The following is a 110,952-nucleotide window of genomic DNA, read 5'->3' as shown; positions in this document are numbered from 1 at the left end:
CGGCGTCAGGAATCGACGGCGCTGCTCGCGACCTTGCTCAGCCGCGGCCGCGCGCTCGGCCTCGGACAGGCTCTGCGCCCGACCATTGGCGGCGACGACAGCCGTCAGGTCCGCGAGCTGCTGCGCTTGCAGGGCGAGAAGCTGGTTGCCCGCCTGTGTCGCCTGCAGCGCGCCGGTCGCGCCCTGGCTCTGGCCGACCAGCGCCGACATCTGGGTCCGGTTCGTGTCGATGTTGCCGACAACACCCGCCTGGACACGCATGGCGTCCTGCAGGCCGCCGACCGTATTCTGCCAGCGCTCGCGTGCTTCGGCGACAAGCTGCTGGTCCAAGGCCGACATCGACGCATTGCCGTAGGTCGTGCGGAAGGCCTGGTCGATGTTCTGCACGTTGTATGCGATGCGCTGCGCTTCGCCGAGAAGCTGCTGCGTGCGCTGAACGGACTGCTGGAGCTGCTGGAGAGACGAGAACGGCAGGCTCGTAAGATTGCGTGCCTGGTTGATCAACATCGTCGCTTCGTTCTGAAGCGACGTGATTTGATTGTTGATCTGCTGAAGCGCTCGCGTGGCGGTCAGGAGATTCTGCGCGTAGTTGGTGGGGTCGTATACGATCCCGCCAAACTGCGCGTGGGCGGGCGCCGCCATAAACGGGATCACGGCGACGGAAACCGTCAGGAGGGCGGCGGTCATGCGCAGCGCGCGCGAGCGGGAACGAATGGAACGGGTCATGGGTGTGCCTCCTGATCGGCTTGGGGGGTGACGTTGGTGAGGTCGGCGATGAGGTCGGCGGCCCAGGCGAGCCGGTTCTCGGCGAGCCACTCGGCAAGGAATCCATCCGTGCCGCTGCGGGCGTGAACCGTGGCGATGAGCGCTTGGTGCTGTTTGGACGAAGCGGCGCAGAGCGCGAGTGCGACATCCGATAGGCCCAGCTCGAAGAGCCGGTTGCCGCGCCGGGACTGGCAGTAGTAATCGCGCTTGGGCATCGCCCGCGCGAGGATCTCGATCTGGCGATCGTTCAACCCGAAGCGTCGATAGATGGCCGTGATCTGCGGCTCGATCGCGCGCTCGTTCGGCAGCAGAATGCGGGTCTGACAGCTCTCGATGATGGCGGGCGCGATCGCCGAGCCGTCGATATCGGAGAGCGACTGCGTGGCGAAGATGACGCTGGCGTTCTTCTTGCGGAGCGTCTTCAACCACTCGCGAAGCTGGCCTGCAAAGCCCTCGTCATCGAGCGCGAGCCAACCTTCATCGATGATCAGCAGCGTCGGCCGCCCGTCGAGGCGGTCTTCGATGCGATGGAAGAGGTAGGCGAGCACGGCGGCAGCGGCACCGGTGCCGATCAGACCCTCGGTCTCGAAGACCTGGACATTGGCCTCGCCCAGATGCTCGGCCTCGGCGTCGAGCAGACGGCCATAGGGACCGCCGACGCAATAGGGTCGGAGCGCCTGTTTCAGGTCATTGGACTGGAGCAGGACGGACAGGCCCGTCAGCGTGCGCTCGTTGATTGGCGCAGAGGCTAGCGACGACAATGCCGACCAGAGGTACTCCTTGACCTCGGGCGTAACCGCTACGCTTTCGCGGCCCAGGATCGCGACCAGCCAGTCGGCGGCCCACGCACTTTCGGCGACATCGTCAATGCGGGCCAGCGGCTGAAGGGATACGCTGTCATCCGCGCCTTCGGTGAGGCCGCCGCCGAGATCGTGCCAGTCGCCGCGCATGGCGAGCGCGGCTGCTCGCATCGATCCCCCGAAGTCGAAAGCGAAGACCTGGGATTGCGGATAGCGCCGGAATTGCAGCGCCATCAGCGCTAACAGCACTGACTTGCCGGCGCCGGTTGGGCCGACGATCAGCGTATGGCCGACATCGCCGACATGGATGGAAAGCCGGAACGGGGTCGAGCCTTCGGTTCTGCCGTAAAGCAGTGGGGGTGCATCGAAGTGCTCGTCCCGTTCCGGACCCGCCCACACCGCCGACAGCGGGATCATGTGGGCGAGATTCAAAGTGTTGATCGGCGGTTGGCGGACATTGGCGTAGACATGGCCGGGCAGCGAGCCGAGCCAGGCGTCCACCGCGTTGATCGTCTCGGGCATGGCGGTGAAGTCGCGGCCCTGGATGACCTTCTCGACCATCCGCAGCTTCTCGGCTGCAATGCGCGGATCGTCGTCCCAGACGGTGATCGTCGCGGTCACATAGGCCTGGCCGGCGTAGTCCGCGCCCAGCTCCTGCAGCGCCATGTCGGCGTCGGCCGCCTTGTTGGCCGCGTCGGTGTCAACCAGCGCCGAGGCCTCGTTAGTCATCACCTCCTTGAGAATGGCGGCGATCGACTTGCGCTTCGCGAACCATTGCCGTCGGATCTTGGTCAGCAGCTTGGTAGCGTCAGTCTTGTCGAGCAGCACCGCGCGCGTCGACCAGCGATAGGGAAAGGCCAGGCGGTTCAGTTCGTCGAGGATGCCGGGCGTGGTCGCGGTCGGGAAGCCGACGATGGTGAGGATGCGAAGATGCGCATCGCCGAGCCGGGGTTCGAGGCCGCCGGTGAGCGGCTGATCGGCGAGGAGCGCGTCGAGATACATCGGCGTCTCGGGGACGCGGACGCGATGCCGCTTCGTTGAGACGGTCGAGTGCAGATAGGTCAGCGTCTCGCCGTCATCGAGCCAGGCGCATTCCGGCATGAAGGCATCGATAAGCTGGAGGATGCGATCGGTGCGGTCGGCGAAACCGCGCAGGATCTCGTGCGCGTCGACGCCGGTGTGATCGCGGCCCTCGTAGAGCCAGGTCTCGGCCCGTGCGGCGTCCTCGGCCGGCGGCAGATAAAGGAAGGTCAGGAAGTAGCTGGACTCGAAATGCGCGCCGGCCTCTTCGAAATCTGCCTTGCGTTCCGCGTCGACCAGGCCGGATGCGCTGTCGGCGAACATGCTGGCCGGATAGGTCGCGGCGCCATGGCGCTGCGCTTCGACGAAGATGGCCCAACCGGAGCCGAGGCGACGGAAGGCGTTGTTGAGCCGGCCGGCGACGGCGACCAGTTCGGCCGGCACGGCGCTGTCGAGGTCGGGGCCGCGGAAACGCGCGGTGCGCTGCAGGCTGCCGTCCTTGTTCAGCACGATGCCTTCGCCGACCAGCGCCACCCAGGGCAGGAAGTCGGCGAGCCGTGTATTGCGGTTGCGATATTCGGCGAGGTTCATCATCGGCGTCGCTCCTCAGACCGACAGGTGGCCGGGGATGCGCAGATGCTTGCGCACGACGTCGACGAACTGCGGATCGCGCTTGGCAGCCCAGACGGCCGCGAAATGCCCGACAGCCCAGAGGCCGAGGCCGACCAGCCAGAGGCGCAGGCCCAGGCCGAGCGCGGCCGCCAGCGTGCCGTTGAGGATGGCGAGCGAGCGCGGAGCGCCGCCGAGCAGGATATGCTCGGTCAGCGCCCGATGGACCGGGACCGAGAAGCCCGGCAACTCGCCGCCACGGTCCGCGCCGTCGGCCATCAGACGAGCGCTCCGCCGCCGAACGAGAAGAACGACAGGAAGAAGCTCGACGCGGCGAAGGCGATCGACAGGCCGAAGACGATCTGGATCAGACGACGCGCGCCGCCCGACGTGTCGCCGAAGGCGAGCGTCAGGCCGGTGATGATGATGATCATCACCGCGATGATCTTGGCGACCGGCCCCTCGATCGATTCGAGGATCGATTGCAGCGGTGCCTCCCAGGGCATCGACGAGCCGGAGGCGTGGGCGGCCGGCGCGAGCGCCAGCGTGAGAAAACTGACGGACACCGCCGTGGCGATGTGGCGGCGGATGCGCAAAGCATGCTGGATCATGACGGGTCTCCTGTGAGGGGCTGGCTAGCGGGGGTGACGCGGTAGTCGCCGTCGGGGCCGAGACCCTCGATGCGGGCGAGTTCGGAGAGGCGGCGCGACGCGCCGCGACCGGACAGCACGGCGACCAGGTCGATCGTCTCGGCGATCAGCGCGCGCGGAACGGTGACGACGGCTTCCTGGATGAGTTGCTCCATGCGACGTAGCGCGCCGATGGCGGTGCCGGCGTGGATCGTTCCGACGCCGCCGGGGTGTCCGGTGCCCCAGGCCTTCAGCAGATCGAGCGCCTCGGCCCCGCGCACCTCGCCGATCGGGATGCGGTCGGGGCGCAGGCGGAGCGAGGAACGGACTAGATCGGAGAGCGAGGCGACGCCGTCTTTCGTCCGCATCGCGACCAGATTGGGCGCGGCGCATTGCAGCTCGCGCGTGTCCTCGATGAGGACGACGCGGTCCGAGGTTTTCGAGACTTCCGCGAGCAGCGCGTTTGTGAGCGTGGTCTTGCCGGTCGAAGTGCCGCCGGCAACGAGGATGTTGCGCCGGTCGGCGACGGCATGGCGCAAGGTCTCGGCCTGAGCTGCGGCCATGATCCCGGCGGCGACGTAATCGTCGAGCGTGAACACGGCGACGGCGGGCTTGCGGATCGCGAAGGCAGGCGCGGACACCACGGGAGGCAACAGCCCCTCGAACCGCTCCCCCGTCTCGGGCAACTCGGCCGAGACACGCGGCGCGCCGGGATGAACCTCGGCGCCGACATGATGGGCGACCAGACGGATGATCCGCTCGCCGTCCGAAGGCGACAGCAACTCACCTGTGTCGGAAAGCCCTTCGGAGAGCCGGTCGACCCAGAGCCGCCCATCGGGGTTGAGCATCACCTCGACGATCGTGGGGTCTTCGAGAAAACGGGCGATCGCCGGCCCGAGGGCCGTCCGCAGCATGCGCGCGCCGCGAAGGATCGCCTCCGATTTCTGGTGAGTGGCCGCCACGTCGTCCCCGTTCTCTTGCGGGTCCGCGAAGTGCGGCCCTGGATCGGGGATGAGTAGAAGAGGCAGAAATCAGGGCATTACAACAACCGAAATGTGGTCGTCGTACTCTAGCGTACAAAGACAGGAGATCGGCGGAGTTGTCAGACGACTACTTGCGCCAATATCGAGCCGATCTGGATCGGTGAACACGAAATTCGGGCGCCAACACGAGTCGCCGGTTCAAGGTCGACAATTCACCACGACAATTATTCGGCCGGCCAATACCGCCGATCACAACGAGACGACAACCTTCTGTGTCGTCACACCGCTACGAAGGAGGTCTAATCCATCTTGGATTGCCTCCAAACCATGCCCGACAATCACGGGAGGTGGAGCGACGAGGTGTCTCTTCGCCATCAGAGCCATTGGCAGATAATCTTTATAGATCAGTTTGCTGACTTCGTTGCCGTGTAAGGAACTGCCAAAGACAAACTTGGATTTTACCCCGCGATGCCGCTTTTTGAACGCCAATCTGATATTTTCGAAAAGCATGGCAGGAAGAAAGCGCAAGAGCATGTGAAGTGCTCCCGGCCGCTCTTGCAGTTTGTCAAACGACACAGGCGAACTGATCTGCGCGACGAACTTACGACCGACGCACCGGCCGGCGATGTCGATGCACTTCGATAAGGAGCCATCTCCGATCGCAACGGCGCCGGCGAACTGCTTTCCTGACAGCAGAGCGACGATGTCGCGCGGCGCCGACGGGTCGCGATAGTCGAAGACGTGAGCAGCGCCCAACCCGCGAACATAGTCGAAATTTCGGGGAGACGCCGTGGTGACCACCTCGTAACCGGCGGCCGCTGCTAACTGGATCGCATTCCCGCCGACGCTCGTAGAACCGCCCCAAATCAGGACCGCCTCGTTCCGCGGTGTTGTCGTGACTGACGGCGGCGGTAGCCCCAGATAGTCCTTTTGAAATAAGGCGCAGGCGGCTGTCGAAAGAGTCAGTGGCAGCACCGTAGCTGCCTCATAGGGCATGTCGTCCGGTATCGGTGTGGCCAAATTCTCCATCAACACTGTGAAGATCTGGAACGCGCCCTCCGCCGCTCTGTTTCGCTGGGGATCCATCCCGACAGCATGCCCGAGAACACGGTCCCCCACGCGAAAGCGTTCCACTTTGGGGCCGATCTCGACGACCACGCCTGCCAGATCGGACCCGAGCACGCAGGGATATTTCAGCCACTGGAACATGAAGTCGCCAAGGGCCTGCTTAAACCAGTCGACGGGATTGATCGCGACGGCATGATTGCGGACTACGACCTCATGTTCCCTGGGCGGCGTGTAGGGTGCTTGGGAAACCTTCAGGCGCTGGAACTTACCCGGCAACCATGCGGCGCGATTCTTGCGCGTCGCTCCACTTTCCGCCATCACGCTGAGCCGGCGTCTTCAAGAATGAACATGGCACCAGCGAGTTCAGCGAGTTCTGCGCCGAACAGGCCTCCTGGTGTATAGACGCCGGGCTTGCCCTTTTGATCAGCAAGGCGAGTGGCTGTTTCAGCGGAAGCCTTGGCGAGAAAATCGTAAGCATCACCAGCCCGTAGCCAGCCGACCCGTCGCCTGTCGCCAGGCCATTCCACCACGGCTCTCGCCCACGAGGTATTTCGCTTGGGCGGCGTGTTCGGCATTTTCGCGAAGCTTCGCTGAAGTTGCCGTCGGATGAAGCCGAAACGGGACAATGCACCGATAAAGCCCGCCAAGGCAGCTATGACGGGGGACGTCGGCGCCAGCTCTGCCCCCGCCACGATGTCCGAAGCGCCACTGGCTCGACGCGCGGCTTCCAGATCGGCTGTGGACGCCCCGCCTGTGACTGCGTTGGTCCCGTCTGGAACGGCGAATCGATCCGGCTGATATCCCATCCGCACGCGCTTCAGCCGACCGTCCTGATAGCAGCGGCCGCCATAAGAGAGGTTGTCGACGATAGTGGCGGCAACAGTGTCGCCGAGCGTACCATCCGCCTTAACGGACGCCAGGTTGTCGATCCGAACGCGCTTTGCAGGTGGCTGATCGGCGCAAAGCTTCAAGACAATACTTTCGGTGGCGAGGACCCCCCAGCCTGCGCCCGTGACGACGCATTGCCGCCGCTCCTTGATGCGCGGCTCAGCGACCATCATGGACTCAAAGACCTGCATTTCATTGGCAAGGTCTAGATAATGGGTTCCGGCTGGGCAGCCATCGATGATAGGCAGCGCCGTCTCGCCGAACGGCCCGATCGTATTGACCACAACGGCGGGACGATGATCGGCAATAGCAGCAATGATGGCTTTGAGGTCGCCCGCGACGACGGTCCGAGATTTGCATTGTAATGTCGAGGCAAGCGTCGACAGGGCATCTTCGTCCCGCCCCACCAAAATCACGGCGTGTTCTCTCGTTGAAAGCGCGCGAGCGATGACGCGACCAGCCCGTCCATTCGCTCCCAAGATCATGATGCTTCCTGCCACGACGTCTCTTTCAAAGATTGTAGACAATTATCGTCGAACACTTATCGACATCCTGCCTTGCCAGCAGAGCGACAAGAAGACGATCCAAGCCGTCACTGCGGCAGTGGATCGTATCGACGGCGTCAAGCAGCGGCTGTTTTCACACCGACTGCTGCTGCCATACGGGCCAGCACAACGGGATCGGATATCCCCTGGATGTCGCCACGTGGCGTATATGGAGCCTCGAGGCGGTTGGCCTCCTCGTCTGTCAACCTGATCGACAGGGCGGCGATCGCTTCATCGATGTGACTTGTCTTGAGCGCCCCGACAATCGGCGCGGCAACGACTGGATGGCGATGTAACCATGCGAGCGCAATCTGCGCCCGGCTGACCCCGCGCTCGGTCGCGACAGCACCGAGCGCCTCGACAATTTCCTGATCGCTTGTGGCGGTCGCCTCGGTGAGCTTTGCCGCGTAAGGCTCGGCTTCCGAACGTGCGGTCGACTCGCCCCATGGCCGGGCCAGGCGACCGCGAGCTAGCGGACTGTAGACCACCGTCTGGATCCCTTCGTCAGCGCAAAGCGGTAGCATCTCGCGCTCTTCCTCGCGGGCGACGAGGCTGTAGTTATCCTGCATCGACACAAAACGCGCCCAGCCGTTGGCCTTTTGCAGATGCAGTGCCTTGCTGAACTCCCAGGCCATCATCGAGGAGGCTCCGAGGTAGCGGACTTTGCCGATCTTCACGAGATCGTGGAGCGCCTCCAGCGTTTCTTCCCAAGGCGTGGTCGGGTCGCGACGATGAATCTGGTAGAGATCGATATAATCGGTGCCCAGCCGCCTCAGGCTGTGGTCGATTTCGGCCATGATTGCCTTGCGCGACAAACCGCGCCCGTTCGGTCCGGTCCGCAAAGGCGCTGCGACCTTCGAGGCGATAACGACACTGTCGCGATTGGCGAACTCCTTGAGCGCGGTGCCGAGCGTTTCCTCGCTAGTGCCCTGCGAATAGAGATTCGCCGTGTCGAAGAAGTTGATCCCTGCTTCGATGGCGTGGCGAATGATCGGCTTGCTGGCTTCCGTGCCAAGAGCCCAGGTCGGATGGCCGCGGGACGGGTCACCAAAGCCCATGCATCCTATGCAGATCGGCGAGACGTCGAGACCAGTAGAGCCGAGCTTAATGTATTGCATGGAACCTCCTTACCGGGATATAAGCGGACAACTCTCCGCTTTCCTGTGGATTAACGGAGAACTCTCCGTTTCGTCAAGAGGGCTGATGGCTGAGGAAGAAGAGAACCTGCGCGCCGATGCGCGGGCCAACCGCGACCGCATTCTGAATGTCGCGCGAGATGCACTCTCTGCCGACCCCAGCGCATCTCTGAATTCCATCGCCAAGACCGCGGGTGTGGGCGCTGGAACGCTCTACCGCCACTTCCCAACCCGCGAAGCCTTGGTGCTCGGCGTGTATCGCAATGAGATCGACGCGCTGGTCGCACTCGCGCCGGCTCTCCTGGCTCAGCATCGGCCGCTAAAAGCCTTCCGCATGTGGTGCGACCGCCTAGCAAAATTCGGCAGCGTGAAGCATGGGGTTGCAGATCTGCTTCGTGCTGCCCGATCAGAGAAAGACTTTCAGGAAACTTACTGGCCGATGCTCGACGCCGTCCGTCAGCTTATCGGGGCATGCGAAACGTCAGGGGAAATCCGACCCGGCGCCGACGCCGAGGATTTCTTGATGCTGTTGGGGTTCTTATGGCAAATCCCGCCAACGCCAGAAGGAGAAGCGAGGGTGGCACGACTGCTGGCGCTGGTCTTCACCGGCTTGGGCGCCGAGAGCCCTCCTTCATAAGAGACTTGCATTCGCTCCGCGTGACGAAACGTGGGGACGCGGCAGACCGAAGCCTGCCGCGCGTACAGCCGCCGGACAGAACCATGATCACGGGGTTTCGCCGCGCAATTGACGTAAAGCCCGACCCCAGTCTTCTACGTGGTAGGTGCGGACAACCTTCGCCCCATCGATCTCGTGGACGTCGAGCGTCATGATCCGGAATGATCGCCCCTGGGCGTCAACGCCCATGAACGTCTCGGTCGGGGCGCCGCTGGCTTCGCTACGCACGATGATCCTGTTGCCAGACACGAGAACTTCTCGAATTTCGAAGCGGAAGTCGGGGACGCGCGAAATGCGGGCGCTCCAGCGCGCGATCGTCGCCTCACGCGTTTCGCAGACTTGGTTGTCGCCGCAATTCTGCCAATCAGGCGAGGTCGCTGCCTCCAGACGCGAACGAACTTCTTCCGAACTGGACGCCGTCAATGCCTCGTAAAGCGGCTGCACGAGTTGGACGACATGGTTGGGGTTGAGCGGAGGTGAGTTCGTTACGTGTGGACCGGAAGAGGTGAGAGCGGCCAATGCTCCCGCGGCGATGGTTAGCTTTTCCACGGCATCTGCTCCTTGGTGCGATCTTGTGAAAACGGCGACGCGTCACCACGCCGGAGGCGCGAGATCGGAAAGGCCGAACTGCCGCAGGAGGTCGGCCTGACGGGCGTCCTGGACCGAAAGGATGTCCTCAACACCTTTGCGCTGGGCATCGACGAAGATGCGAAAGGGCCTTTCACCGGATGGCTTGGCTAACGCATCGCGAAGAGCTTCGCCGACTGCGGACACGTCGAGCGAGCCATCGTGCGCCGCGTCGATCGCTACCAGACGGTTACCGAGCGTTTCAGCACGCGCCGGGAATGCCCCGTATTGGGCAACAACGGCGGGCAGAGCGGGCGTGTTGGCGTGCGCGAAATGTTCGGTGCCACTCGTGAAAGCGCCAGGCACCATAATGACGGTGTCGATTCCAAAGGAACGCACCTCCATGCCCATAACCTCGGCCAGGGCTTCGCCCGCCGCCTTCGCGGCGACGTAGGGGCCCAGGAAGGGTTCGGGGATATGAGCGGTCGTGCTGCTCACGTAGGCGAGCGTGCCGCGACCCTGCCGCCGCATCACTGGCAGCACCGCGCGATTGACGCGCAGCCATGACGTCGCGTTGGTATCGAAGATGTGCTGGAGTTGATCCGGATCGAAGGCTTCGGTGACGCCCGTCATCAGCATGCCGGCATTGTTGACGACCACGTCGATGCGGTTCTGTTCGACGAGCACCTGGTCGACCGCGGCCCGGCAGCTCGCCTCGGACAACACGTCGAGATCGATGACGCGCAGGTCCAGCTTTTCGGCCGCCGCCAAGTCTCGAATGGCGGCTGCGCGTTTTTGTCCGTCCGGTCGCGCAAGCCTCAGACTCGCGTAGACGATATGTCCCGCGCGAGCGAGCGCGGTGGCAATGGCGTTGCCGATGCCAGAGCCAGCACCGGTAACAAGAATGACGTGCTTGTCCACGGGCGCCTCCATCACGCGATCCCCCCGTTGGCGCGAATGATCTGCCCATTGATCCAGGCCGCCTCCGGAGAGGCGAGGAAAGCCACCAAGTGCGCGATGTCTTCGGGCTGCCCCAGCCGCTTCAACGGCGCCAAGCCCGCCAACCGCTCGATGTCGGCCTGAGATTTCCCGCGCAGGAACAAATCTGTCTCGACCGGTCCGGGGGCAACGGCGTTGACTGTCACGCCTCGCGGGCCAAGTTCCTTGGCGATGACGCGGACCATGCCTTCCACCGCGCCTTTGGTGGCGTTGTAGACTCCGTAACCGGGAGCGTTGAGCGCGAGCGTCGTGCTGGAGAATCCAATCAGGCGGCCGCCATCGCGCACGTGCCGCGCGGCCTCGCGAAAGGCGTTGAACGTGCCGCGGACGTTGACGTCGAAGTGGTTGTCGAAATCCTCGTCGGTCGCATTGGCGAGCGGTGACGGGGACATCACGCCTGCGCTTGCCACGACAACATCGATGCCGCCATAGGCTTGTATAGCTTCTCGAAAGAGGCCTTCGACTTCACTGCTCGAGGCCACATTTGCGCGCACAGCAGTCGCTGCTCCGCCAGCCTCCTCGATCTCCCTGACCGCGTGCTCGGCGTCTTCTGCGGAGCCAGCATAGTTGATGACGACCGCGTAGCCCTTGTTTGCCAGCGCCCTTGCACTCGCTCGCCCAATGCCTCTCGATCCGCCTGTGATAACCGCGCTTCTCATTTGATCCGTCCAACATCTCTCATCGTCCGGAAAACCTAAGGTCCTTCCCGTCATATCGCCAATCGATACAGAATATGTCTTCGCATCATTTTGGTTTATGGAGGCGATGAGGCGGTAACGGCCGGCCAGTTCCCGCTGAGGAGCTGTGCGCTAGCATTTTCGAAGGCGATGAAGCAGCGCGCGGAGAGCGTCTTGTCGCGCGCGGTCTTCCGGAAGCCACCGCGCGATTCTTGGCTTTTGGCTACGCGACGATTGCGGCAGGCATGGCCGATCAGATCACGAATGTGGTTCGAACGCTGACTGGAAGGCCTCCAACTACCTTCCATGCTTTCGCGGAGGCCAGCGCCGCCGTCTGGGGCGGCGGGATTAGCGCTTCCTTCTTTCGAAGTTCCACGTGTCGTCATGAAAGCCCTGACGAAAAGCAAAACGGTCGAAATGCCGCCGATTGCCAGATCGAAGCTGAGGCCACGCTTTCGCCTCGCGCAGATGCTTGTGCCATGAGCCTGCCGATTGCGCCTAGCCCCACAAGGCCTATCCGCGAATTTTTGCTGGGCTCCACGGGAAATCCTTTGTGTGCAAGACTGGAAGGGGCTCAACGAACGAGCAAGCCGCCATTCACGTCAAGGCAGGCGCCAGTGATGTAAGACGCCGCGGGTGAGACGATAAAGTGCATGGCCTCCGCGATTTCCCGGGCGTCCGCCTGGCGGCGCATGGGGATCGTCGAATCGCGGGCGGCGCGAACCTCCTCGAGCGTTCTCCCGGTCTTCTGCGCTGCGGCTTCCAGGCTTTGTTGATCCACATTCGACCAGAGATAGCCAGGGGCAACCGTGTTGACGCGAATTCCCTCTTGTGCAAGTTCCACGGCCAGCGTGCGCACCAGCGACATCTCCGCAGCCTTCGAGGCGCTATACAGAGCGGCATTTGCAAAACCCATCTGCGCGGTGAAGGAGCCGATCACGCCGATCGCCCCGCCTGGTCGCGTTAGCTTCGGAACGACCGTCTTGCAGAGCAAGAACGGCCCCTTGGCATTAAACGCCATTACGCGATCCCAATCGTCGGGCTCAGTCGAAACCACCGACCCCATGTGCAGAGTCACGGTTGCGATTATGAGCACGTCGATTGGGCCGAACTTTTCCATCGTAGTGGCGACCAAGCGCTCGCATGATGGACAGTCAGTGAAGTCGGCGACGACCCCAATCGCCTGGCAGGTCGGGTGGTCCCCCTGGATCTTGCGGGCCATTGCCGCGACGTCGGCCGTGGGATCGCTCAGAATCAGCTTTGCACCGTCCTCGGCAAAGCGCGTCGCGATGACCTCGCCGAGCCCGCTGGCCAAGCCTGCCACAAGTACGACCCTACCTTGAAAAACCTTCGGCATTGGCGACCTCCGTTGATAGACAAGACACATTGCCCGAGACCGCTCTAGCGGCATCGCTGCGCTGGACGATGCAATCGCCCGGGCGGAATATCAAAGACACCACCCGCCCGACATCATCGTTCGTGTCGGAACGGAATGAGCCATCCGTGTGTGGGACGGTGTCCTGAATCGTTGATCTAAAGCGTTGTCCAGCCTCTGCGATTCACGCGGCACGACGCTCGGCGAGAGGACGACGACGCAGACTGGTCAGCGTCACCGCCGGCGGCGAATAGACGGCGCCCATCGGTCCGGCGTCGGTTCCGGGCGCAACCACGTCATCGATTTGATTCAGGATTTCGTCGCTCAGGACAACCTCTGCCCCGGCGAGCAGATCGTCCAGTTGCTGTTCGGTTCGCGGACCAAGGATCGCTGACGTTACACCGGGATGCGCCATTACAAACGCCATCGCCATGTGCGTCAGCGATAGCCCCGCCGCCTCCGCGATAGGGATGAGTCGTTCGACCGCATCGAGGTTGCGTTCGTCGGCCATTTGTTCGCGGAAAACTTTGACGCGCAAGCTCTCGGGCAGCGGCTGTCCTTTGCGATAGCGCCCGGTGAGCATGCCCTTCGCAAGCGGACTCCATACCAAGGCGCCCATCCCGTACCTTTCGCAAATCGGCAAAACCTCTCGTTCAATGCTGCGGTTGAGGATCGAATAGGGTGGCTGCTCGGTGCGAAAGCGTGCCAGCCCTCGCCGCTCAGCCACCCACTGCGCTTCGATGATCTCCGAGGCCGGGAAGGTCGATGAGCCGATCGCGCGCACCTTGCCCGCCCGCATCAGATCGGTGAGCACCGACAGCGTCTCCTCGATGTCCGTATCCGGCGACGGCCGGTGGATCTGGTAGAGATCGATGTGGTCGGTCTGCAGACGGCGGAGCGAATCCTCGACGGCCCGGGTGATCCAGCGTCGAGAGCCCCCTTGCTGGTTTGGATCCTCACCCATCGGCCCATGCACCTTTGTCGCCAGGACGATGTTGTCGCGTCGCCCTTTCAGCGCCTTGCCGACAATCTCCTCCGACTCGCCGCTGCTGTATCGATCAGCGGTGTCGACGAAGTTGATCCCAAAATCCAAGGCCTTGTGAATGATACGGATGCAATCGTCGTGATCGGCATTGGCGATGCCGCCGAACATCATCGCACCCAGGCAGTAGGGGCTGACCTTGATGCCGGTTCTTCCCAGCGTGCGGTATTGCATGGCTTGTCTCTCTATCTGTGGGGTTGTGGCTGATAAGGCGAACGCGCGCCGGCTGAGATGCTTCTGTCACCACGGGATGATTCTGCCTCCCGAACCCGTGAACGCGCCCGTCGGCGCGTCCGAGCCGAGCAGCGCCACGCGCACTGCTTCGCGAGCGCCGTCCTCTACGGTCTCCGTGCCCGAATATCCGTTGAGGTTGGTCTTCGTGTATCCTGGGGAGACCGCGTTGACCCTGATCCCATCGGGCTCCAGTTCGATCGCCATGGCCAGCGTCAGGGCGTTGAGCGCGGTCTTGGACGCCGGGTAGACGGGGCCGAAGATTCCGCGATAGGCGAAGGCCGGGTCCGAGTTGGTGGTCAGCGACCCGACCCCGCTCGACACATTGACGATGCGCGAGCCCGGGGTGACACGCAGGAGCGGCAGCACCGCCTGGTAGACGGCGAGGACGCCGAAGACGTTGGTATCCCACACCGCGCGCATCTCATTGAGAGACACGACGCTCGGGCGGGCCGTCTTGGAGTACTCCTCAACGGACTGGTCGGGCTGCTTGCTCGTGTTCGAGATGGCAGCGTTCTGGATCAGCACGTCGAGACGGCCGAACTCTCTCCGGACCCGCTCTGCTGCTGCGGTGATCGATGCCTGATCGGTGACGTCGAGTTGGAGCGCATGCGCGCCGGGGCCGACCTCCTTGGCCGCAGCTTCGCCGCGGTCTGGGTTGCGCGACCCGACTAGCACCGTGAAGCCGTGCGCCACGAGGTCCTTGGCGATCTGGAGGCCAATGCCTTGGTTGGCCCCGGTTACGAGGGCTACGGGTTTGTCCTGCATGGCAATCTCCGGGACTTCGCGTTGCGTTGAAACCTACGCGAGGCTTCGCTACATACATAGACGGATCAATGTTCCGCATTAATATGGATCATTGTTCCGTTTTGCAAGGGGGCCTCGTGGTCGAGCAACCAGAAGATCATCATGTCGGCGCCCGAGCGTCGGGCAAACCGGAGCGTCGGGTGCGCGCCGATGCGCAGCGCAGCCTCGACGCTCTGCTGCTTGCGGCCAAAGAGGTATTTGCAACCTCGGGAGTCGATGCGCCGGTGCGGGAGATTGCGGATAAGGCCGGAGTTGGCCTCGGCACCCTCTACCGGCATTTCCCGCAGCGTGCCGATCTGATCGCCGCCGTTTTCCGTCGCGAAATAGACGCCTGCGCAGACATGGCGCCTTTACTTGCGAAGTCGCATCCGCCTTTCGATGCGCTGGCGACTTGGATGCAGCGATATGCCGCGTTTGTCGGAACCAAACGCGGGCTTGCCCAAGCTCTGCACTCCGGCGATCCGGCGTTCGACAGCCTGCCCGGTTATTTTGATCAACGTCTGCGGCCCGCGCTCCGCAAGCTTCTTGACGCCGCGGTCGCCACCGGCGGGGTCCGCACCGATGTCGACGCAGACGAACTTCTCGGCGCGGTGGCAAGCTTATGTATGTCGTCTCACAACGCCGGTTCCGGCCGGGCGGAACGCATGGTCGCACTTCTCGTCGATGGGCTCCGCTACGGAGCGGGCACCTAACGCGAGTTCCTAGTAAGGGCGGGTCGGCCGGACCTAGGTGAGGTCGCGGGTAGGTTCGGCTGTCAGCAACTAGGCCGAAGCGCTGAAGCTGGGAACCGTCACAAGAGGATTTCAGGAAACGCTGCGCTCACGCAACTCCGGAACCATGCTTGAGCGGGATGGGTGTCATTCCTTCGATGCCAGGACAGCGTGAATTGCACGGGAGCTAATTCGAGGGGCACCGTCACAACAGACAGCTTTTCAGCTTGTCCGGAGGCCGCGACGACACCTTCCATGATTGTGGCGACCATATCCGACGATGCGATAAGCGCCGGAGCGGCGTACATGTGGGGAAGCGTCAGGGCGAGGCGTCGTTTCAGCCCTTTTTTCGCCAGCGCGGCGTCCACCACGCCGAACCGCTCATTCTCTGGCGAAACGAGCAGGTGCGACAGGGACAGGAAGGTCTTCAGGTCCAAGTGCTTGGCGGCCGGATGGTCCTTCCGCAAGATGCAGACGAAGCGTTCGTCGAAAAGCCGGACGTTCAGGATGCGTCCCGTAGATGTGGGCGGAACCCCGATCGTCATGTCGGCTTCGCCAGCGTCCAGCATGGAGATGGCGTCGTCCCGGTTGGTGAAATTGCGAACGCTCAACGCAATCCCAGGCGCCTTCTCCCGCAGGATCGCAACGAGACGTGGCAGCACAAGAAACGTGGGATGGTCGGATAGCCCCAGCGTCAGTGAGACTGTCGAGGTTGACGGGACGAATTCCCGCGTGAACTCCAACGTGCGCTGGATCTCACCAAGAGCATGCGAAATCGGTTCGGCAAGGTCCAACGCCCGAGGGGTCGGCTGCAGCCCGTTCGGTCCGCGCACGAATAGCTCGTCGCGAAGCAGCGATCTCAATCGGGAGAGAGCGGCGCTCATCGCAGGCTGGGTTCGCCCAATTCGCGTTCCCGCGCGGGTCACGCTGCGCTCGGCCATCAGCGCATCGAACGCGACAAGAAGGTTCAGATCGATCCCGTGTAAATCCATGCCATGAATGATTACGCATATCTCATATCGATTTCAAGTATGCTAGAGGGCTGTTTAGTGTTTGGGCGGTCAATCGAAAAAGGACGCCCATATGACGAACACCACAGAACCGGAGGTCGTCGGTCTGACGCCTGAAGAGCGAAGCGCCGTCGAGACCTTCTACAGAGCTTTCGGGGGGAGCCCCGAGCTGCTCGACAGCGCCGTGACCGAGGACTGGCAGGATATCCCGCTTGCGCCGGGTCAGCAGCCGGGGCGCGATGGAATGAAGCCGCTGATCGACGGGTTCAAGGCGGCCTTTCCTGACGTCGAAGTCACCATTCAAGAGATTATTGGAGCGCCGGGGCGTGCCTCGGTTCGCGCGACGATCTCTGGCACCCATCTCGGCGAATGGTTCGGCATCGCGCCAACCGGGAAGTCATTCGTGATGCCCATCCACGAATTTCATCGCATCGCCGACGGGAAGCTGACCCACACATGGCACCTGGAAGACTGGTTCGGGTGGCTGTTCCAGGTCGGTGCATGGCCCGTCGGCAGTGGGGAGACCGCACAATGAAGGCGATCCGCATCAACGGCTATAATGCCACTCCCGCACTTGAAGATGTTGAGAAGCCCGCACCGGGCCCTGGCGAGGTTCTCGTCCGCGTCAAGGCGGCTGCGCTCAACCCGCTCGATGTCAAGCTGCAGCGCGGCTACATGGACCAGTTCTTCCCGCTGCAGTTCCCCTACACGCAAGGTACAGACTTGGCGGGAGAGATCGAGCAAGTCGGACCGGATGTTCAAGGCTGGGCGCCGGGAGACAAAATCGTCGGCAGGACGGATCCGACCGCGGGCGGCGCATTTGCAGAATATGCTGTTGTGCCCGTGTCCCATCTGACAAAGGCGCCTTCGACGATCGCCATCGAGGATGCTGCGGGCATACCGACTGCCGCCGGCACGGCATGGCAGGCGCTGTTTGAATCGGCCAGGCTGGCCGACGGTCAATCCATCCTCATTCATGCGGGTGCGGGTGGCGTCGGCAGCTTCGCGATTCAATTCGCGCGAAATGCTGGCGCGCGCGTCTTCGCGACCGCCTCCGGCGACGGCGTCGAGATTGCTCGTCAACTCGGTGCAGACAAGGTGATCGACTACCGTTCGGAGGATTTCACCCGGGCCGTCTCGGACGTCGATATCGTACTCGACACCATCGGGGGCGAAACGGAGCAGCGATCCTATCAGGTGCTTCGTGTCGGCGGTCAGTTGCTTGCGACCGCATTGCCGCCAGACGACGCTTTGGCCAAGGCCCATAACGTGAGCGCTGGGTTCGTCTTTCACGCGTCGGACGCCGAACGCCTGCGGCGGGTGGTGGAGGAAATCGATCAACGCGGTGTGAAGGTCCTCCTGGATGGCAAGCAATCGCTCGGCGACTTTGCCGAGGCGTTCGAGCATCAGGCATCGGGCCGCGCCCGCGGCAAAATCATCGTCGTCATCGACTGACCACGATTGCGCCAGCCGGTTCTGGGTCGGCTGGCGCAGCTTCTGTTTCCTCATTGGGCGTTGCTGCATCGGCGCAGGCCCGGGCTTGCCGCCATAGGGTTTGTTAGCATCAGGAGAAGTTTGATGGAGACGTATCCAGCCACAAGCGCCGATCGTCGCAGTCTGCTCAAGCTGTCTATCTTGGCTGGATTGGGCGGTGCGTTCCCACTTCCCGCTCGGGCGCAGGAGCGGGAACTCGCTCCCTCACGTCCCATGCCGACCGTGGACGCTCGCTATCCAGCCGAGGTAGCGCCGGGCGTGTTCATTCTTCCCGACAGGAGGATTCCGCTCGTTCCAAACATCGGCATCATTGTCGGCGCGAACAAAGCCTTGGTCGTAGACTGCGGGCTCGGCGTCGACAGCGCCGAGAACGTTCTGCAGCTTGCGCGTCGCCTAGCACCTGGAAGGAAGATCATCCTGACGGTAACGCACGCCCATCCGGAGCATGGATTCGGGGCGCAAGTGTTCAAGAAAGACGCGCGCATCTACTATAACAGTGCGCAACGTGACTATTTTTTGCGCTCTGGCCAGCGGCTGCTCGACGGTTTCAGAGCGAACGTGCTGCCGGCGGCGCATAAACATCTGCTTGACGGGATTGAATTGACGCCGCCGCATGGCGTCTACGAAACGCCCGAGACGATCATCGATCTCGGCGGCCGAGAAGCACAACTCCGCACGTGGGGAACTGCCCACTCACCGGGCGACCAGATCGTGTTCCTCCCGAAGGAGGGAATCCTGTTTGCCGGTGATCTCATCGAAGAGCGGATGTTTCCGATCGTACCATTTTATCCGCCGATGATTACTGCCGAAGAGATCGACCTGTCTCGATGGATCCAGGCGCTCAACGACATCCAGGGGCTGGAACCGCGACTCATAGTTCCGGGACACGGGAATTTAGGGGCGACAGAAATCGTACAAGGGGTGCAAGATTATTTCACATTCCTTCGCGAGACCTCGCAGGTTCGAGACAGGTCAACGCCTGAGACGCGCGCTATTCTTCGGCGTCGCTATCCGACGTGGGAGAATCCCGAATTTATCGATCCGGCGCTCGCATACCTCCGTCAGTTCACGCCCTGATCACTAGATTACGATGGTCAAACGAAAACACCGTGGCGTGAGGCGATCAGGGCGCAGCTTGTTCGGTATGAATTTTTGATAGGGTCATGTTGGTGCGTCGCCGGAGGGAAGATCCTCCGCAATTTCCTGCCTGAGCTTCGGGCCGTGAGCGAGTCGCCGGCCGAGCGCGGTGACGAATGCCTCATAGCGCTCGCCGGCCTTCGCACGCGCCGCGGCCTGCGCGGGCTCCGGTAGCGGTGGGTTCGTCGTCAGCCAGAAGCGGATGAACACGGCCAGCGTTTCGACGGCGATGCCCAGGTCGCGTTCCATCCGCGCCATCCGCCGGTCGAGTTGGTCGAGCCGCTTCGTCGTCGCCGCCTCCTGTCGTTCGGCAGCGTCAGGCGACAGGAAAGAGGCGATGCCGGCTTCCGCGATCAGCGAGAGGGATTGATCGCGGCGGGCAGCGTGCGCTGCGAGCGCCTTCATGACGTCCGGTTCGAGATACACGGACAGCCGCTGCTTTTTGGGAGGCTTTGCCATTGTCCTTCCTAAAGCTCGATACCGTCGCCGGGATCGAGCGACGCCTGGCGTGCGACCTGGCGCATGGTCTGATTCATGCGCGAGAGACGTGCGGCATCCTCATCGGCATCGTCGCGGGGATCGATCTCGAACTCGTTTTCGATGGGCTGCTTCGGCTCGACGGGCTTTGCGCGGCTCAGTTCTGGTTGGTGTCGGCGCTCGGAGTCGGTCGTATCCTCATCCTCAGATCCGCTCCCGCCGCATGTCGCGGTCAACAGGGTCGGCGTCGTTGGCAGAGGCAGCGTGCTCCAGTCGTCCGGTCGGGCGGTTGTCGGCTTCACCAGGTTCGGCGGCGTTACGATGCGTTCCTGAAACCGGCGATCTTCATAATATCGCGCCTTCTTCGCCCGGATCGGCGGTGTACCCGCCACCATGACGATCTCGTCGGATGGCGAAAGCTGCATGATCTCGCCGGGCGTCATCAGTTGCCGGGCGGTCTCCGAGCGCGAGACCATCATGTGGCCGAGCCAGGGCGACAGGCGATGACCGGCATAGTTCTTCATGGCACGCAACTCGGTCGCGGTTCCGAGCGCATCCGAGACACGCTTGGCGGTCCGCTCGTCATTGGTCGCGAAGCTGACGCGCACATGGCAGTTGTCGAGGATCGAGTTGTTTGGCCCATAGGCCTTCTCGATCTGGTTCAGCGACTGGGCGATGAGAAAGGCCTTGAGGCCGTAGCCCGCCATGAAGGCGAGCGCGCTTTCGAAGAAGTCGAGACGACCGAGGGCCGGAAATTCGTCGAGCATCAGGAGAAGGCGATGGCGGTTGCCATTCGCCTTCAGATCCTCCGTGAGCCGCCGGCCGATCTGATTCAGGATCAGCCGGATCAGCGGCTTGGTCCGGTTGATGTCGGATGGCGGCACAACAAGGTAGAGGGTGGTCGGATGCTTGCCGCCGACGATATCGACGATGCGCCAGTCACAGCGGCGTGTGACCTCGGCGACGACAGGATCACGATAGAGGCCGAGGAACGACATCGCGGTGGACAGCACGCCGGACCGCTCGTTGTCGGATTTGTTCAGCAGCTCGCGCGCGGCGCTGGCGATTACCGGATGCGGTCCAGCCTCGCCGAGATGCGCCGTCCTCATCATGGCGGCGAGCGTTGAATCGATCGGCCGCTTCGGGTCGGAGAGAAAGGCGGCGACGCCGGCGAGCGTCTTATCGGCCTCGGCATAGAGGACGTGTAGGATCGCGCCGACCAACAATGCGTGGCTGGTTTTTTCCCAGTGGTTCCGTTTCTCCAGCGAGCCCTCCGGGTCGACCAGGATGTCGGCGATATTCTGGACGTCGCGGACCTCCCATTCGCCGCGGCGGACCTCGAGCAGAGGATTGTAGGCGGCGGACTTCGCGTTGGTCGGATCGAACAGCAGCACGCGGCCATGCCGTGCGCGATAGCCGGCGGTGAGTTGCCAGTTCTCCCCCTTGATGTCGTGGACGATCGCCGAGCCCGGCCAGGTCAGCAGCGATGGCACGACCAGGCCGACGCCCTTGCCGGAACGCGTCGGTGCAAAGCACAGCACATGCTCGGGACCGTCATGGCGGAGATAGTCGCGATCGAACTTCCCGAGGACCACGCCATCCGCGCCCAGCAGGCCGGCGGCGCGCACTTCACCGACATCGGCCCAACGGGCGGAGCCGAAGGTCTCGGCGTTCTTGGCTTCGCGCGCCCGCCAGACGGACATGCCGATTGCGACGGCGATGGAGATGAAGCCGCCTGACGCGGCGATATAGGCTCCCTCGATGAAGATCGGAGGTGCATAGGCGTCGTAGAAGTACCACCACCAGAAGAAGGCGGGCGGATAGTAGATCGGCCAGCCGGCCAGTTCGAACCACGGAAGTCCGAGCTGCGGCTGGAAGCCGAGCCGCCAGGCCGTCCACTGCGTCGCCGCCCAGGTCGTCATCAGCACGATCAGGAAGACAGTGAGGATCTGGCCCCAGAGGATTTTGGTCGCCGACATGGCGGGCACTCCTTTCTTGATTGGGCTACATGCTGAGGCCGCGATTGCGGCCGAAGCTCCAGTCGACGCCACCGGCGCCGCGCGACACGCCGGAGACGTGCTGACCGATCTGACGCTCGATCGACGGCGACCAGGGCACGAGCTGGAAGCCGAGGCCGTCGTCGATCATGGCGAAGCGGCCCGACGCGAGCGCAAAGCGCTGGCGATAGGTGCCCGCCACATATTCGCCCGTTCCGGCCTTCGAGAATTGCCGACCGGACTCGGCCGCAAGCTTCTCGCCCAACGCCTCCACCTCGCGCTGGCGCAGCGTGTCGATCAGCCCGGGCGAGAAGCTGACGCCGCGCGTCTGCCGCTCGGCGAGGCCTTGGCCAACGAGATGCTCGGCACGCCTGTCCATCGCGTGGCGAACCTCGGCGCCGAAGCCGCCGCCGCCGAGCGCGACCGGATCGCGGGCGATCGCTTGGCGATCAAGCCAGGTCGCGCCGGTCGCGTTGACTTGGGCGGAGATGTCGAAATCGGAACGGACCGCGAGCGCGACACGTCTGCGCCCCTGCGCGTCGTCGAATTTCCGCAGCTCGACGATCGAGCCCGGCGCGCTGTCACCGGCCGCGTCGAGGTCGGGCAGCTTGATGTGATGGGTTCGTCCGTCCGTGCCGTCGACCACGGCGTAGGCCGTGCCCTTCAGCTCGTCGTCTAGACCGCGATCGACCAGCCGGCCGACGACGGGCTCGTTGATGCTCTCGCCAGCGAGCACATAGCTGGCGGCGCCGCGCTCGATACCGCGTTCCGTCAGGCCGCGATGAATGCGTTTGATGATGTCGCCACGCTCGCCAAGCTCGCGCAGCGTCGCCTCGGCATTCTCCGATACGACCCATTGGCCGGGGCCGACCTGATCCGCGAGGCCGAGCGTCTCCAGCTTACGCAGGCGGCCGACCTTCATCGCATGAAATTCGTCTGGCTGGCGGTCGGGGTGCGGGGCGAGATCGACGACGCCGGTGCGATAGCTGTCGCGGGCAAGCTGGCGATCGAGATTGGTCCAGCGTTCCGCCTCGATCTGGCGTTCGAGGGTTCGGTGGATCTCGTGATCCGTGCGCGGCCCCAGCTCCAGGGTGACGAGATCCTGCGCTCGGGCGCGCATGCCTTCCTTGATGTAGTCGCGCGAGATGACGAGGTCCTGGCCGTCATCGGTGCGCCCGCGCAGGATGATATGGACATGGGGATTGTCGGTATTCCAGTGATCGACGCCGACCCAGTCGAGCTTGGTGCCGAGGTCCTTTTCCATCTGCCCCATTAGATCGCGGGCGAAGGTTTTCAGGTCGGACATCTCCGTCGCGTCCTCGGGCGAGACGATGAAGCGGAAATGATGCCGGTCGTCCTGAGTGCGCTCGGCGAAGGCCTTGGGATCCGCGTCCTCGGTCTCCGGACCGAACAGCCGCGCCTTCTCGCCATCCCGGGTGACGCCCTCACGGCGCAGATAGCTGAGGTGGGCGGAAAGCGGCGCGGCCCGCGCGGTATGTCGGACAACGCGGGTCTTAATCACCGTGTTGCGCGATCGGCTGGTGAGCAGCCGATTGGCCTGGACGGTCGCGCGCTGGCCGCGGCCGAAACGCGAGCGATTGCCTGCGCTGATCTGGCCGGAACGCGAGACGCGTCCGCCGGCCCGCTGGGCGGCGGCGAGCGCCTGAGCGATGAAGGGCCGCGCCTGCTGCGCCCGGGTCGAGCGGATGCGGCCTGGCCGGATGCGGAAATCGTCCTCGCCGCTCATGGCCGCGGCCCCGCACATCGCGCGAAGCTGTCGAAATCCTTGCAGAAATCGCGATAGCGCAGGCTGCGCCGATCAGGCGCACCTCGCGAAGACGCGCCATAAGTCACTGAAAACACACGACCGCACCAAGCCGCACCTCGCGCGCTTTTATCTCGCCATCGTGCGGTTGTGTTGCCTGCTCCTCCTCCTCGGACCGCCATCCGTCCGCCAGAGCACGCCATTGCCCGATCAGGTGCGAACGCGGTCATCGCGGGACAACGGAGGCATTGCGAGCGACGAACAGCCCATCGGTGCGTGGCGCAATCGCGCTTTGATCGCGCGCTGGGGCTGGTGTTATCGCGTCATCCGGCTCGCTTTCACGACGCACCGGAACGACACTCCCGCTGCCAGATGACTGCACGACGAAGAGCGGCGCACGGGTCCAGGCGAGCGGATCGCCGGTCGCCACCATGACAGGGACGATGTTCTCACCGCCGCCGAGAACGGGCGCGAGCATGGCGACATAGGCGCGCGTTTCGGCGGGCAATGGACGGCCGGCGAGATACTCTTCGTAGCGCCCGGGACCAGCATTGTAGGCGGCGAGGAAGCCCGGCGAATCGTAGCGGTCGTGCATCTCGCGCAGATACGCCGCGCCCGCCAGAATGTTGTCGCGTGGATCGTATGGGTTCGGGCCGAGGCCGTGACGGGCGCGAAGGCTGGCCCAGGTATCGGGCATGATCTGCATCAGGCCCATCGCACCCTTCGGCGAGACGGCGCGCACATCACCGCGGCTTTCGACGCGCATGACCGCCCGAATCCACGCTTCGGGAATGCCGAACCGCTGCGCCGCTTCGGTTACGAAGGCGGCATAGGGATCGACGCGTGACGAGCGTTCGGCGGGGGTCTCTTGCGCGTTCGCCGAGTGGCACAGCGGCACGACGAACAGCAGGCCGGAAAGGAGGAGGAAGGCTGAGCGTCGGAGGGGGATGCTCCCTCCGGCGACAGACGCGTGACAGACGAGAGACATCGCTCAGTCCCGCTCGCCGCGCTTCGGCGGGCGATTCCAGCTCAGTCCCCAGGCGGACTTGTCGTCTGCCGACTGGAAGAGATTGGCGCGGATCGGATGACCAAAGGTCGGATCGTCGATCTGCAGCGAAACGTAGTCGCCGGCCTTCTCGCCGGTGCGCTTCCATCCCGCGCCGATCTCCGGGCCGTCGTCGTCGGGGCCGAGATGGATGCGGAAGTCGGGCGCATTTTCGGCATCGGAACTCTCTGCCGGCACGAGCACCAATTCGGCATCGATGGTGAGCGTGCGGACGCGACCCGCATAGCCGCTCTTGGTGCGGGTGAATTGACCGATCAGGGACATGGGTTTCTCCTTTGCTATGCGGTGGACAAGGTCATGGGCGCGCGGTCACCGCGTCGGCGCGCGCCAGACGAAGCGGCCGTCGCCGTCCTCGTCGGTGTAGAGAGGGGTGGCCCGGCCGATGACCGAGCTGATGGGGAGCGGGCCGAAATAACGGCCGTCGAGGCTGTCGCGGACCCGCCAGTTCATCAGGAAGAGTTCGCCGTCCGCGACGACGCGGCAGCCCTGCCAGGTGGGCAACGGTCGCCCGCGACGGTCGTGGTCGAGAGCATCCCCCATGGCGATGCCGTCGACGGTGATCGCGGTTCCGTTCCGGCAAATGCGCTGTCCGGGAAGCGCGGCAACGTGCTTCATGAGGGGCACGCCGCGTGGCAGATATCCGCCGTCCGAGAGGAAGGTCGCGAGGGGCTCTGGCGCGCGGACCGCGACTAGATCGGTGACACCGAGCCGTCCAGGCGCATTGATTGCGTACAGACCGATCGGCGTGCTGGCGGAGGCATTCCAGATCAGCTTCGGCGCAAAGGACACGATCGAGAGGATGCCCATCAGCATCACCGCCAAGTACGTCGTCATGACGTATCCAAAGCGGCTCATGGCATGATCCTCCGGCGCAGGAGGAAGGCGCGATGCTGCAGCGCGTCGTAGGCGCGCGGTGCTTCACCGACCGCCAGACGGTTGTGAACGTGTCGCCAGTGATCGGGCGAAACGTCCATCGCATCGATGCCACGCGCCTCGATGGCATCGATGAACTGGAGCACGCGCTCGACCTTCGGCCAGCCATCGGCGCGCAACAGGATGTCGCCGCCGGGCCGCACAAATGGCAGGGTCTGGCGGCGTTCGCCGGCACCGACGGCGCGCACAATGTCGAGCCGCGAAAGTGCGGTGCCGTAGTCATTAGAGGTCCAGCGAACGAAGGCGAACACGCTGTCCGGCGCGAACGACACCACGCGCCGTCGGCGGTCGAGAATCTGTTCGGCGGCCTCGCGACCGAACCTGATCCAGAATTCGACCTTCTTCTCGATCCATGTCAGCTCGACATGGGTCAGGGCATCGGCCGCGAGCGCGCGCGGCAAGCCGCTGCGCAGCGGCGTGTCAGCGACACCGATCATCGTGGCTCTCCTTCATCGGTGGGGAATTCGCGCTCAAATAGGGCGCGCAGCATGTCGGCGACCGTCTGTCCGCGCTGGAAGGCAGCGATCTTGATCCGCCCGCGCATGTCGGCGGTGACGTCGATCGTCAGCCTGGCGGTGAATTCGGCGGCGAGGTCCGCGCGCGGCGATGGACGGTCCGGCGCCTTGATCCAGCTTTCCGGATCGGCCGGCCGGGACGCGAAGCGGCGTTTCGAGGATTGCTCGCTCATGCCCCGATCCCCGTGACTTCGGCGGCGAGCGCGGCGATCTCCCGCGCGGCGGGCGATGAGTCGTCCTGCTCGGCCGCGAGCCGCCCGGTCTGTACGACATCGGCGAAGGCGATGCGCTGACCGATCGTGGTCAGGAGCGGCGGGGGATCGTGATCGGCGAGCGTCTCGGCGGTCTCTCTGGCGAGCACCGTGCGCGCCGCACAACGGTTCAGCACGAATCGCGCCTTGAGATCTGGCCGGTAAATCCGCGCCTCGCCGAGCAGCGTCAGCATCTCGGCAGACGCCCAGCCGTCGAGCGGCGACGGCTGTACCGGGATCAGCACAAGATCGGCTGCCAGCAGCGCCGAGCGCATCAGAGCGGCGACGCGCGGCGGTCCGTCGATGACGACATGATCGACGCCGCGCGCCAGCTCCGGCGCTTCGCGGTGGAGCGTGTCGCGTGCCAGGCCGACAACACCGAACAGCCGCTCCAGCCCCTCCCGGCTGCGCTGCTGTGACCAGTCTAGGGCCGAGCCTTGTGGGTCGGCGTCGATCAGCGTGACGCGCTGCCCATGCCGAGCCCATTCGCCGGCGAGATGGAGGGCGAGCGTCGTCTTGCCGACGCCACCCTTCTGGTTGAGGATGTCGTTTTTCCTTGAATCCGAATCTGATCGGTAAGGAATGCTGAGTCTTTCTGGACTCTTGGCCATTGGCTGATTTCCCTTGAATCATAGATTTTGTCCCTAAATCGTGGACTGACCGCTACATCTGGGTGTACGTTCGTGTGACACTCAGATGAGTCGGAGGGAGCGATGAGACGCATCCCGCTCAGTCGCCGTTCGCATGTCACAGGGTTCGGAAGTTTCGAGACCGGCCTCGTCGAACACGAGAGCGCGCTCGAACGAGACTTCGCGTTGCTTGCGGCCTTCGATGATCCCGGTGCGGTTATCGTGGCACAGCCGACGACGATCCGGTTTGAGACTCCGGTGGGAGCGCGTCGGTACACGCCGGACTTCGGCGTGACCTGGAGCGACGGGCGATACGAACTCGTCGAGATCAAATATCGGGCTGATCTGCGCGCGAACTGGTCCGCGTTGCGACCGGGATTTGTTGCTGCCCGAACCACTGTGCATAAGGATGGCGGCAGCTTCCGGATCGTCACTGAATCGGCAATCCGCGTTCCCCGGCTGGACAATGCGCGCAGGCTGCTGCCGCTGCGCACGGCGCCACTGGATGCGGAGTTGGCGGAGGCTGCCAAGACCGTTGTCAGGCGAATGGGTGCCGCCACGCTGCGCGAGACGGTGACGGCGATGCCGTGCGACCGCGTGATGGCGCTGGGCGTTGTTTGGCGGCTGATGGCGCGCGGCGATCTTGTCTTCGATCCGCAACTCGCTGTCGGGTTCGACACCCGGTTGAGGGTGTCATGACCCAGCCGTCGTCCGCGCCCGATCTGTCCGGAATTGGCCTGGAAGAGTGGGAGAAAGCGCGGCGACGGCTCGAAGTTCTCAAGCCGCTTGCAGAAACCGAGCGCCGATCGCGCGGCATGGCACAGGCGGCTGCGGACGAACTGGGTATCAGCCTGACGCTCGTCTATCGACTGCTGGCGCGTTACGAGGCCGATCCACGGCTGACCAGCCTGTTGCCCGAGCGGCGCGGACGACGTGAGGGCCAACTTGTCCTCTCCGCCGAGGTCGAGGAGATCGTTGCAGCGGTCATCGATCAACTGTTCCTGACGCGCCAGAAACAGCGCATCAGCGATGTCGTCCTGGAAGTGCGCAAGCGCTGCCGGATGCTCGGTTTTACGCCACCGAGCCGTAAGGCGATCGATCTGAGACTGCGCATGCGACCGGCTGCGGACGTGCATCGCAAACGCCATGGCCGCAAGGCCGCGCGGGATCGTTACGCGCCGGCGGTCGGTTCGCTCGAGGCACCATGGCCGCTGTCGCTGGTGCAGATCGATCACACGCTGGTCGACGTAATCGTTGTCGACAGCCGCACGCGCGAGCCGATCCAGCGGCCGTGGCTGACGCTGGCGATCGATGTGCATTCCCGCTGCGTCGCGGGCTTCCATCTCTCGCTCGACCCGCCCTCGGCGGTCAGCGTCGCCTTGTGCATCACCCATGCCGCCTTGCCGAAGGATGCATGGATGCGGGTGCGCGACGTCGAGGGCGACTGGCCGGTCAGCGGTATTCCCGAGCGTCTGCACCTCGACAATGCCAAGGAGTTCCGTTCGATCGCGCTGAAGCAGGGATGCCATGAACATGGCATCGACATCGACTACCGGCCGGTGCGCACCCCGCACTATGGCGGCCATATCGAGCGGCTGATCGGCACGATGATGGGCAAGGTCCATCTTCTGCCAGGCACGACCTTCTCCGACGTGCGGGTGAAGGGTGATCTCGATCCGTCGAAGAGCGCGGCGATGACGCTCGACGAAGTGGAGCGATGGCTCGCTCATGCCATCACCGGCGTCTATCATTGCGACCTGCATCGCGGCATTGGCGCGACGCCGCTCGTGGCCTGGCAGCGTGGGTTGGAAGGGAACGAGGAACGGCCTGGGCGCGGCAACACGCGACAGGTCTTCGATGCCCGCAAGTTCCTGATCGACTTTCTGCCGATGGAACGGCGGCTGATACGTCGCCAGGGCGTATTCCTGCATTCGATCGCCTATTGGTCGGACGTGCTGCGCACGCTGATCGGCGAGCGGGAGAAGATGGTCGTGCGCTACGATCCGCGCGATCTCAGCCGGATTTACCTCTGGGCACCCGACGGGCGCTATTACGACCTGAACTACGCCGATCTCAGGCGACCGCCGGTCAGCCTGTGGGAGCATCGTCTTGCCCTGAAACGTCTGCGTGAGGACGGCCGCGCCCAGGTGGACGAGGACGCTATCTTCGCGGCGATCGACCGGATGCGCAGTATTGCCGAACGGGCGGTCATTGAAACCAAAACCATACGGCGGCAGCGTGAGCGCCGGCTGCAAGCCGCCAAGGCCAACGCTGTGAAACCAGCGGTGGCAAAACCTGACAGACCCGATCCCCGGGCGTTCGAACCGCTGCCCGAGAACGAGCGGCTGTTCACCAACGTGGAGGAATGGCTGTGACGGAGAAGACCTATTCCCATCTGCTGCCCGCGATGCAGGCGCTGGCCGATGCGCCTGACGAGGCGCGCATACGGCGTATCCGGACGGATCGTTGGCTCGGTTACGCACGGGCGGAAGCCGCCTTGTCGGCACTTGAGGATCTGCTGTCCTTCCCGAAGCGGACGCGAATGCCGAACCTGCTGCTGGTCGGGCCGAGCAACAACGGCAAGACGATGATCGTCGAGAAGTTCCGGCGCAGCCACCTGCCGGGATCGGAGGAAAGCGCCCGCGACGGCGCAATCCGGGTGCCGGTGCTGAAAGTGCAGATGCCGCCGGCTCCGGATGAGCGGCGCTTCTTCTCGGCGATCCTCGAAGCGCTCGGCGCGCCGGACCGGTTGAACGACAGGCTGTCGACCAAGCAGGATACGGCGGTGCGCATGCTGCGGGCGACAGGCGTACGGATGCTCGTCATCGATGAGGTCCACAACATGCTGTGCGGGTCGCGCGACCAGCAGCGGCGGTTCCTGAACCTGTTGCGCTGGCTCGGCAACGAGCTGCAAATCCCGCTGGTCGCGGTCGGCACGGCCGAAGGATTGCGGGCGATCCAGAGTGACGACCAGCTTGCCAACCGCTTCACGCCGTTCGGCCTGCCCCCTTGGGAAGGTGGGGCCGAGTTCACACGCCTGCTCAACACGCTCGAAGCTTCGATGCCGTTGAAGGAAGCCTCGAACCTGTCGGCACCACCGATGGCGCAGCGGTTACTCTCGATCTCCGAGGGCATCCTTGGTGAAGTCGTGTCTATCGTGACGCGCGCGGCGGTGGCCGCCGTCGTCACGGGCAAGGAATGCATCCTGCCCGACATGCTGGATGAGTTGGGGTTCATAGCGCCCTCCGAGCGTCGTCATGCCGTGGTCTGAGAAGGATTTGTTCGAGGTCGAGTTGTTCGACCCGCCCGCCGGGGAGCTGGCCATCGTGCAGCGACCGAAGCTGCCGGGCGTGACCGTGCCGCTGCGGGATGAAGCACTGGCATCGTGGCTGCTGCGTTATGCCGAGCCCTTCGGGGTCTCGCCCGAGGATCTGCTCCTGCGCCGTGCCGACATCGAACTGGCCGGTCGCGGCGACTGGTGGCGTAGGCCTCCTCCGGCGCTGCTGGAGCATCTGGCGCAAGCAACCGGCGTCGATGCGATGGTGCTGACCGAACTGACGTTGTGGCCGGGAGACGAAGAGACGGACGATCCACGCGACCGCTTCGCAGGGCTGCGCTTCCGGGCACAGGGGGCGACGAGCCGCCGTAAACGGCGCATTGCCGTATGTCCGCATTGCTTGATGGATGATCCGGTGCCCTATGTCCGCCGAGACTGGGCCACCGGATGGACCATGATCTGCCCCGACCATTCCGAAGTGCTGGTCGGGGCTTGTCCGGAATGCGGACACAGGCTGAAGCTGCCAGCTTTGTCCTCGCAGGACTATTTTGCGCCCGACCGTTGCACGCACTGTGGCTTCCGTCTCACCGCAATGGCGGCGCGCGAGGCCCATCCGGCCGCCGTCGCCCTGCATCGGCAACTCCGCGCCGCGCATGACAGCGGCACCTTCGTCATGCCGGATAGAGAACGGCTTGCGTGGCCCGAAGCCATCGCATTGTTCGACGTGCTGCTGGGCGCGATCTGGATCGAGACCCGACCCGTTACGCGTCGTCGGCTGTTCGAACGGATCGAACGGGACTTCGGCCCCGGCACGCTCGGCCCGGAGCCAGCCGGTAGCTACGAAGGCTTGCTGATCCTTGCGTGGATACTGGACGGCTGGCCCGACCGGGTGAGAACGACCATCGCCATCGTGCAGGGACCGCGACCACGCCGGCAGCTTGATCGCTGGCAGCATCTCGATGGTGCGACCCGACAGGTGTTGCTCGATCTCCTGCTGGCGATCTGGCCGGACCAGAAGCATCCCGATGACCGGGCATGGTGGCGCGACTGGATCGAGAACCTGCCCGAGAGCGGAGATGAATTGCGCGCCCGCGCTGCGATCGACCGCTTTCCGCATCGTCGGGCCCGCCTGATGGCGCTCGCCGATGTGCGTGACGGGATGCCCGTCGAACTGGCGGCCGAGGCTGCCGGAATCATTCCACGCACCCTCTACATCTGGCTGAAGCGGGGCGCGAAAGCCGGTCTTGAGTCCGCGCTCGATCGTCAGCGCGGTGCCCTCAACCAGGCTCAGGCCGTCGAGATCGCACAATGGATCGCCGAGGCACCGACCAACCAGCCGCACTGGCGCTCGAACCGCGTCAGGAACGAGATCTTCCGTCGCTTCGGGCTGGAAGTCAGCCTGGAGGTCGCGTCCCGCTTGCTGCGCAAGCATGGTCCCTGGGTCCGGCGTCGCGTCAGCGCCCCTCGTCGATGGAGCCGCGACGATGCGCGATTCCACGATTAAAGGGAAATCTCGCCCAGCGATGAGGGCAAAGTTCCGTTCAACGATTAAAGGGACACCAGTCCACGATTTAAGGAGCCGTTTAATCATTTATCGGCCCCCGTCCACGTTTTTGGGGAAACCGACAGAGGAACGCGACGATCATGACGGTCTCCCGGCGATCGGGGACTCGTCCACAGCGGTCGAAAAGCGGGCTTCCGTTAGAAAGATTCCGTAGGAATCTAGGTTAGATAAGTTACGGGGCTCGCAAGCTGCTGATTCAGCGCGATGAATCGACGATTCCGGTCCCCGATAGCACGAGAGTCCGGTCCCCGATGGCACGATAGTGCCGGTCCCTGATAGCACGAGATGATTCACAGCTTATCCCCAGGGCGAGTTGTCGAGCGGCGGCGTCGGCGCGGAACGCCGAGCGCGTCGGGATCGGTTGGTACGAAGGACAGGATTTCGGGACCGCCGACGCATTGCTCGATGGTCAGGCGGTAGCCGGGCAGCGGCTGGCGGCGCACGATGTCGCGCAGGTCGTAGGCGAAATGCTTCAGCGGCGAGAGGCTGCCGGACTTTGCGTGGAGATGCGGAAAGTCGAAGCTCCAGCCGAACTCCTGCTTGCCGCCGTGCTTGCGCACGAGGCGGTACAGCCAGCGCTCCAGTCCGCCCGTGAGCCCGAAGTAGTTGCGATCGATGGTGAGGACCAAGGCATCGTCGAGGACCGCGCCGTAGAACCAGTCGGGGACGATCAGTTCGAGCCCGAGTGGCCGGCCGCGGTGATCGGCACGCTCCTTCCACTCGTTGATCCAGGAGAAGCGGTGCATCCGCCGCTCGGTCGGCTGGCGGATTGATGTCGCGATCGTGGTGGATTGAAGTCGGTCGAGCGCGGCCTTCAGCCGGTCGTAGTCGCGCAGCGACACGCCGCGTCCGATGAAGTTCAGGATCTCATAGGGCGTGGTCGCCATCAGCCGTGACGGGCGCAGGCCGACGTCACGGGCTTCGACAATTTGCGAGGCCGCCCAGATCAGAACATCCGCGTCCCAGATCGTCGCCATGCCGTGTTCGGGCACGGCTTCGACACGGATTTTCACCGAGCCTGCCTTGAAATCGATCGGCGCCAGGCGCTTCGACTTGGCAAGCGAGAAGAACGGATAGGCCATGAGGTCCTGCGCATCGCGCGGCGCGAGATCGCCGGGCAGTGCCCGGAACAGATCGAGCTGCGCACGCTCGTCGTGTGTGTGACGTGACGACATGGCAGGTCGTCTCAGCGCGGCTGGCGGCCGGCGAAGCGGCGATCCGAGGGCTCCTGCCTCTTGGCGGGGAGCACGGTGCCGCGCGGATCGGAAGTCGAGCTGACGAGGCCGCGATCGGCCCAGGTCTGGAGATCGTCGATGGCGTAGACGACTCGGCCGCCGAGCTTCCGGTAGGCCGGGCCGGTGCCGTAGGTGCGGTGCTTCTCAAGCGTGCGCTCGGACAGTCCGAGGAAGCGAGCGGCTTCCTGCGTGCGCAGGTAGCGTGGCGGGATGCCGGCGGTAGTTTCGGCCATTGTCGAGCCTCCGTGGTCTCATCGGGGGCCGCTGCCGTCAGGCGGCGGTTCGAGAGCACGGTGGCGTGAAGGCGGTGGGTCGGACGATGTCGAAGATAGGAATCTAATTTCGACACGCCTCAGGCGATCGATGGCGAGCTATGAACGGCGGGGTCGGCGCAGGAGGGAGCGGTAGCCGCCGCCGACAAGTTTTAAGCCGTCGCGCGCTAGGCGGATGGTGATTTCGCGGAGCGCGTCACCGGCCCAGGAGGCGGAGTCGATTTTATGGCCAGGGAACAGAGCCTCCCCGATCGATCGATACGTTGCTCCGGCACGACGTCCGTCGACCGCGCGCAGCATCTGTCGCGCGCGCTCGCGGCGCTGCGGCGTCATTCGGGGGTCGTTCGGGACGCGCTTGCCCTTGATGGCGCTCCAGAACCGGGTCAGCGCGCGCTGTCGATCCGGTGTGAGGTCATCGAACATGACGAACGCCGCAAGCGGGTTCTCGTCGTCGGGGTCGAAGAGCGTAACATCATACTGCTCGCCGAGAATGTCGAGCCTCAGAAGCGCAGCGTCGTGTTGGAATATGGCGCGGAGCCGGAGCTCCTCGGCTGTGATGGAGAAGCCTTCAGGACGCGGACCTGCGGCGAATAATATTGCTGCGGGATCGATTTGAGGGGTCCAGAAAATCGGCTGGGTGTGAGCTGCGATGAGCGGGTCTGCGCCGAAATCGCAACCCCCATAGGTTCGCAAATTCTTCCGCCGTTTCGAGTGAAAGCCGGCCGCTGAACACAAGATCCTGATAGGCTTTCCGGTAGTCAGGATTTCGGCGCAGGAATTCCCAAGCAAGGTCACCCGGATTTAGATTGTCGATATAGTCATAGGCGGTCTCCGACCGCCAACTTTCATCTTCGGACATCCTCCAACGCCTCCGCGCAATTGTGACGCAACGCGAGTCAAGCAGCGGTCACATTCCCAAGTTGGGTATTGCGTGGGAAGAACGAAGTCGGACCAAGGTGATGCAGGTTCTGCATCACCTCAGTGCAGACGAGGACCAAGAAGCTCGCAAAAGCCGTTCTCGGTCATCCATTTCGCGCGAGCGAGGTGGGCGGCGTACACTTGGAAGGCACGTTGGGGTTCGGCGGTAGCGTTGAGACCGAACACGACTTCGACCACCTCATGCCAATCGGCGCCGTCAGCGTCCGCATCAAGCAAACGCAGGTACAGCTTTAGATGCGCCTGGTCATAGGCGGTGAGCGCTGCCCCGCTTGGCGGTTGGTCCAGGAAGTCGTGTTTGGTCACATTGATCCCCGTTCATAGATGTATCCATTTTGAAGGGGATTGTTAACGATGATTTGGCTGTCCCGTCGTCGCGGGGGGCAGATGAAGGAAGACTGAGCGATGCCGCTGCGCCCCGTGAAGTCAGGCTTCATTCTTCCCATTGACCAGCATCACCCCCACGCTTTGGCCGGAGTTGAGCAGGACGATGCCGCTGGCCTCGAAGGCGCGCCGGACCTGATCGCGAGTCGATTCATACACCTCAAGTCCGCTGTCGGATTCGAGACGCTTCAAAGCGGTCAGTGATACCCGGGCCTTGTCAGCGAGCGTCTCCTGTGTCCAACCCAGCAACGCGCGTGCGGCCCGCGATTGTCGGGCGGTGATCATGCATGATCACCTCCCACTTGGACCTACTCGCACGCTAGAACTACGGCTATAATAGTCGTTCTCGCGGCCTAAGGCCAGCGGTTCCGGCTTGTTGGTGCCGGGTTTTGATCGCACTGCCGCGAACTGATTCGGTTCGCGCAGGCGATTGGCCCCGCCCGGATTGTCCGGGCGGGGCGTCGCGCTGGCCTTACTCGCCGTTGCGGCGGCCGTTGGGGCGGGACCAGATGAGGCTGAAGCCTTCGCCTTCCTCGTCGTCGAAGAGGTTGGCGTAAATCGGGGCGTTGAAGCTGGGATCGTCGAGCTTCAGGCCCAGGTAGGCGCGGCCCTCGTTGGAGGTCTTGGACCAGGCGGCGCCGATCTCGGCGCGGCCGACGAACACGCGGTGGCTGGGGGCGTTCTCGCCAGTGGCGCGGGCCTCGGGGACGATGCGGACGTTCTTGGTCTGGACGCTGAGGGTGACGATTTCGCCGGTGAACTCGTTGTTGCCGGTCTTCTTGAAGGTGCCGATGGTCGCCATGATAGTTCTCCTTGAACTCTGTTCCGAGCCCGCACCATTGCGGCCTCGATGGCGATCGACGGGCCGGAGGCGATTGACGGCGCACCCCGCAGGGGCCTGACAGCAAAGGAGGGGCTTTCTTGGCGCGCGAGGAATGTCGGCGCAGCCGGCAGGGGAAGAAAGTTTCGACGCCGCTGTTGCGGCATAGGCGATCGAGGCGCAGCCGACCTTCGGCCAGATCAGCCCATTGAAGAGGCCGTTTTGGAGCGCTCGAACTGACAGAGATGCATCACAGGAGAACGTGGCGACCACCCCAGACCGATATGACCGCCACAACGCTCGACACAGCGGTTCAACATGATCTGCCTGACGCTATGTGCCGCCGTCTCCTACCCGCCGCCCGCGAGATCGCCCTCTCGGCACTTGCATCGTCGAGAGCGCCGTCAAAACATTGCCTCCAGCACCGTCACCGAGGGCATGGCGCGTCAGTTGGGCTAGCCGTCGATCCGATCAACGCGATTGCCAACGACCCTGACGAGGGGAGCGCGACAGATAAGACATCAACCCGCTGTCCTGCCGCCGCCCGCAGAGATGTCAGGCGCGCGCGACGTTCTGCCCGGTTGGCCCGGGCGCGGCCATTGCTGTCACCCGGACCAGCGCCGTGACGCCAACGGCGATCGCGCCGATGACGGAGAAGATAATCTGCCAGGTGTCGGAGGGCATGGTGTGTTTCACGATGCCATGCGTCGCGTGGTAGCCGGCGAGCGCAGCGGGCGCGACGAAGGCGAGTGCGATCGCGAGCCGTATCCAGATTGGCCGGACGAAGGCGAGCAGGAATTGCCCGAGGCCGAGCGTCAGCGCGGCGGCGGCGAGGCCGACGAGGATCGCCCCGAGCCAGCCGGCACCGGTTTGGAAGGCCCATGTCCCGGCGCTGACTCCCGCAAAGAACGGCAGCGCGAAGACAGCCAGTGTGAACAGCAGCCAGCAGAGAACGCCGATCGCCGCGATGCTGGAGAGGATGCCAAGAAAGATCATGGTGGTGTTCTCCGCGAGAAAAAGGTCTGACGGTTGCGCCTCCACCACCACCACGGCGCTTTCATAGTATAGCCGAAGAGAAGGCAGGACGGGAGCGGAAATCCCGAGGGATTTCCGCTTGCGGGCGTGACACCTCGCCCGCGGTCAGCGGGCGAAGGGATCGACCTCGTGAACGATGGTGGCGGCTTCGCCGTCATATTCGCCGGCCGGCATGACGCCCATGGTGCCGTCGCCGGCCTGGAAGATGACGATTGAGACCATGAGGGTGGTGGCGAGGCTGAAGGCGTAGGCGTGAGCTTGATTGAGGGACATGTGACCGGCTCCTGTCTTGGAGGCGGGAGACCATCTCCCGCGCGACAGGCGCCCGATGTGTCCGGCCGATGGCCGCAATCACCGCGCAGGCAAAGCCGGAGCGGCGGCACGCTTTGCGTAGTCCGACCCTTTACGGGTTGATGGCGTCAGGCCAGCGGCTGGACCAAGGATTAGCGCATTGGAAGCGGGAGATGGTTTTCCGCCATGACCGGGGCCATGATGGAAACGCCCACTCAGTGCTTTCGCGCCAAAGCATCGCCGCGATGCTGTCGGTCGTGATGCTGCCGACATGGCCGGGTATGGTCATGCGAAGCGCAACAGCCGAAGAGGATGCCCATGCCGAAGCTGCCTAAGAAGAGCGATTTCCCGGTGAGCCAGGTGCGGCGCTATCTGGAGCCCGGCCCGATCGTGCTGGTGTCGTCGAAGTGGCAGGGCGCGACGAACATCATGACGCTCGGCTGGCACACGATCCTGGAGTTTTCGCCGTCTCTGGTCGGCCTAATGATCTCCGGCGGCAATCACAGCCACCGGATGATCCGCGAGAGCCGGGAGTGCGTGATCAACCTACCGACGACATCGCTGACCGATACCGTGGTCGGGATCGGCAACACGTCGGGGGGCGAAATCGACAAGTTCGCTAAATTCAATCTCACGGCGGAAGACGCGAGCAAGGTCGATGCGCCGTTGATCGGCGAATGCCATGCCAGCTTCGAATGCCGCCTTCACAACGACGCACTGGTCGAGAAGTATAATTTCTTCATCTTCGAGGTGGTGAAGGCGCATGTGGCCGCATCGCCAAAGCATCCCGAGACGCTGCACTACACCGGCGATGGCGTGTTCGTGGTGTCCGGCAAGATCATCAGCCGCAGATCGCTGTTCCGACCCGAGATGCTGTGAGAGGCGGCGCTTACGCGCCACCTCTCTTCGGGCGGAAATCGAACAGCGGGATGCCGAGCTTCCTTGCCTTGTCGGCGAGGTTGTCCTGGATGCCGGTGCCGGGGAAGACGATGACCCCGATCGGCAGGACGTCGAGCATCTGATCGTTGCGCTTGAATGGCGCGGCCTTGGCGTGTTTCGTCCAGTCGGGAGCGAAACCGACCTGCGGCACCGTGCGGGCGTCGGCCCATTTCGCCGCGATCTTCTCGGCGCCCTTCGGCGACTTGCCGTGCAGCAGCACCATGTCGGGATGTTTTGCGTGGACCTGATCGAGCTTGGTCCAGATCAGGTGGTGATCGTTGAAGTCGAGCCCGCCGGTAAAGGCGATCTTCGGACCGGCGGGCAGCAGCACCTGATTGTCGGCGCGCTTCTTGGCGGCGAGGAAGTCCCGGCTGTCGATCATCGCCGAGGTGAGGTTGCGATGGTTGACCATCGATCCGCTGCGCGGACGCCAGTTCGATCCGGTGTGGCGCTCATAGTGTTCGGCGGCCTGGTCGCGCATCAGCTCGAAGGCGTTGCGGCGCTCGATCATGGTCTGCCCTTCAGCGGTCAGGCGCTCCAGCTCGACAGCTTTCACTTCGCTGCCGTCCTGTTCGCGCTGGCCGCGACGCTGCGCCTGCTCGTTGTCGTCCAGCTCGCGCTCGATCCGGTCGGTGGCCCGGTGGAAGACGTTAACGGTCGACCAGAGGAGATCGTCGAGGTCGGGCTCGAGGCGGGTGTCTTCCAGGGTGACGATCAGGGCGTCGAAGATATCGGCGATGGCGCCGGCGACATGGTCGCCCTCCGGAAGCGGCCGGGGATCGGGTTCATCCGTGAAGGGACGGTAGCCGTAAAGCTGGAGTTCGCTGAGGACATGGTCGGTGGGGGAAGAGGCGTGGTGCGGTTCGTAGTCGTCGTGCTCGCTCATGGGATGCTCCGTCGGTCGACCGCGACCCTCGCGGCCTTCATGGCGACGAAAGCCGGCGGGCGGGCCGGACCTGCATCCGCAGCGAAGCGGAGGGCCGGAGCACAGCGGAGGATGGCGAAGGCGCGCTATTTTGTTTCGCGATGGAAAGCGGCTCTCGGCCGCGCCGGAAAATAGTCCGCCGCAGACATTGCTGGTCCGGCCCGTTTGCTGGCCGATCGCCCTCTCGAAGGCCGGGGCGCGGTTCTCTCCGACCTGGGGATCATCCGAGCGATGCCGACGACGGCGCTCCCGCCGCCAGCCTTCTCCTTGCGGCCTATGCCGCCAGCGCCATGAAGCGTGCGACGTCCTGGGGCGCGATCTGCACCCGGGCCGTTGCCCGGAGGCTGTCCAGTCCCGCCAGCCGGAGATCCTCGTTGAAGTCGCCCAGTCTTGGCGACACCACCACCGCCTCGATCCCGGCGGCGTTCGCCCGTTCGATCAACGTCGTCATCGCACCGTCGCCGGCCGGATCGTTGTCGCGGGCGATGTAAAGCCGGCGCAAGCTGTCGGGGAACAGGATGGCCGAGAGATGTGCCGCCGAGAGCGCCGCCGCCATCGGCATGTTGGGCAAAGCCATTCTGAGCGACAACATCGTCTCGATGCCTTCGCCGGCCGCCATCACTTCGCCAGCCACGCCGAAGCGAACGGCATGCCCCAGGAGGTCGCCCATCGCCCGTCTCGGCGTGTCGATCGGGGCCTTGTCCGAGCCGTCGGGAGCGAGCCAGGTGCGGTGCGCGCCGGTCTGATGTCCGGCGAGATCGGTGACCGATGCGATCATCGCCGGCCAGGTCTCGCTCGGAGAGTGCTCGTCAGGTCGGTAATAGCAGCGAGGGTGGAAGCGCAGGCTTCCGGTTCCGTGCAAATCCGTAATGCCGCGTGTCCGCAGATACGTCTTTACGAGCGTGCCCGAAATCGGCTGCGCCATGGCGAAGAGCCGGCGTGACGCTTCCGGTGATCCGATTGGCGCCGGTGATTTACGCTCGCCACTATGCGGACGGTCCGGTTCGGGATGCGTCATCGACAAAAAGGTTCGAGCCTCATCGGCGACGTCCTTGAAGTCGACCAGGCCGCACCTCTCGCGGATGAGGTCGAGGAGATCGCCATGCTCGCCGGTGGCGGCGTCGGTCCATTTTCCGGCGGCGCCCTTGCCGACCTCGCCGCTCTTCAGCCGCACGAACATCGAGCGGCCCGGCGTGTTGCGGACATCGCCGACCAGCCAATAGCGGCCTTCGCGATGCCCGGCCGAGAGATAATGACGGCACACCGCCTCGGCCTGTCGGCCGAGACGGATCGCCAGTTCGGAGGCGTCCTGCCGTGCCATCACGCTGCCTCCCGTTCGCCGATGCGCTCGACCGGGTAGCGCTCCAGCACCTTGGCCAGGATAGGAGCGCCGGTCGCATCGGTCGGCACGAACATCCGCAGCTTCCACGAGATGATCTCGTGGAACAGGCCGTAGGCGCGCAGGCGATCGCGCATGGCGTCGGTGAAGCCCGACAGTTCGATGCGGTTGGCGCCCATGACCCGGACGCGGCGAAGCTGAAGACCCTCGGCAAGATCGAGGATGGTCTTGCCGTCCATCAGCGCCATGAAGGCGTCGTCGGGCGTCAGGGCCGACATGCCGGTCGCGAGCGCGCCAGCCACCCATGCCGGGGAGACGCGGCGGCCGACGATGCGCTCACCGTCATCGGTCTGGAGTCGATAAACCCGCGTCGACTCGTTCGGCAGCCGCTTCCAGATCGGCAGCAAGAGCCCACTGACGACATGGATGGTGCTATCGGCATACTCCGGCACCTCGGCCGCTTCGGCATTCCATGCCGCAGTGAAGGCGATCCGCTCCGCCTGCACCCAATGGGTCTCGCCCATCATCTTGATCGGGATGTTGTGCGCCTCCATCGGCCGGATCAGCCGGACCCGCCGTTCGATCTCGCCATCGTCCAGCATGATGCTGGTGGTCGGGATCTGCACTGCGGCACGGCCCGAGCGCTCGTTGATCAGCAGCCTCGCGCCCGGGTCATTGAGATGCTCGAACGCCTCGGCCAGCGTCACGGGACGGTTGCGCTGGCGCTGGGTGATGGTCAGCAGCCGAGCCTCCGCCCCGGTGCCAGGATGAACGTGGATGGTTCGGCGATCGGTGACGATGAAGCTCTCGGCCTGGAGTGTCTCCAGCCCGACGTCATAGCTGCCGGAGGCGATGGCGCCCTCGATTTTGGCGTTCAGCAGCCGCTCGAACGCCGTGAACAGTACGCCTTGGAGTTCGATGGTCAGGGCCAGCAGGCGGTTGAGGAAGGTCGTGATGGGCGGCAATTCATCTTTGATGCCGGTGGAATCCGTCAGTGACAGGCCGGTGGCGTCCTCGAACATCTGGAGTGAGCACCCATCGACCTTGCCGCGCACCAGCAACAGATAGAGCTGCCGCAGCGCGTCGCGAGCATAGTGGCTTTCGAGATTGTCCTCGGGCCGGAACAGCCCCTGGCCGCCGGTCTGGCGCTGGCCGCGCGTGATCGCGCCCAGCGTGTCGAGGCGGCGGGCGATCGTCGAGAGGAAGCGCTTCTCGGCCTTCACGTCCGTCGAGATCGGACGGAACAGCGGCGGCTGCGCCTGGTTGGTCCGATTGGTGCGACCCAGGCCCTGGATGGCGGCGTCGGCCTTCCAGCCCGGCTCCAGTAGATAGTGGACGCGCAGCCGCTGGTTCCGCGCCGACAGATCGGCGTGATAGCTGCGCCCGGTGCCGCCGGCGTCGGAGAAGATCAGAATGCGCTTCTGGTCGTCCATGAAGGCTTGCGTTTCGGCCAGATTGGCCGAGGCGGCGCGGTTCTCCACGGCGAGGCGGTCGATGCCGCCGGGGCTGGTCATTGAGTCGGCACCCGACTTGCGGACGATGCGCCGCGAACGTCCCGTCACCTCGGCCACGACATCCGTGCCGAAGCGCTGGACGATCTGATCGAGCGCGCCGGGGACTGGCGGCAGCGAAGCGAGCCTCTCGATCAAACGGTCACGTCGGGCAACGGCATCGCGGCTCTCGACCGGCTGGCCATCGCGAAACACCGGCCGCGACGAGAGATTGCCCGCGCTGTCGGTGAACGGCTCATAGAGCTGCACCGGGAAGGAATGGGCGAGATAATCCAGAACGTACTCGCGCGGGGTGATGTCCACCCGGACGTCATTCCATTCCTCGGTGGGGATCTCCGCGAGACGGCGCTCCATCAGGGCTTCGCCGGTCGACACGATCTGGATCACGGCGGCATGGCCGTCGAGCAGGTCCTGCTCGATCGAGCGGATCAGGGTCGGCGTCTTCATCGAGGTCAGCAGATGGCCGAAGAACCGCTGCTTGGCGCTCTCGAAGGCTGAGCGGGCCGCGGACTTGGCCTGCCGGTTCAACGTGCCGCCGTCACCAGTGATGTTGGCGGCCTGCATCGCCGCGTCGAGATTGTTATGGATGACAGCGAAGGCCCCGGCATAGGCGTCATAGATGCGGGTCTGCTCTGGTTTAAGCCGGTGTTCGAGCAACTCGTACTCGACGCCATCATAGGAGAGCGACCGGGCGGTATAGAGGCCGAGCGAGCGCAGATCGCGGGCCAAAACTTCCATCGCGGCCACGCCGCCATCCTCGATCGCTTCGACGAACTCGGCGCGGGTCGAGAACGGGAAATCCTCGCCACCCCAGAGACCGAGGCGCTGGGCGTAGGCGAGATTGTGGACGGTGGTCGCGCCGGTCGCCGAGACATAGACGACGCGCGCGTTCGGCAGGGCGTGCTGGAGCCGAAGGCCCGCACGGCCCTGCTGCGAGGCGGCGACGTCGCCGCGCTCCCCCTTGCCGCCTGCGGCGTTCTGCATGGCGTGGCTCTCGTCGAAGATGATCACTCCATCGAAATCGGAGCCCAACCATTCGACGATCTGCTTGACGCGGGAAAGCTTCTCACCGCGGTCGTCGGACCGTAGCGTGGCGTAGGTGGTGAATAGGACGGCTTCCGAGAGCGTGATGTCCTTGCCCTGCGGGAAGCGCGACAGCGGCGTGACCAGCAGGCGCTCCATGCCGAGCGCCGACCAGTCGCGCTGCGCGTCCTCCAGCAGCTTGTCGGATTTGGAGATCCACACCGCCTTGCGGCGACCCTGCATCCAGTTGTCTAGGATGATACCCGCTGACTGGCGCCCCTTGCCGGCGCCGGTGCCGTCGCCAAGCATGAAGCCCCTGCGGAAGCGCACGGCGTTCGGTGCATCGTCTGGCGCGGCCGAGACGACGTCAAAGGTCTCATCGAGCGTCCATGATCCCGCGAGGAAGTCGGAGTGCGCCTCACCGGCGTAGATGATGGTTTCGAGCTGGGCATCCGAGAGAAGCCCGTCGGTGACGATGTTGGCGGTCAGCCGGGGCCGGTAGCTCGGCTTGGGCGGCGCGACCGAGGCCATCGCCACAGATTGGACCAGTTTGGTGGGATGGGCCTGCGCACAGGGAATACGGATCGCCTGCAATCCGTATTCTTCATAAATCGCGTCGGTGATCCGGCCGTCTTCGGCGGGCGTCCAGTCCAGGGTCTCATAGGCAAGTTCGACGCCTTCGGGCTCGATAGACGCTGGCGTGGCGGGACGTATAGCAGCGGTACGCGAGAGGTATCCGCGAACGGTGCGGGGCGTCGCGGTAGACGCCGACGTTGTCACTGGCGGGAGGGTGGTAGTCGGACGCGGCGGAACCTGCGTCTCGATCCAGCCGAGCAGCGTTTCGATGTCGGGCGCGATGCCGGGCGAAGGGGGAAACGCCGCCCGATCGTCGGCCGGCAGCTTGTCGATGACCGTCAGCCGCGTGTCGATGGTCGTGCCGTGCTTGGCGTAGACCGAGCCGTCCACGGCCGCGGTGAAGACGACGCGGCCACGCTCCTGAAGCCGGACGAAGGCCGCTGCCCAAGCCGGGTGGTCGGGGCTGAAGTTGGCGCCGGTGATCGCCACCAGCCGCCCGCCATCGGCGAGCCGGGCCAGTGCTGAAGCGACATGGCGATAGGCGGCGTCGGCCACGCGGCCGGAGACGTTTGCCATGACGGAGAATGGCGGGTTCATCAGCACCACTGACGGGGTGGCGCCCGGCGCGAGATGATCGTCGATCTGGGCGGCGTCGAAGCGCGTGACGGCAACGGCCGGAAACAGCGCAGCTAGTAGGTCGGCGCGAGTCTCGGCCAGCTCGTTGATGAGGAGCGTTCCGCCGGATATCTCGGCCAGGATGGCGAGCAGGCCGGTGCCGGCCGACGGCTCCAGCACGATGTCGCCAGCAGCAATGGCGGCGGCCGCCACGGCGGCGAGGCCGAGCGGCGCCGGCGTCGAGAATTGCTGGAGCGCCTGCGATTCTTCCGAGCGCCGCGTATGCGTCGGCAGGAGGCCGGCGATCTTCGCAAGAGCGGAATGTCGAGCAGCCGGAGATGCGGCCTTGCGGAAAAGCGCCTTTCCGTATTTGCGCAGGAAGAGGATTGTCGCGACCTCGCATGCCTCATAGGCCGCCTTCCAGTCCCAGGCGCCGCTGGTGTCGGATGCGCCGAAGGTTGCTTCCATCGCTGCACGGAGGATCGCGGCGTCGATGCGCTGGCCGCGTTCGAGATGATCGACAAGCTGGTGCGCGACGGCGAGGATCGGGGGCGCACGGGTGACGGGCGCGGCCGGAAGGGCCACGGGAGACAGAATGTTCATGGGAGGAACCTCGGGAGAGCGGAAGGGACAAGCCCGGCAGCGCTCTCTCTCGACCGCCCGGACTCAACCCGTCCCGGCCGTCCTCTTCCTCTGATCCGCCGACATAAAAAAAGCGCCCGACCGTGAGGCCGGGCGCTGAGGGAGGGGGCAAGTTTCAGTCGATCGCCTGGAAGATCTCGGCGGATTCCGGATGGTCTGCGGCGTAGTCGTAGAGGCGGCCATATCCTTCCGACATCGCGTCGACCGGGTACTTGAAGGAGAGATGGGAGAAGGCGAACAGCGTCGCGATGATGCCGGCGGCGTCGGCCGTTACCTCGCCCTCATAGCCGTTGGTGTCGCAGACGATCTGAAAGCGGGGCTTCGAGGTCGGCGCGAGGTATAGCGGCCTGCCGTCGCGCTCATAGAAGTCCCAAAGGCCGCCACGATAGTCGAGCGGGCTCAGGCGCTCCATCAGGTGATAGACGATCATCTCCGCCACCAGGACATGCTGGCGACCGAAGAGCAGCGGCAGGAAGTCCATCCGGCGGGCCTCCGGTACGAGGGCGACGGCGCGCGCCGAGGAAGCGTCAGTGCTGTTTGTAGTGTCGGGCATGGGGATTTCTCCAAAGAGCGGGATCGGAAGACCCGGACGGCGCTCTCTCTCGACCGGACCGGCTCGAACCCGTCCCGGCCGCCCTCTCACTCTGGCGCGCGGCATGACCGGCTGATCGCGCGGCCTTCCGAGGTGGACCGCGCGGCGCTACACTCCTTCATCTTCATCCAGCACATGGCGAACCGCGCCCTCGGCGATCGGGGACGCATGTACGCCCGACCGAGCGAGGCCCCGGAGGGAGACGGTGATGAAGGGAAGTGTGATCGGCATGGTGGCCGCAGGATGCCTCGCTGTGGGCTTCGGGGCGGGATTCGCGCTCCGTCCGTTGATCGCGCCCTGCGGTGCATCGGCCGCCGCGATCGCGGGCGTGGCGCAGCCGACGGAAGAAGAGGCTATCGCAGCCGTCCGCCGCCATCGCCTCTTCACGGGGACGTCGCTGGCCAATGCGACGCTCAAGCTTGGCGATTGTTCGCCGGGCGGTGTCGGACCCGGCGTGACCTGTATGACGCAGCTCACGATGGACACGACCAGGGCAAACGCCACACCCCAGAACCGGCCGGTCGGTTTTGCTCGCGTCAACGGTCAGTGGGAAGTGGCTGTCTGGTAGAATTTAGGCAGCCATTTCGCCGCCCGTGTTGGGCGGAAGGTACGCGTCATAGGGATTTCCGTCCGCCAAGTGGCCGAACGGCGTGAACATATAGTCGTCACCGTCACGGCCGACCGCACAGATGACGTAGCGCGGCTCGCCGGTCGCGGCGTCCGTGCATTCCATCAGCGCCAGATCGCCGCTTTCCGCGGCGCGCAGCAGGGTCTGGAAGTTGGCGCGGGCGTGGTCCGGGATCATCGCACACCTCCTTCGGCCAACCAGCGGCCTGTGCTCATCCACTCGATCGTGCGGCCGGTGGATAGATCGAGCAGATGGGCGCCGCCGGAGAAGCCGTCGACGACAGGTTCCGAGGCGACGCCGGCCCACTGAAACCCCCAGGTGCCGGTGAGCGCGAAGGCCTCGGCGCAGCGCGTGACGAAGGTGATCAGCAACTGCGGATCGGCGGTGCCGGGGTCGCGAAGCCAGAGGCGCGTCGCGCCATGCTCGGGCGTCAGCGAGAGCAGGAATGGCTCGGCAGGCGGGTCCTCGCGAGCGTTCTCGGCCATCAGCGCGGTATAGATGTCGAAGGCCCGCGCGACATTGGCGACCGAGCCGACATCGAGCAGGCAGGAAAACCGGGTGAGATAGGCGGGCATATCGGGCTCCTGAAACGAAAAGAGCCCGGCGCTGGGCCGGGCTCGGATGGGTCGGGATCGTGGTTGGGAGGGGCTAGTAGCCGAATTGCCAGGATGGCCCGTCTTGGCCGTCGTCGGCGGCCGCAACGGCTTGAGCCAGGTACTCGGGATCGCCCTCGACCACGTCAGGGTCGCGGACAGGCGTCTCGTCGATGACGGTCACGCGGACAACGAGGTCGTCCTCGACCTCGACATGGACCGGCACGAGGTACTGGAAGACGACGCGCCGGACGGGCGCGGGGCTGGAATGCACCATGCGAAGAACTCCTTCGATTTGGGGGAAGGTGCGGAGCGGCCGAAGCCGCCCCGCGAGTCGCTCATTCGGCAGCAACGAGGTGACGCTCGTCGTCTTCGCCGTCGGCCAGCGGTTCCGATTCCTCGTCGGTGCTCAGGAAGTCGGGCAGTTCCGCCCCATCGTCTTCTCCGTCGCTCTCAGCGCCCGTTGCGGGATCGTCTGCAAGATCAGCGAGCCGAAGCGGTTCGGGCAGCCAGCCGGTGTCGGTCAACAGCCGCTCGGCCTCCTTGGCCATGTCGCCCTTCTTCAGATGGTCGATGAGCTGCGCCGACGCGTCGCCCTTGGCCTCACGCACCGCTTCGAGGATGCGCGGCTTGGTCACCCGGCTGAGATAATTATCGACGGTCGGGCGCCATCCCGCTTCCGCCATGTCGAGACCGACAGCGCGCGCGATCCGATCGGCCTGCTTCAGCCGGCGCTCCAGCCCATGCTGCGAGATGCCGGAGCCGCCGTAGCGGTCGACCTTTTCGGAAAGGGCGTTGACGCCGTAAGAGACGCAATGCGCCAGCAGGGCCGTCCGGCTGGCATCGTCGAGATCGACCAGCCAGTTCCACAAGGCATCCTCGTCCTGCGGAATGTCGGCCTCCCAGCCTTCTTGCCGTTCTGCAACCGATTTGGCGGACGTGCTGTCCTTCAGGTCGGCGGCCTGGACGGAGAAGAAGACGTGACGGACGGACACCTCCAGGCACCCTCCGGAAGACGAGGTGCGGTGGAAGGTGTCGAGCACCAGCTTGTGCAGCAGCGCCGTGATGGCGACGTGCGGGTTGCCGGCCAGCGCATCCCGCAGCGCGAGGGTGCGGTGGGCCGTCAGCTCGCTGACCAGGCGTTCGGGCAACGGCTTGACGACATCGTCCTCGTCATCCTCCGGTTCGGGCTTGCCGCCGATGGTGATGACCGCTCGCATAGGTTCCGAGGTCGTCGTCGTTCCTTCGGCTTCGCCGTCGCCATCGGTCCGGGGCTCGATCGGCGCCTCGTCTTCGGGACGGACATAGCCGCGCTCGACGGTCAGCCGGCCCGAGCTGTCGATGCTGACAAAGGCGCCAGCGCGCACGATCTCGGCCCGATCGTAGAGGGTAGGCCGGTTCTGGAAGGCGGCGATCGCCGTCTCGATCTCCTCGAGCCGTAGATCGACTGCCTCCGGCAGGTCCTCGCCATCTTCATGCTCGGCGTAGAGCCGGTCCAGCTCCTCGGTCAGGGCCTCGTAGGCGGCCTGTTCGTCGGCGGAGAGTTCGGGGCGTTCGCACGAGATCCTGCGCAGACCAGTGGTGTGGCCATAGGGGAAGTCCAGCGCGGCATCGATCCAGCGCCAGCCCTCGGCCGCGATTTCCTCGGCGGCGGCGCCGAGCTTCGCGGTGGCGAGGGTGTCGAGAAGAGCCGGGTCCTGCAGCCATCCGCCGTCGTCGGCCTGGAACAGGTCGCGCAGCGTTGCGCCGCCGGCTGCCTCATACGCCTCGACCCCGACGAACTGCGCACGGCGATCGGAAGCGCGCACCGCACCCTCGGTCAACATGCGGCGGATTTCGTAGGGCTGGCGGCTGTAGGATCGCTGGATCGTCTCCCACACCTCCATCTGCCGCGCATGGTCGTGCGACACGGTGAAGGCCATGAGTTGGTCGAGCGCTATGCCGTCCTCGGCATAGACGTCGAGCAGCGCCGGGGCGACCGAAGCGAGGCGCAGCCGCTGACGGACCACGGCCGGGGTGACGTAGAAGCGGGCGGCGATATCCTCCTCGCCCATGCCGCGTTCGATCAGGGCCTGGAAGGCTTTGAACTGATCGAGGGGATGCAGCGCCTCGCGGTGGACGTTCTCGGCGAGGCTGTCTTCCTCGGCGGGGATCGCGGAGCCAGCGTCGCGGACGTTGCAGGGGACCGGCGCGGTCTTGGCCAGTCGCTTGACCTTGACCAGTAGTTCGAGCGCCCGGAACCGGCGACCGCCGGCCGGGACCTCGAAGATGCCGGTTTCCACACCCTCGCCATCGAGCACAGGGCGGACGTTGAGGTTCTGAAGAAGGCCGCGGTGGCCGATATCCTCGGCCAGTTCCGGGATCGAGACGCCGGCCTTGGTCTTGCGGACGTTGGCCTGGCTCAGGATGAGCTTGTTGAAGGGGATGTCGCGACGCTCGCCAAGGGACGCGATCTTCTGAACGGCGGTTGCCATGTCGGGATACTCCACGACGGGCGGCCGAGAGACTCTCTCTCAACCTCCAACCCGTCACGAAGCGAAGCGCCGCCTCTTCCTCTAAAAGGGGGCAGCGCCACGGAACGGGATTTGGGACACGCGGAAGCGCAAAGCCGGAGACACGGAAATCCGCATCTCCGGCTTTGCGGATGTCAGGCGGCTCGATCGAGCAGCTTCTTGGCCTTGGCCTCCATGTCGAGGCGGGCGTCCTGATGCGGCTTGTCGCGCGCGACGGCGGTGATGCCCTGCACGAAATCGAAGATGCTTTCGGGCGGACGGCCTTCCTCTGCCAGGACCGTGTCGATAATCTTGCCGGTCTCGGCCTTGGAGAAACCGCGTCGGCGCAAGAAGTCGGTGCGGTCTTCGTCGGTGCGCGCCACGATCCGCTCGCGCGCCGCCTTGATACCGTTGACGAAAGGCAAGGGTGAGGAATTGGCGAAGTTCGCCAGCGCTGGCGCCGCCTCATGGGCGAAACGGTTGGCGGCATATTTGCTGTGGCGGATGGTGATCTCCTCGAAATCCTCCACGCCCCAGAGGTTTCGATTCTGGCAGACCGCGCGAAGATAGAAGCTCGCCATGCCCAGCGTCTTGGCGCCAACCTCGGAATTCCAGCAGTAGAAGCCCCGGAAATAGAGATCGGGCGATCCGTCCGGCAGTCGGCCGGCCTCGATCGGATTCAGGTCGTCGACCAGGAACAGGAAGACGTCGCGATCGGAGGCGTAGAGCGTCGTGGTATCCTTGGTGATGTCGACCCGCGGATTGTAGATGCCGGTCGACCAATCGAGCACGCCCGGAACCTTCCAGCGGGTGTCGCCCGTGCCGTTGCCGGCGATGCGTTGCACCGCCTCGACCAGTTCGTGGTCGAAGATGCGGCCGTAATCCGGGCCGGTGACGGCGCGAAGCTCCACCCGGCCGTTATCGGTTTCGAGCGTCTTGATCTGCTCCGCACGATTGGACGTCAGACCATATTGCAGGTTGATCGCGGCGAGCGGTGCGGGAAGCTGGCGCAGATAGGCTGCCGGCGCGCCGACCAGGCTGGCCAGTTGGCCGAAGCTCCAATGGGTCGGGGCGATGGGCGTGTCCGTGCCTGGCAGGATCAACGCCAGTCGTTCCGGGTCGCTGCGGTTCGCCTCGACATGGATAAGCGCGCTCTCCACCACGCGGGTCCGGCTGCGTTCGGCGCGGTCGCGAACGGAAACTGCCAGTTCGGACAGCGACAGATAGCGCTCGTCCGCGGGCCGGGAAAACCATTCCGACGAGACGCGGCCGATCCGCTCGCCGCGGCCGACATCCACTTTGTAGCCGCCGCTGGTGTCGCGACGCGCGTCGAGAACTGAAACCTGGGTCATGGGACCAATCTCCATGACGGGCGCCGGAGACCTCTTCTCCAGCCCTCAACCCGTCACGGCAAAGCCGGTCCGTCCTCTTCCTCTCAAAGGGGCGTTGCGGGGCCTCCCGCAGAAGGGGTCGACCGAGACGCAAGGCTCGGGCGCAGGGGAAGGCTTTCCCCTCCTGGCAGTCCCAAGGTTTCGGATGTTCTGCGCGAAGAAAGAGTGCGGACGAACGGGGGCTCAATCTGCTACGAGTAGCTTGAGCCATTCCGTGATGAAGGACGATTACTCTCGGCCCATCAGCTACTCTAAAGGCCGGGGAGGATTGTTATGGATTTCGAGGATCTCGTTACGGCGCTGTCGCCGCCGCCAAACCGCATCGGCAAATCCGACGGCGAACACGAACACCATCTCTACGAAGGCGCGGTCATGGTCGCCTATGCCATGCACCTGTTGCGGACGCAGGATACCCAACACGTCCGTGTTCACCCCGATGGAGAGCACGGCAAGCAATTCGACTTCGCAGCCTGGCTGCTTCGGCGCGACTTCATCAAGATCTCAAGCGTCGGCACCACCAGTTATGGCGGTACGTACCGGAACGCTGCGGGCCAGGAGATCACCGTCAATCCAAAATCGGGGCTGGGTGATGTGGTCGCAGAGGTCGGCAACCAGGTCATCTCCGCCGAATGCAAAGGCGGGATCATCAACACGAGGCATTCGGGCCAAGTTTCTCGGCTCTACAAGGGGTTGTGCGAGACGGTCGGCATGTTGATGGCGACACCGTCGCAGGGACGGCAGGTGGCCGTCGTCCCTTTCACGGAAGGCACCCTGCGTCTGGCCGAACGATTGGCGCCGCGTTGCGCCTTGGCTGGTATCGAGATCGCCTTGGTAGGGAGCCGCGGCGAAGTCAGGGATGTGCAGCCTGTGCCGGCTACTGGTTGAGATCGCAGGGCTAAGTCGCTGATCGACGCGACAGAACGAATTGAGGGCAACAGGGGCGAAAATTGCAAATCAACAATCAGTTGCCGCGCATCTTCCAGGCCAACCTTGCGCGACTGTTTGAGCGGGTGATCCAGCCCGCAATGGACGCGCTGCCGGTCCATTCGTCGCTCGAAGGCGGCGAGGCGGCGACGATGGACCAATTTCTCGATCGCGCTGCGGCCCAGGTCGACAACTACACCGCCAATGAGGCGGCGAAGGCGTTCACGCTGACCCTCGCTGCTATCTTCGAGCGTCAATTGAGTATTTGGGCACGAGCTGTCCATCTCGATGGCGCGACGGACATGCCCAAGTCGCGCGGTTTCCAAGATTTCCTGGCGCTCTGCGCCGAGCAAGCTGGGATAGACGTCGGGCAGGGCGAGTTGGGAGCCGATCTGACCGAGATGTTCATGGTCGCCAACGTCGTTCGTCATGGCGAAGGTTCGTCGTGCGAAAAGCTGAAGACGATCGCACCGGCGCTGTGGGACGATGCCGCCAACGACTATTACGATCTCTTGGCGGGGCCGCCGACTCCGAGCGAACACCTCAGAATCCGGACGGGCGACCTCGTGCGCTACATCCGGGCAACAACGCGTTTCTGGGGCTTGGCCGACCCTCTGCCGATGGCGGTGATCGACCCGCCATATAGGGTCGAGCCAAAGGGCGGGGAAATCACATGACGGACGCCGACGAGTTTGACGAAGAGCGGGACGATCAGCCCCGCTATCGCGATATCGCTGAGATCGGCATGGGTGACCTCTACGAAGCGCTTACGGGCTTGGCCGGCTTCGCCGAGAACCCTTACCTAGCCATGCAGGCGAGCCAGCTTTGCCTCGTCGATAATACGCTGAACGCCCTGGAGCAGGAGGTCATGCGCCATCAGTTCGATGACGAGCCTCCGCGTGGGAAGATCGCGTTGTTGGGCGCGCTCTCGCCCATGTGGATCTACGCGGCCTACGAGTTGCTGCGGACGTGGCGTCAGCGCTGCGAAGACGTCATCAAGCTCGCCGAGAATTCGGGGATCGATCTCAAGGCTGCCCACCTCGAACGAGACCTGGGATATCGTCACTACGATCGCGAGCTGCGCGCGCAGCAATTGCGTGATGCCCAGGAGCGGCCCGAACTTGTTGAGCAGATGCGCCGCGACTTGCGGCGGACGGAGATGGGCTTCACCACGCTCGAATTCATCCGGGTCGCGCTCGCCAAGCACGAGGTGAGCAAGAAGGGAAACAAGAAGCCCATCGCGTTCGCGCCGGGTCTTGCCCGTCCCAACCGCTGGTGCGGCTCGATGGAGTATGAGCTTAGCAATGGTGGCGCGATCATCAGCTACGTCACGCGTCGCGACATTGCCGAGACCATTCGGTTCATCCCCGAGGCGGAAAATCCAAGCGATGACGATCTGGCGGGCTTCCGAGCTTATATGAACCCGCCCGATGTCGAACCGCTGCCGGGGTAATGGGGCCATGAGCGACCAGGCACCACCAGAGCGACCAAAGACCAAAGCCTTCGACCTGCTCGCGTCGGTCGCCGATTTTGCGCGCGAACACGCTATCGCACTAAACGATCCGTCATTGGTTGAGCGCTTCATCGCCGACGCAACGCCAAAGCTGAAGGAGGCGTTGGCAGACCCGACGCTGATTCATGGCTCGCGAACCGAGCGCCTATTTGAGGCGACGGTCCTCAGCCTGGGCCGCTTTCGATTGCTGAAGACCGAGGATGTTGGTCGCGTCCATGCCGCCGACACCAGCCGCGCGCCGGATTTCCGGGTAGTGCTCGACGATGGCGAGCAGTGGCTGGTCGAGGTCAAGAACGTCCGAGGCAAGGAGCCCTTCAAGCAGAAGACGCAGATGTCCGCCGCGTATCTGGGCTCGCTCCAGGCATATGCCGACATGGTTGGCACGCCGTTGAAGCTGGCGATATTCTGGTCGCTCTGGAACATCTGGACGGTCATTTCGCCAGACCGCTTTCGCCGTCCGAACGGCGGCCTCCGCGTCACGATGATGGACGCGGTTGTCGCCAACGAGTTTGGAAAGCTCGGCGAGGTGATGATCATGACGAAGACGCCGCTGCGACTTGTGCTGGGGGCAGCCGCCAATATGCCGCGCTCGTTGAGTCCGGAGGGACTGGCCAACTTCATCATCGGCTCTGCGAAACTCTATAGCGGCGACGTCGAGCTGACTGATCCCAGGGATCGCAAGCTCGCGGAGGTCCTGTTCCTTTACGGCGAGTGGTCCACCGACGGCCCGCTCGCGGTCACCGACGGTGTCGAGTTCGCGGGTGTCGAGTTCGTCGCGACACCGCAAGAGCCCTCCGATCAGGGCTGGGATGGCATCGGCTCGGCCAGCCGTATTTTCAGCCGGTACTATGCCGCACAGACCGTCGATGGTGACCAGGTCATCCAGCTCCATGGCGAGGCGGCGCCAGACTGGTTCGCGCCGCTTTCCGATTGGGATTTCAAGAACAGTAAGCTGCCGCTCTTGTTGGGACGGGTTCAGGCGTCGGCTCCTGTCGATGGCGGTTTGGCGGAGCCGGTTGATTGATCAAGGCACTGGTTGGGTGGTTGCGAGCGCCTTTCGGGCGACGTGAACAGCAGAGTGGGGGAGAGGTTGTCTTGAGTCGGATACCGCACCTGGTCGATTTCGAGACGCCGTCTGACGAAGCGATCTGCCTCCATGAGGCGGGTCATGCCTGCGCTGCCCTGATGGTCGGCCTTATTCCCGAATTCATCGAGTTCGTCGACGGCGATGGTTCGCAGGGGCGCGCGCGCAATCGCATGCCCGTGGGCGATCCCCAGCAGCGACGCGTGGTGGCCTGCGCCGCCTATGCCGTCGAGTACAATCTATACATGGCACGGCGTCTGACGAACGCCGCGGGCGTCGTGATAGGCGAGAAGACCTTCATCCACCTGGCTATAGGCAATAATGCCGCGCTCGATAAGATCAAATTCTTTGACGAGGATCGCGAGGGGGCGGACAAGACCTGGCCGGCGGATGACGATCGGGCCTTCATGGCGGCTGGCCATCAGCTCTCCGGAAGACTTCCGATGGATCTTGTGGTCGCGCTGGCGGAAGCGATGCTGAATGAGCGTCGCTTGGAGCGCGCGAGACTCTTGGAGATCGCGGCTCCGTTCCTGAAGTAGCCGAGCGCGCGGCCGGCATCGCAAAAATCACCCGAAGTCCTGCGTTTTCGAGCAGCCAGCTCCTTATCGACTCCTTATCGACCTCCTAAGCCGCTCTCCTTGAAAAGTGTCAGAAAATGGTATATGTTTCTGACAGGAGAATGGCCATGCAACGCTTGACCGAACAGATTCTAACGCACGCGAAAGGGCTGCCAGAGGGCACGCCAGTCGCGGCTAAAAGCTTGCTCCACCTCGGCAACCGCGCCGCGGTGGACCAGGCACTGTCGCGCCTGAGCGAGAGGGGCCATCTGATCCGGGCGGGCCGCGGCGTCTATCTCCTCCCAATCACGAGCCGGTTCGGCACGCGAGCTCCCTCTGTGGAACAGGCTGTCGAGGCGCTTGCCAGCCAGCGCGGGGAGACCATCGTCCCGAGTGGCGCCGCTGCGGCCAATACCTTGGGCCTTACGACCCAAGTGCCGGTCCGGTCGGTCTATCTGACCTCCGGCCGCACCAGGAAGATGAACCTCGGCAAGCAGGTCGTCGAGCTTCGCCACGCGCCTCGTTGGCAGCTCGCCATGGCGCATCGGCCTGCTGGCGAGGCGGTGCGAGCCTTGGCTTGGCTTGGGCCGGAGAGGGCCGAGGCCGCCCTCCGGACCTTGAAACGGAAACTCCCGCCGGGCGCCTTCAGCGAGCTGGTTGCGGTAGCGCCGCAGCTTCCGACCTGGCTGGCGCGCAGCGTGGGCAAGGCCGCACATGGCTGATCCCTTTCTCCGCCTCTCGGTCGAAGATCGGCGCGAGGCGCTCGGCGTCGCGGCCGATCGATCTGGCCGGCCGGCGCACCTTCTGGAGAAGGACGTGTGGGTGGTCTGGGCGCTCGCCACCCTTTACGGCTCGGTGCTCGGCGAACATCTGGTGTTCAAGGGCGGCACGTCGCTGTCCAAAGCCTATCAGGTCATCCGGCGGTTTTCCGAGGACGTCGACCTGACCTACGACATTCGGGCGATTGCACCCGACCTGGTGGGCGAAAACGGTGAAGCGTTGCCGAAGACTCGTAGCGAGGAAAAACGCTGGTCCAGCGAGGTGCGCAAGCGCCTGCCCGAGTGGGTTGAAGGAAGCGTTCAGCCGATCATCGCAGAGGCGCTCGCTGCTGAAGCTTTGACGGCCACCATCCGCGTCGAAGGCGAGAAGTTGTTCATCGACTACGAGGCCGCGACGGTCGGCTCGGGCTATGTGGCGCCGAGCGTGATGCTCGAATTTGGAGCGCGTTCGACGGGCGAGCCCGCGAGCTTGCGCGACATCGCCTGCGACGCGTCTGGTCTGATCGAAGGCGTGACCTTTCCCACGGCTCGTCCGCGTGTGATGCATGCGGAGCGAACCTTCTGGGAGAAGGCGACGGCCATCCATGTCTTCTGCCTGCAGGAGCGGCTGCGCGGCGATCGCTTTGCTCGTCACTGGCACGATGTCGCGCGGTTGGACGAAGCTGGTTTTGCGGCGTCCGCCTTCGCTGATCGCGACCTGGCGAACGCAGTGGCGCGCCACAAGACCATGTTCTTCGCCGAGAAGGCGTCCGATCGGACACCCGTCGATTACGCCGCGGCCGTCAACGGCGGTCTGCGGCTTGTGCCCGTGGGCGATGGTCTAAAGGCGCTGGAAGAGGACTACGCCCGCATGGTCGACGACGGACTTCTTCTGGAAGACGCCGAGGCTTTCGAGGCTCTCATGACGAGCTGTGCCGACATAGCTGAGCGCGCCAATAGCGCCTGTAAATAACGAAAGAAAAATGGGGGGGGAAGTGTGGATATTGTACAGATAAAGATCAGAAACTTCGCCAACTCCTTGAAGATGGACGTGCAGTGGGGCAACGGTAGCGCATTGCTAGAGAACGCGAATTACCGAAAAACGATGACAGGGGGCGGCAATGCGGGCGTTTGAATTCGATCACCGCCTCGTCGATTCTTACGCCAGGTTCTCGCGGTCTTTCAGTACCATTCGATCTGATGACCTGAAGTCTGAGGTTGATCGCCAGTATGATGCCGGGCGTTTCTGGCCGGATGCTATGCTGTCTCTCAACCCGAAGTTTCTCGAGGGTCCAACCGTCGATGACCTGGTCAACTCGGGCGATCTTGATGAAGCGACGGGCAGAATATTCCGGTTCGGGTCAGAGCCCCTGCGGTTCCATCGCCATCAAGCCCAGTCCATCGCCAAGGCGCAGGCGGGTCAGAGTTACGTGGTTACGACGGGGACAGGCTCGGGCAAGTCGCTTTGCTTTTTCGTACCCGTAGTCGACGCGATCGTTCGCGCCCGCAAGGCCGGGAGGCCGCGCAGAACCAGTGCCATCTTCGTTTATCCGATGAATGCACTGGCCAACAGCCAGATCAACGAGATCGAGAAATTCATTGCGCAGTCTGGCCTGCCGACCGAGCTTAAGCCGGTTGTGCGTCGCTACACCGGCCAGGAAAGCCAGGAAGATCGGCAACGAATTGCAGACGCCCCGCCGGACATTCTGCTGACTAACTTCATGATGGCCGAACTTCTGCTGACGCGGCAGGACCAGCTCGATACCAAGGTTATAGAGAATGCGAACGGGCTGAATTTCATCGTTCTTGACGAACTGCACACCTATCGCGGCCGCCAGGGCGCCGATGTCGCGATCCTCGTTCGTCGTCTTCGCAACCGATGCACACCAGACAAGGCACCTATCTGCATCGGAACCTCTGCCACCATGGCAAGCGAAGGATCCGATATCAATCGCGCTGAGGCCGTGGCGAATGTTGCGTCGCGCCTTTTCGGGACCCCCATCGGGCCGGAATCCGTCATAGACGAGTCGCTTCGACGGGCGACGGATGATCGGCTGAAGCTCGACGATGTGCGGCGGAAGCTTGCGCCTGTCCTGACATCCGTACTTCCAGCGGAGCTGACAGATGAGGTTCTGAAAGAACACCCGCTGGCGGTTTGGACCGAACTGGCGATTGGCCTGGACGACGCACAGGAGCTCAAGCGCAAGAAGCCGATCCCTTTTGAAAAGGCAGTAGCGCTGCTTTCAAAAGATAGTGGCGTCGACGTCGAAACCTGCCGAAGCGGGCTCGAGGCATTCCTGACGCGCGTCAGCCTCCCGGAAACTGAGCGTGGCGGCTCGGGAACCGGCGCATTCCTGGCGTTCAAGCTCCATCGATTCATCTCGGGCGCTGGCGAGATTTTCACTACACTGACTGGCCAACCCAGGAATGTGTTGTTCGAAGGTCAACTCGAAGATCCAAGTGCCCCGGGCCATCGCCTCTATCCCACCCGCTTCTGTCGGGAATGCGGACATGAGGTCCACGTCATTACGAAGACGGAGGATGCCAAAGGCACCCTGTTTCTGCCCAGGGGCATCGATGATGCGCCGCTCGACGATCAAGAGGGTGAAACGGCGGGCTACCTGACCACTACGGGCGACGGCGATCCTGAGTACGTCTTTACAGGCGAGGTCGAAGCGTACCCCGAGGACTGGCGCGAGGAGCGCAACGGCGTCGAGCGACTCCGAGCGAACAGGAAACGCAGGATGCCCCAGATGATCACGGTGGCCCCAGATGGGCGCTGCGATTCGGCGGGTAAAAGCTTTTGGTTCATACCGGGCAAATTTGGTTTCTGCCCGTGCTGTCTCGACCAGCCGCATCCCAACATGCGCGAACGCACCAAGCTCACCGGGTTGTCGGGTGAGGGCCGCAGCTCGGCAACGACGCTCCTCGTTTCGACCGCCCTGGAATGGATGAACGGGAACAACAGCGGCGTTCCCAAAGAGAAACGCAAACTCCTAGGTTTCACGGACAACCGGCAGGACGCCGCCCTCCAGGCTGGCCACTTCAACGACTATTTGTTCGTCAGCCTATTGCGTGGTGCGATCCTGCGAGCGGTGCTGGACGCTGGCGACGATGGCCTAGCCGAGGACGAATTCGGTCTGCGGGTCGTGAAGGCGCTCGGATTTACGGCGGGCAATAAGGTCGCGCGGGTCCATTGGATGTTGGATCCTGAGGCGGGCGCTGTAGTTCGCGAGGACGCCCAGCGCTCTCTCGCGAAGGTTCTCGCCCATCGGCTCTGGACAGACCTGCGTCGGGGATGGCGTTACACCAACCCTAGCCTCTCCGTCCTCAAGCTTATCGACGTTGCGTTCGTTGGGCTCGATGACATCGCGGAAGATAGAGACCGCCTCACGGCTATCTTGCCGGATTTCGGGACGCTCGATACGCCCGTACGCAAGGCGATGCTGAAGCTGCTCCTCGGCGCCATGCTCGACGGCTTGGCGGTTGGGACGGAGGCGCTCGATCTGACCGTCCTCGACGCCGTCGCTCAAAAGTCCCGAAATCTCCTGCGCGTCCCCTGGGCCATCGACGCGAAGGAGACGCCGAGAAGCCGCACGACCCTATTTCTGCAAGCTCCGGGCAAGGACCGGGTTGGGTTACGGGAAGAACAGACGATCGTCCGCGCTGGGCATAATTCCCGTATCGGACGTCTCATCAATCGAAAAAGCGTCATTGGGACCAAGCTCAGCAAAACAGACTACCTGACAGTCATGACGGGCCTGATGGAACTTCTGGCTCGCGAGGGGTTGGTGTCGCGCGTCGACATCGAGGCCGACCTGCAAGGTTGGCGTCTGTCACCGTCAGCGGTTCGGATCGTTCCTGGGGAAGCCATCAGGACAGGGGCGGCGCAGGGCAACCGCTATTTTCACGATCTCTACAATGAGATTGCTGTCCATCTGAAGGCAGGCCATAGCAGCTATTGGGGACTCGAAGGCCGCGAACATACAGCCCAGGTTTCCCAAAAACAGCGCGAATGGCGCGAGTGGCGCTTCCGATTTGAGAAGGAAGACCGGGAGAACCTCACGAAGAATGCCCCCGATCTCAAAGCGGCAGGAGAGTCGGAGCAGTTTCTGCCCGCCTTATTCTGTTCGCCAACCATGGAGCTTGGTGTCGACATCTCTGCGCTTAATGCCGTCTATCTGAGAAACGTACCGCCTACGCCGGCGAATTATGCGCAACGCGCCGGACGTGCCGGCCGCTCCGGGCAGGCCGCCGTCATTGTGACCTATTGCGCGGCTCAATCACCCCACGACCAGTATTTCTTCGAACGGCGCAATGAGATGGTGGCTGGTGTCGTTCGTCCCCCGGCGCTCGACATCACCAATGAAGAGCTCGTGCGCTCGCATCTACATGCCGTCTGGCTTGCCGAAGCGAAGCTCGCCCTGTCCCCTGACATCCCTGACATTCTAGAATTAGCGCAGCCAGGCTCTCCGCTGAAGCAAGGGATCCACGACGTCATCGACCGGCCTGAGTTGGTGATGGCGGCGCATTTCCCTATGAAGCGTGTTCTCGATCAGATTCTCGGCTCGGTGGCTGGTCGCAAACCGGTCTGGATGAGTGAGCCAGATGACTTCGTCTCCGCGGTCGCCGAGCGTGCACCGCAGGAATTCGATCGCGCCTTCGGTCGCTGGCGGGAACTGTATAACTCAGCACGAACGCAGCTGATGGAGGCCAATGCCCGCTCCGAGATTACGGGTCTCTCGGGCGCAGACCGTCGTCGAATCAAGGCTGCGCAAATGCAGGCGAGCGACCAGATCACGATCCTGGAGCAGGGCAAGGCCACGAACGGCTCGGACTTTTACTCCTACCGCTATCTCGCGACCGAGGGCTTCCTGCCGGGGTACAATTTTCCTCGGCTGCCGCTCTATGCCTTCATCCCTGGAGATGGAAAAAGTGGCTCGTTCCTCCAGCGTGCCCGCTTCTTGGCAATCTCCGAGTTCGGGCCGCGCAGCCTGATCTATCACGAAGGCCGCGCTTACAGAGTCATGAAGGCGAAGCTGCCGCCGGAAGTCCGAACGGGTGACGGGTCGGAGCTCGCCACTCGAGATATCTTCATCTGCTCGAACTGCGGCGGCTGTCATGATGGCGAGGTCGAGCGCTGCCACGCCTGCAATGCCCCGATGGCGGGCGAGATGCCGGTGCAGAGGACGCTCCGGATCGACAATGTGGAAGCCGCGCCTACCGAGCGGATCACGGCAAATGACGAAGAGCGCGTGCGGCAGGGCTTCGAGATTCAGACCGTCTTCTCCTGGCCAAAGCGCAACGGCCGGGTCCAGATCACCGAGGCGGATTTTCGTTGTGAGGATACCTCGATCCTCAAGCTGCAATATGCCAACAGCGCCGAGATCAGTCGGATCAACAAAGGGCTGAAACGCCGGGCACAACAGACCAAGTTCGGTTTTTATATCGACCCACGTAGCGGCTACTGGTCGAAGTCCGAAGACGAAGATCCAGATGTCGATGTGCCACCAGATGTTGTGAGGCCGGTTCGGATCGTCCCCATTGTCCGCGACCACAAGAACGCGCTTCTCTTCCGTTTCAACGAACCCACGGCCTATGCGCCAAAGACCATCCCGACGGTCCAGCATGCCCTTATGAGGGGGATTGCCGTCGTCTTCCAACTGGAAGAGGGCGAGATCCTTGGCGAGCCACTGCCCGCCCGCGACAACCGCCGTGCTGTCCTGGCCTACGAAGCCGCAGAGGGTGGCGCAGGCGTGTTGAGCCGTCTAATCGAGGATCCGCAGGCCTTCGGCAAAGTCGCCCGAGAGGCGCTCATCCTTATGCACTTTGAGAAGGTCGATGAAGCGATCGCAGCCGGCGATGCCAAGCTGCTTGCCAGTCACGACGGGGAGGCCTGTGTTCGCGGGTGCTATCGTTGCCTGCTCTCCTACTTCAACCAGCCTGATCACGAGCTGATCGACCGAACGAGCGATGAAGCAAAGCAGATGCTGATCGATCTGGCGCGAGGCGAGGTGGTGCTCGCGGCCTCGCCGGGCCATTCGGCTGAGGGCGGTGGTGGATGGACAGGCGCCTTCAAGGAAACAGGGCTTCCGGCTCCCGACGCCTCCACTGTCAGCTTTTCCAATCAGGAGATGAGCTTCGTCTGGCGCAGTCATTTCGTCGCTGCTTGCCTCACACCTCTCACCAAGGCAACGCGCGAGGCGGCGGAAACCAAGGGCTGGACACTATTCGAGCTGCCGGAGACGGTCACAGCGGGCGTGCCCCACGCAATGATTTCGATGTTTGGGGCATGATCAGATGACCGTGAACTTTGCCCCCGGAGATCTGGTTCGCGCCCGCGGGCGTGAGTGGGTCGCGCAGCCGTCTCCTCAAGATGGCATTCTGGTCCTCCGCCCTCTCTCGGGCGGCGAGAACGACGCGGTTATCCTCGATCCGGCACTTGAGATCCTCCCGGTCGAGCCTGCGCGATTTGATCTGCCTGCTGACGCCGCCACAACGGTTCAAGCGAAGGCCGCCCTTCTCGCGGATGCAATGCGTCTAACGCTGCGCCGTGGTGCGGGTCCTTTTCGGTCCGCCGCGCAGCTCGCCTTCGAGCCTCGGACGTACCAGCTTGTCCCCTTGCTGATGGCTCTACGCCTGCCGGTGCCACGTCTGCTCATCGCGGACGATGTTGGTATCGGTAAGACGATCGAGGCTGGCCTGATCCTTCGTGAGCTGATGGATCGGGGCGAGGTGGACGCGTTCTCGGTGCTCTGCCCGCCGCATCTCGTCGAACAATGGGTGGGAGAACTGAAAGCACGATTCGGCATCGAAGCTGTCGCAGTCACGTCAGGTACGGCGAGCCGGCTGGAACGCACGCTGCCGCTCGCTCAGACCGTGTTCGATGCTTATCCCTTCACGGTCGTCAGCCTCGACTACATCAAGGCAGAGAAGCGCCGGGAGAACTTTGCACGCGCGTGCCCGGATTTCGTTATCGTCGATGAGGCGCATGCCTGCGTAGGCACGCATAAGGGTCGGCAACAGCGCTTTGAGCTTCTGTCGGGGTTGGCCCGAAATCCGGATCGGCGGATGATTCTTCTAACCGCGACTCCGCATTCTGGGGATGAAGAAGCGTTCGCGCGCCTTCTCTCTCTAGTCGAGCCATCATTCACATCTATGAACTTTGAGGACGCTCGCTACCGGGAGCGTCTGGCACGACACTTCGTACAGCGGCGCCGGATCGATCTCGTCTCAGGCGATTGGGACGAAGAGCGCGCCTTCCCGAAACATGAGACAACTGAATTTCCCTATCGCCTTTCTCCGGCCCACCTCGAATTCCAGGAAACCGCGCTCGACTACTGTCTTGGCATCGTTTCCCGAGCAGTATCCGGACAGCGGGAGCGACGGTTGGCCTTCTGGGGCACGTTGGCTCTGATGCGTTGTGTCGGCTCTTCGCCGGCTGCGGCCAAGAGCGCGCTGCGGAACCGTATGTCGAGCGAGAGCGATCGCCTCGAGCCGCAAATCTATGACGAGGACAGCGACGACGAGGACGCGGTCGACGTCGAACCGGGTACAGCCTTCGACGTTGATCCGGAGCTTCTCGCCCTGATAAAGCGCGCCGAGGAACTGGTCGGCAAACCCGACTCGAAGCTGATCGCTTTGGTCGATGCGCTGACGCCCCTCATCAAGAAGGGAGCCAATCCCGTCGTCTTCTGTCGCTATCTGGCGACGGCTGAACATGTCCGCGATGGCCTGCGCAAGGCCTTCCCAAAGGTGATCGTCGAAGCCGTAACGGGCGTTCTTACGCCCGACGAACGCCGAGACCGCGTGGCCGACATGGCGCCGGCGGATGAGGAAAAGCAGGTTCAGCGCATTCTCGTCGCCACCGACTGCCTGTCCGAAGGAATCAACCTGCAACAGCTCTTCGATACCGTCGTCCACTATGACCTGTCGTGGAATCCGACCCGACATCAGCAACGCGAGGGACGGGTCAATCGCTTCGGTCAACCGGCAGAGCTTGTCCGATCGGTCATGATGTTTTCGCCGGACAGTGCGATCGACGGCGCCGTGCTCGAAGTTATCCTTCGCAAAGCCGAAGAGATTCGTGAGGCTACGGGCGTGACCGTTCCGCTCCCTGATGAGCGCGGACCGGTGACGGATGCGCTAATGGCGTCGATGATGTTGCGCCGCGGGGTGCCCCGCCAGATGACGCTCGATCTGCGCCTCGACGACGGCAGCAAAGTCATGGAGGCGCGATGGCGCGATGCGGCTGAGAACGAACGGAAGTCGCGCGCGCGCTTCGCCCAAAACGCGATGAAGCCCCAGGAGGTCGCACCGGAATGGGAAAGAGCCCGCACGCTGTTAGGCTCCCCCGCGGATGCGCGGCTGTTCGTCGACGGAGCTATGGCGCGCTTCGGCGTGCCGCTGGAAACACGAAAAACCTTGCTCCTGGCCCATGTCGATGCCCTGGATGTCGGCCTTCGTGAACGTCTTGCCGGGCACAATCTGGTCGGAACCGTACGTCTGGCGACAACCGAACCCGCGCCCTCTGGCACGGCGCTGTTGACCCGGACCCATCCGCTGACGGCCACGCTCGCCGAAGCGCTTGTCGAGGCGTCGCTTGATCCAGAATCCCTGTCTGGCCTCGGCATCGGCCGCGTGGGCGCCTGGCCAACCGCCGCCGTACAGCAAATTACCCGCGTCGCTCTGCTGCGCGTCCGTTTCAAGCTGATCGTCCATGCTCGCAAGGAGCGGCTGCTGTTGGCAGAAGAAGCGGCACTCGTGGCGATCCAGGGCGATCGCATCGTGGCGGCTGGCGAGGCAGCGCGAGAGCTATTGAACGCACCTGCCACGGCTGACCTAGCGGCTGTCGCGCGCGACAGATTCGTCGCGAAGGCCCAGGAGGAACTGCCCGGCTTGCTTGTAGGGCCGATCGACCATTTCGTACGCTCGCGGGCGCAAGAACTCATGGCGGACCATGCGCGGCTTCGCACCGCCTCGGGTTCGGCATCGCGCGTCTCGGTAGAGGCCGTGCTGCCGCCGGACGTGATTGGCCTGTTCGCGCTGATGCCGGCGGAGGTTTGAGCCATGGCGCGCAAGCCCGTCACTGATATGTCGGCCTGGCCCTCGCTCATGCTCGAGGGTAACCTGATCGCACCTGCCATGGTCGCGAGCATCGACCGAAGGCAAGCGCTCGAGCAGACTGAAGCGGATTATCGTATCCGCAAGGGTCTGACGATCCGCGAGGAGATCTCGACCGCCTTCCGCGTCGGCCAATCCCATTTCGACGCTTTTGCGAAGCTGGCCCAGCCTTCTGTCGAAGGGACGCGTCGTTTCGTGCGCGGCTTCCTTGCGGAGACCTTCGGTTTCGACGATCTTGCCCCGGCCGAGGGCGTGATCTCGTTTCTCGCCGGCGGGCGTGTGCCCGTTGTCGTCGTGCCGCCTTCTGAGGAAAAGCTCGATAGGCGGAGCTCGACACTTTCGACCGATCGTTCGCGGTCCCCCGCTTTCGCGCTTCAAGACTACCTCAACGACGGCGAGCACGCGTTGTGGGGCTTGGTTACGAATGGGACCGTGATCCGCCTGCTGCGTGACAACGCCTCGTTGACCCGCCCGGCCTATATTGAAGCCGATTTGGCCCAGATCTTCACCAATGAGGACGCGGCGTCCTTCGCCGTCCTGTGGTCGCTGATCCACCGCACTCGTTTCGGCGCGGCCGACGCGCCCGTCACCGATTGCGCGCTGGAGCGCTGGCGTGAGGCCGGCACGCGCGAAGGCGAGGCAGCTCGCGACCGGCTCGCGGCGCAGGTCGAAATTGCGTTGAAGGCGCTCGGCTCCGGTTTCCTAGAGGTCAACCCGGACCTCGCCACCCGCCTGAAATCCGGCGAGATGAACCTGACCGAATGGTTCAATGAGCTTCTACGCCTCGTCTATCGCCTCATCTTCCTGATGGTGGCCGAGGACCGGAATCTGCTTCACCCTGATACGGCGAAGCCCGAGGTGCGCAAGCTCTACGCCGAAGGCTACAGCCTCAACGCGCTACGTGCGCAATGCGCTCGGGCGACCACGTGGGACAAGCACCACGACCGCTACGAGGGCATCAAGGTCGTCTTCCGAGGCCTCGCTCGCGGACAGGAATCGCTCGGGCTCCCGGCTCTTGGTGGACTATTCGGCTCCGAGGAATTGCCGCATCTCGAAAATGCCCGCTTGCGCAATCGTGCCTTCATGGAAGCGCTCTATCGCCTGTCCTGGCTCTCCGACAAAGCCGGCATGGTCCCTGTGAACTGGCGCGCGATGGAGACCGAGGAGTTGGGTTCCGTCTATGAGTCTCTGCTCGAACTGCAGCCGCAGCTCGGCAGTGATGGCAAGACGCTGATTTTCGCCTCGGAAGTCGCCGAGCAGAAGGGTAACCAGCGCAAGACTACCGGCTCTTATTATACGCCCGACAGTTTGGTGCAGCTCCTGCTGGACACCACGCTCAATCCGGTGCTGGACGATCGGGAAGCCCGGGCTGCCGATCCGGCCGAAGCGCTCCTGCAGCTCGCCGTCATAGACCCCGCATGCGGATCGGGGCATTTCCTGCTCGCAGCAGCCCGACGCATCGCCACCCGTGTCGCCCGCCACCGCGCCGGTGGTATTCCTTCGGCTGCTGATTTCCGTCATGCGTTACGGGAAGTTGCGTGTCGCTGCCTTTATGGCGTGGACCGCAACCCCATGGCGGTCGAGTTGACCAAGGTGGCGCTCTGGATCGAAGCGCTGGAGCCGGGTCGGCCGCTCGCTTTCTTCGATGCGCAGATTCGTTGTGGCGACAGCCTGATCGGAGTTTTCGACCGCGCGATGCTCCGCGAAGGATTGCCTGACGAGGCCTACAAGCCGTTGACCGGGGACAACAAGGAACTCTCCCGCCGCTATGCTCGCCTCAACAAAGAACAGCGGGATCGGGCAAAGGGACATCCGCAACTGTTCAGCAACTGGTCGCCACCCGAAATCCTGGCCGATCGGGATCATAAGCTGAAAGAGATGGCGCAAAACGATCTGGCGAGCGTCGAGGCGAAGGCGCGCGACTTCGAAGCCATACGGGCGTCGGACGATTGGCAGCGCTTGAAGACGGCAAGCGATCTGTACATCTCCGCCAATTTCTACATGGCGGCGTTCTTCACGCCTAAAGCGGTCAGTACCACGGGGGCGGATGTCATGCCGCTCACTGAACACGTGTGGCAAGCGGCGGGCGGTCAGGCACCCGCCGAACATCTGCGCCATGGCGCCAGCCTGACGTCCGAGAAAGTCAGTGCCTTCCACTGGTTCATCGAATTCCCTGAGATCATGGAGCGCGATGGCGGCTTCGACGTCGTCATCGGCAATCCGCCTTGGGAGCGCATTAAGCTGCAGGAGCAGGAGTTCTTCGCGACGCGCTCACCAGCGATTGCCAGTGCAGCCAACAAAGCGGAACGCCAGAAGCTGATCGACAACTTGGAAAAGGCCGATCCTGACAGCGCCGATGGCCGCCTGTGGCGCGATTTCGTTTTCGCTAAGCGCGCGGCGGAAGCGGCCAGCGAATTTGCGCGGTCATCGGGCCGCTATCCACTCACCGGCCGCGGCGATGTCAACACCTATGCCCTTTTCGCTGAGTTGTTCTCGCGGTTGGCTGGAGCGCGCGGACGGGCGGGAATCATCGTGCCCAGCGGTATCGCCACGGATATTACAACCGCGCCGTTCTTTGCATCGCTGGTGGATCAACGACGCCTAGTAAGCATGCATGATTTTCAGACAGGACTCGGCTTCTTCGACCGGATCGGGCACGCCCGGTTCAAGTTTGCTCTACTTACATTGGCCGCGACTGGAACGGGGCCAATGAGAGTGGCTTTCAGCTTCTTCTCTCGCACTATCGAGGAGTTCTCGGACGGCAGAAGACATTTTGATTTGTCACCGTTAGAGATCGCCGCCATCAATCCGAATACCAAAACCGCCCCCGTCTTTCGGACACGCTCAGACGCTGATCTGATTGCAAAAATATACTCGAACGCCCCAGTGCTGATCGAGGAGCGGGCTCAGGACGAAGGAGGCGACATCAACCCCTGGGGCATCTCATTCCAGACGATGTTCCACATGTCCGGCGATTCCAGTTTCTTCCGCACGCCGACCCAACTGGAAGCCGAGGGATGGCAGCGCGAGGGAACGAACTGGGTGCGACAGGTCGTAACAGGCGTTGAGCGCCGTGTACCCCTCTATCAAGCCAAGATGATCCACCACTTCGATCATCGCTGGGCGACGTATGGCGCGGATTCGAACGACGACGAGGAAGGTGCCCGCGATTGCACTCTTGCCGAAAAGCAGAACCCGGCCTTTGAGCCGTCACCGCGTTACTGGGTGCCCGAGGAAGAGGTCATTTTACGAGCCGCCCGCGTGCCATCGGCGCTGAAGAGCGCCGTCAGAATGACGCGGGGCGAAGGTGGAGAGGAGCGCCGCAAGGCGGATGCGGATAAGCAAGAAAACGCCCGCTCCGCCGCACTCAAAGCGCTTGTCACCTGGCTTGCCGGGGCTATCCCCGCCCTTGAGAACCGTCCGGCTCGAGAGGCTGACATCTTCCGGCTTCTCGGCCGTGCGCACGATTGGCGTGGGGCATTGAAAGCGTCGCCCGAACGCTTCCTTCTTGATCCAAAGATGCTCGTCAGCAGTGCGGAGATGCAGCGGGAAACGCCGCTGACGCCGGCTGATCTTACCTTGATGGCTGACGGACCGAAGGATGCACCGGCCCTTGCCGAACTCTTGATCGACGCCAAACAGCCACGCTGGCTCATAGGATGGCGGGATATCTGCCGTTCGACAGATGAGAGGACGGTAATTGCGAGCGTGTTTCCGAAGGTCGGGGTCGGACACACTATGCCGATCTTCTTTTTGAATGGAGACGCTGATCTGGCGGCGGCGCATTTGGCGATGTGGCTGTCGCTGCCATTTGATTTCATCGCCCGGCTCTCCGTAGGCGGAACGCATCTGACTTACAGCTATCTGAAACAGTTCGCAGCGCTGACTCCATCCACCTTTTCCGCCCATGACCTCGACTTCATTCGTCCAAGGGTTCTGGAATTGACTTTTACGAGCCACATGATGAAGCCATGGGCAGAGGACTTAGGGTATTCCGGCCCACCCTTCGCTTGGAATGAAGGGCGACGTGCCCAATTGCGCGCCGAGCTCGATGTCTTATTTGCCAGAAAATTCGGACTGACCGAGGAGGAGCAGCGATACGTCCTCGATCCCACTAAGGTCAAAGGCGCTGACTATCCGTCTGAAACCTTTCGTGTGCTGAAGGAAAAGGAGATCCGCCTGTTCGGTGAGTACCGCACCGAACGACTGGTATTAGAAGCGTGGAAACGGACGGAGGTAGACCGGTCGGCCGACACGCTTCCTGTCTCCATTGAACTGCCGCCACTTGATGGTCTGCCAGACGGTGCATGGACGTGGGGGGCAAGCGTCCAGGCCCGAGACCGTCTCCGCTACGCGGCGCAATACGCGCTCTGGCAGATGGATCAGGCGGACGACGGCTCACGCGCGCGTTTCGTCATTGCCAGTCTTGCAGAGCCAGCACTGCTTACGCCTCTGCTAACGACCAGCGACCGGAGTCAGTGGATAAGGCTCGCTGGCGCCGAGGCGCAGCCCGCACAAGGCGCAATACGGCTGAGCCCAGCTATCAATGCAGCATGGCGATCGATGTTCGAGACGCTGCTTACCTCGGGCCAATTGGAGGAACGTGCCGATGGAGCATGGGCACGGGGGCAGCATTTTAATTCGGCGGGGCTACAAGCCGTTTCCGCCGATGCTCAGCGCGCCGCCTTTGTAATTCGCGCAATTCGAAGCCTCGACGTCAGCAGCCTAACCGCGGCTGTTGCGCAGGAGGACAATGTGGTCTGGGCGAGGTTTGGGCATGGCGCAGCCTGACCTGTTTGCCCCAACGATGCACCCGCCGATGGCGCCGGAAGGCCGCGTCGGGCCTCGGCTTTGGTTTCGTCGGCTAGCCGTCTTCAAGGACCCACAGACCATCATCCGCGACGTGTCGTTGAAACCCGGCCTCAACATCATCTGGACGCCAGATATGTCGAGCAGCGGCAACCGCGCCTTGGCCCATGGCAGCGGCAAGACAACCTTCTGCCGTTTGCTTCGAGCTTGTCTGGGGGAGCCCGCCTATGCGACCGATCCCCAGCGATCTCGGATCATGGCAAGGCTGCCGAACGGCGTGATAGCGGCGGAAGTTCTAATCGATGGCGCATGCTGGGTAATTGTCCGCCCGTTAGGATTTCTGGGCGGGGAGTTCGCCATTCGAGCAGAGTCCATAGAGGAGGCTATCGCGCGCGGCCGTCTCGACGGGGATCAAACATTCATCGACCCTGTCTTGATCGACACCTTTTTCCCGACGATCGCAGGAGTCACGCCACCTGAGGTCAGCCATGACCAAGTCTGGGATGTCCTTCGTGCTTGGTTGACGCGCGATCAGGAGTGCCGTCTTGCCGACATTCTGGCGTGGCGGTCATCACAGACGCAAACCCGTTCACGCGCACAAGTGCTGGGCGAAACAGCTAAGCTGACGATGGTGCGCCTCGCTTTGCGCGCTCTCGACGCGGAAGAGCGCGCTGCGGCCGGCCGCGAGCGAGACCTCGTGGCTGCTGTCGAGGATGAACGGCGACGCCAAGCTTATCAGCAGCAGCGGTATGCCGATGGTCTGAAAGCCGTGAGGCTAGCATTGGGCGTGGGCGATGAAGTTGGTTTCGACGATACCATTGACCAGAAAGGCTTGGTCTCGTTGGCAGAGAGGGCATTGGCGGACGCCATGCGAACCGATCTGCCGAAGCCGCCTGACGTCAGTTCGATCTTCGGGCGTCTGAACGCACTCAATGAGGAGCGCGGAGTATTCGTTGCGAAACAACAGCAGTTCGAAAACGAGGCGCGCTTCAAGCGAGACGAAGCCGGGCGTTACCGTTCCGAAGCGACTTTGGGCGAGATCGATATCACTCAGGGACGGATCCGGGTCTGCCCCGTCTGTAGAGTCAGCATAGATGAGGTTAAGGCGAAGGGGTGCGGCATTTCGCTCGAAGCATGTGACCTGTCTGCGCTGAAGGTCGCAATTGCTGAGAAGCAGAAGAGGGCCGCCGAGCTGGACGCAGAGGCGAACGGTGCAGAACAGGCGGCCAAAGGCGTCGAAGCCCAGATTCAGCAGCTCGGTCCTCGGCGGCAAGCACTTGAGGCGGAGGCCAAAGCCGCTGACACCGCTAGCCGCGCCGCGCAGGTGGCTGCGAAGGAGGTCCAAGACCGCATCTATCGATCGAGGCGAATACTCGATGATGCGCGGTCGCTGCGCGCAGCCGAAGCAGCCGCTAAACCAACCCCCCCGGGGACTGCGGCGCTGGAAGCAGTTCGCGCACAGTTGGAGTCGGGGCGCTCGCGGGCGCGGGCAGCCATCAGGACGCTTGAGGAGAGATACCAAGGGATCATGGCCGCCTGGCTCCCCGACGGAGTGGAAGGCACCATCAAGCTGGATGGCCACGGCTTGAAAGTTGATGCCGAATTCTCGGGACGAGGTGAGGTATCAACCGCCGCCTTGGACTCCCTCAAGATTGTGGCCTTCGATCTTGCCGCTTTGCACATGGCTATTGAGGAGAAAGCCGACCTGCCAGCCTTCCTCATTCACGACAGTCCGCGTGAGGCGGACTTGGATGGGCAGCTCTACGCCCGCCTCTTCAGCCTTGTGCATCAATGGGAGAAAGAGGTGGAAACACCATGCTTCCAGTACATCGTTACGACCACTACCGCTCCCCCGCCCGAGCTACAGGGCGACAATCATATAAGACTTCGAATGAGCTCGACGCCGGCGGAGATGCGTCTGTTTGGAATGGACATCTGATTCTCAAAGGAGGCGACGAAACTATGACAATCGAATCGCCTCAATCGTTCGTTGTCCGCGAGGAGTGTCAGAAGGTCGCGTCGCAGAATGGCTTCCGTCGCGTTCTCGGGGAAGAAGCGGGTTGGGCGGCTTTCGGCTCGACCACCGCTAGGGGCTCAATTTTTGTAGCTGCTACAACACCGTCAGGGCCGTGGTTTCTGGCCCTCGACCATTTTGGCGTCATCCAAGAACTGGGTTTACCCGCCGCCGACGTTCCCGGTCCCGGCCACGCTCGTTATTTTTTCGAGGCTCTCGGAGCACTCTACGCGGTGCTACGTCGCGTATATGAATTAAGTGTCAGCCTGCCCGATGCACCGCTACGGGAGTTTGAGCGTTGCGTCTCAGATCTGCCCCGATCAACCGAGGCCGAACGGCTTGTAGTGCAGAGGATCGGCCAGGACATATTTCGGGCGCGCCTGATGGATTACTGGCAGGGACGCTGCCCCCTTACTGGTATCTCCGATGCGGCCCTTCTACGCGCCTCGCACATCGTCCCATGGGCGGACTGCGAAAGTGATGCCGAGCGGCTTGATGTGCACAATGGACTCCTTCTGTCGGCCCTATGGGATGCCGCCTTCGACCGCGCGCTTGTAACCTTCGACGACGAGGGCAAACCAGAACTCTCGCCAGCCCTGAGCGAAGCTGCACGGAGCGAATTGCGCTGGTGCTCGCCGATCTCGCTTAACGACGAACATCGGCGGAGGCTGGCCCGTCATCGCGAGCGGTTGCAAGCGTCTGGTTAGCGGGTTGTTTCGAAGAGGGCAGCGCGCGCGGCTCATGTGGCGGTGGGGCGGCCGTGACGGTATAGTTTCACAGGTCGCCACTAGAGCGGAATTTGTCTGAGTGGAATCGGAAGGGATTCCACTGGATGGCTTAGTGTGATTCATAGGTTTCCGGGCTATTCCGGAGATGAAGCATGACGAAGCGTGGTGAAGCCTATTCGCAGGATTTGCGAGATCGTGTGCTTGGGGCGCTGGATAGCGGGATGTCGGCGAGCACAATCGCACCAATCTTCAGGGTGAGTGTGTCCTACATCTACAAGGCGGCCGCGCGGCGGCGCGCGACGGGGGAGGTCAGTGCCCGCCCCCAGCGCAATCATGTTCCGCTCAAGCTTGCCAAGCATGAAGAGGTTCTGCGGGCCAAGGTCGCGGCTGATCCGGATGCGCGTGTCGCGGATCTGCGGGCCTGGGCGGAGGAAGAATTGGGGGTCAGCATCAGCCATGCCCCGATGTGGCATATGCTCAAGCGGCTTGGGCTGACATATAAAAAAAGACGATCCACGCCAGCGAGCAAAAACGCCCCGATGTCGCGGCCGCTCGCCGCAAATGGCACAGCAACCAAATCTGGCTGAGGCCCTCGCGTCTGGTCTTCATTGACGAGACCTGGGCCTCGACCGCGATGGCGCGCCACTACGGCAGGTGCAAGCGCGGACAGCGCCTGATCGACTACGTGCCGCATGGCCATTGGAAAACCACGACCTTCATTGGCGCTCTGCGCAGCGGGGGATTGACAGCTCCCTGCGTGCTCGACGGCCCAGTCAACGGCGATTGCTTCAAGGCCTATGTCGCGCAGATCCTCGTTCCCACCCTCAATTACGGCGATATCGTCATCATGGACAATCTGAGCAGCCACAAAGTCCCGGGTGTGCGCCAAGCCATCGAGGCCGCAGGGGCGGAACTGCTTTACTTGCCCGCCTACTCCCCCGATCTCAATCCGATCGAGAACCTCTTCGCAAAGCTCAAAGCTCTCCTGCGCGCGGCTGCAACCCGATCCATCCACGATCTCTGGGACGAAATCGCCAAAACTCTCCCGCGCTTCTCCCCGTCCGAATGCAGAAATTACTTCTCTAATGCTGGATATTCTACAGTCTGAACAATTTCGCTCTAACCTCGGCGTATTCGGGCGGGGAATCGGCGGGGTCGATTTGAGTGGGTCTTGCGCGGGCTTCCTAGCCGGGCTTGGCGATAGATGGCGGAAGGTGCTTCTCAGAGATCTGGTCAAAAAACCCAATGCTTTCAAGAGCGGCGTTTTCTGACGGTGTGCATGACGGTATAGAAGTCTGAGGAAATTATTTTAATTAATGAAATCAACGCGATGTGTCGACAGGAAATAATCGAGTGGGAATGATTTTCACCCCTCCGGCAGTATCCGAAACTACGCTGCGGTACTACGTAAGTCATTGATCCACAATAAAATTATCGCCGAAAGCGTTCGGCACGGGCCTTGTCGACAAAGTGGATACTCAACTCCGCCGCAAAGCTGCGCTTTGCGAGAACGGCGATGGGACGAGGTGGTTTGACGGAGGTGAAATAGGCGGTGCTCGAAGGCTTGCGGCCTTTCGAGCACCGCAACATCTGTTGCACGGCACGTGCCCTTGACAATCCGCCGGACGTGTCAACTGCCTTACATCACCGTGCCATCAGCGCGAACACGCCCCAACCCAGGTATTTGCGCGTGTACGCGGCGTAGCGCTTGGGTTCCGAGGTCAGCTTGGCTCGAACATCCTTGGCGAAATCGTCATCGGGATTCGCTTCGAGCCATCGGCGCATGGTGAGCCACTTGGCTGCCTCGTACCTGTCCCAGCCGTCTTGATCCGCCAGAACCATTTCCACAACGTCGTAGTCGAGGTCGCCGAAAGACGCGAGAAGCTCTGGAAGCATGAGAAAGTCGGAGATCGCACCGGCAAGGCATCTCTTGGCAACATCTTCCGTCGGCGGTAACTGCAGCCAGTACGGCTCGCCGATGAGGATGGCCCCTCCGCTGCGGAGGCTCTGCGACAGAAGCTCAATTGTGCCAACGGCGCCCCCACCGATCCACGTGGCACCCAGACAAGCTGCCACACCGACCTTTTCGTCGGCGACGAAGCCAGCAGCGTCGCCGTGGATGAACTCGACTCGATCAGCGACACCGAGTTCTTCTGCGCGGAGTTTCGCCTGCTCGGTGAACAACTGACTCATGTCAATTCCAGTGCCGCTGATCCCGTGGTCGCGTGCCCAAGTGCACAGCATCTCGCCCGAACCACTGCCGAGGTCCAGCACACGCGTCCCCGGTTCTAGGCGCAACGCCGCGCCAAGGGTGGCGAGCTTTTCGGGTGTGAACGGGTTATGGATCCGATGAGCGCTTTCGGTGATGTTGAAGATCCGTGGAATGTCCACTGCAGCAGCGCCTTTCGTGTGTAAAGAATTCGGTGATAAGCCTTGTCGGATCAGTTACTGCCTGTCCGGTTTCACGCCCGAGCGCCTCGGCATTTATTTAAGATTTTGGCTTATCATTCGTGTGATGTTTGTTCGCTTCATGACATGGACATCTGCGGGTGCTCTTCGACCGACCGACCTTCACCTGTGCTCACGATGCCTTCAACCGAACGAAGCGCCGGAACAGCGAAGTCGGTGAACGCACGTACGACCGGCCGCATGAAACGGACGGAAGGATAGGCAAGAAAGGCTTCGGTCGGCTTGACCTCATAGTCGGGCAGGATGTGCACGAGACGCCCCTGCGTGAGTTCGTCGTTGACGAGAAGCTGCTGGACCGGACCGGCGGCGTGGCCGTCTATCAGTGTCGCAGCGATGACGTTGGCGTTGTTGGTGCGCAGAATGGCGCGAACCGGAACGTCGACCAGCTCGCCGCTGCTATGACGGAGCGGGAGGACATCACGCGAGGCGAGCAGGGCGGCGCTCGTAATGATGCCGACCTCCGACAGACGTTCCACGGCGTCGATCGGGCCGAACCGATGCAAAAATTCCGGCGAGGCGACGAGAATGCGTCGGACTGAGCCAAGCCGGCGGATGATGAGATCTTGATCAACCGGCCGGCCATATTTGATCGCAAGATCGAAATTCTCGTAGACGAGATCGACGTCGCGATTGTCGAGAACGAGATCTGCGGTGACATCGGGATAGCGCCGCTGGAAGGCCATCACGATGCCATGGAGATGTTTCGCCCCGAGACATGACGGAGCGTGGATGCGCAAATTGCCTTCCACCGCGCCCATGTCGCGTCGAACACCTTCGAGCGCCGCCTCGATCGCGGCCAGCGCCTCCCGGCTCGCGTCATAAAGGGCCTGACCTTGGGGTGTCGGCCGTACGATTCGTGCCGAGCGCTCGAGCAGACGTGCGCCGACATGGCGTTCGAGATTACGAAGATGCTTCGTGACACCAGGCTGGGAGATCGCGAGATCGCGTGCGGCGGCGGTCACGGAGCCGCGCTCGACGGTCCGGACGAAAGCTCTCAGTGCGGCGGCAATATCCATGGGCGATACCCTCGATGCTCCAACATGCGGGCGCACAGCGTCCGCGGCATCCCGTCCTCAACCGGAAGAACGGTATTCTGCGCCGGCGCGCACCCCATAGCGCGGATCCATCATAACCATCAGTTATGAGGTCAATTACACCATGATGTATAGACGCACTTCGCGCCATCTGTTTCTTATTACAGGGATTTTTTCTCTCACGAGGTGCCAACAAAGCATGAGTATCAGCAGACGCGGCTTTGTTGCCGCATTTCCCTTTGTGTTGGCCGGCTGCGCCATGCGCGATCAGGCAGCTCCCAGCTTGGCTGAGCCGACCATCAATTCATCCTACGTATCCATGTATGCGGCGGTCGATACGGAGCCGTTTCCTCTGCCCGCGATCGATCTGAAGAAGGTCAGGCCTGAGTTTCTGCGCCGCGAGGTCGCTTATCGGACGAATGAGCGGCCGGGCACGATCGTCGTCGATCCAGCGGCCCGCTACGCCTATCTGGTGCTGGAAAACGGCCGTGCTCTTCGATACGGCGTGGGCGTCGGCAAGCAGGAAGCGTTCAATTTCCGCGGCGAGGCGACGATTGCCCGCAAGGCCGAATGGCCGGGCTGGCGTCCGACCCCCGACATGATCAAGCGTGATCCTGAGAGATACGGCGCCGTGAAGGGCGGCCTTCCCGGTGGTGCCGGCAATCCGCTCGGGCCGCGCGCGCTCTATCTCTATCGCGATGGCCAGGACACCTATTACCGGCTTCATGGCACGGTGGAGCCGTGGACCATCGGCACGATGGTCTCGTCGGGCTGCATCCGACTGCTCAATCAGGACATCATGGATCTCTACAGGCGCGTCCCCGTCGGCGCGAAAGTCGTCGTCCTGCCCTCCAGCCCTGCAACGAGCTGAAGCCGGCCGAACACGAGAGGGAGAGCGACGATGCCGGCGACAGGCAGAAGCAGGACGAACCGCCGGACGTTGCTGGCAGCAACAGCAGGCGCCATGTGCGCGGGGGGCGCGGGAGTTCTGATCGGGGCTTGCGGAACGGGCAAAGCACAGTCGGGCAGACCGGATCGTCTCCCCGCACATAGACGGCCGATGTACATCGACCGTGCGGGATTGCGGGTGAGCAATCTGGAAGGAATGATTCTGTTCTTCCAACAGGTCATCGGCCTGGAGATCTTGAGCCGGACCGAGCAAGATGCCGTCCTCGGCATCGGCGGACCAGCCTTCTCGAACTGGGGCGGGCCCCTGGCGGGACGCCTGCTCCGGCGAGTGCGGCGGGCCTTTGTCATTTCGCCTTCGAGATGCCGACGCGGCGGGATCTTGCTCAAGAAGGGCCGTGGGGCGGCGGCCAGGCTGTGCCATATGGGGCATGTGCTGATGGAGAACCGCCACGGCCTGATCGTCGACACCGAACTCACCCTTGCGACCGGAACCGCCGAGCGGGAAGCCGCCCTGAGCATGCTCGGGCGCCGCAACGTCCGTCATCGCATCACGGTCGCTGCCGACAAGGCCTATGACGTGGCTGGTTTTGTTGCGGACCTGCGCAAGATCAAGGTCACGCCGCATGTAGCGCAGAATACCACCAACCGCCGCTCTGAGAGCTGGCTCGGGAAAAACGGACAGGACCGATAAGTGGAATTTGGCCCTGAACCTGGCATAGGATGCCAAGGACAGGAGCGACGATGACGAGACGAGCACGCCGGAACCATGGCCCGGCTTTCAAGGCGAAAGTAGCCTTGGCGGCGATCAAGGGCGAGAAGACGCTGAATGAGTTAGCTCAGCAGTTTGATGTCCACACCAACCAGATCAGTCAGTGGAAGACACAGCTTCTTGAAGGGGCAACCGGGGTATTCGGTGCGGGTGGCACGGCCGTGCCAGCTTCGTCCGCGGTTGATGTCAAAACCCTCCATGCCAAGATCGGGGAGCTGACGCTTGAGAATGATTTTTTAGAAGGAGCGCTCACCAAGGCCGGCCTTCTGAGCGCAAGAAAATGATCGACCGCACGCATGAACTTCCGATCACTCGCCAAGCCAAGGCTTTGGGACTGGCGCGAAGCAGCGTCTACTATCTGCCCCGTCCTGTGCCGCCCGCCGACCTTACCCTGATGCGGCAGATCGACGAGCTGCACCTTGAGCATCCCTTCGCCGGTTCTCGCATGCTGCAAGGTCTTTTGGCTGCCGATGGGCACCAAGCCGGACGGTTGCACGTCGCCACGCTGATGAAGCGCATGGGGATAGAGGCAATCTACCGGCGACCGAACACCTCGAAACCAGCGCCGGGACACAAGATCTATCCCTATCTCCTGCGCGAACTGCCGGTGACCAAGCCCAATCAGGTCTGGGCGATGGACATCACCTACATCCCGATGCGGCGTGGCTTTGTCTATCTGGCAGCCGTGGTGGATTGGTTCAGCCGCCGCGTGCTGTCCTGGCGGCTCTCGATCAGCATGGAGGCGGACTTCTGTATCGAGGCGGTCGAGGAGGCTCTGGTGCGTTATGGCAAGCCGGAAATCTTCAATACCGATCAAGGCAGCCAGTTCACCAGCGAGGCCTTCACCGGCTTGCTGATCAAGAACGACATCAAGATCAGCATGGATGGCAGGGGCGCCTGGCGCGACAATGTCTTCGTCGAGAGAATTTGGAGGTCGGTGAAATACGAGGAAGTCTATCTCCACGCCTACGACACGGTGTCCCAGGCCCGCGCCTCGATCGGCCGATATTTGATTTTCTACAATACCCGCAGACCCCATTCGAGCCTTGACCGGAAGACACCCGATCAGGCCTACTTCAGCCAGCCAACCCCAATCCCGGCCGCGGCATAATACGGGCTGAAATCCACTTATCCGGCAGGGCTAAGCTGTCCAAACAAACCGAGCCAACTCTCTGCCATTGACGGGCGCACCACCCTGCATGCCAGCTACGCAGCCTGTTAAGGGTCTCGCTGGGCTCGATTGTCTCTTTGAAGCTCTGAGTCGTCGCAGAGAATTCAACAAAGCGGCTCTGTTCGGAAACCAACCGATGAGCAAGCAGACGCAGCGCCTCGATCGGAGCGACGCGGTGATCCCGCTCCCGCAAGGCTTCGCGCAGCAGCTCCATCCCCTCCTCGTTGCGATCGAAGAACATGTCCTCTTTGCGGGGGAAATGATTGAACACGGTCATCCGTCCGACATCTGCCGCATCCGCGATCTCGTCCACCGTTCACGGTCGAAGCCGTGCTCGCGAAAGAGGCGCGTGGCGGCGTCGGAGATGGGCTTGTCGCGTGGCAAGGCGCTTACGGCATCGCCGGTCGGGAGTTGCTGACACGACGCCATAAAGAGCGCTGAAACGGTACTTAATATATATTGGTATTGAATCAATCGATTCGACTATGTGAACTGAGTACATGATAGTATCCGCTCTGCCTAGAGAATCTGAAGCGCGGCGACGGAAAGCCAAGAAGATCAAGGAAGATGTCATGCCTAGTTGGGAACCGTTCTCACTGAAGCTGCCCGGGGGTCTCCGGCTCGCGGACCGAGACGTGCCTGCGGCGAATGGGAGGCAGGCGCCACTCTACCTGTTCCGGTTACCGGACGGCTCCGACATGGAGATGGTCGCGGTGCCGGCGGGCGACTTCGTCATGGGAGCGGACGATTCGGATGCGCCCGACTGGGAGAAGCCGAAGCACATCCACCCCGTCGAGCGTTCGTATTGGATTGGCCGCAATGACGTGACGCGTGGGCAATTCAGCGTGTTTTGTACCGCGACAGGCAGAGCCGAGCCCGAGAAGGCCTACTTCGACGACGAGCTGGTTGGGGACAGGGATCCACACCCGGTGATCATGGTCTCGTGGGATGACGCGAAGGCCTATTGCGCATGGGCCGGGCTCGTGTTGCCGAGCGAAGCCGAATGGGAGAAGGCGGCACGAGGCACCGATGGCCGGAAGTACCCGTGGGGGAACGCCTGGGACCCTACGAAGGCGAACTACTTGGACGCCTCGTGTCCGGGGGATAAAATCATGATGGGCAATGGGAAGACGCTAGACGAGCACATGGCGGCCTTTGGTGGTCGTGATTTGGATCATAACGACGGATTCCCTTACACCTCACCCGTGGGGAGCTTTCCGACGGGAGTGTCGCCTTACGGCGCGCTCGACATGGCGGGGAACGTCTTCAATTGGTGCGAGGACTGGTGGGACGAGGCGGGCTTCCCGCGTACCATCCAGAGAGACTTCTCGCCTCCCAAGAGCGGCTCGTGGCGGGTCGATCGTGGCAGCAGCTGGGGCAACCCCGGGCGCCTCGCCTGTCGGACCACCATGCGGTACGGGTACCCGCCGTCCGACCGCAATGAGCACCTCGGCTTTCGTCTTCTCCTGAGGTCCGTTCCTGGCGACTAGAGGGGCAATTGAAGCGAGAGTCCCCTGTGGCCGTCGAGCGTCGAATGATGCGATGGGCGGTTGCCGCCGCCCAGTATCGCAGCCTGCGTCAAGCCGCCGAGCCGAAGCCGAACGCGACAGCCAGAACTCGGCAGATCGGCTGCCTGCCGGACCTAACGATCCCAGTCCGGTGATCGCAATTCAAGCGCTCGAGGCGCCACCTTTCAGTCGCGCGACCGATCTGTCCGTCAGGCCAGTCGACCCCAAGATGCTTCGATGGGCTAAAAGCTCAAGCGTCAAACCGGCCGGCGAGAAAAGGCATGGTTTGCTCGCTCAATCCTCGATGCGATCGTGAGTGTCGGCCTTGATCTGGCAACCTGTTTTGTAGTGGAGACGTGTCGGACCGTCGGAGATTATTACGTAGTCCACGCCAATGCGGTGCGGATCGACGACGTCTCGCCTTGGCTATCGGAACTGGCCGGAGAGCTGATTGCGGAGCCGGATGCCGAGTCAAACGACTAGGGCGCTGGTCGGCCGGGACGACGCGCGCCGTGTTCGGCCGGTGGCCGCGTCGCAGTGAGGAGGGCTTCCTCGGCATTTTTCTGCGGCCCCATGAAGTCCATGTGATCGGCGATATAGGTGCGGAAGGCTTTCGGATCGTCAGCCGATGGCATGGGTGCTCCGTAGAGAAGCGGCAGAAAAGCAGTCAGCGCGATGCGATAGAGCGGTGCGGCATAGGCGCGGCCGATATGCGGGTGGCTTGCGTGCCCATTCCGGGCACACGCAAACGCAAGCGTCTTGAAGAGAATCTGGCTGTGGCTGCGCTTCGCCCCGGTGAAGACGCCATGCAGGCGCTTACTCCCCTCGCCGCAGCCGTGCAGGGCGTGGCGGTGTGATGTCTGCTGTACGCCACATCGAATCCGAGCGCGGCACCTCCCGGCCGGTTTGCAGAGGCAATGCTCGATTGCGGGTGCAATTTGGATAGACCTCCATTTTCTCTATTGTCATTTTGTCCTCCGCAACAACTCTCATGGATTAAAGGGCGTCCGATCGTGTCGGAACGCGCCAGGGATCATGCAGCCGTCGGTTATGCTTCCAGGACGGTCTGGACGTGGCTGACGCACATCTCGCGGTGCTGAAACAGGGCGGGCGTCCTGGCTCGTGATATCGAGTTCGGTCATGTCATCCTCCGGATGCTCGGCATGAAATAATCGAATGGCGGGAACCGGTGTGGCGCAGCTGCCGAGACCATCCTCAAGGACGTCGCTGCCGCTTCTGCGGTCTTGGCTGGGTCCGCACTGTTCGCTGTCCGATGCGTTCAGTATTCCTTTGAGCAGGCGTAGGCGCTCCCGGCACGAAAGTGCCGGGAGCGGTAGGTCACTTTGCGAGCGAGGCCCTTTCAATCACCGCGGCGACTTCTTTCGCATGAACGACGAGCGACGCATGGCTGCCGGCGACTTCCGTCGTCCGGGCCTTCATCTCGGCGGCGAAAAACTTCTGGGCCTCGGGTGCGATCACCTTGTCCTTGGTGCTGATCACGTAGAACGTCGGCTTGTCGTGCCAAGCGGCCGTATCGACCGGTGCCTCGAACGCCGTGTGGTTCAACGGAAGCTGATGGTTTGCCAGGGATTCGGCGATCTGCGGGGGAAGGTCGGCTGCGACCGCCGAAGGAAACACCTTGGGATCGATGTAGAGGTTGCCTTTGTCGTCAGGGTGAATCGCCGCGCTGCCTTCGGTTGCCGGGCCGCTCTTGGCGAGGGTCGCCAGGGATTGTCCCACGTCAGGCGCGAATGCGGAGACGTAGACGAGTGCCGAGACCTTGGGATCGTCACCGGCTTGCGTGATGACCACGCCGCCCCAGGAGTGGCCGACGAGGACGGTCTTGCCGTTCTGCTTCGCCAGCGCCTGCTTGGTGGCATCGACGTCCGCGGCAAGGGAGGTGAGGGGATTTTCGACGAGCGTGACGTTGTAGCCCTTCTTCGTCAGGATGTCGGCGACGGGCTTCCAACTCGTCTGGTCGACGAAAGCGCCATGGACCAGCACAACATTGCGAGCCGCCCCCTTGGGCAGCTCAGCCGACTGGGCGGGAGCGGCAAATGCCGCTCCGGCCATGAGGACGGCGGCGGTGGAAAGGAGAAGATTTCGCATTGATAGCTCCTGTTGGGATGAAGGACGGCGCGGGGGCGGGCGATGGGCAGGCGCTTCAGCAAGGTCGCCGTTCTTTCATCTGCTGCTTCGAAAAGGGATGACCGCACGATGCATCCGCGCGCTCGGCAGGACCTAATATGAAAATTTCCTGGACGGTAGAGTTCAATCGTCCAAGTATTGTGTCCGATCGTCCGCGGGGTTAGCATTACCGCTATGGACATTCTCGCCGAAGTCATCGATCGTGTTCGCCTCGGCGGGACTCTGCTCTTCCACTTCGAGCTCGGCGATCCCTGGCGTCTGGCGTTGCCACAACGCCCGTACGCCCTGTTCCACTATCTCAGTCGCGGCTCGGCGACCCTCGCACTCGAACAGGGACGAGAACTCCATATGACCGCGGGCGACTTTGTCGTCATCTCACGCGGCGAGCCCCATGAGTTTTATTCGGATCGTCGGACGAAGCCATTCTCGGTTCTCGACCTCGATCGATCGCCCGCGCATCTTGGCGTCGTCCATCACGGCGGCGACGCGGAGCCGTACTCGACGATGATCTGCGGCAAGTTCACTGTGGCGCGGCCCTCGCGCGGTAGCGTGTTGGAATTACTTCCGCCTTTGCTTCTCCTGAAGCCGACGGAGGACGGCGAATGGCTCGAGGCGATTCTGCGACGCATGGTGACCGAGTCGGCGCGTGAGCGTCCCGGCCAAGGCGTCGCGCTTTCGCGACTGACGGAAGTGCTCTTCGTCGAGGTGTTGCGAAGCTGGATCAAGTCACTCGGTCCCGGAGAAGGCGGGTGGCTTGGGGCGATGGCGGACCCTCACATCGGACCGGCGCTTCAGTTGATCCATGAACGACCGGATCGGCCCTGGACCCTTGATGACCTCGGGCAACGCGTGGGGCTGGGTCGCTCGGCCTTTTCGGCCCGCTTCACCAAGCTCGTCGGCCAATCCATGTACCGCTATCTGCTCGCCCGGCGGATGGAGGAGGCTGCGTTTCTACTCGAATCAAGCGACGACGGCATTGCACGAATTGCGACCCGTGTCGGCTACGAGACCACGGCCGCATTTTCGAAGGTGTTCCTTCGACATCACGGCCTGTCGCCCGGTCGTTACCGGGCAGTTCACCGCTCCGACGGCGGCCGAAGGCAGGCGGACGTTCTGGAAGCGGTAGCCGCCGACTGATCTCGACCAAGCTGACGTTCATGCCGGCTTGCCGTCATGATGGCAGCCGATGGTTGTTGGTCGTTCCGGGCGATCCCAAAGCATCACCGGCGGTGGGGCAGTGCCGCGAACTCGGTTTTGGCCTGCGCATCCTCGCCGGAATCGAACAGCACGCGCTGGCTGCCTCGCCTTCGGCATATCCAGCCAATAGTGTCGGGAGGAGATGATTGAAGGCCGTAATCCCGGCGTCACGAGACGCCGGGGTTGGCAAGGGCAGGGAGGCAAAAGAGGCCCGTTTGCGTTTTATTCGGCCGCGCCCTCGATCGCCTTGGCGAGGCCGTCGGGATCGGTGAGGAACGGGAGGTGGCCGGTCAGGAGGGTGACCGAATTCCGCACCGGCGTGCTGCCGACCATCTTGGCCTGGAAGGCAGGGCTGATGACCTGATCGACGCTGGTGTGGACGTAGACCTTGTCGACCTGGCCGAAGCGAGTATCGGTGACATGCACGGGAGTCACCAATGGCGCCACGGGCTCATCAAGGATGAGGTCCGGGAGCTTCGCCTTCAGAGGCGCCGGACCGTCATTGGCGAAGAGTTCGGCGCGCGCCGAATATTCGACGACCGCGATGCCCTTCTCCTTGTCGATCTGCAAGTGCGGGCCGATCTTGGCGTCGTGATCCTGCTGGGCCAACGACAGGAGCGAAGCGCCATCATGGGGCAGGTAGGCGGCGACGAAGACCAGTGTCTTGACCTTCTCCGGTGCCTGCTCGGCGACAGCAGCGATGACGATGCCGGCGAAGCTGTGGCCGACCACGATCGCGGGACGACTGGTGTTGCTCAGAGCGCCGAGCACCGTATCGCGATACATATCGAGGCTGACCTTGTCAGGGGCCATCGGATTTGCCGGCCGGCCCGGCAGATCGATCGTTAGGACCTCGTGGCCGGCGGCCTGGAGCTTGGCTGCGACATGCCCCCAAACGAGACCGCTCGCAAAGGCGCCATGAACGAGGATGATGGGCGGCTTTTCTGCAGCCACGTTGGAGATGTACGAGGCCGAGTTCGATACAGAGCTTTCGGAGGTCATTTCATTGTTCCTTCGTGTTTTTTATGGTAATTTCGGAGAAATCCGATGAACAAAAACTAGTCGAAATGAGGAGATCGGGACATGCCGTGATCTCCGGAATATATGATGGATCGTCCGGAATGACGCGAGATTTTGGAATGTCCGCAGCGCGAAACGACGTGCTGTCCGAGGTGCTGACGCTGATCCGTCTACGCGGCGAAATGGTCTACACGGCGTTTCTCGGTGAGCCGTGGGGGCTCCAATTTCAGCCCGGACCCTCCCACTTTCATTTCATCGAGACAGGAGAGGCCTGGGTAACGCCAGTCGGCGAGAGCCCAACTCGGGTTGACGAGGGCGATCTTGTCTTGTTGCCGTTGGGAAAGGGCCATGTGATCGCCGATGCCTTGAGCTCTCCGGCTGAAAATATCGGCGTCGTCGCGGCGGACCATTTCGATCGGGACGAGCTGGTGTTGCGGCACGGGGGAGGGGGGCCGGTTACGCAATTGGTCGGAGGATTTTTCAGCTTCGAGGGAAGCCCGCTTCCCGCGGTCATGTCCGCGCTTCCGCCCTTGATCCATATACCTCGGGGCGATGGTGGTGCGCCGCCCTGGCTCGCAGCGATATCGCGTTTCCTGGTTGCCGAGGCGCAGCAGCCGAACCCGGGCTCCTCCCTCATGATCTCCCGCCTTATCGACCTCCTGGTCATTCGAACCCTGCGCAGTTGGGCAGCGAGCGAGGCCAACCGCATGGGCTGGCTCGGAGGGTTAGGTGAGGAACGGATCGGACGCGTCCTGAGCGCCATGCACGCCGATCCCTTCCGGCGGTGGACGGTACAGTCGCTCGCCGAGGTCGCGAGAATGTCCCGCTCCATTTTTGCCGAACGGTTCACCGCTGCCGTCGGCGAGCCGCCTCTACGCTATCTGTCGCGATGGCGTCTGACGATAGCCGCCGACCTGCTCCGCAGCGGTGGACTGAAAGTTACGGAAGCGGCCTATCGCAGTGGTTACGCTTCGGACGCGGCGTTCAGCCGTGCGTTCAAGGCCCATTTCGGTTACGCGCCAAGCGAGGCCAGGAGCCAGCAGCAATAGTGGGCGCATCAAGCGGGCGATGCGGCAACCAGGCGCGCTCCAGGCATGAAGAGCGCGCCCGCTGCAGTCAGCCAGCCGCTTTGACGAGTGCGGCTTCCAGTTCTCGATCGAGGTAGCGGCCGACCTCGGTAACGCGCTCGTCTCCAAATTGACCGAAGAAGGTGGAAGGTTTGTCGTATTCGAACACGACTTCTCCGCCTTCGGTTTCAAAGAGCGCAACGCGGAGCGGAGCATAGAGCGCAGCGCCCAGACTATGTCGGGTCATCGTTGAGGCCGTGATCGGGTTTCCGATCTCGTATTGGACCGCGTTGCGCTTCTGCCCGGCGATCGCCAGGAGTTCACCATGATCGCGATCCAGAAACATGAAGAGCTTGGGACCGTGATCTTCATATTCCTTGATGCTGTCCTGATCGCCGCGACTGAGCATGACCCTGATATTTGGATCAAGCTTGGGAAGGTCGGCCTCGATGGAGGCCCGAACGTCGGCGAAGGAACGCTTGGAGCTTATTCTGATGTGTTCGATGGTAATCAGCTTGGATGTCACTTCAACGGTAGGCATGGTTTGGCTCCTCTTGGAAACTGTCGGACGGAAGCGGGATTGGCCGGATGAATTCAGCGTCGTGCGTCAGGTCATCGCGGAGGCGGTGGCGAACTTGCGAGGCCGGGACGTCGTCTTCTCGGAACTGATCGAAGGGCGGTCTCGCGATGGAGGCTTGCCGGCGATCGACTGAGGAGGCGGATAGACCTGCCGCCTCGGCCGGAGCCATCAGCGAAGGAAGTCGAGAGCCTGCTGAACGAACACGGGGTGGTACTGGAAAATACCGCCGTGGCTGGCGTCCGGAAAAATGCTGAGCTGCGCATTCGGGAGTCTACGCGCCAGTTCGAACGAATTGATCGTCGGCGCCATCACGTCATCGTCGCCGTTGGCAACGAGAACGGGATGATGAATCTCGCTCAGCTTGGACGGATCTCCCTGTCCCCAGGCATGAATGGCGGTGAGCTGCGCGCCAATGGTCTCATTGCTGATGGCAGCATCGCGATCGCCCTCGCGTTCGTTCAGGCGAGCGAGAAAGGCACTGGCTGCGACTTGACCATTGTCGGTTTGAGAGAAGAACAGAAAGTGCTTGGGGTGTTTGCCCGAGGCGCCAGCCTTGGCAAGGGCGTCCTGCAGAACGGCGCCCATATTCGAGAGGCCTTCACCGCCGGCAGGACCCGAACCGGCGATGATGACCTTACGAATGAGGTCAGGCTGCTCCTGCGCGATGACCTGAGCGACAAACCCGCCGAGCGAGAAACCCAGTAGATCAACCTTGCTCAGTCCAAGTGCACGGATGAAGGCTACCGCATCGCGGGCCATCTCCTCGACCGAGGTAGGCGTCGCGCCGCCAGACCCGCCCACGCCCCGGTTGTCGAATATGATGACCTGGTGCTCAGCCGCGACGCCATCGACCACTCTGGGGTCCCAATCGTCGAGCACCGCGGTCAGGTGATGAAGGAAGATGACCGGCACGTCGCTCTTCTCGCCGATTTCTCGATACACGAAGGACGTGCCGTCCACATCGATCGCTTTGGTTGGCGCATTTTCAAAACTCATCACTTCGTTCCTTTCGATTGAACCGCGCGATCGGCTATCGAGCACTGGCGGAATTGAATAACGATCGTTATATAACGAACGTGATTTTATAATTCAAGGTCGATAGCGGCCGATCCGGAGATTGGGAATGAGATATCCGCCAGGCCAAAAAGCGAAGGCCAGGGAAGCAATCCTGCAAGCTGGAGCGCGGGCACTCAGGGTCAATGGATTTAATGGGATCGGTGTTGACGGTCTTGCGGCTGCCGCTGGCGTGACGTCGGGCGCGTTCTACTCGAATTTCCCGAACAAGGAGGCGCTCCTGGAGGGCGTCATCGAGGCTTGTCTGGGAAAGTCCTTCATCGATTCTATGGGGAGCGTGGCTGAGCGGCGTGCGCTTCTCAGACAGTGGCTCCATGAGTACATCAGCGCCTATCACCGCGAGAATCCCGCCATCGGCTGCGTTATGCCAACTTTGAGCGCCGACGTGGCACGAGCCAGTCCCGCGGTTCGGGAGACCTATCAGCTCAAGATGACGGAACTCATCCGGAAGGTGTCGACGGTACTTGGTGGCGCTGAGGCGGATCGTGAGCGACGTGCCTGGAGCATTGTCGCCATGATGGTTGGTGCAATCGGAATCGCACGCGCCATGCCCGATGGTGACGATTCCGATCGGGCTATCGAGCATGCGCTCGAGACGGCCTTGTCGCTTATAGATTGAAAAGCCACCGATACGCAGCGGTCAACGGCAAGGGTCATTGAGATGAATTCGCAGCGCCTGAGCTTGCGAGCATAGGGAATCCGACAACGGCATAGGCGTGCCGTTTGGTGGACCTCTTATCGCGTCTGCCTTCGATCTTCCCCTCTGGACGAGCTTCGGTAACGCTGGCCGCCGCCGAGATGCGGTCAAGGTCAAGCCCGGCCCGCAACAGACCGTGTAGGGCCTGACCGCCGCTCGATTGCTTCGGTCGAACGCCTCCTCGTCCTCGATCGGATGGTGACATCGAATGGAGGCCGACATGGCCGAGGGAAGCCGGCAAGGCTGTCCGAAAATGGCAGCCGGCTACGGGTGTCTGCCGCGCGCCCTCTATCCGGCCATCGCGCGATGCTCCCGAAAGGCGGCGGCGAGCGTGCGCAATGCGGCACGCGATTTGGGATCGGTGAGCGTCGAGTGCAGCACGATCTCGGACGAGGGCAGACGCGGTAGCCTGAAACGCTCGCCGACTTCGACGGTGCCAGGCGGGGCAAGTCGACAGGAAAAGACGGCCATGGCGAATCCGGCGGAGACGGCTGCCGCGACGGCCGACGAGCCACCACCCAGGAACACTTCCGTCCAGGCGATGCCTGCCTCGTCGAGGGCGCGGGTCGCGATATCGCGCACGCCGCAGGAGGGCGACAGGGCCGCCAACCGCAGCGGTTCGCCCTGCCGATGCTCGAAATTCGGCGCGGCGAACCATCCGAAATGTTCCGGGCCGAGAACCTCGCCGTCGCGCCGGTCGTCTTCGCGTCGAATGATACAGGCATCCAGCTCTCCGCGATCGAAGGCGTCGAGCAGCGTGCGCGAATTTTCCAGGCGGACCTCGATGCGCAGGCCCGGATCATGCGCGTTGAGTTGCGCCAGAAGGGTCGGAAGTTCCGGTCCGGCCACATGCGCGGCGATGCCGAGCCCGAAGCGGCGCGGGGTCGTGGAAGCGAGCGCCGACAGCGCGGCTTCGTGCGCGGCAAGAAAATCGCGAGCCCGGTCGAGAAAGACGACGCCATGTGCGGAAAGCCGGACGTGGCGCGGCGTGCGTTCGATCAGCCGCTGGCCGATCCGCTCTTCCAGGCGTCGCAGCTTGACGCTGATCGCCCCCTGCGTGGTGCCGAGGGCTTCCGACGCTCGCGTGAAACTCTGAAGGTCGGCGATGGCCACGAAAGCCTGGACCGACTCGACATCGAGGGATGCCATTTTGATCATCCAGATTTGTTGTCTCTGAAATACTCAGCCATATCATTCTTATATCGTCAAGTTTCGCCTACGATCAGGTCCATCAACAACAGTCGCTCGCAAGACTGCCGTGCCACCCCGGCTTCAGCCGTTGGGGGTGAACGGCCGCGCGCGGGACGCCGAGTAACCTCGGCGCTGAAAGGCCTGATCATGTCCTTTGCTTCCTCGCGGCAAGGTAACCTTGCCTTGGCCGCCATCTGCTTGTCGGCTCTGATGTTCGGCTTCGAAATATCAAGCGTTCCGGCGATCCTGCCGACGCTGGAGACAGTCCTTCACGCCGATTTTCAAGAGCTCCAGTGGACGATGAACGCCTACACCATCGCCGTGGCGACGGTCCTCATGGCTGCCGGCACACTGGCGGATCGCTTCGGGCGCAAGCGTCTTCTCATCGTCGCCATCGTTGCGTTCGGCGGCACGTCCGTCCTGTGCGGCCTTGCCCCCACCATGATGATCCTCATCGCCGGGCGCGCGCTCCAGGGCGCGGGCGGCGGCGCCATGCTGATTTGTGGGATCGCAGTGCTCTCGCATCAGTTCAGCACGGCGGCCGATCGAGCCCGGGCTTTCGGCTGGTGGGGCATCGTTACCGGGTTCGGTCTCGGCTTCGGTCCGGTGATCGGCAGCGGGATCGCCGCCCTGATGGGTTGGGCCTGGGTGTTTCTGACCCACGGTTTCATCGCTGTGCTGACCGTCATCCTGGCTTGGCGCGGTGTTCGGGAATCGAAGGATCCAGCCGCTCGGCACCTGGATCTCGGCGGCATCGCGACCCTGTCACTGGCCGTCTTTTGCCTCGCCTACGTCATTACTCAGGGCAGCGAACTCGGTTTCACCAGCCCGATCGCGCTGGCGATCGTCGCTACAGCCGCCCTCAGCCTCATCGCCTTCGTCATTGTCGAGCAGATCACGCCGCACCCGATGTTTGATTTCTCGGTGTTCCGAATCCGGCCCTTTTCCGGGGCTCTTTTCGGCTCGATGGGCATGAATTTCAGCTTCTGGCCGTTCATGATCTATCTGCCGATCTGGTTTCAGGCGGGGCTCGGTCTCGACGGGCTGACCGTAGGCCTTGCACTTCTCGCCTATACCCTGCCGACGCTGGTCGTCCCGCCCTTTGCCGAACGCCTTTCGCTGCGCCTTGGCGCCGGCACCGTCATTCCGGCGGGACTGTTCGCGATCGGTCTCGGCTTTTTCATCATGAAGATCGGAGCAGGCGGTGGTCCGGCGGCCTTGCCGACGACGTTGATCGGCGCGCTGTTGGCCGGGATCGGCCTCGGGGCGACCAACACGCCGGTCACCAACACCACGACCGGATCGGTGTCGAGCGACAGAGCCGGCATGGCCTCCGGTATCGACATGAGTGCCCGGATGATCTCGCTCGCCATCAACATTGCGCTGATGGGCTTTGTTTTGGTCGACGGCGTTCTGAAGCGCCTGAGTGCGGCGTCAGGATCGTTCGACGCCACGCAGCTTCGGCACGTCGCCAAACAGATCGCGGCCGGAAATGTCGCCGCCCTCGATCAGGCTGCCCAGGGAGCGTCGAAGGCGCTCGGTCCTGCTGCACTCGCCGGCGGTTTCGGAGATGTGATGCTCTACGGCGCCATCGGTGTCTGGGGGCTCGCCACACTCAGCTTCTTCACCTTCGGGAGGAGGGGAGATGTCGATGGTGCAGCATGAGGGTGGAGACCGGCAGCCGGTTCGCCCGCGCGTCTTGCGCTATGCCAAGTCCGGCACAGTCGAGCGACGTGCCACCTCGACGAACAGGCGACCGGCCCGGGAGAGCGGCCGCACCGGCGAAGCGACGAGCCCGAACTCGCGATGCAACGGTGAAGCGAGCTTCGAAACCCGCAAGCCGCGGTGCTGTTCCGGCAAAGTGGATTCCGGCACGAGACTGACACCCGCACCTTCCCGAACCAGGGCAATCGCGCTCGCCCAGTCGCGCACCTCGATCTCAACGTTCTGGAGCGTCAATCCAGCCGCGTCGGCAAGCGAGCGGGCGTTCGTATGGCACCCGCCGGTGGCGAGAACGAAGGGCGCGGCTGCCAGTTCGGCCAACGAGACCGAATTACGCCGTGACAGGGGATGCGCCGCCGGCAGGATCGGAACCCAGGCATCCCGTCCGAGTGGAACGGCTTTTCTGGCCGAAGACGGGTTGAGAACGACGCCGAGGTCGATCGATCCCGCCGCGAGCCAAGCCTCCACTTCTATGTCGTCGGTTTCGAGCGGCACGAGGCCGATGCCCGGATGGAGCGTGCGAAAACGCCGAAGCAAGGGCGGAAGGACAGTGGCGAAGACGCTCGGGAACCCCGCCAGACGGATGGCGCCGGTCTCCTCGCCGATCAGTGCCATCGCCTCCCTTTCGATCGCCTCCAGATGCGAGAGCGCCGTACGCGCATGGTCGAGCGCACGCTCTCCGAACGCGGTCAACTCGACACCCCGCGGCTGGCGGACAAGCAGTTTCACTCCCAGGCTCTCTTCGAGCGCCGCCAGGGCCTGGCTCATTCCCGATTGGGTGACGCCAAGCTTGTCCGCGGCTGCGGTGAAGCTGCCGGCATCGGCGACGGCGATCAGGCTCTGGAGTTGGGTCAGGTTCATAGTAGGCGAGCTTATACCAAGAAAATATGGGAGTAATTTTTATTATATCACGAGACCTGCCAATGTGGGGTGGCGATCTACCCCCCTCAGCGAGGCCCCAACGATGAAGCTCTATTTCGCCCCCGACACCTGTTCGCTCTCGCCGCACATCGTGCTTCAGGAGCTCGGATTGCCCTACGAACTCGTCCGCGTGAACAATCGGACGAAACGCACATCCGCGGGAGAGGACTTCCTCGCCATCAATCCGAAGGGCTATGTCGCGGCGCTCGAACTCGAGACCGGCGAGGTCCTTACCGAAGGGCCGGCCATCGTTCAGTATCTGGCCGACCTGAAGCCGGAAGCGGGATTGGCTTCGGCCGCCGGTACGCTGGCACGGGTCCGGCTCCAGGAATGGCTCAACTTCATCACCAGCGAGGTCCATGCCGGATCGAGCCCGCTATTCAATCGAGCCTTGCCGGAGGATGTGCAGGCAATCTTCCGGGATCGGCTGTTCCGGCGCCTCGCCTTCATCGAGGTAAACCTCGCATCTCGGGATTATCTGGCGGGGGACGGCTTCACGGTCGCCGACGCCGATCTCTTCACCGTGCTCGGCTGGATGAAAGGCTTTTCGATCGACCTCGACCGTTGGCCGGCGACAGCGCGCTACATGCAACGGATCGGCGCGCGGGCGTCCGTCCGATCTGCCTTGGCACGGGAGGCGGAGATTCCTCCGGTGGCCTGAAGGAGGACATGGAATGCTGGACCGGCGCAAGTCAACAGGGCTGGGCCGTTCCAGCCGCGTTCGATCGCCGAGCGCTGAGCGGGATCGCAGGCGCAATGCGGCGACGAGCGCATAGCGGTCGGGAGTTGATTGATCAGCAGAGTGCTCTGTTGAAAGACCGCATCCCGCTCGCGACGCTGATCCAGACGCTGTCCGTGGCCAAGTACCATCCTTCGAGGCATAGCTTCCCGAACAGGCGGCGATCGTCATCGACCGGAAAACCCATGCGGTGTCGTGATAAGCGAAAATTCGGGCGGCGCCGCGCAGGCGGCCGTCCGGGCCAGGAACGGTCGCGCTCGTGACTCAGGCTTTCAGGAAGGCGAGCCGTTCATCGGCGCGGCTCGGCGCGATGGCGAGGATCTCGGCGCTGACCACGCCCCCGGCGACGAAGGGATCATCCTGCACCCGAGCCTCGATCTCCTCAGGCGAGGCATCATGCGCAAGGATCACGCCGCCGGCATTTGGCTGAAGGCTGCCGACCAGGAGGAACACGCCGTCGTCGAAGCCGCGTTTGATCCAAGCATTGTGCCCGTCCATGAATTGCGGAGCCTTGATCTTGTCGGTGAAACGAAGGGTGATGACAAACATGGCTGCTCCATCAGGCGGGTTGGCGGGAATGGGGTATTGAGGCGGCCGGGCATTCGGCATGCAGCCATGCCTCCATGTCCTCCACCTCGCGGCGGATGAAATCCTCGTCGTGGAAAGCGGTGGCGAGCGCCGCGACGCCCTGGCTGCGCATCAGGATGTGGAGGGCCAGCGCATCGGCATCCGCTTCGCGCCCGAGCGCGGCGAATTGCTGGGCGAGCCAGTCGCGGAACAGGGAAAACAGACCGGCGGCATCATCCTTGGCCGCATGATCGAGCTTCGCCAATTCGTTGCAGAGCGTGCCGACCGGACAACCATGCGCCATGATACTCGTCTGGTTGGCGATGAGCATGTGGACGAAGCTGCGGATACGGTCAGCCGGAGACTCCGCGTCTTGATCCCACACGTCCAGCATGGCGCGGGTGTTTGCAGCCCGTTGCGCGATCACGGCGTCGAGAATCTCGTCTTTTGTCTTGAAATGGTAATAGAAATTGCCACGCGACAGCCCGACATCCTTGGCGATGTCGGCAAAGGAGGTCGCTTCGAACCCGTGCTCATAAAAGAGCCGATCGGCGACATCCACGATCTGTTGGCGTGTTTCGTTCGCGCCCATATCCGGCCTCCACGATCGTGGCGCGGGGGACAGAGCCGTGAAACGCGCCGTAGGACGTTTATCCTAGAGATGTCTAGGGCAAGTGTCCTACGCGGTCAAGCGCGGGGATCGAATAGCGGGTTCGCATCGCCGTTCTGAAAGGCCCGCACGGCACACGAAGCGATCATCGCCTAACCCGCCTCGCAGGGGAGGGCTTTCGGTCGGGACTGCCGATCGATGAGATTGATGCCGAGCCCTGCTAGCGTACAGGCGCCGAGCAGGATGGCCGTGCTGACGGTGTCGCCCCGTCCGACCCAACTCGCGACGATCGGCGCCAGCACGAGCAGTGCGCCGTTGTTCATCGATTCCGAGGACGCCAATATGAAGCCGGCGTCCGAGCCGGCCCGGCTCGCCTGAACGGCGGTGTTGGCGGGAGCGGCGAGGCCCGAGGCCAAGCCCCAGAGAGCCAGAAGAAAGATGGCCAAGCCGGGGGCTCGGTTCGGTGCGGTGCGCGCTGGTCGTGACGGTGGCCCTCGCCGCGGGTGGCACCAACATCTGGCTGCTGTTGCCGGGCCTGTTCGGCGTCGGCGCGGCGATGATGGTGGCGATCTCGACCATTCAGGTGCGCCTGACCGGCTTCGCGCCGGAAGCGCGGAGCCTGATGTGCGCGATGAACCTCATCTCACTGAACGCTGCCAATGCCTTCGGCGCCTGGACGGGCAGGCTCGCCATCAGCGCCGGCTTCGGCCTCACGCTCGCCGATCTCGTCCTGTTCGGCCTGACCCTTCTGGGCCAGCGCCGGACCGCGAAGCCGGCTGACCCTCCAGACCCCCGCTCAACCACGTCCGAATGCTGAAGGGAGACTCATCATGGCGACGGCTGTCTGCTTCACGATTGTGCCGCTCAGATCACGCCACCATTGGCGCGTATGATCTGGCCGTTGATCCAGCCGCTGTCCGGCCCGACCAGCACCGAAACGACACGCGCGATGTCGTCGACCTCGCCGAGGCGACCGAGCGGGTTCATCTGCCTGATGCGATCGAGCACGGCCTGGTCCTTGCCCTCCAGGAAGAGTTCGGTGGCGACAGGCCCGGGCGCGACCGCGTTGACGGTGATCCCCCGGGATCCCAACTCTTTGGCGAGGATATGCGTCAGGGCTTCGACCGCGGCCTTGGTGGCCGCATAGACGCCGTAGGTCGGCTGGTACAAACCCACGACGCTCGTGGAGAAGTTCACGATACGGCCGCCGTCGCGCAACCGTTTCGCCGCCTCGCGGAGCCCGTTGAACGTACCCTTGAGGTTGATCGCGATGCTCTGGTCGAAGCTCGCGTCATCGAACTGGGCGAGGGGGCCCAGCTTCATGATGCCGGCGTTGTTCACCAGCACGTCGACCCCGCCATAGGCCGCTTCGGCGGAATCGAACAGGCGCTTTACCGCCAGCGGGTCACTGACGTCGGCCTGGCAGGATATGGCTCTCCCGCCCGCCTTTTCGATCTCGTCGACCAGCCTGGCGGCCGCATCAGCGCTGCCGGCATAGTTGACGACGACCGAGAGGCCATCGCTCGCCAGCCGCCGGGCGAGGGCGGCGCCGATGCCGCGAGACGCGCCGGTGACGATCGCGACCCTGTTCGTGGATGTGGTCATTGTCGTTTTTCCTTTACTGTGGTGTTGCGCCGCCGATGGGCGCGTCAAGTCGGCTGTCTGCAGCCGGCTTCAATCCTTCGCGCGATAGTCCGTGGGGATCACGAACACCTCGTCGGCGCGGGCATAGCCGCCGTCCTTGATCTCCTCGATCAGAACCATGGTGTGCGGGCGAGCGGCCTCGGAGAAATACTCGACCAGCATTGCCGTGGTCCGGTGGACGATCTCCTCTTTCTGGGCGCGGCTCAGCGCGGCCTCGGGAACCTTGAAATTGGCAAACGGCATGATCTTCACTCCTGCTGGTTGATGGAAGCGGCGACCGGACGCTCCGGCGCTCCGCAGGCTGGCCATCGGCGCTCGGAACGCGCTTCAAGGAGAAAGGTAGCCGTTTTGAAACTCAGGGATAGAAGGTCGATCTTAACATCACCGTTTCCAAAAACATAACAATCCGCTAAGGGACGATAATGGATCGCATCGACGTCATGCGGCTCTTCGTCAGGATCGTCGAGCGCGGGAGCTTCGCTCAGGCCGCGCGGGATCTCCAGATTCCGCGCCCGACCGCCACCCATGCGATCCAGCGCCTGGAGGCGGATCTCGGCGTCCGGCTGCTCGAACGGACAACCCGGAACGTGCGGCCGACGCTCGACGGCTCGCTCTACCACCAACGCTGCATTCGGCTCCTCGCGGACCTCGACGAGGTGGAGAGCATATTCGGGAATGCCGAGCCCAGGGGGCCGCTTCGGGTGGACATGCAGGGAACCATCGCGCGGTTCTTCGTGCTGCCCGCGCTGCCCGGGTTCATGGCCCGTTATCCCGGGATCTCGTTGAGCCTCAGCGAGGGCGACCGCATGGTCGACCTCGTCACCGAGGGCGTCGATTGCGTCGTCCGTGCGGGCGATCTCTCCGACTCCTCTCTGATCGGCCGCCGCCTCACCATGTTCGAGCAGATCACCGCGGCGAGCCCCGCTTATCTCGATCGCCACGGCGTCCCCTCGGCGCCGGACGATCTCGATGGCCATCGGATGGTCGCCTACACCGCCTCCGCGACCGGGCTGCCCTATCCGATGGAGTTCGGGAGGGACGGTCGGGAATGGGAGATCCCGCTGCCCCACGACGTCGTCGTCCGAGGCGCCGAAATCTACACCGCCGCGGGCGTCGCCGGATTGGGGCTGATACAGGTCCCGCGCTATCGCGTGGCGCATCAGATCGCAGCCGGACAGCTCGTTCCGGTCCTCGAGGCCTTTCCGCCCCCGCCGATGCCGGTGTCCGTGCTCTATCCGCAGAGCCGCCATCTGTCCTCGCGGATCCGTGTCTTCATTGACTGGCTGGCGGAGGTATTTCGGGCCCCTCTGATCTAGAAAGATGAACCCCTTTCTACGACAGCCCTCTATCGAGGCGCAAAATAGGCATTACGGGGCAAGAACGTGCATAGCTGCCGTCTTTCGCCTCAGGCAGGATGCCCTGCCTTCCCAAGTGAAGCAGGCCCTCCGTTGGATCGGATTCTCGCCATACGTACCTTCGTTCGCGTCGCCGAGGCAGGCTCGTTCGCCAAGGCGGCGGACTCGATGAACCTGCCAGGTCCTCGGTCGGCAAGCTCCTGCAGGATCTCGAGACGCATCTCGGCACCAAGCTCGCCGAACGGACGACGCGGTCCGTCACCATGACCAACGAAGGCGTCGCCTATCACGAGCGTGCGCTCCGCCGCTGATATCGCGCAGGCCTGGTCGACGGCTGCGAACTCGAAGCGCGTCAGCGTTTGCAGACGTCGTCCAGACGGAAGATCTCCTCGATCCCGACCGGGGTAGCCTCATCGCAGGGTTCGTAGGCCAGGGTGGCCAGCACGCGATAGCCATGAAACCAGAAACGCGAGATCCAGCGGTGCTTGAACGCCGAATCGATCTCCGAATCGAGATGCCGGGTGCTGACGCCGACGATCATCGCGATATCACCCTTGATGATCCCCTTTCTGGTATCGGCATCATCGATCGCGATGCGGGTCTCGCCGATCATCCGGGGCTCGAGGAAGCGCCCGGCGAGCCTCGAAAACAGCGGCCATGCCTGGGCGCATCCCTGCGATGTCGCCTCGAGGCAAATCCCGTCCAGGTCGAATATCGCCTGGACCGACGACAGTCTCTCGATGAAGCGGCTCTTGATGGCGAGCTCGTCGCGGATCTGGGTCGCGATGAGGTCGGTTATCCGGTGGGATATCTCGATCGAGGGGATGTCGAGGCCGCATTCCCACCGCGACACGGTGGCTTGCGAAACGCCGAGCGCGCCGGCCATCACGTTTTGCTTGATGCCGTTCGACTTGCGCCAGGTCCTGATCTTTTCACCGATGGCCAAATCGTTCATGGTGCTAGTTGTGCGTAAATTTACATGCCTTTGGAAGACAGAAGTAAGATTTAAGTGTGCTCTGTCTGGAAGACAAGCTCCCGGCCGTATTTTCCAATACCATATCGATCCATGCCCGCCGAAGCCTCCGGAATATTTAGGAAAAAACCGTGGTAACATGTTGATTTGACAGGAAATGTATTCATTATACACATCATAGGGCCATTGCTCGATGGGGAATCGAAAATACCCCCGAACATTGGTGGAACGGTAAGTTCGAACCATCGACGACCGGGAAGCCGCGATAGGTATTACGTTTTCCGCTTCGACAGATATGACTTGGAGCAAGATGTCCCTTCCACCCTGCGGGAGTACTCTGTAGAAACAGCCCTCTACTGTGCCGCCTCTATTGCAAGAAAAGACAATTTTGAGGGTGGATGGCGGACGGGCCGTGGTTCGGCTGGAATATCGTCATCCCTGACGTTCCCGAATGCGCATGGCAGCTTGTGGCGGGGCGCCTTCTGTCCGGAAGGCGGCGGGCACGACGCTTCCGCGTCGAGGGAAAGACGGCCGGATTTACTGGATGAAGGAGTCGCACACTGGAGGCAGAGCGCTGGCTTACAGTCGTTTATGCCCACGACTGTCTTTGTGTCGCGTATACGGACGTATATTTTAGTCACGGCAACAGGATATTTTGCTGTAGCGTTGCTGTCATATCCTAAAATAAGTTGCCGGCCGCATGGCGAAGGGTATTCGCGCCCTTCACGACATGCGTTTGGGGGATAAGACTGTGAATATTTCGTTCTGCGCGCGCAGGCATGCACGCAAATATCTTCTGGCGGGTATTTCCACATTGGTGCTGGCGGCTGCCACGCCGGCTGCCTTTGCCGCGGGGGCCGGCTCGCTGGACAAGACCTTCGGCGCCGACGGCAATGGCGACGGCACGCCCGACGGCGTGGTTTCCACCTCGCTGGGAAGCGGCGATGACGTCGCCAACGCCGTGGCCCGCGCGCCGGGCGACAAGCTCGTGATCGTCGGCAGCCATTTCGCCAAGGGCTCGCTCGATTTCGTCGTGGCGCGCTACGATCGCGACGGCACGCTCGACAAGAGTTTCGGGGCGGATGGCAACGCCGACGGCACGCCGGACGGGGTGGTGGACGTCTCGCTGGGCGAAGGCGACGACGTGGCGACGGCCGTCGCTGTGCAGCCCGACAGCAAGATCGTCGTGGCGGGCTATCACCAGGACGGCAAGAGCAAGAACATCTTCGTGGCGCGCTTCGACAAGAATGGCAGCCTCGACAAGAGCTTCGGCGCCGACGGCAATGCCGATGGCGCGCCCGACGGCGTCGTCAACGTCTCGCTGGGCGAGGGCGACGACATCGCCCGCAGCGTCGCGCTGGAACCCGATGGCAAGATCGTCGTGGCGGGCGACACGGTGAAGGGCGACAGCTCCAACATCGTCGTGGAGCGCTTCAACAAGAACGGCACCCCGGACAAGAGCTTCGGTGCCGATGGCGGCAGTGACGGCACGCCGGACGGTTTCGTCAGCCTCGACCTCGGCGCCGGCGACGATGTGGCCAATGGCATGGTCATCGACGGTGACGGCAAGATCGTCGTGGCCGGCTCGCACAAGGAAAAGGGCAGCGACAACATCATCGTCGCGCGCTTCGACAAGGACGGCAAGCTGGACAAGAGCTTCGGCGCGGATGGCGGCAGTGACGGCACGCCGGACGGCGTGGTCAGCGAATCGCTGGGCGACGGCAATGAGGTGGCCCGCGCCGTGGCGCTGGACGGGAAGGGCCGCGTCGTGATCGCCGGCACCGCTGTCGGCAAGGATGGCAGTTCGAACTTCGTGCTCGCCCGCTTCCTGCACAACGGCAGACTGGACACCACCTTCGGCGCGGATGGCGGCAATGACGGCACGCCGGACGGTTTCGTCAGCCTCGATCTCGGCAAGGGCGACGATGCCGCCACTTCGCTGGGCCTCCAGCCCGACGGCAAGATCGTCGTCGCCGGCTACCACACCGACGGTGGCAGCAAGAATATCGCTGTTGCCCGTTATCTGGCCAGCGGCCAACTGGACAAGAGCTTCGGCGCGGACGGCAACAATGACGGTACGCCGGACGGCGTGTTCGGCATCTCGCTGGGCGCCGGCGACGACGTGGCCAGCGGCCTGGTGATCGACGGCTCCAAACTGATCGTCGTCGCCGGCAGCACCGAAGACAAGGACCACAGCAAGAACATCGTTCTGCTGCGCCTGCTGGCCAGGTAACGCCGGCGAGCGGAGGAGGCCGCACGGATCGGCTTGGGATCCGTGCGGCTTGTCCCGGCGGCGGGCGATTTGCTCGCCATCCTCCCGATGGAGGCAATTTGTGTCAAAGGGATCGCTGATCGTCGGTTTTGACCGCGGCGTGTGGTGCCCCACTGCGACATGGAGCGCACACGCTGCGGGTGGCGACCAGCGGCTGCGGGTCCATCAGCGAGAACAAGCTGGATTTCCCGATCATGTCTGACACGAAAGGCAAGGTCGGTGCCGCCTTCGGCCTCAATTTCAGACATACAAGGTGGCCATTCTTCGCCATGCTCCGGCGCGATGGGCGCGTCCGTCCCAGAAATGCAGCTGATGGCGGATGCCCTTCTCATCGAGGAGACGGCTGAGATGGCGGTTGTTGTCGAGGAAAGGGTCGGCCTTTCCGATGACGAAGACGATGTCGAGCCGGCGCAACTCGCTCAGCCGCCATGCGCAGTCGAGGCCGGGCAGGAAATGCGTCGGGGTGTGGAAATAGACGTCGTCGCTGTAATAGCCGTCGAACAGGTCGCCGAAGCATTCCACCTGCGTCGTCAGATCGTAGCGGCCGGAAAAGGCGACGAGCTTGCGGAACAGATGCGGATGCCGGAAGACGAGGCTGGCGGCCTGGAATGCACCGAGGCTGCAGCCCATCGCCATCGTGCAATCGTGGGGGTTGGTCTGGGCCATCAGCGGCAGCACCTCGTTGAGGATATAGTCCTCGAAGGCGGCGTGCCGGCGGATGCGGTCGGCCGGATGGCGGCCGGAAGCATAGAAGGTCTCCTGCGCCAGTCCCTCGATGCAATAGAGCTGCAAATGCCCGGCGCCGACCTTGCCGGCGAGGCTCGTGACGATGTCGAGCTTCTCATATTCCCAGAAGCGCCCCTCCCGCGTCGGGAACATGAGCACCTTCGCTCCGGCATGGCCGAAGATCAGGAGTTCCATGTCCCGATGCAGGCGCGGACTGTACCAGCGCCGATAATCCCGCTTCATGTCGCCCTGAAGAACCGTCTGACTTTCTCTGCGAGCAGGGCATTCTGCTCCCCGCCGCCAGGATAATCGACAGGGCCCGCATCCAGGATGACGGTTTCATGATGCTTCGATGTCGGCCAGATCCGGATCAATCTCGCCGTTCCCGAATGCGGTAGGTTACCCTGCCGTTTCGCAGTCCGGGCGATGGACGATCAGATCAGAGGCCATGCCGCGTATCGCGATGCCGCCGACAGCCCCAAGCGCGCCGCCGATGCGGGGCGCCGCGACAAGCGGCGCAATCCTCGCATCTGGATGCTCGGCGCGCTCACGCTGCTTTTGCTGGCGGCCGGCGGTTTCGCATGGCGACGCCTGCATACCGCGCCGATCGTGCATGACGCGACCGTTCCCGTAACGCGCGGCACCATATGGAGGATGGCTTCACTCTGGCGCCGCCGACGGTGACGCCTGGCGCGGCAACCGTGCTGGGCTCCATGGGCTCGGAAGCCATCTCGGCGGTACGGGCCGTTTTGATTTCGGCGGTGAAGCAGGTGGCAGGCTTCGATGGAGGGGCGGCCGCGTCGGACATGGAACGACTTCTCCTTCGATCGCCGGGATCGCGTCTTGAGGCTGTTCCAGCGACTCTGCGGCCTGCTTTGCGGACAAGCGCCGGCCTGCGTGACGGCCTTCAGGCAGTCGGAACGGTGCCGCCGTCGATCGTGTATTCCGTGCCGGTGATCGCGGAGGCTCTCGGCGATACGAGGAACGCGATGAGGTCGGCGACCTCTCGCGGTTTGGCAGGGCGTCGGAGCGGAATGCCGCCGAGCGCATCCATGATGATCAGCTTGCCACCCTCATAGTCCGTGCCCGCATCCGCCGCGAGACGCTCCGCCAGGGCGACTGCCGCTTCGGTTTCCACCCAGCCGGGCGAAACGCGGACCACTCGGATGCCCTTGGGCGTCACCTCCTTGGACAGGCTCTTGCTGTAGGTCGCCAGGGCGGCCTTGGCGGCGGCATAGGCCGTGGTGGATTCGGGGAGGGGCAATTCGTGCTGGATCGACGTGACGTGGATGATGACGCCGTGTCCCTGCTCGATCATCGAGGGCAGGAGGGCGCGGTCGAGACGCACGGCCGGCATCAGGTTGAGATTGATCTCCTTGAGCCACTCGTCATCGCCCAGAGCCGCAAAGCCGCCGGGAGGCGCGGAGGAACCGCCAAGGACGTTCACGATGATATCGACGCCGCCGAGATGGGAGACAACGCTACGGGCGACCTCGGCACAGCCCTCAGGCCGCGTCATGTCGGCGGCGACGTAGTGGACGTCCGGAGGGGGGACTTCGGGCACGGATCGCGCCGCGGCGACGATCTTCACGCCGGCCTCGGCCAGGGCCTGGACGACGGCGGCGCCGATGCCCTTCGTTCCGGCGGTGACGAGGGCACGACGGCCGGCAAGATCGAGGTCGAAGCTCATGCGACGATCTCCAGCGAAGCGATCTTGCCGCCATCGAGGACGAAAAGGTAGCGCAGGTCCACCGGACTGCCGGGGAAGTCGCCGGTGACATGGCTGGTGACGACGATCCGGCCACCTTCGGTGGTGATCGCGAACGGTTCGCTGGTGTAGGTGTATTTGGCCGAAGCGCCGGCCTTCCACTGCCGGATCGCGTCGCGCCCGGCATGCGTGCCGCCCTCGTCGGTGACGATGGCGGCTTCGGCGAAGCATTGGGCTACGGCTTCGCCATCGACGGCGTCCGCCTTGAAATAGGCCGATAGGGGGGCGGGCAATTGGATCGTCATCTGGGCTCCTTCCGGCAACGCGCTTGCGGCCGATCGATTGCGTCGGAGCGAAACTGGCCCTAGGCTGACAGAATGACAAGAACGCACGAAAAAGTTGGGTACTTACCGAAAGGTGAGCATGATGGCTACACGCGCGAGACGGCCGCCGAGGGCGTGGAGCGAGCCCTGAAGCTGTTGGAGGGACGCTGGAAGCTGGTGATCCTCTTCCATTTGTTCGGCGGCCGCGTGCTGCGGTTCTCGGATCTGGAGCGCGCGATCCCCTCGATCTCGCAGAAGATGCTGATCCAGCAACTCCGGCAGATGGAAAAGGACGGCATCGTGCATCGCTTCGTCCATCACCAGGTCCCGCCGAAGGTCGAATATGCCCTGACGGATTGGGGCCAGGCGCTGTGCCCGGCCCTCGACGCATTGCTGACCTGGGCTGTCGGGCGGCCACGCGAAGTGGACGCTGTGGGCAGCCCGGGAGCCGAATCCGCGTAGCGATATCGGAAGGAGCCGTGGGCCGCGGAGCGATTTCCCGCTTCGACTGTCGGCTGGTCGCGATGACCCGGCGCCACCGGCATTCGGCCTCTTTACCGATGGGTAGCCCGCCACCGCTCCGGAATGCGCCGCGCCGTGGCGCAGCGATCGAAAAGAGCACCCGAAGGATCTACTCGGCCGTGGCGCCGATGGTCGTCGCAGAACCGCCGCCAGCCGCGGCGTTTCGCCGGGGCCGGCGCACGACCCTCACCTTGCCGCTGTTGCCGCCGCCGCAGAAAAGCCGGTCGCCGCCATCGGATTCGAGGCCCGAAACAGCCATACCAGTCGGCATGTCGAGCCTCTCGATCACCTCACCTGTTCGGGGATCGATATGCCGCACCTCGCTCTCGTCACCTTCCCAGGTGCCGTGCCAGAGCTCGCCGTCCACCCAGGTCACGCCGGTGACGAAACGGTCGGATTCGATGGTGCGCAGGATCGCCCCCGTATGGGGATCGACCTGATGGATCTTCCGGTCGCGGTACTGGCCGACCCAGAGCGTCCCTTCCGCCCAGGCGAGGCCGGAATTGCCGCCGCCGCCGGGCGCCGGGATCGTGGCGAGCACGCGCCCGGTGTGCGGATCGATCTTCTGGATGCGATCCGCGGCGATCTGGAACAGATGCCGGCCGTCGAACGCCGTTCCGGCATCGGCGGCCACGTCGAGCGAGCGCACCGGCTCGCCGCTGGCCGGATCGAAGGCGTTCAGCCTGTCGCCGGAGGCGAACCATGCGTGCCGGCCGTCGAACGTGACGCCGGCGACGTTGCAGACGCCCGGAAAGGGGCCGTACTCGCGGAGAATCTCGGCTTCTGATCGCTTCATGCTTCTGTCCTGCCGGCGGAGGAGCGGGAACGTCGAGCCTCGATCCTAGCCGCCCGGCAGGATGGCAGGGAGTAACAACGTCGTCGCGAAAGCGGGAACGGGCGGGGTCATCCAGCGCCGCGCACGCCCGCGGCCGTGGGATTGCACCTTGCCGGCCGCCGCAAGCTGGTCGAGGGCACGCTGCACGGTGCGCTGGCTGGCGCCGAGGGCGAGCGCCAGGGCCGAACTTGGCCACGACTCGCCGTCGGCGAGCAAGGCGAGCACGGCCGCATGCCGCTCCTCGACCGGGCGCGCCAGCACGAGGACCTCGGCGCCCCGGCGCGGCGCCAGCGCAAATCCCCGCTTCGTGGCGCCGATGCCCGCCAGCGCCCGCAGCATGGCGCGAAGCCGGGCGATCTCGACCCGCAACCGCGCCCGATGCGATTCGTCGGCGGCCTTCGCGCCGAAGGCACGCGCGACGAGCGCGTCCCTCGACACGTCGCCCGGCCATGCCTCGGCCAGCGTCCGCGCAAGCGCGAACAGCACCGGACGGGTTGCGAGCGAGACGACGACGCCCCGGCTGCGCACGATGTAACGGCAGGCATCCACGACGAGGGCGTTCGATGCCTGCAGCGCCTCGACCTCGTCGAGCAGGAGAGGGCGCTCTTCGCCGCGCGCGATCAGGCGCGCGGCGGGTGTCTCCAGCACCAGAGAGGCGCTTTCGACCTCCGCCGTCAGCGCCGGGATGCCCGCGCGGCGTGCGGCCTCCCCGGCCCGGGCGAGCGCCGCCCGGGCCTCCCCCGCCCTGACGCGCCGCATCGCGATGCCGGCGACCACGAGGGCATGGGCGGCCTGCGAAGCGGGCGGGAGAGGCGCGGGATCGAGATCGGCCAGCATATGCTCGGACAGCACATGCTCAGCTTGGTCGAGCCGCCCGATCAAAAGGAGGCGCCGGACCTCGAGGTAGCGGGCATGCGCGGCATTGACGCGGTCGCCATGCGCCTCGAGCGTTGCCCGCGCCGCCTCGAGCGCCTTCGCGGGATAGCCGAGGTCGCGCGACACGAGCGCGATCTCGGCCTCGGCGACGACGCATCGCGCGCGGGCCGCCGCTTCCTTCGGGCCGAAGGCACGGACCGCACGGCGCAGCAGGATCCTGGCGCGATCGAAGTCGCCGAGCTGCGCCATCGCGATGCCTCGCAGCGCCAGCGCCGGCGCGTCCTCGCGCAGGGCGACCCGGTTCAGCGCGCCGAGAGGATCACCCGCGGCGAGCGCGCGCGCCGCGGTGGTGATCAGCGAGTCCACGGAAATCCCGCCACATTTGTCACTCCCAGCCTTCGACAGCCGGTCCTAGCCTATCTCACGACCGCCCGGCGGCAAGCCGTATCGGCACCGGGCGACGACGAGACCAACGAAGGAGAGACCCATGCCGACGACACACATGACGGGAACCCGCGGAGAGTGGCTGGATGCCCGGCTCGCTCTGCTCGAAGCCGAGAAGGAATTGACGCGGCGCGGCGACGAACTGGCGCGCCGGCGCCAGGCGCTGCCATGGGTGCGCGTCGACAAGGCCTATCGGTTCGAAACCGATGAGGGCTCGGCCTCGCTGGCCGACCTCTTCAGAGGGCGCTCGCAGCTTCTCGTCTATCACTTCATGTTCGGGCCCGACTACAAGGCGGGATGCCCGTCCTGCTCGTCGATCGCCGACGGGTTCGACGGATTCGTCGTCCATCTGGCCAATCACGACGTCACGCTTTCGGCGGTGTCGCGGGCGCCGCTCGAAAAGCTGCAGGCCTACAAGCAGCGGATGGGCTGGAGGTTTGCCTGGGCCTCCTCGCAGGGCGGGGACTTCAATTTCGACTTCAACGTCTCTTTCACCGAGGAGCAGCAGCGCGCGGGAACCATCGAATACAACTACCGGAGCGGCGGCCACGCGATGGACGCCACACCGGTTCCCGCTCCCGTCGCCGAGTTCGCGGCGATGTCGGGAACCGACGCGGCCACCTATTCACGCGACAGGCCGGGCCTGAGCACCTTCGTGCGGGAGGACGGCGTCGTCTACCATACCTATTCCACCTATGCGCGCGGGTTGGACGGCATCTGGGGCATGTATCAGTGGCTGGACCGCGCCCCCAAGGGCCGCAACGAGGCGGGCATCTGGTGGCGCCGCCATGACGAGTATGACAGGGCCTGAGGGAAGGCGTCCTCTTTGTGGCTCGGTCATGCCGAAGCGGGAGACAGGACATGAGTGAGGCTTGCAGGGGCGGCGGCACCGCCACCCTCGGCGCGGCCGACTGGCTCGGCCTCGCGGCGGCGCCGACCTTCGCCATCATGGCGCTGCTCGCGGGCGTTCCTGGCGGCAGCGCGCCGGATATGCTCTGCTCGGCCGGGGAGGGCGGATCGCCGCTGGGCGGCATGGCGGCCATGTATCTGCTGATGAGCGCCTTCCATGCGGCACCCTGGTTGCGGCTGGCCGCCAGGCGGGGAGGCGGCTCCCGCGGACGGTATTAGAAACCGGCGCCTATGCCGGTGGCGATGCCATGTCGATCACGAAACGTAGCGAACGTCCGGCCGTTCCGATCTGTCCCACGAGCACCAGGGTGCCGTCGATGTCGAGCAGCGGCAGGCAGGGATTGATGCCGTGCTTGACCGGCACCGAGGCCGACCGCGAGCATTTCCTTTCGGTCTTCGCGGGTGCAGAGGCGATATCGTCATGGTCCTTCGCTCGCCGTGGCGCGGCGGCCGTCACCGCACGGCCGCGTCGGCGCCGTATTGCTCGTCGGTGACCTTCTCCATCCACTCGACGACCTTGCCGTCGAGCGCCTCGGCGATCGCGATATGCGTCATCGCGCAATCGGGCGCGGCGCCATGCCAGTGCTTTTCCGCCGGCGCGAACCAAACGATATCGCCGGGACGGATCGTCTCGACCGGGCCGCCTTCCCGCTGCACCCGGCCGAGCCCGGAGACGACGATGAGCGTCTGGCCGAAAGGATGGGTGTGCCAGGCGGTCCGCGCGCCGGGCTCGAAGGTGACGGTGGCGCCGCCGACGCGGGCCCCGCCGCTGCCGCTGAACGGCGCATCGATCCTCACGGTGCCGGTGAAATAGGCCTCCGGCCCCTTCGCCGATGGCTGCGAGCCGTTTCGCCTGATCTCCATCGTCCTCTCCTCGTCGCCGAAAAGCCGGCGAGCGCCCACGCCGCCGGCAGCATCGCGCGAGTGTGGCATGCAGGCGGTCCGGGTGGAAGGCCAGCTCGTGTTCAACGACGTGCCGATGATCATCCGCGCCGCCGTGGCCGGCTTTGGCCTCGCCTGCGTGCTGGAGGACCAGGCCGAAGCCTTCGTCGCCGACGGCAGCCTGGTGCGCGTGCCGGAGGACGGGTGTTCTCCCTTTCCGGGCTACCATCTCTAGTATCCGAGCTGGCGACAGCCTTCCGCAGCCTTCGCGCTGCTGGCGGATACGCTGCGCCACCGGGGCTGACGGGAGCGACCCGCATCCGCGCTGCCGATATCGAGAGAGGCGGTCGAGCCGGCCTGAGCGAAGGTCTCGCGATGGAGGGGCGGAAAGAGAGGTGCACAGCGTGCCTGTATTCAGAAAATATGGCGACTTGAGTTGGGGATCAAAGGTAAAATTCCATGAGGTCAGCCATGTCAGCGTTTTGTTCCGACATGAAGATCTTTTAATCGGAATAAAATTCGGAATGGACCTTACGAAATATAATCGATTTCTTTGGATTTCGTCGCCTCGCGACACTATTTTGACGGTATTCAAATCTAATAGGGTCTCTTTCCATTATTCGGCGAGGAAGCGATGATTTTCTATCAGTTCACGGCGACACCGGGTTCAGCGCAGGCGCTCGTGGGCGACAGGGCAGGGTCGCGATTGCCGAAATTGACCTCGGGGGTCTGGATGTATCTGAAGCAGATCGATGTCGCCGCCCCCACGAGCGAGAGCCCTGTGGGCACGGACCAAGTGAAGGCGGCCATCGAGAAGGACGGATACTTCCTGTGGCCAGAATCGCCCGCCAATCCGTAAAGGGAGTGCCGGCCGTCCTTGGGCGGGCGGCTCCGCCATGCTCGGCCTGGGCCGGCGCGACGCCGCTGTCGGCGACGGGCAGCCGCATCCCGAGCCTGTCGAGCGCACTGCATCCGTCGCCGGAGGATGAGGGCCAGCGCAGAAGCTTGCGCGGGCTCAGAGGACCTTTCCCGGGTTCAGGATGCCTTGCGGATCCAGGGCGTTCTTGATGACGCGCATCAGCGCCAATTCTTCCGGTGTGCGCGTATAGGCCAGGAATTTCTTCTTCTTGAGGCCGATGCCGTGTTCGGCGGAGATCGTGCCGCCATGCCTGCGCACCAACTGGTAGACCACGTCGTCGATCGCGTCATAGGGCTGGGCGTCGGCGCCCGGCACGCAGGCGATGATGTGCATGTTGCCGTCACCGATATGGCCGTAGAAATAGCTGGTGCAGCCCGGTATCTCGGCCGCCAGGAGGGCACGGCATGCGCGCGCATAGGCATCCATGCCGGCGACCGGAAGCCCGATGTCGAAGGAGCTGTGCGGGCCGAGCACCAGCTTGAAATCCGCCGCCGCGTCGCGCGATCCCCAGAATGCCTTCACGTCCGCCAGGGACTGGGCCACGGCCGCGTCCTCGATGGTTCCCGCCTCGGCCTGGCTTTCCAGCCAGCTGTCGAACCGCCGGGCGTCGTCGGCATGGCTGCCCTGTGCCTCCACCAGGATGTAGAATTCATGGTCGCCGGCGATCGGCCGGCGGATGTTCGGCACGCGGCGCGTCGCCACCTCCCAATAATCGGGCCACATCGCCTCGAAAGCCGAGAGGGTGGGACCGAGCCAGCGCCGGGCGCTCGCCAGCAGTTCGAGCACGGCCTCGTAGCTGCCCAGCCCGCACAAGGCGGCCATGGTGCAGGCCGGCTTCGGGAAAAGCTTGAGGACGGCGCGGGTCACCACGCCGAGCGTCCCCTCCGAACCGATGAAGAGCTGCTTGAGGTCGTAGCCCGCATTGTTCTTGATCATCTTGTTGAGCCCGTCGACGAGCGTGCCGTCGGGCAGCACCACCTCCAGGCCCAGCACCATGTCGCGCATCATGCCGTAGCGGATGACCCGGTTGCCGCCGGCATTGGTGCCGATATTGCCGCCGATCGCGCAGGAGCCGCGGGCGCCGAGATCGAGGGCGAAGAGAAAGCCCGCGTCGTCGGCGGCCCGCTGGATCGCCTCCAGCGTGGTGCCGGCCCGTACCGTCATCGTCGCGGCCGCCGGATCGATTTCCTCGATGCCCACCAGGCGTTCGAGCGAGAGCGCCATGCCGCCCTCGATCGGCCGGCTGCCCCCGGCGAGCCCGGTCAGGCCGCCTTGCGGGACGACGGCGATGCCATGCTGCGCGGCGATCCGCATGGCCGTGGCCACGCCCTGCGGATCGGAGGGGCGTATGACGACCTGCGGGCGCACCGGCCCGAGGGTGCTCCAATCCTGAAGGTTCCGATCCGGGATGTCGTCGCCCGCCAGCACGGCCGACGGCCCGAGCGCCTGACGCAGCTGCTCCACGATGTTCGAGGATGCCATAGGCGAAGCCTCAATAGCCACGGGGCGACGGAGCGTTCTGCCCGCCGGGGGCGCCCCCGCCCGGAGCCGCCCCCTGCCGGCGGAACTCGACCTGTTCGCGCACCACCGCGAGGGCGGCGTCGCGCATGAGGCTGACGTCGCTGGCGACGGGAATGAGGCGGTAGCCGGTGCCGATCAGGCTCTGCCAGGTGGCGCCGGCGCTGGGCACGGTTCCCATCGGCTTGCCGCAGGCGAGCATGGCCGCCTCGGCCTCAGCGACGAGCGTACGCACTTCCGGCCGCCCGAGCTGTTCCAGGAGGCCGATCGATCCGGCCATATCGTTGACCCCGAGGAAGGGGACGTCCACGCCGTCCACCGCACAGATCTCCGCGGCGCGGCTGACGGCCCCGGCCGATTCGAGCTGGACGACGATCAGGATCTCGTCATTGGCGCGGCGCATGTAATCGGCGGCCTTGCCGAAGGTCGAGGCGCGCACGAGCGGGGCTGCGTAGCCGCGCCGTCCCTGAGGGGGATAGCGGCACGCCGCAACTGCGGCTTCGGCTTCCTGCGCCGTCTCGACGGAGGGAATCATCAGGCTGTCCGCGCCGGCATCGAGCAGGCGCTTGAGAACGATCGGATCGTTCCACGGCACCCGCACGATGCAGGGCACGACGCCTTCGGCGGCGCGCAGCATGTCCACGGCATCGCGCAACTCGCCGAAGCCGTGCTCGAGATCGAGAATGAGAAAATCAAAACCCTGATGGGCGAGAATCTCGACATTCGTGGCGCTGCCCGTCTCGATCCAGGCGCCGAACAAGGCTTCGCCGGCGCCGAGGCGCCTTTTCAATATATTTGGCTTGAACATATTCCGTCTCCATGGGCGTCGGCGCCGGCTTGGTCCGCGCATGCAAGCGGGGCGGGGGCACGCTAAACCGATGGCATCCTAGCCGTGCTGGAAACTGAAGTACAGTACCTCACACCGCAAAATAAGGTAGAGCCGACCTTGCCGCGGACCTCGCGCCGAGGCGATTTCGCATCGTTCGGCTGCAGGATTTGCCGAAGCGGCATGCGTCTTGTATCCTAGATGCAACCTGATTGTTCACCGGGACCGCCGCCTTCATGCCGCTTGCCGAGTCCGCCTCGCTCTCGATCGACCGTCCCCGCACCCTCACCGCCACGGTGGCCGAGAGGTTGCGCCAGGCGATCATCGATTCCGAGCTGCCGCTCGGCAGCGAGCTTTCGGAACTGGGGCTCGCGGCCAAGCTCGGGGTGAGCCGCACGCCGGTGCGCGAAGCCCTCTCCATGCTGCAGCTGCAGGGGATGGTCAACATCATTCCCCAGAAGGGCAGCTATGTCTTCTTTCCCACCGAGCAGGATCTCCTGGATCTGTGCGAATACCGCATTCTGCTCGAATGCCGGGCGGTGAGCTTCGCCATGACGAGGCGCCGCAGCGAAACCATCGCCATGCTGCACGAGGCGATGGCGGCCATGGAGGCGGCCCGGCTGCGGCGGGATCCCATCGCCTATTCGCGCGCGGACACCACCTTCCATGAAGCCTTCTTCCGCAACTGCCATAACCGCTACCTGGAGGATGGCTACGCGCTCGTCGCAGGCCTCATCGCCACGCTGAGAACCCATCTTTCGGTGCCGCTCGCCGGCGTGCAGGATCGATCCTATGTCGAACACCAGCAGATCATCAGCGCCTTCGAGCGGGGAGATCTGATCGAGATCGATTCCATCCTGGTCCGCCACATCCTCGGGACCCGCCAATCCTACGTCTCGGCGCTTCAGCAGGGCCTGATCAGCAACGTCGCGCAGGGCGCTTGACGAGACGCCAGGCGACAGGGGCGCCGCGCTCAGAACGTCGCCGCGCCGTTCACGGGCAGGCGCACGCCATAGAGCGACGTCGTGCCGCAAATATAGAGATAATTGCGTTTTTGTCCGCCGAAGCAAACATTTGCAACCACTTCCGGAACAAGAATCTTCCCGATGAGCGTTCCATCGGGGTCGTAGCAATGAACGCCGTCGCCGGCGCTCGTCCAGATCCGGCCGCTCGTATCGACGCGTAGCCCGTCGAAGAATCCGGCCTGGCAATCGGCAAAGATGCCGCCGCCGCGGAGCGTGCCGCCATCCGAGACCGTGAATTTGCGGATATGCGCCGGTCCGTCGGGGCGATGGCTGCGGCCGGTATCGACGATGTAGAGCAGGCTTTCGTCCGGGGAGAAGGCGAGGCCGTTGGGTTGCACGAAATCGTCGGCGACGAGGCGCAGTCCGCCGGCCGGATCGAGGCGATAGACGTGGTTGCCGGCCTGTTCGCTC

General features: G+C 63.6%; 109 protein-coding genes and 4 pseudogenes (2 of these 113 cut by a window edge). 46 read left to right on the top strand and 67 right to left on the bottom strand.

Features of this window, described 5'->3' with window-relative positions; all coding sequences use genetic code 11:
• From trbJ to J3R73_RS17675, 8 genes are all read right to left on the bottom strand, one after another.
• Positions 1-726, bottom strand: the 5' portion of a protein-coding gene (trbJ, locus tag J3R73_RS17710; RefSeq protein ID WP_307429586.1) for a P-type conjugative transfer protein TrbJ. Its footprint begins 51 nt before the window's first position; 726 of the gene's 777 nt are visible here — the first part of the coding sequence; its start codon is at positions 724-726; its stop codon lies off the left edge, out of view.
• Positions 723-3,179 (bottom strand): conjugal transfer protein TrbE, encoded by a 2,457-nt coding sequence (gene trbE / locus J3R73_RS17705; protein ID WP_307429583.1) that lies wholly within the window; start codon positions 3,177-3,179, stop codon positions 723-725. The genes trbJ and trbE overlap by 4 nt, the downstream gene beginning before the upstream one ends.
• Positions 3,180-3,191: 12 nt before the next feature.
• The gene (locus J3R73_RS17700; protein ID WP_307429579.1) at positions 3,192-3,473 is read right to left on the bottom strand and encodes a VirB3 family type IV secretion system protein; all 282 of its coding nucleotides are present in this window, start codon (positions 3,471-3,473) and stop codon (positions 3,192-3,194) included.
• A complete protein-coding gene (locus tag J3R73_RS17695) occupies positions 3,473-3,805 on the bottom strand; it encodes a TrbC/VirB2 family type IV secretion system protein (RefSeq protein ID WP_099555744.1) in 333 nt (110 codons plus the stop codon). Before J3R73_RS17695 ends, J3R73_RS17700 begins: the two co-directional genes overlap by 1 nt.
• Positions 3,802-4,785: a P-type conjugative transfer ATPase TrbB gene (gene trbB, locus J3R73_RS17690; protein ID WP_307429569.1), complete on the bottom strand. Its 984-nt coding sequence runs from the start codon at positions 4,783-4,785 to the stop codon at positions 3,802-3,804. Before trbB ends, J3R73_RS17695 begins: the two co-directional genes overlap by 4 nt.
• 270 nt (positions 4,786-5,055) lie before the next feature.
• Positions 5,056-6,192, bottom strand: coding sequence for a zinc-binding alcohol dehydrogenase family protein (locus J3R73_RS17685; protein WP_307429565.1), 1,137 nt, complete (start codon positions 6,190-6,192; stop codon positions 5,056-5,058).
• On the bottom strand, positions 6,192-7,247 hold the full coding sequence (locus J3R73_RS17680) for an NAD(P)H-binding protein (RefSeq protein ID WP_307429562.1): 1,056 nt from the start codon (positions 7,245-7,247) through the stop codon (positions 6,192-6,194). The genes J3R73_RS17685 and J3R73_RS17680 overlap by 1 nt, the downstream gene beginning before the upstream one ends.
• Before the next feature lie 137 nt (positions 7,248-7,384).
• Positions 7,385-8,425 carry an aldo/keto reductase gene (locus J3R73_RS17675; RefSeq protein ID WP_307429559.1) on the bottom strand — a complete coding sequence of 347 codons (1,041 nt, stop codon included), beginning with the start codon at positions 8,423-8,425 and terminating at the stop codon, positions 7,385-7,387.
• 85 nt (positions 8,426-8,510) lie between these two features.
• On the opposite strand from J3R73_RS17675, the gene J3R73_RS17670 reads away from it, so the two are divergent.
• The gene (locus tag J3R73_RS17670) at positions 8,511-9,080 is read left to right on the top strand and encodes a TetR/AcrR family transcriptional regulator (protein WP_307429557.1); all 570 of its coding nucleotides are present in this window, start codon (positions 8,511-8,513) and stop codon (positions 9,078-9,080) included.
• Positions 9,081-9,167: 87 nt separating this feature from the next.
• Here J3R73_RS17670 and J3R73_RS17665 read toward each other — a convergent pair whose 3' ends face one another.
• The 6 genes from J3R73_RS17665 to J3R73_RS17640 form a co-directional block, all read right to left on the bottom strand.
• The gene (locus tag J3R73_RS17665; RefSeq protein WP_307429554.1) at positions 9,168-9,668 is read right to left on the bottom strand and encodes an ester cyclase; all 501 of its coding nucleotides are present in this window, start codon (positions 9,666-9,668) and stop codon (positions 9,168-9,170) included.
• Between the two features lie 42 nt (positions 9,669-9,710).
• On the bottom strand, positions 9,711-10,607 hold the full coding sequence (locus J3R73_RS17660; protein ID WP_307429548.1) for an SDR family NAD(P)-dependent oxidoreductase: 897 nt from the start codon (positions 10,605-10,607) through the stop codon (positions 9,711-9,713).
• A gap of 11 nt (positions 10,608-10,618) precedes the next feature.
• A complete protein-coding gene (locus J3R73_RS17655; RefSeq protein ID WP_307429545.1) occupies positions 10,619-11,344 on the bottom strand; it encodes an SDR family oxidoreductase in 726 nt (241 codons plus the stop codon).
• A 592-nt stretch (positions 11,345-11,936) separates the two neighbouring features.
• Positions 11,937-12,719: an SDR family NAD(P)-dependent oxidoreductase gene (locus J3R73_RS17650; protein ID WP_307429542.1), complete on the bottom strand. Its 783-nt coding sequence runs from the start codon at positions 12,717-12,719 to the stop codon at positions 11,937-11,939.
• A gap of 202 nt (positions 12,720-12,921) precedes the next feature.
• Complete coding sequence (locus J3R73_RS17645; protein ID WP_307429538.1) at positions 12,922-13,953, bottom strand: aldo/keto reductase; 1,032 nt, start codon at positions 13,951-13,953, stop codon at positions 12,922-12,924.
• A gap of 66 nt (positions 13,954-14,019) precedes the next feature.
• Positions 14,020-14,778: an SDR family oxidoreductase gene (locus J3R73_RS17640; protein ID WP_307429535.1), complete on the bottom strand. Its 759-nt coding sequence runs from the start codon at positions 14,776-14,778 to the stop codon at positions 14,020-14,022.
• Positions 14,779-14,846: 68 nt separating this feature from the next.
• Between J3R73_RS17640 and J3R73_RS17635 the strand changes: the two genes are divergently transcribed.
• A complete protein-coding gene (locus J3R73_RS17635) occupies positions 14,847-15,509 on the top strand; it encodes a TetR/AcrR family transcriptional regulator (RefSeq protein WP_307429532.1) in 663 nt (220 codons plus the stop codon).
• A gap of 98 nt (positions 15,510-15,607) precedes the next feature.
• On the opposite strand, the gene J3R73_RS17630 is transcribed toward J3R73_RS17635, so the two are convergent.
• Complete coding sequence (locus J3R73_RS17630; protein ID WP_307429529.1) at positions 15,608-16,519, bottom strand: LysR family transcriptional regulator; 912 nt, start codon at positions 16,517-16,519, stop codon at positions 15,608-15,610.
• Positions 16,520-16,610: 91 nt separating this feature from the next.
• Here J3R73_RS17630 and J3R73_RS17625 point away from each other — a divergent pair, with 91 nt between their 5' ends.
• The 3 genes from J3R73_RS17625 (at position 16,611) to J3R73_RS17615 (ending at position 19,108) form a co-directional block, all read left to right on the top strand.
• Positions 16,611-17,072, top strand: a complete 462-nt coding sequence (locus J3R73_RS17625; protein WP_307429527.1) for an ester cyclase — start codon at positions 16,611-16,613, stop codon at positions 17,070-17,072.
• Complete coding sequence (locus tag J3R73_RS17620) at positions 17,069-17,992, top strand: NADP-dependent oxidoreductase (RefSeq protein ID WP_307429524.1); 924 nt, start codon at positions 17,069-17,071, stop codon at positions 17,990-17,992. The genes J3R73_RS17625 and J3R73_RS17620 overlap by 4 nt, the downstream gene beginning before the upstream one ends.
• Before the next feature lie 123 nt (positions 17,993-18,115).
• The gene (locus tag J3R73_RS17615; RefSeq protein WP_307429519.1) at positions 18,116-19,108 is read left to right on the top strand and encodes an MBL fold metallo-hydrolase; all 993 of its coding nucleotides are present in this window, start codon (positions 18,116-18,118) and stop codon (positions 19,106-19,108) included.
• Positions 19,109-19,192: 84 nt separating this feature from the next.
• Here J3R73_RS17615 and J3R73_RS17610 read toward each other — a convergent pair whose 3' ends face one another.
• The 9 genes from J3R73_RS17610 to parA all read right to left on the bottom strand — a co-directional run bounded on the left by J3R73_RS17610 (position 19,193) and on the right by parA (position 26,783).
• On the bottom strand, positions 19,193-19,627 hold the full coding sequence (locus tag J3R73_RS17610) for a CopG family transcriptional regulator (RefSeq protein ID WP_307429516.1): 435 nt from the start codon (positions 19,625-19,627) through the stop codon (positions 19,193-19,195).
• Positions 19,628-19,635: 8 nt separating this feature from the next.
• Complete coding sequence (locus J3R73_RS17605) at positions 19,636-21,624, bottom strand: conjugal transfer protein TraG (RefSeq protein WP_307429513.1); 1,989 nt, start codon at positions 21,622-21,624, stop codon at positions 19,636-19,638.
• 25 nt (positions 21,625-21,649) lie between these two features.
• Complete coding sequence (locus J3R73_RS17600; protein WP_307429511.1) at positions 21,650-23,389, bottom strand: relaxase/mobilization nuclease domain-containing protein; 1,740 nt, start codon at positions 23,387-23,389, stop codon at positions 21,650-21,652.
• Positions 23,390-23,633: 244 nt separating this feature from the next.
• Positions 23,634-24,395, bottom strand: coding sequence for a lytic transglycosylase domain-containing protein (locus J3R73_RS17595; RefSeq protein WP_307429508.1), 762 nt, complete (start codon positions 24,393-24,395; stop codon positions 23,634-23,636).
• A gap of 3 nt (positions 24,396-24,398) precedes the next feature.
• Positions 24,399-24,737 (bottom strand): DUF736 domain-containing protein, encoded by a 339-nt coding sequence (locus J3R73_RS17590; protein WP_293862238.1) that lies wholly within the window; start codon positions 24,735-24,737, stop codon positions 24,399-24,401.
• 45 nt (positions 24,738-24,782) lie between these two features.
• Positions 24,783-25,328 carry a S26 family signal peptidase gene (locus J3R73_RS17585; protein WP_307429505.1) on the bottom strand — a complete coding sequence of 182 codons (546 nt, stop codon included), beginning with the start codon at positions 25,326-25,328 and terminating at the stop codon, positions 24,783-24,785.
• Positions 25,325-25,843 (bottom strand): DUF2840 domain-containing protein, encoded by a 519-nt coding sequence (locus tag J3R73_RS17580; RefSeq protein ID WP_307429502.1) that lies wholly within the window; start codon positions 25,841-25,843, stop codon positions 25,325-25,327. The genes J3R73_RS17585 and J3R73_RS17580 overlap by 4 nt, the downstream gene beginning before the upstream one ends.
• Positions 25,840-26,094: a hypothetical protein gene (locus tag J3R73_RS17575; protein WP_307429500.1), complete on the bottom strand. Its 255-nt coding sequence runs from the start codon at positions 26,092-26,094 to the stop codon at positions 25,840-25,842. The genes J3R73_RS17580 and J3R73_RS17575 overlap by 4 nt, the downstream gene beginning before the upstream one ends.
• A complete protein-coding gene (parA, locus tag J3R73_RS17570) occupies positions 26,091-26,783 on the bottom strand; it encodes a ParA family partition ATPase (protein ID WP_307429497.1) in 693 nt (230 codons plus the stop codon). The genes J3R73_RS17575 and parA overlap by 4 nt, the downstream gene beginning before the upstream one ends.
• A 102-nt stretch (positions 26,784-26,885) precedes the next feature.
• On the opposite strand from parA, the gene J3R73_RS17565 reads away from it, so the two are divergent.
• The 4 genes from J3R73_RS17565 to J3R73_RS17550 are packed head-to-tail and all read left to right on the top strand — an operon-like array spanning position 26,886 to position 31,582.
• Positions 26,886-27,500 (top strand): TnsA endonuclease N-terminal domain-containing protein, encoded by a 615-nt coding sequence (locus tag J3R73_RS17565; protein WP_307428900.1) that lies wholly within the window; start codon positions 26,886-26,888, stop codon positions 27,498-27,500.
• Positions 27,497-29,176, top strand: coding sequence for a TnsB C-terminal domain-containing protein (locus J3R73_RS17560; protein ID WP_307428903.1), 1,680 nt, complete (start codon positions 27,497-27,499; stop codon positions 29,174-29,176). The genes J3R73_RS17565 and J3R73_RS17560 overlap by 4 nt, the downstream gene beginning before the upstream one ends.
• Positions 29,173-30,072, top strand: a complete 900-nt coding sequence (locus J3R73_RS17555; RefSeq protein WP_307428907.1) for a TniB family NTP-binding protein — start codon at positions 29,173-29,175, stop codon at positions 30,070-30,072. The genes J3R73_RS17560 and J3R73_RS17555 overlap by 4 nt, the downstream gene beginning before the upstream one ends.
• Positions 30,059-31,582 carry a TniQ family protein gene (locus tag J3R73_RS17550; RefSeq protein ID WP_307428911.1) on the top strand — a complete coding sequence of 508 codons (1,524 nt, stop codon included), beginning with the start codon at positions 30,059-30,061 and terminating at the stop codon, positions 31,580-31,582. Before J3R73_RS17555 ends, J3R73_RS17550 begins: the two co-directional genes overlap by 14 nt.
• 350 nt (positions 31,583-31,932) lie before the next feature.
• Here the strand turns inward: J3R73_RS17550 and J3R73_RS17545 are convergent, their stop codons facing one another.
• From J3R73_RS17545 to J3R73_RS17510, 9 genes are all read right to left on the bottom strand, one after another.
• On the bottom strand, positions 31,933-32,817 hold the full coding sequence (locus J3R73_RS17545) for a replication initiator protein A (protein WP_307429494.1): 885 nt from the start codon (positions 32,815-32,817) through the stop codon (positions 31,933-31,935).
• 11 nt (positions 32,818-32,828) lie between these two features.
• Entirely contained in the window at positions 32,829-33,110 is a 282-nt protein-coding gene (locus tag J3R73_RS17540) for a helix-turn-helix transcriptional regulator (RefSeq protein ID WP_243979105.1), read from the bottom strand.
• A gap of 138 nt (positions 33,111-33,248) precedes the next feature.
• Complete coding sequence (locus tag J3R73_RS17535) at positions 33,249-33,707, bottom strand: DUF2285 domain-containing protein (protein WP_370880096.1); 459 nt, start codon at positions 33,705-33,707, stop codon at positions 33,249-33,251.
• Positions 33,708-33,717: 10 nt separating this feature from the next.
• Entirely contained in the window at positions 33,718-34,008 is a 291-nt protein-coding gene (locus tag J3R73_RS31555; RefSeq protein WP_370879946.1) for a transcriptional regulator domain-containing protein, read from the bottom strand.
• Between the two features lie 119 nt (positions 34,009-34,127).
• Complete coding sequence (locus tag J3R73_RS17530; RefSeq protein WP_307429484.1) at positions 34,128-34,391, bottom strand: DNA -binding domain-containing protein; 264 nt, start codon at positions 34,389-34,391, stop codon at positions 34,128-34,130.
• A gap of 120 nt (positions 34,392-34,511) precedes the next feature.
• Positions 34,512-34,754: a helix-turn-helix domain-containing protein gene (locus J3R73_RS17525; RefSeq protein WP_307429481.1), complete on the bottom strand. Its 243-nt coding sequence runs from the start codon at positions 34,752-34,754 to the stop codon at positions 34,512-34,514.
• A gap of 187 nt (positions 34,755-34,941) precedes the next feature.
• A complete protein-coding gene (locus J3R73_RS17520; RefSeq protein ID WP_209047146.1) occupies positions 34,942-35,271 on the bottom strand; it encodes a DUF736 domain-containing protein in 330 nt (109 codons plus the stop codon).
• A 573-nt stretch (positions 35,272-35,844) separates the two neighbouring features.
• Positions 35,845-36,285, bottom strand: a complete 441-nt coding sequence (locus tag J3R73_RS17515; protein WP_307437446.1) for a hypothetical protein — start codon at positions 36,283-36,285, stop codon at positions 35,845-35,847.
• A 144-nt stretch (positions 36,286-36,429) separates the two neighbouring features.
• The gene (locus J3R73_RS17510; RefSeq protein ID WP_307429478.1) at positions 36,430-36,597 is read right to left on the bottom strand and encodes a hypothetical protein; all 168 of its coding nucleotides are present in this window, start codon (positions 36,595-36,597) and stop codon (positions 36,430-36,432) included.
• Between the two features lie 68 nt (positions 36,598-36,665).
• On the opposite strand from J3R73_RS17510, the gene J3R73_RS17505 reads away from it, so the two are divergent.
• Positions 36,666-36,950, top strand: a complete 285-nt coding sequence (locus tag J3R73_RS17505; protein ID WP_307429475.1) for a hypothetical protein — start codon at positions 36,666-36,668, stop codon at positions 36,948-36,950.
• Positions 36,934-37,494 (top strand): flavin reductase family protein, encoded by a 561-nt coding sequence (locus tag J3R73_RS17500; protein WP_307429472.1) that lies wholly within the window; start codon positions 36,934-36,936, stop codon positions 37,492-37,494. The genes J3R73_RS17505 and J3R73_RS17500 overlap by 17 nt, the downstream gene beginning before the upstream one ends.
• A gap of 10 nt (positions 37,495-37,504) precedes the next feature.
• Here J3R73_RS17500 and J3R73_RS17495 read toward each other — a convergent pair whose 3' ends face one another.
• The 4 genes from J3R73_RS17495 to J3R73_RS17480 form a co-directional block, all read right to left on the bottom strand.
• Entirely contained in the window at positions 37,505-38,440 is a 936-nt protein-coding gene (locus J3R73_RS17495; protein WP_307429469.1) for a DUF2493 domain-containing protein, read from the bottom strand.
• Positions 38,441-38,753: 313 nt separating this feature from the next.
• Complete coding sequence (locus J3R73_RS17490; protein WP_307429466.1) at positions 38,754-39,800, bottom strand: DUF7146 domain-containing protein; 1,047 nt, start codon at positions 39,798-39,800, stop codon at positions 38,754-38,756.
• Positions 39,800-44,146 (bottom strand): strawberry notch family protein, encoded by a 4,347-nt coding sequence (locus J3R73_RS17485; protein WP_307429463.1) that lies wholly within the window; start codon positions 44,144-44,146, stop codon positions 39,800-39,802. The genes J3R73_RS17490 and J3R73_RS17485 overlap by 1 nt, the downstream gene beginning before the upstream one ends.
• A 154-nt stretch (positions 44,147-44,300) precedes the next feature.
• On the bottom strand, positions 44,301-44,738 hold the full coding sequence (locus J3R73_RS17480; RefSeq protein ID WP_307429460.1) for an antirestriction protein: 438 nt from the start codon (positions 44,736-44,738) through the stop codon (positions 44,301-44,303).
• 247 nt (positions 44,739-44,985) lie between these two features.
• Here J3R73_RS17480 and J3R73_RS17475 point away from each other — a divergent pair, with 247 nt between their 5' ends.
• Positions 44,986-45,345 carry a hypothetical protein gene (locus J3R73_RS17475; RefSeq protein WP_307429457.1) on the top strand — a complete coding sequence of 120 codons (360 nt, stop codon included), beginning with the start codon at positions 44,986-44,988 and terminating at the stop codon, positions 45,343-45,345.
• 3 nt (positions 45,346-45,348) lie between these two features.
• On the opposite strand, the gene J3R73_RS17470 is transcribed toward J3R73_RS17475, so the two are convergent.
• From J3R73_RS17470 to J3R73_RS17450, 5 genes are all read right to left on the bottom strand, one after another.
• Complete coding sequence (locus tag J3R73_RS17470; protein ID WP_307429454.1) at positions 45,349-45,582, bottom strand: DUF6117 family protein; 234 nt, start codon at positions 45,580-45,582, stop codon at positions 45,349-45,351.
• On the bottom strand, positions 45,579-45,980 hold the full coding sequence (locus tag J3R73_RS17465) for a hypothetical protein (protein WP_307429450.1): 402 nt from the start codon (positions 45,978-45,980) through the stop codon (positions 45,579-45,581). Before J3R73_RS17465 ends, J3R73_RS17470 begins: the two co-directional genes overlap by 4 nt.
• Positions 45,981-46,053: 73 nt before the next feature.
• A complete protein-coding gene (locus J3R73_RS17460; protein ID WP_307429446.1) occupies positions 46,054-46,275 on the bottom strand; it encodes a hypothetical protein in 222 nt (73 codons plus the stop codon).
• 61 nt (positions 46,276-46,336) lie between these two features.
• On the bottom strand, positions 46,337-48,472 hold the full coding sequence (locus J3R73_RS17455) for a ParB/RepB/Spo0J family partition protein (RefSeq protein WP_307429443.1): 2,136 nt from the start codon (positions 48,470-48,472) through the stop codon (positions 46,337-46,339).
• Positions 48,473-48,645: 173 nt separating this feature from the next.
• Positions 48,646-49,842: a DUF932 domain-containing protein gene (locus tag J3R73_RS17450; protein WP_307429440.1), complete on the bottom strand. Its 1,197-nt coding sequence runs from the start codon at positions 49,840-49,842 to the stop codon at positions 48,646-48,648.
• 312 nt (positions 49,843-50,154) lie between these two features.
• Between J3R73_RS17450 and J3R73_RS17445 the strand changes: the two genes are divergently transcribed.
• The 13 genes from J3R73_RS17445 (at position 50,155) to J3R73_RS17385 (ending at position 72,499) form a co-directional block, all read left to right on the top strand.
• Positions 50,155-50,766 (top strand): hypothetical protein, encoded by a 612-nt coding sequence (locus J3R73_RS17445; RefSeq protein WP_307429437.1) that lies wholly within the window; start codon positions 50,155-50,157, stop codon positions 50,764-50,766.
• 62 nt (positions 50,767-50,828) lie between these two features.
• Positions 50,829-51,482 (top strand): hypothetical protein, encoded by a 654-nt coding sequence (locus J3R73_RS17440; RefSeq protein WP_307429435.1) that lies wholly within the window; start codon positions 50,829-50,831, stop codon positions 51,480-51,482.
• Positions 51,479-52,258, top strand: coding sequence for a hypothetical protein (locus J3R73_RS17435; RefSeq protein WP_307429429.1), 780 nt, complete (start codon positions 51,479-51,481; stop codon positions 52,256-52,258). Before J3R73_RS17440 ends, J3R73_RS17435 begins: the two co-directional genes overlap by 4 nt.
• A 7-nt stretch (positions 52,259-52,265) precedes the next feature.
• Positions 52,266-53,342, top strand: coding sequence for a hypothetical protein (locus J3R73_RS17430; RefSeq protein ID WP_307429426.1), 1,077 nt, complete (start codon positions 52,266-52,268; stop codon positions 53,340-53,342).
• Positions 53,339-53,941, top strand: a complete 603-nt coding sequence (locus J3R73_RS17425) for a hypothetical protein (protein WP_307429423.1) — start codon at positions 53,339-53,341, stop codon at positions 53,939-53,941. The genes J3R73_RS17430 and J3R73_RS17425 overlap by 4 nt, the downstream gene beginning before the upstream one ends.
• A 146-nt stretch (positions 53,942-54,087) precedes the next feature.
• A complete protein-coding gene (locus tag J3R73_RS17420; RefSeq protein ID WP_307429421.1) occupies positions 54,088-54,681 on the top strand; it encodes a DUF6088 family protein in 594 nt (197 codons plus the stop codon).
• Positions 54,674-55,690 (top strand): nucleotidyl transferase AbiEii/AbiGii toxin family protein, encoded by a 1,017-nt coding sequence (locus J3R73_RS17415; RefSeq protein ID WP_307429418.1) that lies wholly within the window; start codon positions 54,674-54,676, stop codon positions 55,688-55,690. The genes J3R73_RS17420 and J3R73_RS17415 overlap by 8 nt, the downstream gene beginning before the upstream one ends.
• Before the next feature lie 148 nt (positions 55,691-55,838).
• Positions 55,839-61,013: a DEAD/DEAH box helicase family protein gene (locus J3R73_RS17410; RefSeq protein WP_307429415.1), complete on the top strand. Its 5,175-nt coding sequence runs from the start codon at positions 55,839-55,841 to the stop codon at positions 61,011-61,013.
• 4 nt (positions 61,014-61,017) lie between these two features.
• On the top strand, positions 61,018-63,783 hold the full coding sequence (locus tag J3R73_RS17405; RefSeq protein ID WP_307429413.1) for a DEAD/DEAH box helicase: 2,766 nt from the start codon (positions 61,018-61,020) through the stop codon (positions 63,781-63,783).
• 3 nt (positions 63,784-63,786) lie between these two features.
• Positions 63,787-68,631 (top strand): Eco57I restriction-modification methylase domain-containing protein, encoded by a 4,845-nt coding sequence (locus J3R73_RS17400; protein WP_307429410.1) that lies wholly within the window; start codon positions 63,787-63,789, stop codon positions 68,629-68,631.
• The gene (locus J3R73_RS17395) at positions 68,618-70,588 is read left to right on the top strand and encodes a DUF2326 domain-containing protein (RefSeq protein ID WP_307429407.1); all 1,971 of its coding nucleotides are present in this window, start codon (positions 68,618-68,620) and stop codon (positions 70,586-70,588) included. The genes J3R73_RS17400 and J3R73_RS17395 overlap by 14 nt, the downstream gene beginning before the upstream one ends.
• Positions 70,589-70,611: 23 nt before the next feature.
• A complete protein-coding gene (locus J3R73_RS17390) occupies positions 70,612-71,370 on the top strand; it encodes an HNH endonuclease (RefSeq protein WP_307429404.1) in 759 nt (252 codons plus the stop codon).
• Between the two features lie 173 nt (positions 71,371-71,543).
• Positions 71,544-72,499 (top strand): IS630 family transposase gene (locus J3R73_RS17385; protein WP_370879838.1). Its coding sequence is split into 2 segments (ribosomal slippage): positions 71,544-71,892 and positions 71,892-72,499, totalling 957 coding nucleotides; the frame shifts between segments, so codons are not numbered across the junction.
• A gap of 536 nt (positions 72,500-73,035) precedes the next feature.
• Here the strand turns inward: J3R73_RS17385 and J3R73_RS17380 are convergent.
• The gene (locus tag J3R73_RS17380) at positions 73,036-73,782 is read right to left on the bottom strand and encodes an SAM-dependent methyltransferase (protein WP_307429399.1); all 747 of its coding nucleotides are present in this window, start codon (positions 73,780-73,782) and stop codon (positions 73,036-73,038) included.
• Between the two features lie 137 nt (positions 73,783-73,919).
• On the bottom strand, positions 73,920-74,876 hold the full coding sequence (locus tag J3R73_RS17375; RefSeq protein WP_307429396.1) for a LysR family transcriptional regulator: 957 nt from the start codon (positions 74,874-74,876) through the stop codon (positions 73,920-73,922).
• A gap of 217 nt (positions 74,877-75,093) precedes the next feature.
• Here J3R73_RS17375 and J3R73_RS17370 point away from each other — a divergent pair, with 217 nt between their 5' ends.
• The 3 genes and pseudogenes from J3R73_RS17370 (at position 75,094) to J3R73_RS17360 (ending at position 77,683) form a co-directional block, all read left to right on the top strand.
• The gene (locus J3R73_RS17370; protein ID WP_307429393.1) at positions 75,094-75,765 is read left to right on the top strand and encodes a L,D-transpeptidase; all 672 of its coding nucleotides are present in this window, start codon (positions 75,094-75,096) and stop codon (positions 75,763-75,765) included.
• Positions 75,766-76,182: 417 nt separating this feature from the next.
• Positions 76,183-76,440, top strand: a pseudogene (locus J3R73_RS17365) (IS5/IS1182 family transposase); the annotation flags it as partial.
• 104 nt (positions 76,441-76,544) lie between these two features.
• Positions 76,545-77,683, top strand: a protein-coding gene (locus J3R73_RS17360) for an IS3 family transposase (protein ID WP_307422248.1) whose coding sequence is annotated in 2 segments (ribosomal slippage) — positions 76,545-76,812 and positions 76,812-77,683 — 1,140 coding nt in all. Because the reading frame shifts where the segments join, the coding sequence is not laid out codon by codon here.
• A gap of 109 nt (positions 77,684-77,792) precedes the next feature.
• Here J3R73_RS17360 and J3R73_RS17355 read toward each other — a convergent pair.
• Positions 77,793-78,164 (bottom strand): annotated as a pseudogene (locus tag J3R73_RS17355) (TetR/AcrR family transcriptional regulator); the annotation flags it as partial.
• A gap of 277 nt (positions 78,165-78,441) precedes the next feature.
• Here J3R73_RS17355 and J3R73_RS17350 point away from each other — a divergent pair.
• A complete protein-coding gene (locus tag J3R73_RS17350; RefSeq protein ID WP_307429390.1) occupies positions 78,442-79,233 on the top strand; it encodes a formylglycine-generating enzyme family protein in 792 nt (263 codons plus the stop codon).
• 530 nt (positions 79,234-79,763) lie between these two features.
• Complete coding sequence (locus tag J3R73_RS17345; RefSeq protein ID WP_307429387.1) at positions 79,764-80,108, top strand: hypothetical protein; 345 nt, start codon at positions 79,764-79,766, stop codon at positions 80,106-80,108.
• Positions 80,109-80,589: 481 nt separating this feature from the next.
• On the opposite strand, the gene J3R73_RS17340 is transcribed toward J3R73_RS17345, so the two are convergent.
• Positions 80,590-81,360, bottom strand: a complete 771-nt coding sequence (locus J3R73_RS17340; protein WP_307429384.1) for an alpha/beta fold hydrolase — start codon at positions 81,358-81,360, stop codon at positions 80,590-80,592.
• Between the two features lie 213 nt (positions 81,361-81,573).
• Here J3R73_RS17340 and J3R73_RS17335 point away from each other — a divergent pair, with 213 nt between their 5' ends.
• Positions 81,574-82,536: an AraC family transcriptional regulator gene (locus J3R73_RS17335; RefSeq protein ID WP_307429381.1), complete on the top strand. Its 963-nt coding sequence runs from the start codon at positions 81,574-81,576 to the stop codon at positions 82,534-82,536.
• Between the two features lie 282 nt (positions 82,537-82,818).
• Here J3R73_RS17335 and J3R73_RS17330 read toward each other — a convergent pair whose 3' ends face one another.
• Positions 82,819-83,598 carry an alpha/beta fold hydrolase gene (locus J3R73_RS17330; RefSeq protein WP_307429378.1) on the bottom strand — a complete coding sequence of 260 codons (780 nt, stop codon included), beginning with the start codon at positions 83,596-83,598 and terminating at the stop codon, positions 82,819-82,821.
• A gap of 137 nt (positions 83,599-83,735) precedes the next feature.
• On the opposite strand from J3R73_RS17330, the gene J3R73_RS17325 reads away from it, so the two are divergent.
• Positions 83,736-84,665: an AraC family transcriptional regulator gene (locus tag J3R73_RS17325; protein ID WP_307429375.1), complete on the top strand. Its 930-nt coding sequence runs from the start codon at positions 83,736-83,738 to the stop codon at positions 84,663-84,665.
• A gap of 67 nt (positions 84,666-84,732) precedes the next feature.
• Here J3R73_RS17325 and J3R73_RS17320 read toward each other — a convergent pair whose 3' ends face one another.
• Both J3R73_RS17320 and J3R73_RS17315 read right to left on the bottom strand, forming a co-directional pair.
• Positions 84,733-85,224, bottom strand: a complete 492-nt coding sequence (locus J3R73_RS17320; RefSeq protein WP_307429372.1) for a DUF302 domain-containing protein — start codon at positions 85,222-85,224, stop codon at positions 84,733-84,735.
• Between the two features lie 207 nt (positions 85,225-85,431).
• A complete protein-coding gene (locus tag J3R73_RS17315; RefSeq protein WP_307429369.1) occupies positions 85,432-86,259 on the bottom strand; it encodes an alpha/beta fold hydrolase in 828 nt (275 codons plus the stop codon).
• A gap of 127 nt (positions 86,260-86,386) precedes the next feature.
• On the opposite strand from J3R73_RS17315, the gene J3R73_RS17310 reads away from it, so the two are divergent.
• Positions 86,387-86,956, top strand: a complete 570-nt coding sequence (locus J3R73_RS17310; protein ID WP_307429366.1) for a TetR/AcrR family transcriptional regulator — start codon at positions 86,387-86,389, stop codon at positions 86,954-86,956.
• Between the two features lie 366 nt (positions 86,957-87,322).
• Here J3R73_RS17310 and J3R73_RS17305 read toward each other — a convergent pair whose 3' ends face one another.
• On the bottom strand, positions 87,323-88,183 hold the full coding sequence (locus tag J3R73_RS17305; RefSeq protein WP_307429364.1) for a LysR family transcriptional regulator: 861 nt from the start codon (positions 88,181-88,183) through the stop codon (positions 87,323-87,325).
• Positions 88,184-88,372: 189 nt separating this feature from the next.
• Here J3R73_RS17305 and J3R73_RS17300 point away from each other — a divergent pair, with 189 nt between their 5' ends.
• The gene (locus J3R73_RS17300; protein WP_307429361.1) at positions 88,373-89,890 is read left to right on the top strand and encodes an MFS transporter; all 1,518 of its coding nucleotides are present in this window, start codon (positions 88,373-88,375) and stop codon (positions 89,888-89,890) included.
• Between the two features lie 39 nt (positions 89,891-89,929).
• On the opposite strand, the gene J3R73_RS17295 is transcribed toward J3R73_RS17300, so the two are convergent.
• Entirely contained in the window at positions 89,930-90,808 is an 879-nt protein-coding gene (locus J3R73_RS17295; protein ID WP_307429358.1) for a LysR family transcriptional regulator, read from the bottom strand.
• Positions 90,809-90,911: 103 nt separating this feature from the next.
• Between J3R73_RS17295 and gstA the strand changes: the two genes are divergently transcribed.
• The gene (gstA, locus tag J3R73_RS17290; protein ID WP_307429356.1) at positions 90,912-91,529 is read left to right on the top strand and encodes a glutathione transferase GstA; all 618 of its coding nucleotides are present in this window, start codon (positions 90,912-90,914) and stop codon (positions 91,527-91,529) included.
• A 342-nt stretch (positions 91,530-91,871) separates the two neighbouring features.
• On the opposite strand, the gene J3R73_RS17285 is transcribed toward gstA, so the two are convergent.
• From J3R73_RS17285 to J3R73_RS17275, 3 genes are all read right to left on the bottom strand, one after another.
• On the bottom strand, positions 91,872-92,156 hold the full coding sequence (locus J3R73_RS17285; RefSeq protein WP_307429353.1) for a YciI family protein: 285 nt from the start codon (positions 92,154-92,156) through the stop codon (positions 91,872-91,874).
• A 10-nt stretch (positions 92,157-92,166) separates the two neighbouring features.
• Entirely contained in the window at positions 92,167-92,766 is a 600-nt protein-coding gene (locus tag J3R73_RS17280) for a TetR/AcrR family transcriptional regulator (protein WP_307429350.1), read from the bottom strand.
• 170 nt (positions 92,767-92,936) lie between these two features.
• Positions 92,937-93,230, bottom strand: a complete 294-nt coding sequence (locus tag J3R73_RS17275) for a hypothetical protein (RefSeq protein WP_307429347.1) — start codon at positions 93,228-93,230, stop codon at positions 92,937-92,939.
• A gap of 35 nt (positions 93,231-93,265) precedes the next feature.
• Here J3R73_RS17275 and J3R73_RS17270 point away from each other — a divergent pair, with 35 nt between their 5' ends.
• Positions 93,266-93,601 carry an MFS transporter gene (locus tag J3R73_RS17270; RefSeq protein WP_307429344.1) on the top strand — a complete coding sequence of 112 codons (336 nt, stop codon included), beginning with the start codon at positions 93,266-93,268 and terminating at the stop codon, positions 93,599-93,601.
• 47 nt (positions 93,602-93,648) lie between these two features.
• Here the strand turns inward: J3R73_RS17270 and J3R73_RS17265 are convergent, their stop codons facing one another.
• Positions 93,649-94,389 carry an SDR family oxidoreductase gene (locus tag J3R73_RS17265; RefSeq protein ID WP_307429341.1) on the bottom strand — a complete coding sequence of 247 codons (741 nt, stop codon included), beginning with the start codon at positions 94,387-94,389 and terminating at the stop codon, positions 93,649-93,651.
• A 69-nt stretch (positions 94,390-94,458) separates the two neighbouring features.
• Positions 94,459-94,671: a tautomerase family protein gene (locus J3R73_RS17260; RefSeq protein WP_307429338.1), complete on the bottom strand. Its 213-nt coding sequence runs from the start codon at positions 94,669-94,671 to the stop codon at positions 94,459-94,461.
• Between the two features lie 179 nt (positions 94,672-94,850).
• Here J3R73_RS17260 and J3R73_RS17255 point away from each other — a divergent pair, with 179 nt between their 5' ends.
• Positions 94,851-95,744: a LysR family transcriptional regulator gene (locus tag J3R73_RS17255; RefSeq protein WP_307429336.1), complete on the top strand. Its 894-nt coding sequence runs from the start codon at positions 94,851-94,853 to the stop codon at positions 95,742-95,744.
• Positions 95,745-95,876: 132 nt separating this feature from the next.
• Positions 95,877-96,088, top strand: a pseudogene (locus tag J3R73_RS17250) (LysR family transcriptional regulator); the annotation flags it as partial.
• 47 nt (positions 96,089-96,135) lie between these two features.
• Here J3R73_RS17250 and J3R73_RS17245 read toward each other — a convergent pair.
• Entirely contained in the window at positions 96,136-96,738 is a 603-nt protein-coding gene (locus J3R73_RS17245; protein WP_307437444.1) for a helix-turn-helix domain-containing protein, read from the bottom strand.
• A 769-nt stretch (positions 96,739-97,507) separates the two neighbouring features.
• Here J3R73_RS17245 and J3R73_RS17240 point away from each other — a divergent pair.
• On the top strand, positions 97,508-98,989 hold the full coding sequence (locus J3R73_RS17240) for an NHL repeat-containing protein (protein ID WP_307429334.1): 1,482 nt from the start codon (positions 97,508-97,510) through the stop codon (positions 98,987-98,989).
• 279 nt (positions 98,990-99,268) lie between these two features.
• Here J3R73_RS17240 and J3R73_RS17235 read toward each other — a convergent pair whose 3' ends face one another.
• Positions 99,269-99,997 carry an esterase family protein gene (locus J3R73_RS17235; protein WP_307429331.1) on the bottom strand — a complete coding sequence of 243 codons (729 nt, stop codon included), beginning with the start codon at positions 99,995-99,997 and terminating at the stop codon, positions 99,269-99,271.
• Positions 99,998-100,180: 183 nt separating this feature from the next.
• Here J3R73_RS17235 and J3R73_RS17230 point away from each other — a divergent pair, with 183 nt between their 5' ends.
• Positions 100,181-100,438 (top strand): hypothetical protein, encoded by a 258-nt coding sequence (locus J3R73_RS17230; RefSeq protein ID WP_307429328.1) that lies wholly within the window; start codon positions 100,181-100,183, stop codon positions 100,436-100,438.
• Positions 100,439-100,661: 223 nt separating this feature from the next.
• Here the strand turns inward: J3R73_RS17230 and J3R73_RS17225 are convergent, their stop codons facing one another.
• Together J3R73_RS17225 and J3R73_RS17220 are read right to left on the bottom strand one after the other, a co-directional pair.
• Positions 100,662-101,444 (bottom strand): SDR family oxidoreductase, encoded by a 783-nt coding sequence (locus J3R73_RS17225; RefSeq protein WP_307429325.1) that lies wholly within the window; start codon positions 101,442-101,444, stop codon positions 100,662-100,664.
• Positions 101,441-101,767: a nuclear transport factor 2 family protein gene (locus J3R73_RS17220; RefSeq protein WP_307429323.1), complete on the bottom strand. Its 327-nt coding sequence runs from the start codon at positions 101,765-101,767 to the stop codon at positions 101,441-101,443. Before J3R73_RS17220 ends, J3R73_RS17225 begins: the two co-directional genes overlap by 4 nt.
• A gap of 72 nt (positions 101,768-101,839) precedes the next feature.
• On the opposite strand from J3R73_RS17220, the gene J3R73_RS17215 reads away from it, so the two are divergent.
• Positions 101,840-102,247 carry a winged helix-turn-helix transcriptional regulator gene (locus tag J3R73_RS17215; protein WP_307429320.1) on the top strand — a complete coding sequence of 136 codons (408 nt, stop codon included), beginning with the start codon at positions 101,840-101,842 and terminating at the stop codon, positions 102,245-102,247.
• A gap of 169 nt (positions 102,248-102,416) precedes the next feature.
• Here the strand turns inward: J3R73_RS17215 and J3R73_RS17210 are convergent, their stop codons facing one another.
• Positions 102,417-103,103, bottom strand: a complete 687-nt coding sequence (locus J3R73_RS17210; protein ID WP_307429318.1) for a Vgb family protein — start codon at positions 103,101-103,103, stop codon at positions 102,417-102,419.
• Positions 103,104-103,148: 45 nt separating this feature from the next.
• Positions 103,149-104,384 (bottom strand): helix-turn-helix domain-containing protein, encoded by a 1,236-nt coding sequence (locus J3R73_RS17205; protein WP_307429312.1) that lies wholly within the window; start codon positions 104,382-104,384, stop codon positions 103,149-103,151.
• Between the two features lie 121 nt (positions 104,385-104,505).
• Between J3R73_RS17205 and J3R73_RS17200 the strand changes: the two genes are divergently transcribed.
• Together J3R73_RS17200 and J3R73_RS17195 are read left to right on the top strand one after the other, a co-directional pair.
• Positions 104,506-105,273: a DUF899 domain-containing protein gene (locus J3R73_RS17200; protein WP_307429310.1), complete on the top strand. Its 768-nt coding sequence runs from the start codon at positions 104,506-104,508 to the stop codon at positions 105,271-105,273.
• Positions 105,274-105,323: 50 nt separating this feature from the next.
• The gene (locus tag J3R73_RS17195; protein ID WP_307429307.1) at positions 105,324-105,590 is read left to right on the top strand and encodes a hypothetical protein; all 267 of its coding nucleotides are present in this window, start codon (positions 105,324-105,326) and stop codon (positions 105,588-105,590) included.
• A 10-nt stretch (positions 105,591-105,600) separates the two neighbouring features.
• On the opposite strand, the gene J3R73_RS17190 is transcribed toward J3R73_RS17195, so the two are convergent.
• Both J3R73_RS17190 and J3R73_RS17185 read right to left on the bottom strand, forming a co-directional pair.
• The gene (locus J3R73_RS17190; protein ID WP_307429303.1) at positions 105,601-105,828 is read right to left on the bottom strand and encodes a hypothetical protein; all 228 of its coding nucleotides are present in this window, start codon (positions 105,826-105,828) and stop codon (positions 105,601-105,603) included.
• The gene (locus J3R73_RS17185; protein ID WP_307429300.1) at positions 105,825-106,235 is read right to left on the bottom strand and encodes a (R)-mandelonitrile lyase; all 411 of its coding nucleotides are present in this window, start codon (positions 106,233-106,235) and stop codon (positions 105,825-105,827) included. The genes J3R73_RS17190 and J3R73_RS17185 overlap by 4 nt, the downstream gene beginning before the upstream one ends.
• 76 nt (positions 106,236-106,311) lie before the next feature.
• Between J3R73_RS17185 and J3R73_RS17180 the strand changes: the two are divergent.
• Both J3R73_RS17180 and J3R73_RS17175 read left to right on the top strand, forming a co-directional pair.
• Positions 106,312-106,557, top strand: a pseudogene (locus J3R73_RS17180) (LysR substrate-binding domain-containing protein); the annotation flags it as partial.
• A 330-nt stretch (positions 106,558-106,887) separates the two neighbouring features.
• Entirely contained in the window at positions 106,888-107,112 is a 225-nt protein-coding gene (locus J3R73_RS17175; protein WP_307429297.1) for a hypothetical protein, read from the top strand.
• A gap of 156 nt (positions 107,113-107,268) precedes the next feature.
• On the opposite strand, the gene J3R73_RS17170 is transcribed toward J3R73_RS17175, so the two are convergent.
• Positions 107,269-108,654, bottom strand: a complete 1,386-nt coding sequence (locus tag J3R73_RS17170) for an FAD-binding oxidoreductase (RefSeq protein ID WP_307429294.1) — start codon at positions 108,652-108,654, stop codon at positions 107,269-107,271.
• 10 nt (positions 108,655-108,664) lie between these two features.
• Positions 108,665-109,498, bottom strand: coding sequence for an HpcH/HpaI aldolase family protein (locus J3R73_RS17165; protein ID WP_307429291.1), 834 nt, complete (start codon positions 109,496-109,498; stop codon positions 108,665-108,667).
• 230 nt (positions 109,499-109,728) lie between these two features.
• Between J3R73_RS17165 and J3R73_RS17160 the strand changes: the two genes are divergently transcribed.
• Positions 109,729-110,460: a GntR family transcriptional regulator gene (locus J3R73_RS17160; protein WP_307429288.1), complete on the top strand. Its 732-nt coding sequence runs from the start codon at positions 109,729-109,731 to the stop codon at positions 110,458-110,460.
• A gap of 29 nt (positions 110,461-110,489) precedes the next feature.
• Here J3R73_RS17160 and J3R73_RS17155 read toward each other — a convergent pair whose 3' ends face one another.
• On the bottom strand, positions 110,490-110,952 hold the 3' portion of the coding sequence (locus J3R73_RS17155; protein WP_307429285.1) for an SMP-30/gluconolactonase/LRE family protein. The gene runs 455 nt beyond the window's last position; 463 of the gene's 918 nt are visible here — the last part of the coding sequence; its start codon lies beyond the right edge, outside the window; it ends in the stop codon at positions 110,490-110,492.

The sequence above is a fragment of the Labrys monachus genome, from assembly GCF_030814655.1.
Classification (GTDB): domain Bacteria; phylum Pseudomonadota; class Alphaproteobacteria; order Rhizobiales; family Labraceae; genus Labrys; species Labrys monacha.
Note: the sequence above shows the minus strand (reverse complement) of the source record. Positions and strands in the feature narration are given on the sequence as shown.

What these genes read in the sequence shown, in the direction of transcription:
- J3R73_RS17370 (WP_307429393.1), top strand. Translation starts at nt 75,094, where the DNA reads ATGAGTATCAGCAGACGCGGCTTTGTTGCCGCATTTCCCTTTGTGTTG.
- J3R73_RS17590 (WP_293862238.1), bottom strand. Translation starts at nt 24,737, where the DNA reads ATGTCCCTGATCGGTCAATTCACCCGCACCAAGAGCGGCTATGCGGGT.
- J3R73_RS17415 (WP_307429418.1), top strand. Translation starts at nt 54,674, where the DNA reads ATGGCTGATCCCTTTCTCCGCCTCTCGGTCGAAGATCGGCGCGAGGCG.
- J3R73_RS17505 (WP_307429475.1), top strand. Translation starts at nt 36,666, where the DNA reads ATGGCCGCAATCACCGCGCAGGCAAAGCCGGAGCGGCGGCACGCTTTG.
- J3R73_RS31555 (WP_370879946.1), bottom strand. Translation starts at nt 34,008, where the DNA reads ATGTCCGAAGATGAAAGTTGGCGGTCGGAGACCGCCTATGACTATATC.
- J3R73_RS17315 (WP_307429369.1), bottom strand. Translation starts at nt 86,259, where the DNA reads ATGAGTTTTGAAAATGCGCCAACCAAAGCGATCGATGTGGACGGCACG.
- J3R73_RS17675 (WP_307429559.1), bottom strand. Translation starts at nt 8,425, where the DNA reads ATGCAATACATTAAGCTCGGCTCTACTGGTCTCGACGTCTCGCCGATC.
- J3R73_RS17245 (WP_307437444.1), bottom strand. Translation starts at nt 96,738, where the DNA reads ATGAACGATTTGGCCATCGGTGAAAAGATCAGGACCTGGCGCAAGTCG.
- parA (WP_307429497.1), bottom strand. Translation starts at nt 26,783, where the DNA reads ATGGCCAAGAGTCCAGAAAGACTCAGCATTCCTTACCGATCAGATTCG.
- J3R73_RS17200 (WP_307429310.1), top strand. Translation starts at nt 104,506, where the DNA reads ATGCCGACGACACACATGACGGGAACCCGCGGAGAGTGGCTGGATGCC.
- J3R73_RS17285 (WP_307429353.1), bottom strand. Translation starts at nt 92,156, where the DNA reads ATGTTTGTCATCACCCTTCGTTTCACCGACAAGATCAAGGCTCCGCAA.
- J3R73_RS17700 (WP_307429579.1), bottom strand. Translation starts at nt 3,473, where the DNA reads ATGGCCGACGGCGCGGACCGTGGCGGCGAGTTGCCGGGCTTCTCGGTC.
- J3R73_RS17215 (WP_307429320.1), top strand. Translation starts at nt 101,840, where the DNA reads ATGACAAGAACGCACGAAAAAGTTGGGTACTTACCGAAAGGTGAGCAT.
- J3R73_RS17185 (WP_307429300.1), bottom strand. Translation starts at nt 106,235, where the DNA reads ATGGAGATCAGGCGAAACGGCTCGCAGCCATCGGCGAAGGGGCCGGAG.
- J3R73_RS17695 (WP_099555744.1), bottom strand. Translation starts at nt 3,805, where the DNA reads ATGATCCAGCATGCTTTGCGCATCCGCCGCCACATCGCCACGGCGGTG.
- J3R73_RS17550 (WP_307428911.1), top strand. Translation starts at nt 30,059, where the DNA reads ATGCCGTGGTCTGAGAAGGATTTGTTCGAGGTCGAGTTGTTCGACCCG.
- J3R73_RS17325 (WP_307429375.1), top strand. Translation starts at nt 83,736, where the DNA reads ATGTCCGCAGCGCGAAACGACGTGCTGTCCGAGGTGCTGACGCTGATC.
- J3R73_RS17605 (WP_307429513.1), bottom strand. Translation starts at nt 21,624, where the DNA reads ATGTCGGCGACCAAAATCCTCTGGGGCCAGATCCTCACTGTCTTCCTG.
- J3R73_RS17560 (WP_307428903.1), top strand. Translation starts at nt 27,497, where the DNA reads ATGACCCAGCCGTCGTCCGCGCCCGATCTGTCCGGAATTGGCCTGGAA.
- J3R73_RS17465 (WP_307429450.1), bottom strand. Translation starts at nt 45,980, where the DNA reads ATGCCCGCCTATCTCACCCGGTTTTCCTGCCTGCTCGATGTCGGCTCG.
- J3R73_RS17280 (WP_307429350.1), bottom strand. Translation starts at nt 92,766, where the DNA reads ATGGGCGCGAACGAAACACGCCAACAGATCGTGGATGTCGCCGATCGG.
- J3R73_RS17600 (WP_307429511.1), bottom strand. Translation starts at nt 23,389, where the DNA reads ATGAGCGGCGAGGACGATTTCCGCATCCGGCCAGGCCGCATCCGCTCG.
- J3R73_RS17615 (WP_307429519.1), top strand. Translation starts at nt 18,116, where the DNA reads ATGGAGACGTATCCAGCCACAAGCGCCGATCGTCGCAGTCTGCTCAAG.
- J3R73_RS17670 (WP_307429557.1), top strand. Translation starts at nt 8,511, where the DNA reads ATGGCTGAGGAAGAAGAGAACCTGCGCGCCGATGCGCGGGCCAACCGC.
- J3R73_RS17330 (WP_307429378.1), bottom strand. Translation starts at nt 83,598, where the DNA reads ATGACCTCCGAAAGCTCTGTATCGAACTCGGCCTCGTACATCTCCAAC.
- J3R73_RS17685 (WP_307429565.1), bottom strand. Translation starts at nt 6,192, where the DNA reads ATGGCGGAAAGTGGAGCGACGCGCAAGAATCGCGCCGCATGGTTGCCG.
- J3R73_RS17225 (WP_307429325.1), bottom strand. Translation starts at nt 101,444, where the DNA reads ATGAGCTTCGACCTCGATCTTGCCGGCCGTCGTGCCCTCGTCACCGCC.
- J3R73_RS17165 (WP_307429291.1), bottom strand. Translation starts at nt 109,498, where the DNA reads ATGTTCAAGCCAAATATATTGAAAAGGCGCCTCGGCGCCGGCGAAGCC.
- J3R73_RS17295 (WP_307429358.1), bottom strand. Translation starts at nt 90,808, where the DNA reads ATGAACCTGACCCAACTCCAGAGCCTGATCGCCGTCGCCGATGCCGGC.
- J3R73_RS17620 (WP_307429524.1), top strand. Translation starts at nt 17,069, where the DNA reads ATGAAGGCGATCCGCATCAACGGCTATAATGCCACTCCCGCACTTGAA.
- J3R73_RS17520 (WP_209047146.1), bottom strand. Translation starts at nt 35,271, where the DNA reads ATGGCGACCATCGGCACCTTCAAGAAGACCGGCAACAACGAGTTCACC.
- J3R73_RS17650 (WP_307429542.1), bottom strand. Translation starts at nt 12,719, where the DNA reads ATGCCGAAGGTTTTTCAAGGTAGGGTCGTACTTGTGGCAGGCTTGGCC.
- J3R73_RS17580 (WP_307429502.1), bottom strand. Translation starts at nt 25,843, where the DNA reads ATGATCGGTGTCGCTGACACGCCGCTGCGCAGCGGCTTGCCGCGCGCG.
- J3R73_RS17175 (WP_307429297.1), top strand. Translation starts at nt 106,888, where the DNA reads ATGATTTTCTATCAGTTCACGGCGACACCGGGTTCAGCGCAGGCGCTC.
- J3R73_RS17320 (WP_307429372.1), bottom strand. Translation starts at nt 85,224, where the DNA reads ATGCCTACCGTTGAAGTGACATCCAAGCTGATTACCATCGAACACATC.
- J3R73_RS17470 (WP_307429454.1), bottom strand. Translation starts at nt 45,582, where the DNA reads ATGATCCCGGACCACGCCCGCGCCAACTTCCAGACCCTGCTGCGCGCC.
- J3R73_RS17490 (WP_307429466.1), bottom strand. Translation starts at nt 39,800, where the DNA reads ATGGCACGGCAGGACGCCTCCGAACTGGCGATCCGTCTCGGCCGACAG.
- J3R73_RS17405 (WP_307429413.1), top strand. Translation starts at nt 61,018, where the DNA reads ATGACCGTGAACTTTGCCCCCGGAGATCTGGTTCGCGCCCGCGGGCGT.
- J3R73_RS17305 (WP_307429364.1), bottom strand. Translation starts at nt 88,183, where the DNA reads ATGGCATCCCTCGATGTCGAGTCGGTCCAGGCTTTCGTGGCCATCGCC.
- J3R73_RS17500 (WP_307429472.1), top strand. Translation starts at nt 36,934, where the DNA reads ATGCCGAAGCTGCCTAAGAAGAGCGATTTCCCGGTGAGCCAGGTGCGG.
- J3R73_RS17585 (WP_307429505.1), bottom strand. Translation starts at nt 25,328, where the DNA reads ATGAGCCGCTTTGGATACGTCATGACGACGTACTTGGCGGTGATGCTG.
- J3R73_RS17265 (WP_307429341.1), bottom strand. Translation starts at nt 94,389, where the DNA reads ATGACCACATCCACGAACAGGGTCGCGATCGTCACCGGCGCGTCTCGC.
- J3R73_RS17230 (WP_307429328.1), top strand. Translation starts at nt 100,181, where the DNA reads ATGGACGATCAGATCAGAGGCCATGCCGCGTATCGCGATGCCGCCGAC.
- J3R73_RS17255 (WP_307429336.1), top strand. Translation starts at nt 94,851, where the DNA reads ATGGATCGCATCGACGTCATGCGGCTCTTCGTCAGGATCGTCGAGCGC.
- gstA (WP_307429356.1), top strand. Translation starts at nt 90,912, where the DNA reads ATGAAGCTCTATTTCGCCCCCGACACCTGTTCGCTCTCGCCGCACATC.
- J3R73_RS17235 (WP_307429331.1), bottom strand. Translation starts at nt 99,997, where the DNA reads ATGAAGCGGGATTATCGGCGCTGGTACAGTCCGCGCCTGCATCGGGAC.
- J3R73_RS17340 (WP_307429384.1), bottom strand. Translation starts at nt 81,360, where the DNA reads ATGCGAAATCTTCTCCTTTCCACCGCCGCCGTCCTCATGGCCGGAGCG.
- J3R73_RS17645 (WP_307429538.1), bottom strand. Translation starts at nt 13,953, where the DNA reads ATGCAATACCGCACGCTGGGAAGAACCGGCATCAAGGTCAGCCCCTAC.
- J3R73_RS17460 (WP_307429446.1), bottom strand. Translation starts at nt 46,275, where the DNA reads ATGGTGCATTCCAGCCCCGCGCCCGTCCGGCGCGTCGTCTTCCAGTAC.
- J3R73_RS17495 (WP_307429469.1), bottom strand. Translation starts at nt 38,440, where the DNA reads ATGAGCGAGCACGACGACTACGAACCGCACCACGCCTCTTCCCCCACC.
- J3R73_RS17640 (WP_307429535.1), bottom strand. Translation starts at nt 14,778, where the DNA reads ATGCAGGACAAACCCGTAGCCCTCGTAACCGGGGCCAACCAAGGCATT.
- J3R73_RS17350 (WP_307429390.1), top strand. Translation starts at nt 78,442, where the DNA reads ATGGAGATGGTCGCGGTGCCGGCGGGCGACTTCGTCATGGGAGCGGAC.
- J3R73_RS17395 (WP_307429407.1), top strand. Translation starts at nt 68,618, where the DNA reads ATGGCGCAGCCTGACCTGTTTGCCCCAACGATGCACCCGCCGATGGCG.
- J3R73_RS17510 (WP_307429478.1), bottom strand. Translation starts at nt 36,597, where the DNA reads ATGTCCCTCAATCAAGCTCACGCCTACGCCTTCAGCCTCGCCACCACC.
- J3R73_RS17575 (WP_307429500.1), bottom strand. Translation starts at nt 26,094, where the DNA reads ATGAGCGAGCAATCCTCGAAACGCCGCTTCGCGTCCCGGCCGGCCGAT.
- J3R73_RS17655 (WP_307429545.1), bottom strand. Translation starts at nt 11,344, where the DNA reads ATGAGAAGCGCGGTTATCACAGGCGGATCGAGAGGCATTGGGCGAGCG.
- J3R73_RS17540 (WP_243979105.1), bottom strand. Translation starts at nt 33,110, where the DNA reads ATGGCCGAAACTACCGCCGGCATCCCGCCACGCTACCTGCGCACGCAG.
- J3R73_RS17480 (WP_307429460.1), bottom strand. Translation starts at nt 44,738, where the DNA reads ATGCCCGACACTACAAACAGCACTGACGCTTCCTCGGCGCGCGCCGTC.
- J3R73_RS17545 (WP_307429494.1), bottom strand. Translation starts at nt 32,817, where the DNA reads ATGTCGTCACGTCACACACACGACGAGCGTGCGCAGCTCGATCTGTTC.
- J3R73_RS17400 (WP_307429410.1), top strand. Translation starts at nt 63,787, where the DNA reads ATGGCGCGCAAGCCCGTCACTGATATGTCGGCCTGGCCCTCGCTCATG.
- J3R73_RS17195 (WP_307429307.1), top strand. Translation starts at nt 105,324, where the DNA reads ATGAGTGAGGCTTGCAGGGGCGGCGGCACCGCCACCCTCGGCGCGGCC.
- J3R73_RS17525 (WP_307429481.1), bottom strand. Translation starts at nt 34,754, where the DNA reads ATGATCACCGCCCGACAATCGCGGGCCGCACGCGCGTTGCTGGGTTGG.
- J3R73_RS17220 (WP_307429323.1), bottom strand. Translation starts at nt 101,767, where the DNA reads ATGACGATCCAATTGCCCGCCCCCCTATCGGCCTATTTCAAGGCGGAC.
- J3R73_RS17455 (WP_307429443.1), bottom strand. Translation starts at nt 48,472, where the DNA reads ATGGCAACCGCCGTTCAGAAGATCGCGTCCCTTGGCGAGCGTCGCGAC.
- J3R73_RS17390 (WP_307429404.1), top strand. Translation starts at nt 70,612, where the DNA reads ATGACAATCGAATCGCCTCAATCGTTCGTTGTCCGCGAGGAGTGTCAG.
- J3R73_RS17630 (WP_307429529.1), bottom strand. Translation starts at nt 16,519, where the DNA reads ATGGATTTACACGGGATCGATCTGAACCTTCTTGTCGCGTTCGATGCG.
- J3R73_RS17595 (WP_307429508.1), bottom strand. Translation starts at nt 24,395, where the DNA reads ATGTCTCTCGTCTGTCACGCGTCTGTCGCCGGAGGGAGCATCCCCCTC.
- J3R73_RS17680 (WP_307429562.1), bottom strand. Translation starts at nt 7,247, where the DNA reads ATGATCTTGGGAGCGAATGGACGGGCTGGTCGCGTCATCGCTCGCGCG.
- J3R73_RS17515 (WP_307437446.1), bottom strand. Translation starts at nt 36,285, where the DNA reads ATGATCTTTCTTGGCATCCTCTCCAGCATCGCGGCGATCGGCGTTCTC.
- J3R73_RS17625 (WP_307429527.1), top strand. Translation starts at nt 16,611, where the DNA reads ATGACGAACACCACAGAACCGGAGGTCGTCGGTCTGACGCCTGAAGAG.
- J3R73_RS17475 (WP_307429457.1), top strand. Translation starts at nt 44,986, where the DNA reads ATGAAGGGAAGTGTGATCGGCATGGTGGCCGCAGGATGCCTCGCTGTG.
- J3R73_RS17410 (WP_307429415.1), top strand. Translation starts at nt 55,839, where the DNA reads ATGCGGGCGTTTGAATTCGATCACCGCCTCGTCGATTCTTACGCCAGG.
- J3R73_RS17300 (WP_307429361.1), top strand. Translation starts at nt 88,373, where the DNA reads ATGTCCTTTGCTTCCTCGCGGCAAGGTAACCTTGCCTTGGCCGCCATC.
- J3R73_RS17610 (WP_307429516.1), bottom strand. Translation starts at nt 19,627, where the DNA reads ATGGCAAAGCCTCCCAAAAAGCAGCGGCTGTCCGTGTATCTCGAACCG.
- J3R73_RS17445 (WP_307429437.1), top strand. Translation starts at nt 50,155, where the DNA reads ATGGATTTCGAGGATCTCGTTACGGCGCTGTCGCCGCCGCCAAACCGC.
- J3R73_RS17485 (WP_307429463.1), bottom strand. Translation starts at nt 44,146, where the DNA reads ATGAACATTCTGTCTCCCGTGGCCCTTCCGGCCGCGCCCGTCACCCGT.
- J3R73_RS17375 (WP_307429396.1), bottom strand. Translation starts at nt 74,876, where the DNA reads ATGGATATTGCCGCCGCACTGAGAGCTTTCGTCCGGACCGTCGAGCGC.
- J3R73_RS17260 (WP_307429338.1), bottom strand. Translation starts at nt 94,671, where the DNA reads ATGCCGTTTGCCAATTTCAAGGTTCCCGAGGCCGCGCTGAGCCGCGCC.
- J3R73_RS17210 (WP_307429318.1), bottom strand. Translation starts at nt 103,103, where the DNA reads ATGAAGCGATCAGAAGCCGAGATTCTCCGCGAGTACGGCCCCTTTCCG.
- J3R73_RS17450 (WP_307429440.1), bottom strand. Translation starts at nt 49,842, where the DNA reads ATGACCCAGGTTTCAGTTCTCGACGCGCGTCGCGACACCAGCGGCGGC.
- J3R73_RS17170 (WP_307429294.1), bottom strand. Translation starts at nt 108,654, where the DNA reads ATGGCATCCTCGAACATCGTGGAGCAGCTGCGTCAGGCGCTCGGGCCG.
- trbE (WP_307429583.1), bottom strand. Translation starts at nt 3,179, where the DNA reads ATGATGAACCTCGCCGAATATCGCAACCGCAATACACGGCTCGCCGAC.
- J3R73_RS17335 (WP_307429381.1), top strand. Translation starts at nt 81,574, where the DNA reads ATGGACATTCTCGCCGAAGTCATCGATCGTGTTCGCCTCGGCGGGACT.
- J3R73_RS17430 (WP_307429426.1), top strand. Translation starts at nt 52,266, where the DNA reads ATGAGCGACCAGGCACCACCAGAGCGACCAAAGACCAAAGCCTTCGAC.
- J3R73_RS17435 (WP_307429429.1), top strand. Translation starts at nt 51,479, where the DNA reads ATGACGGACGCCGACGAGTTTGACGAAGAGCGGGACGATCAGCCCCGC.
- J3R73_RS17420 (WP_307429421.1), top strand. Translation starts at nt 54,088, where the DNA reads ATGCAACGCTTGACCGAACAGATTCTAACGCACGCGAAAGGGCTGCCA.
- J3R73_RS17565 (WP_307428900.1), top strand. Translation starts at nt 26,886, where the DNA reads ATGAGACGCATCCCGCTCAGTCGCCGTTCGCATGTCACAGGGTTCGGA.
- J3R73_RS17310 (WP_307429366.1), top strand. Translation starts at nt 86,387, where the DNA reads ATGAGATATCCGCCAGGCCAAAAAGCGAAGGCCAGGGAAGCAATCCTG.
- J3R73_RS17635 (WP_307429532.1), top strand. Translation starts at nt 14,847, where the DNA reads ATGTTCCGCATTAATATGGATCATTGTTCCGTTTTGCAAGGGGGCCTC.